General features: G+C 56.4%; 112 protein-coding genes and 3 tRNA genes (2 of these 115 only partly in view). 48 read left to right on the top strand and 67 right to left on the bottom strand.

Annotation, left to right across the window (positions count from 1 at the left end):
* On the bottom strand, positions 1-358 hold the 5' end (the start) of the coding sequence (locus tag AC2FI9_RS01685; RefSeq protein WP_282168336.1) for an enoyl-CoA hydratase. The gene continues 428 nt to the left of window position 1, outside the view; the window shows 358 of its 786 coding nt (coding positions 1-358); it begins with the start codon at positions 356-358; its stop codon lies beyond the left edge, outside the window.
* A 58-nt stretch (positions 359-416) separates the two neighbouring features.
* Here AC2FI9_RS01685 and AC2FI9_RS01680 point away from each other — a divergent pair, with 58 nt between their 5' ends.
* Entirely contained in the window at positions 417-860 is a 444-nt protein-coding gene (locus tag AC2FI9_RS01680; RefSeq protein ID WP_282118460.1) for a PaaI family thioesterase, read from the top strand.
* A gap of 58 nt (positions 861-918) precedes the next feature.
* Here the strand turns inward: AC2FI9_RS01680 and AC2FI9_RS01675 are convergent, their stop codons facing one another.
* Positions 919-1,146, bottom strand: a complete 228-nt coding sequence (locus tag AC2FI9_RS01675) for a DUF1127 domain-containing protein (RefSeq protein ID WP_108858650.1) — start codon at positions 1,144-1,146, stop codon at positions 919-921.
* Positions 1,147-1,245: 99 nt separating this feature from the next.
* Between AC2FI9_RS01675 and AC2FI9_RS01670 the strand changes: the two genes are divergently transcribed.
* A complete protein-coding gene (locus AC2FI9_RS01670) occupies positions 1,246-2,649 on the top strand; it encodes an aminotransferase-like domain-containing protein (protein ID WP_496764968.1) in 1,404 nt (467 codons plus the stop codon).
* Positions 2,650-2,653: 4 nt separating this feature from the next.
* On the opposite strand, the gene AC2FI9_RS01665 is transcribed toward AC2FI9_RS01670, so the two are convergent.
* Positions 2,654-3,040, bottom strand: a complete 387-nt coding sequence (locus AC2FI9_RS01665) for a nuclear transport factor 2 family protein (RefSeq protein ID WP_496765347.1) — start codon at positions 3,038-3,040, stop codon at positions 2,654-2,656.
* A gap of 213 nt (positions 3,041-3,253) precedes the next feature.
* Here AC2FI9_RS01665 and rplM point away from each other — a divergent pair, with 213 nt between their 5' ends.
* Positions 3,254-3,712, top strand: a complete 459-nt coding sequence (gene rplM / locus AC2FI9_RS01660) for a 50S ribosomal protein L13 (protein ID WP_496722805.1) — start codon at positions 3,254-3,256, stop codon at positions 3,710-3,712.
* A gap of 5 nt (positions 3,713-3,717) precedes the next feature.
* A complete protein-coding gene (gene rpsI / locus AC2FI9_RS01655) occupies positions 3,718-4,203 on the top strand; it encodes a 30S ribosomal protein S9 (RefSeq protein ID WP_058271904.1) in 486 nt (161 codons plus the stop codon).
* Positions 4,204-4,274: 71 nt separating this feature from the next.
* Here the strand turns inward: rpsI and AC2FI9_RS01650 are convergent, their stop codons facing one another.
* The 15 genes from AC2FI9_RS01650 to AC2FI9_RS01580 form a co-directional block, all read right to left on the bottom strand.
* On the bottom strand, positions 4,275-5,435 hold the full coding sequence (locus AC2FI9_RS01650) for an ABC transporter substrate-binding protein (RefSeq protein WP_496722807.1): 1,161 nt from the start codon (positions 5,433-5,435) through the stop codon (positions 4,275-4,277).
* Between the two features lie 30 nt (positions 5,436-5,465).
* A complete protein-coding gene (locus AC2FI9_RS01645) occupies positions 5,466-7,352 on the bottom strand; it encodes an AMP-dependent synthetase/ligase (protein WP_496764966.1) in 1,887 nt (628 codons plus the stop codon).
* Between the two features lie 5 nt (positions 7,353-7,357).
* A complete protein-coding gene (locus tag AC2FI9_RS01640; protein WP_496722812.1) occupies positions 7,358-8,131 on the bottom strand; it encodes an ABC transporter ATP-binding protein in 774 nt (257 codons plus the stop codon).
* Positions 8,128-8,892: an ABC transporter ATP-binding protein gene (locus AC2FI9_RS01635; protein WP_496722814.1), complete on the bottom strand. Its 765-nt coding sequence runs from the start codon at positions 8,890-8,892 to the stop codon at positions 8,128-8,130. The genes AC2FI9_RS01640 and AC2FI9_RS01635 overlap by 4 nt, the downstream gene beginning before the upstream one ends.
* Complete coding sequence (locus AC2FI9_RS01630; RefSeq protein WP_496764964.1) at positions 8,889-9,986, bottom strand: branched-chain amino acid ABC transporter permease; 1,098 nt, start codon at positions 9,984-9,986, stop codon at positions 8,889-8,891. The genes AC2FI9_RS01635 and AC2FI9_RS01630 overlap by 4 nt, the downstream gene beginning before the upstream one ends.
* 3 nt (positions 9,987-9,989) lie before the next feature.
* Entirely contained in the window at positions 9,990-10,865 is an 876-nt protein-coding gene (locus tag AC2FI9_RS01625) for a branched-chain amino acid ABC transporter permease (RefSeq protein WP_496764962.1), read from the bottom strand.
* 75 nt (positions 10,866-10,940) lie between these two features.
* Entirely contained in the window at positions 10,941-11,969 is a 1,029-nt protein-coding gene (locus AC2FI9_RS01620) for an alcohol dehydrogenase catalytic domain-containing protein (protein WP_496764959.1), read from the bottom strand.
* A gap of 183 nt (positions 11,970-12,152) precedes the next feature.
* Positions 12,153-12,647 (bottom strand): hypothetical protein, encoded by a 495-nt coding sequence (locus AC2FI9_RS01615; protein WP_496722821.1) that lies wholly within the window; start codon positions 12,645-12,647, stop codon positions 12,153-12,155.
* A 345-nt stretch (positions 12,648-12,992) separates the two neighbouring features.
* Entirely contained in the window at positions 12,993-14,414 is a 1,422-nt protein-coding gene (locus tag AC2FI9_RS01610; RefSeq protein WP_496764956.1) for an AMP-binding protein, read from the bottom strand.
* Positions 14,407-15,252: a hypothetical protein gene (locus AC2FI9_RS01605; RefSeq protein WP_496764952.1), complete on the bottom strand. Its 846-nt coding sequence runs from the start codon at positions 15,250-15,252 to the stop codon at positions 14,407-14,409. The genes AC2FI9_RS01610 and AC2FI9_RS01605 overlap by 8 nt, the downstream gene beginning before the upstream one ends.
* Positions 15,249-16,580, bottom strand: coding sequence for a hypothetical protein (locus AC2FI9_RS01600; protein WP_496764946.1), 1,332 nt, complete (start codon positions 16,578-16,580; stop codon positions 15,249-15,251). Before AC2FI9_RS01600 ends, AC2FI9_RS01605 begins: the two co-directional genes overlap by 4 nt.
* On the bottom strand, positions 16,577-17,677 hold the full coding sequence (locus AC2FI9_RS01595) for a BtaA family protein (protein ID WP_496764943.1): 1,101 nt from the start codon (positions 17,675-17,677) through the stop codon (positions 16,577-16,579). The genes AC2FI9_RS01600 and AC2FI9_RS01595 overlap by 4 nt, the downstream gene beginning before the upstream one ends.
* Positions 17,670-20,126, bottom strand: a complete 2,457-nt coding sequence (locus tag AC2FI9_RS01590; protein ID WP_496764940.1) for a PEP/pyruvate-binding domain-containing protein — start codon at positions 20,124-20,126, stop codon at positions 17,670-17,672. The genes AC2FI9_RS01595 and AC2FI9_RS01590 overlap by 8 nt, the downstream gene beginning before the upstream one ends.
* Complete coding sequence (locus AC2FI9_RS01585) at positions 20,123-21,034, bottom strand: UbiA family prenyltransferase (RefSeq protein WP_496764938.1); 912 nt, start codon at positions 21,032-21,034, stop codon at positions 20,123-20,125. The genes AC2FI9_RS01590 and AC2FI9_RS01585 overlap by 4 nt, the downstream gene beginning before the upstream one ends.
* Positions 21,031-22,218, bottom strand: a complete 1,188-nt coding sequence (locus AC2FI9_RS01580; protein ID WP_496764933.1) for a hydroxymethylglutaryl-CoA reductase — start codon at positions 22,216-22,218, stop codon at positions 21,031-21,033. The genes AC2FI9_RS01585 and AC2FI9_RS01580 overlap by 4 nt, the downstream gene beginning before the upstream one ends.
* Positions 22,219-22,505: 287 nt before the next feature.
* On the opposite strand from AC2FI9_RS01580, the gene AC2FI9_RS01575 reads away from it, so the two are divergent.
* On the top strand, positions 22,506-22,892 hold the full coding sequence (locus AC2FI9_RS01575; RefSeq protein WP_496764930.1) for a hypothetical protein: 387 nt from the start codon (positions 22,506-22,508) through the stop codon (positions 22,890-22,892).
* Positions 22,893-23,084: 192 nt separating this feature from the next.
* On the opposite strand, the gene AC2FI9_RS01570 is transcribed toward AC2FI9_RS01575, so the two are convergent.
* The 3 genes from AC2FI9_RS01570 to AC2FI9_RS01560 all read right to left on the bottom strand — a co-directional run bounded on the left by AC2FI9_RS01570 (position 23,085) and on the right by AC2FI9_RS01560 (position 26,991).
* A complete protein-coding gene (locus AC2FI9_RS01570; RefSeq protein ID WP_496764927.1) occupies positions 23,085-24,152 on the bottom strand; it encodes a 2,5-dihydroxypyridine 5,6-dioxygenase NicX family protein in 1,068 nt (355 codons plus the stop codon).
* Between the two features lie 12 nt (positions 24,153-24,164).
* Positions 24,165-25,625, bottom strand: a complete 1,461-nt coding sequence (pepD, locus tag AC2FI9_RS01565; protein ID WP_496764922.1) for a beta-Ala-His dipeptidase — start codon at positions 25,623-25,625, stop codon at positions 24,165-24,167.
* Between the two features lie 64 nt (positions 25,626-25,689).
* A complete protein-coding gene (locus AC2FI9_RS01560) occupies positions 25,690-26,991 on the bottom strand; it encodes a purine-cytosine permease family protein (RefSeq protein ID WP_496764919.1) in 1,302 nt (433 codons plus the stop codon).
* 174 nt (positions 26,992-27,165) lie between these two features.
* Here AC2FI9_RS01560 and AC2FI9_RS01555 point away from each other — a divergent pair, with 174 nt between their 5' ends.
* Positions 27,166-27,732 (top strand): TetR/AcrR family transcriptional regulator, encoded by a 567-nt coding sequence (locus tag AC2FI9_RS01555; RefSeq protein WP_496764914.1) that lies wholly within the window; start codon positions 27,166-27,168, stop codon positions 27,730-27,732.
* 727 nt (positions 27,733-28,459) lie between these two features.
* On the opposite strand, the gene AC2FI9_RS01550 is transcribed toward AC2FI9_RS01555, so the two are convergent.
* Positions 28,460-28,549 (bottom strand) — tRNA-Ser (locus AC2FI9_RS01550).
* A 123-nt stretch (positions 28,550-28,672) separates the two neighbouring features.
* Between AC2FI9_RS01550 and AC2FI9_RS01545 the strand changes: the two genes are divergently transcribed.
* From AC2FI9_RS01545 to AC2FI9_RS01500, 10 genes are all read left to right on the top strand, one after another.
* A complete protein-coding gene (locus tag AC2FI9_RS01545) occupies positions 28,673-29,515 on the top strand; it encodes a DUF2059 domain-containing protein (protein WP_496764909.1) in 843 nt (280 codons plus the stop codon).
* Positions 29,515-30,315: a DUF2059 domain-containing protein gene (locus tag AC2FI9_RS01540; RefSeq protein WP_496764907.1), complete on the top strand. Its 801-nt coding sequence runs from the start codon at positions 29,515-29,517 to the stop codon at positions 30,313-30,315. The genes AC2FI9_RS01545 and AC2FI9_RS01540 overlap by 1 nt, the downstream gene beginning before the upstream one ends.
* Before the next feature lie 208 nt (positions 30,316-30,523).
* Positions 30,524-31,141 carry a 50S ribosomal protein L21 gene (locus tag AC2FI9_RS01535; protein WP_496739987.1) on the top strand — a complete coding sequence of 206 codons (618 nt, stop codon included), beginning with the start codon at positions 30,524-30,526 and terminating at the stop codon, positions 31,139-31,141.
* 11 nt (positions 31,142-31,152) lie between these two features.
* Positions 31,153-31,422, top strand: a complete 270-nt coding sequence (gene rpmA / locus AC2FI9_RS01530; RefSeq protein ID WP_058271644.1) for a 50S ribosomal protein L27 — start codon at positions 31,153-31,155, stop codon at positions 31,420-31,422.
* A gap of 84 nt (positions 31,423-31,506) precedes the next feature.
* Positions 31,507-32,007 carry a GNAT family N-acetyltransferase gene (locus AC2FI9_RS01525; protein ID WP_496764904.1) on the top strand — a complete coding sequence of 167 codons (501 nt, stop codon included), beginning with the start codon at positions 31,507-31,509 and terminating at the stop codon, positions 32,005-32,007.
* Positions 32,004-32,612 carry a LysE family translocator gene (locus AC2FI9_RS01520; RefSeq protein ID WP_496722849.1) on the top strand — a complete coding sequence of 203 codons (609 nt, stop codon included), beginning with the start codon at positions 32,004-32,006 and terminating at the stop codon, positions 32,610-32,612. The genes AC2FI9_RS01525 and AC2FI9_RS01520 overlap by 4 nt, the downstream gene beginning before the upstream one ends.
* Complete coding sequence (locus tag AC2FI9_RS01515; protein ID WP_058277925.1) at positions 32,609-33,145, top strand: GNAT family N-acetyltransferase; 537 nt, start codon at positions 32,609-32,611, stop codon at positions 33,143-33,145. The genes AC2FI9_RS01520 and AC2FI9_RS01515 overlap by 4 nt, the downstream gene beginning before the upstream one ends.
* Before the next feature lie 37 nt (positions 33,146-33,182).
* Positions 33,183-34,217: a GTPase ObgE gene (gene obgE / locus AC2FI9_RS01510; RefSeq protein WP_108858609.1), complete on the top strand. Its 1,035-nt coding sequence runs from the start codon at positions 33,183-33,185 to the stop codon at positions 34,215-34,217.
* Complete coding sequence (gene proB / locus AC2FI9_RS01505) at positions 34,205-35,311, top strand: glutamate 5-kinase (protein ID WP_496764902.1); 1,107 nt, start codon at positions 34,205-34,207, stop codon at positions 35,309-35,311. Before obgE ends, proB begins: the two co-directional genes overlap by 13 nt.
* A gap of 44 nt (positions 35,312-35,355) precedes the next feature.
* The gene (locus tag AC2FI9_RS01500) at positions 35,356-36,618 is read left to right on the top strand and encodes a glutamate-5-semialdehyde dehydrogenase (protein ID WP_496764900.1); all 1,263 of its coding nucleotides are present in this window, start codon (positions 35,356-35,358) and stop codon (positions 36,616-36,618) included.
* On the opposite strand, the gene AC2FI9_RS01495 is transcribed toward AC2FI9_RS01500, so the two are convergent.
* Positions 36,615-37,211, bottom strand: coding sequence for a histidine phosphotransferase family protein (locus AC2FI9_RS01495; protein ID WP_496722860.1), 597 nt, complete (start codon positions 37,209-37,211; stop codon positions 36,615-36,617). The two genes, AC2FI9_RS01500 and AC2FI9_RS01495, sit on opposite strands and share 4 nt — an antisense overlap.
* Before the next feature lie 44 nt (positions 37,212-37,255).
* On the opposite strand from AC2FI9_RS01495, the gene AC2FI9_RS01490 reads away from it, so the two are divergent.
* The 5 genes from AC2FI9_RS01490 to tsf all read left to right on the top strand — a co-directional run bounded on the left by AC2FI9_RS01490 (position 37,256) and on the right by tsf (position 41,055).
* The gene (locus AC2FI9_RS01490; protein WP_058271637.1) at positions 37,256-37,438 is read left to right on the top strand and encodes a DUF3553 domain-containing protein; all 183 of its coding nucleotides are present in this window, start codon (positions 37,256-37,258) and stop codon (positions 37,436-37,438) included.
* Between the two features lie 98 nt (positions 37,439-37,536).
* Complete coding sequence (olsB, locus tag AC2FI9_RS01485) at positions 37,537-38,292, top strand: L-ornithine N(alpha)-acyltransferase (RefSeq protein WP_496764896.1); 756 nt, start codon at positions 37,537-37,539, stop codon at positions 38,290-38,292.
* A gap of 4 nt (positions 38,293-38,296) precedes the next feature.
* Positions 38,297-39,133, top strand: a complete 837-nt coding sequence (gene olsA, locus AC2FI9_RS01480; RefSeq protein ID WP_496764894.1) for a lyso-ornithine lipid O-acyltransferase — start codon at positions 38,297-38,299, stop codon at positions 39,131-39,133.
* 166 nt (positions 39,134-39,299) lie between these two features.
* Positions 39,300-40,103: a 30S ribosomal protein S2 gene (rpsB, locus tag AC2FI9_RS01475; RefSeq protein ID WP_058271914.1), complete on the top strand. Its 804-nt coding sequence runs from the start codon at positions 39,300-39,302 to the stop codon at positions 40,101-40,103.
* A 76-nt stretch (positions 40,104-40,179) separates the two neighbouring features.
* Positions 40,180-41,055, top strand: coding sequence for a translation elongation factor Ts (gene tsf / locus AC2FI9_RS01470; RefSeq protein WP_108858613.1), 876 nt, complete (start codon positions 40,180-40,182; stop codon positions 41,053-41,055).
* 372 nt (positions 41,056-41,427) lie between these two features.
* Here tsf and AC2FI9_RS01465 read toward each other — a convergent pair whose 3' ends face one another.
* From AC2FI9_RS01465 to AC2FI9_RS01455, 3 genes are all read right to left on the bottom strand, one after another.
* Positions 41,428-42,183 (bottom strand): helix-turn-helix transcriptional regulator, encoded by a 756-nt coding sequence (locus tag AC2FI9_RS01465; protein ID WP_058271634.1) that lies wholly within the window; start codon positions 42,181-42,183, stop codon positions 41,428-41,430.
* Positions 42,180-42,629 carry a type II 3-dehydroquinate dehydratase gene (gene aroQ, locus AC2FI9_RS01460; protein ID WP_282168319.1) on the bottom strand — a complete coding sequence of 150 codons (450 nt, stop codon included), beginning with the start codon at positions 42,627-42,629 and terminating at the stop codon, positions 42,180-42,182. The genes AC2FI9_RS01465 and aroQ overlap by 4 nt, the downstream gene beginning before the upstream one ends.
* 126 nt (positions 42,630-42,755) lie before the next feature.
* Entirely contained in the window at positions 42,756-43,757 is a 1,002-nt protein-coding gene (locus tag AC2FI9_RS01455; RefSeq protein WP_496764890.1) for an NADPH:quinone oxidoreductase family protein, read from the bottom strand.
* Between the two features lie 134 nt (positions 43,758-43,891).
* On the opposite strand from AC2FI9_RS01455, the gene AC2FI9_RS01450 reads away from it, so the two are divergent.
* Both AC2FI9_RS01450 and AC2FI9_RS01445 read left to right on the top strand, forming a co-directional pair.
* Complete coding sequence (locus AC2FI9_RS01450) at positions 43,892-44,710, top strand: SDR family oxidoreductase (protein WP_496764888.1); 819 nt, start codon at positions 43,892-43,894, stop codon at positions 44,708-44,710.
* 23 nt (positions 44,711-44,733) lie between these two features.
* The gene (locus AC2FI9_RS01445; protein ID WP_496764885.1) at positions 44,734-45,759 is read left to right on the top strand and encodes a phosphotransferase family protein; all 1,026 of its coding nucleotides are present in this window, start codon (positions 44,734-44,736) and stop codon (positions 45,757-45,759) included.
* Between the two features lie 8 nt (positions 45,760-45,767).
* On the opposite strand, the gene AC2FI9_RS01440 is transcribed toward AC2FI9_RS01445, so the two are convergent.
* Positions 45,768-46,376, bottom strand: coding sequence for a 2-hydroxychromene-2-carboxylate isomerase (locus tag AC2FI9_RS01440; protein ID WP_496764883.1), 609 nt, complete (start codon positions 46,374-46,376; stop codon positions 45,768-45,770).
* Positions 46,377-46,572: 196 nt separating this feature from the next.
* Here AC2FI9_RS01440 and AC2FI9_RS01435 point away from each other — a divergent pair, with 196 nt between their 5' ends.
* Both AC2FI9_RS01435 and AC2FI9_RS01430 read left to right on the top strand, forming a co-directional pair.
* A complete protein-coding gene (locus tag AC2FI9_RS01435; RefSeq protein WP_496764880.1) occupies positions 46,573-47,802 on the top strand; it encodes a serine hydrolase domain-containing protein in 1,230 nt (409 codons plus the stop codon).
* A 49-nt stretch (positions 47,803-47,851) separates the two neighbouring features.
* Complete coding sequence (locus tag AC2FI9_RS01430) at positions 47,852-48,721, top strand: acyl-CoA thioesterase (RefSeq protein ID WP_496764877.1); 870 nt, start codon at positions 47,852-47,854, stop codon at positions 48,719-48,721.
* Here AC2FI9_RS01430 and AC2FI9_RS01425 read toward each other — a convergent pair.
* The 12 genes from AC2FI9_RS01425 to AC2FI9_RS01370 all read right to left on the bottom strand — a co-directional run bounded on the left by AC2FI9_RS01425 (position 48,718) and on the right by AC2FI9_RS01370 (position 60,483).
* On the bottom strand, positions 48,718-49,485 hold the full coding sequence (locus AC2FI9_RS01425) for an SDR family oxidoreductase (RefSeq protein WP_496764873.1): 768 nt from the start codon (positions 49,483-49,485) through the stop codon (positions 48,718-48,720). The genes AC2FI9_RS01430 and AC2FI9_RS01425 overlap by 4 nt on opposite strands.
* Before the next feature lie 120 nt (positions 49,486-49,605).
* On the bottom strand, positions 49,606-50,835 hold the full coding sequence (locus AC2FI9_RS01420; protein ID WP_496764871.1) for an acyl-CoA dehydrogenase: 1,230 nt from the start codon (positions 50,833-50,835) through the stop codon (positions 49,606-49,608).
* 125 nt (positions 50,836-50,960) lie between these two features.
* A complete protein-coding gene (phoB, locus tag AC2FI9_RS01415) occupies positions 50,961-51,650 on the bottom strand; it encodes a phosphate regulon transcriptional regulator PhoB (protein WP_058277939.1) in 690 nt (229 codons plus the stop codon).
* 12 nt (positions 51,651-51,662) lie between these two features.
* Positions 51,663-52,364: a phosphate signaling complex protein PhoU gene (phoU, locus tag AC2FI9_RS01410; protein WP_496764868.1), complete on the bottom strand. Its 702-nt coding sequence runs from the start codon at positions 52,362-52,364 to the stop codon at positions 51,663-51,665.
* A gap of 16 nt (positions 52,365-52,380) precedes the next feature.
* Positions 52,381-53,178 (bottom strand): phosphate ABC transporter ATP-binding protein PstB, encoded by a 798-nt coding sequence (gene pstB / locus AC2FI9_RS01405; protein ID WP_058271912.1) that lies wholly within the window; start codon positions 53,176-53,178, stop codon positions 52,381-52,383.
* A gap of 11 nt (positions 53,179-53,189) precedes the next feature.
* Entirely contained in the window at positions 53,190-54,551 is a 1,362-nt protein-coding gene (gene pstA / locus AC2FI9_RS01400) for a phosphate ABC transporter permease PstA (RefSeq protein WP_496764865.1), read from the bottom strand.
* Entirely contained in the window at positions 54,548-56,020 is a 1,473-nt protein-coding gene (gene pstC, locus AC2FI9_RS01395) for a phosphate ABC transporter permease subunit PstC (RefSeq protein WP_496764863.1), read from the bottom strand. The genes pstA and pstC overlap by 4 nt, the downstream gene beginning before the upstream one ends.
* Positions 56,021-56,102: 82 nt before the next feature.
* Positions 56,103-57,143: a substrate-binding domain-containing protein gene (locus tag AC2FI9_RS01390; RefSeq protein WP_496722892.1), complete on the bottom strand. Its 1,041-nt coding sequence runs from the start codon at positions 57,141-57,143 to the stop codon at positions 56,103-56,105.
* Between the two features lie 192 nt (positions 57,144-57,335).
* A complete protein-coding gene (locus tag AC2FI9_RS01385) occupies positions 57,336-58,382 on the bottom strand; it encodes an ATP-binding protein (protein WP_496764860.1) in 1,047 nt (348 codons plus the stop codon).
* A gap of 31 nt (positions 58,383-58,413) precedes the next feature.
* Positions 58,414-58,938 carry a gamma carbonic anhydrase family protein gene (locus AC2FI9_RS01380; protein ID WP_496722896.1) on the bottom strand — a complete coding sequence of 175 codons (525 nt, stop codon included), beginning with the start codon at positions 58,936-58,938 and terminating at the stop codon, positions 58,414-58,416.
* The gene (gene gmk / locus AC2FI9_RS01375) at positions 58,935-59,576 is read right to left on the bottom strand and encodes a guanylate kinase (RefSeq protein ID WP_058271617.1); all 642 of its coding nucleotides are present in this window, start codon (positions 59,574-59,576) and stop codon (positions 58,935-58,937) included. The genes AC2FI9_RS01380 and gmk overlap by 4 nt, the downstream gene beginning before the upstream one ends.
* A gap of 16 nt (positions 59,577-59,592) precedes the next feature.
* The gene (locus AC2FI9_RS01370; protein WP_496765345.1) at positions 59,593-60,483 is read right to left on the bottom strand and encodes a YicC/YloC family endoribonuclease; all 891 of its coding nucleotides are present in this window, start codon (positions 60,481-60,483) and stop codon (positions 59,593-59,595) included.
* A 299-nt stretch (positions 60,484-60,782) separates the two neighbouring features.
* Here AC2FI9_RS01370 and AC2FI9_RS01365 point away from each other — a divergent pair, with 299 nt between their 5' ends.
* Positions 60,783-61,403: a PAS domain-containing protein gene (locus tag AC2FI9_RS01365; protein ID WP_496764856.1), complete on the top strand. Its 621-nt coding sequence runs from the start codon at positions 60,783-60,785 to the stop codon at positions 61,401-61,403.
* Positions 61,404-61,463: 60 nt separating this feature from the next.
* On the opposite strand, the gene AC2FI9_RS01360 is transcribed toward AC2FI9_RS01365, so the two are convergent.
* The gene (locus AC2FI9_RS01360; RefSeq protein ID WP_496738585.1) at positions 61,464-62,834 is read right to left on the bottom strand and encodes a class II 3-deoxy-7-phosphoheptulonate synthase; all 1,371 of its coding nucleotides are present in this window, start codon (positions 62,832-62,834) and stop codon (positions 61,464-61,466) included.
* Positions 62,835-63,003: 169 nt separating this feature from the next.
* Here AC2FI9_RS01360 and AC2FI9_RS01355 point away from each other — a divergent pair, with 169 nt between their 5' ends.
* The gene (locus AC2FI9_RS01355; RefSeq protein WP_496738584.1) at positions 63,004-64,008 is read left to right on the top strand and encodes a GlxA family transcriptional regulator; all 1,005 of its coding nucleotides are present in this window, start codon (positions 63,004-63,006) and stop codon (positions 64,006-64,008) included.
* A gap of 7 nt (positions 64,009-64,015) precedes the next feature.
* On the opposite strand, the gene AC2FI9_RS01350 is transcribed toward AC2FI9_RS01355, so the two are convergent.
* Positions 64,016-65,110, bottom strand: coding sequence for a PQQ-dependent sugar dehydrogenase (locus AC2FI9_RS01350; RefSeq protein ID WP_496738583.1), 1,095 nt, complete (start codon positions 65,108-65,110; stop codon positions 64,016-64,018).
* A 153-nt stretch (positions 65,111-65,263) separates the two neighbouring features.
* On the opposite strand from AC2FI9_RS01350, the gene AC2FI9_RS01345 reads away from it, so the two are divergent.
* From AC2FI9_RS01345 to AC2FI9_RS01330, 4 genes are all read left to right on the top strand, one after another.
* A complete protein-coding gene (locus AC2FI9_RS01345; protein WP_108858629.1) occupies positions 65,264-66,445 on the top strand; it encodes an ABC transporter substrate-binding protein in 1,182 nt (393 codons plus the stop codon).
* A 130-nt stretch (positions 66,446-66,575) separates the two neighbouring features.
* Entirely contained in the window at positions 66,576-67,364 is a 789-nt protein-coding gene (locus tag AC2FI9_RS01340; protein WP_496764853.1) for an ABC transporter ATP-binding protein, read from the top strand.
* 99 nt (positions 67,365-67,463) lie between these two features.
* Entirely contained in the window at positions 67,464-68,177 is a 714-nt protein-coding gene (locus AC2FI9_RS01335; protein WP_496722912.1) for an ABC transporter ATP-binding protein, read from the top strand.
* Positions 68,178-68,392: 215 nt separating this feature from the next.
* The gene (locus AC2FI9_RS01330) at positions 68,393-68,635 is read left to right on the top strand and encodes a hypothetical protein (protein ID WP_496764850.1); all 243 of its coding nucleotides are present in this window, start codon (positions 68,393-68,395) and stop codon (positions 68,633-68,635) included.
* A 185-nt stretch (positions 68,636-68,820) separates the two neighbouring features.
* Here the strand turns inward: AC2FI9_RS01330 and AC2FI9_RS01325 are convergent, their stop codons facing one another.
* The gene (locus tag AC2FI9_RS01325; RefSeq protein ID WP_496764848.1) at positions 68,821-69,153 is read right to left on the bottom strand and encodes a hypothetical protein; all 333 of its coding nucleotides are present in this window, start codon (positions 69,151-69,153) and stop codon (positions 68,821-68,823) included.
* A 555-nt stretch (positions 69,154-69,708) separates the two neighbouring features.
* Here AC2FI9_RS01325 and AC2FI9_RS01320 point away from each other — a divergent pair.
* The 4 genes from AC2FI9_RS01320 (at position 69,709) to AC2FI9_RS01305 (ending at position 73,076) form a co-directional block, all read left to right on the top strand.
* Positions 69,709-70,080, top strand: a complete 372-nt coding sequence (locus tag AC2FI9_RS01320; protein ID WP_496738579.1) for a hypothetical protein — start codon at positions 69,709-69,711, stop codon at positions 70,078-70,080.
* A 236-nt stretch (positions 70,081-70,316) separates the two neighbouring features.
* A complete protein-coding gene (locus tag AC2FI9_RS01315) occupies positions 70,317-71,327 on the top strand; it encodes a branched-chain amino acid ABC transporter permease (RefSeq protein WP_496722920.1) in 1,011 nt (336 codons plus the stop codon).
* Positions 71,324-72,637 carry a branched-chain amino acid ABC transporter permease gene (locus AC2FI9_RS01310; protein WP_496764846.1) on the top strand — a complete coding sequence of 438 codons (1,314 nt, stop codon included), beginning with the start codon at positions 71,324-71,326 and terminating at the stop codon, positions 72,635-72,637. The genes AC2FI9_RS01315 and AC2FI9_RS01310 overlap by 4 nt, the downstream gene beginning before the upstream one ends.
* A gap of 187 nt (positions 72,638-72,824) precedes the next feature.
* On the top strand, positions 72,825-73,076 hold the full coding sequence (locus AC2FI9_RS01305; protein ID WP_496722924.1) for a hypothetical protein: 252 nt from the start codon (positions 72,825-72,827) through the stop codon (positions 73,074-73,076).
* A 41-nt stretch (positions 73,077-73,117) separates the two neighbouring features.
* Here the strand turns inward: AC2FI9_RS01305 and AC2FI9_RS01300 are convergent, their stop codons facing one another.
* Positions 73,118-74,659 (bottom strand): helicase HerA-like domain-containing protein, encoded by a 1,542-nt coding sequence (locus tag AC2FI9_RS01300; RefSeq protein ID WP_496738577.1) that lies wholly within the window; start codon positions 74,657-74,659, stop codon positions 73,118-73,120.
* Positions 74,660-75,089: 430 nt separating this feature from the next.
* Between AC2FI9_RS01300 and AC2FI9_RS01295 the strand changes: the two genes are divergently transcribed.
* Positions 75,090-75,698, top strand: a complete 609-nt coding sequence (locus AC2FI9_RS01295) for an invasion associated locus B family protein (RefSeq protein ID WP_496738576.1) — start codon at positions 75,090-75,092, stop codon at positions 75,696-75,698.
* Positions 75,699-75,761: 63 nt separating this feature from the next.
* Here the strand turns inward: AC2FI9_RS01295 and AC2FI9_RS01290 are convergent, their stop codons facing one another.
* Genes AC2FI9_RS01290 through AC2FI9_RS01275 form a run of 4 tightly spaced genes read right to left on the bottom strand, consistent with a single transcriptional unit; the run spans position 75,762 to position 80,002 of the window.
* On the bottom strand, positions 75,762-76,970 hold the full coding sequence (locus AC2FI9_RS01290) for a beta-ketoacyl-[acyl-carrier-protein] synthase family protein (protein ID WP_496738575.1): 1,209 nt from the start codon (positions 76,968-76,970) through the stop codon (positions 75,762-75,764).
* Positions 76,971-76,979: 9 nt separating this feature from the next.
* Positions 76,980-77,237, bottom strand: coding sequence for an acyl carrier protein (locus tag AC2FI9_RS01285; protein ID WP_496738574.1), 258 nt, complete (start codon positions 77,235-77,237; stop codon positions 76,980-76,982).
* A gap of 32 nt (positions 77,238-77,269) precedes the next feature.
* Positions 77,270-78,361 carry a UDP-3-O-(3-hydroxymyristoyl)glucosamine N-acyltransferase gene (lpxD, locus tag AC2FI9_RS01280; RefSeq protein WP_496764844.1) on the bottom strand — a complete coding sequence of 364 codons (1,092 nt, stop codon included), beginning with the start codon at positions 78,359-78,361 and terminating at the stop codon, positions 77,270-77,272.
* Positions 78,362-78,397: 36 nt separating this feature from the next.
* Positions 78,398-80,002 carry a L,D-transpeptidase family protein gene (locus tag AC2FI9_RS01275; RefSeq protein WP_496764842.1) on the bottom strand — a complete coding sequence of 535 codons (1,605 nt, stop codon included), beginning with the start codon at positions 80,000-80,002 and terminating at the stop codon, positions 78,398-78,400.
* A 354-nt stretch (positions 80,003-80,356) separates the two neighbouring features.
* Between AC2FI9_RS01275 and mepK the strand changes: the two genes are divergently transcribed.
* A complete protein-coding gene (mepK, locus tag AC2FI9_RS01270) occupies positions 80,357-80,926 on the top strand; it encodes a peptidoglycan L,D-endopeptidase MepK (protein WP_058271601.1) in 570 nt (189 codons plus the stop codon).
* A 315-nt stretch (positions 80,927-81,241) separates the two neighbouring features.
* Complete coding sequence (locus AC2FI9_RS01265) at positions 81,242-81,388, top strand: hypothetical protein (protein WP_496764840.1); 147 nt, start codon at positions 81,242-81,244, stop codon at positions 81,386-81,388.
* 159 nt (positions 81,389-81,547) lie between these two features.
* Here the strand turns inward: AC2FI9_RS01265 and AC2FI9_RS01260 are convergent, their stop codons facing one another.
* Positions 81,548-81,883 carry a winged helix-turn-helix transcriptional regulator gene (locus AC2FI9_RS01260; protein ID WP_058271907.1) on the bottom strand — a complete coding sequence of 112 codons (336 nt, stop codon included), beginning with the start codon at positions 81,881-81,883 and terminating at the stop codon, positions 81,548-81,550.
* 74 nt (positions 81,884-81,957) lie between these two features.
* Between AC2FI9_RS01260 and AC2FI9_RS01255 the strand changes: the two genes are divergently transcribed.
* The gene (locus tag AC2FI9_RS01255) at positions 81,958-83,052 is read left to right on the top strand and encodes an NAD(P)/FAD-dependent oxidoreductase (RefSeq protein ID WP_496764838.1); all 1,095 of its coding nucleotides are present in this window, start codon (positions 81,958-81,960) and stop codon (positions 83,050-83,052) included.
* 111 nt (positions 83,053-83,163) lie between these two features.
* Here AC2FI9_RS01255 and AC2FI9_RS01250 read toward each other — a convergent pair.
* From AC2FI9_RS01250 to iscR, 9 genes are all read right to left on the bottom strand, one after another.
* A tRNA-Arg gene (locus AC2FI9_RS01250) sits at positions 83,164-83,240 on the bottom strand.
* A 66-nt stretch (positions 83,241-83,306) separates the two neighbouring features.
* Positions 83,307-84,527, bottom strand: a complete 1,221-nt coding sequence (locus AC2FI9_RS01245) for a cysteine desulfurase (RefSeq protein ID WP_496764836.1) — start codon at positions 84,525-84,527, stop codon at positions 83,307-83,309.
* Positions 84,528-84,540: 13 nt separating this feature from the next.
* Positions 84,541-85,107: a Yip1 family protein gene (locus AC2FI9_RS01240; protein ID WP_496764834.1), complete on the bottom strand. Its 567-nt coding sequence runs from the start codon at positions 85,105-85,107 to the stop codon at positions 84,541-84,543.
* Positions 85,104-85,589 carry a YIP1 family protein gene (locus AC2FI9_RS01235; protein ID WP_058271673.1) on the bottom strand — a complete coding sequence of 162 codons (486 nt, stop codon included), beginning with the start codon at positions 85,587-85,589 and terminating at the stop codon, positions 85,104-85,106. Before AC2FI9_RS01235 ends, AC2FI9_RS01240 begins: the two co-directional genes overlap by 4 nt.
* Positions 85,589-86,869, bottom strand: a complete 1,281-nt coding sequence (locus AC2FI9_RS01230) for a SufB/SufD family protein (protein ID WP_496764832.1) — start codon at positions 86,867-86,869, stop codon at positions 85,589-85,591. The genes AC2FI9_RS01235 and AC2FI9_RS01230 overlap by 1 nt, the downstream gene beginning before the upstream one ends.
* Entirely contained in the window at positions 86,869-87,624 is a 756-nt protein-coding gene (gene sufC / locus AC2FI9_RS01225) for a Fe-S cluster assembly ATPase SufC (RefSeq protein WP_113790584.1), read from the bottom strand. Before sufC ends, AC2FI9_RS01230 begins: the two co-directional genes overlap by 1 nt.
* A gap of 70 nt (positions 87,625-87,694) precedes the next feature.
* A complete protein-coding gene (sufB, locus tag AC2FI9_RS01220) occupies positions 87,695-89,215 on the bottom strand; it encodes a Fe-S cluster assembly protein SufB (RefSeq protein WP_058271676.1) in 1,521 nt (506 codons plus the stop codon).
* A gap of 17 nt (positions 89,216-89,232) precedes the next feature.
* Complete coding sequence (locus tag AC2FI9_RS01215; RefSeq protein ID WP_496764830.1) at positions 89,233-90,276, bottom strand: cysteine desulfurase family protein; 1,044 nt, start codon at positions 90,274-90,276, stop codon at positions 89,233-89,235.
* A 60-nt stretch (positions 90,277-90,336) separates the two neighbouring features.
* A complete protein-coding gene (iscR, locus tag AC2FI9_RS01210) occupies positions 90,337-90,795 on the bottom strand; it encodes a Fe-S cluster assembly transcriptional regulator IscR (RefSeq protein WP_496764828.1) in 459 nt (152 codons plus the stop codon).
* Positions 90,796-90,972: 177 nt separating this feature from the next.
* Between iscR and AC2FI9_RS01205 the strand changes: the two genes are divergently transcribed.
* The 3 genes from AC2FI9_RS01205 to AC2FI9_RS01195 are packed head-to-tail and all read left to right on the top strand — an operon-like array spanning position 90,973 to position 93,025.
* Positions 90,973-91,626: an alpha/beta hydrolase gene (locus AC2FI9_RS01205; RefSeq protein ID WP_058271679.1), complete on the top strand. Its 654-nt coding sequence runs from the start codon at positions 90,973-90,975 to the stop codon at positions 91,624-91,626.
* Positions 91,626-91,871 (top strand): hypothetical protein, encoded by a 246-nt coding sequence (locus AC2FI9_RS01200; protein WP_058271680.1) that lies wholly within the window; start codon positions 91,626-91,628, stop codon positions 91,869-91,871. Before AC2FI9_RS01205 ends, AC2FI9_RS01200 begins: the two co-directional genes overlap by 1 nt.
* Positions 91,868-93,025, top strand: a complete 1,158-nt coding sequence (locus AC2FI9_RS01195; protein WP_496764826.1) for an HD domain-containing protein — start codon at positions 91,868-91,870, stop codon at positions 93,023-93,025. Before AC2FI9_RS01200 ends, AC2FI9_RS01195 begins: the two co-directional genes overlap by 4 nt.
* A gap of 53 nt (positions 93,026-93,078) precedes the next feature.
* Here the strand turns inward: AC2FI9_RS01195 and AC2FI9_RS01190 are convergent, their stop codons facing one another.
* The gene (locus tag AC2FI9_RS01190) at positions 93,079-93,210 is read right to left on the bottom strand and encodes a hypothetical protein (RefSeq protein ID WP_472723796.1); all 132 of its coding nucleotides are present in this window, start codon (positions 93,208-93,210) and stop codon (positions 93,079-93,081) included.
* 206 nt (positions 93,211-93,416) lie between these two features.
* On the opposite strand from AC2FI9_RS01190, the gene AC2FI9_RS01185 reads away from it, so the two are divergent.
* The 3 genes from AC2FI9_RS01185 to AC2FI9_RS01175 all read left to right on the top strand — a co-directional run bounded on the left by AC2FI9_RS01185 (position 93,417) and on the right by AC2FI9_RS01175 (position 96,860).
* A complete protein-coding gene (locus AC2FI9_RS01185) occupies positions 93,417-93,752 on the top strand; it encodes a DMT family transporter (RefSeq protein ID WP_282151243.1) in 336 nt (111 codons plus the stop codon).
* A 76-nt stretch (positions 93,753-93,828) separates the two neighbouring features.
* Positions 93,829-95,646 (top strand): translational GTPase TypA, encoded by a 1,818-nt coding sequence (typA, locus tag AC2FI9_RS01180; RefSeq protein WP_496764824.1) that lies wholly within the window; start codon positions 93,829-93,831, stop codon positions 95,644-95,646.
* A 437-nt stretch (positions 95,647-96,083) separates the two neighbouring features.
* Positions 96,084-96,860 (top strand): hypothetical protein, encoded by a 777-nt coding sequence (locus AC2FI9_RS01175; protein ID WP_496764822.1) that lies wholly within the window; start codon positions 96,084-96,086, stop codon positions 96,858-96,860.
* A 145-nt stretch (positions 96,861-97,005) separates the two neighbouring features.
* Here AC2FI9_RS01175 and AC2FI9_RS01170 read toward each other — a convergent pair whose 3' ends face one another.
* From AC2FI9_RS01170 to recA, 4 genes are all read right to left on the bottom strand, one after another.
* Positions 97,006-97,629: a transglutaminase-like cysteine peptidase gene (locus AC2FI9_RS01170; protein ID WP_496727097.1), complete on the bottom strand. Its 624-nt coding sequence runs from the start codon at positions 97,627-97,629 to the stop codon at positions 97,006-97,008.
* 366 nt (positions 97,630-97,995) lie between these two features.
* Complete coding sequence (locus AC2FI9_RS01165; RefSeq protein WP_472723800.1) at positions 97,996-98,283, bottom strand: DUF1330 domain-containing protein; 288 nt, start codon at positions 98,281-98,283, stop codon at positions 97,996-97,998.
* Position 98,284: 1 nt separating this feature from the next.
* Positions 98,285-100,954: an alanine--tRNA ligase gene (gene alaS, locus AC2FI9_RS01160; protein WP_496764820.1), complete on the bottom strand. Its 2,670-nt coding sequence runs from the start codon at positions 100,952-100,954 to the stop codon at positions 98,285-98,287.
* A gap of 245 nt (positions 100,955-101,199) precedes the next feature.
* A complete protein-coding gene (gene recA, locus AC2FI9_RS01155) occupies positions 101,200-102,267 on the bottom strand; it encodes a recombinase RecA (RefSeq protein WP_108858591.1) in 1,068 nt (355 codons plus the stop codon).
* Positions 102,268-102,459: 192 nt separating this feature from the next.
* Here recA and AC2FI9_RS01150 point away from each other — a divergent pair, with 192 nt between their 5' ends.
* On the top strand, positions 102,460-103,053 hold the full coding sequence (locus AC2FI9_RS01150) for a sulfotransferase family 2 domain-containing protein (protein WP_496764815.1): 594 nt from the start codon (positions 102,460-102,462) through the stop codon (positions 103,051-103,053).
* Here AC2FI9_RS01150 and AC2FI9_RS01145 read toward each other — a convergent pair whose 3' ends face one another.
* The 3 genes from AC2FI9_RS01145 to guaB all read right to left on the bottom strand — a co-directional run bounded on the left by AC2FI9_RS01145 (position 103,054) and on the right by guaB (position 108,142).
* Positions 103,054-105,348, bottom strand: coding sequence for an ATP-binding protein (locus AC2FI9_RS01145; RefSeq protein WP_496764812.1), 2,295 nt, complete (start codon positions 105,346-105,348; stop codon positions 103,054-103,056). It lies immediately after the preceding gene.
* A gap of 89 nt (positions 105,349-105,437) precedes the next feature.
* Positions 105,438-106,610 (bottom strand): RsmB/NOP family class I SAM-dependent RNA methyltransferase, encoded by a 1,173-nt coding sequence (locus tag AC2FI9_RS01140; protein ID WP_496764810.1) that lies wholly within the window; start codon positions 106,608-106,610, stop codon positions 105,438-105,440.
* Between the two features lie 83 nt (positions 106,611-106,693).
* A complete protein-coding gene (gene guaB, locus AC2FI9_RS01135) occupies positions 106,694-108,142 on the bottom strand; it encodes an IMP dehydrogenase (RefSeq protein ID WP_496764808.1) in 1,449 nt (482 codons plus the stop codon).
* A 217-nt stretch (positions 108,143-108,359) separates the two neighbouring features.
* Between guaB and AC2FI9_RS01130 the strand changes: the two genes are divergently transcribed.
* The gene (locus tag AC2FI9_RS01130) at positions 108,360-110,402 is read left to right on the top strand and encodes an ASKHA domain-containing protein (protein ID WP_496764806.1); all 2,043 of its coding nucleotides are present in this window, start codon (positions 108,360-108,362) and stop codon (positions 110,400-110,402) included.
* A gap of 23 nt (positions 110,403-110,425) precedes the next feature.
* Positions 110,426-111,283: a class I SAM-dependent methyltransferase gene (locus AC2FI9_RS01125; protein WP_496764805.1), complete on the top strand. Its 858-nt coding sequence runs from the start codon at positions 110,426-110,428 to the stop codon at positions 111,281-111,283.
* A 66-nt stretch (positions 111,284-111,349) separates the two neighbouring features.
* On the opposite strand, the gene AC2FI9_RS01120 is transcribed toward AC2FI9_RS01125, so the two are convergent.
* Positions 111,350-111,423, bottom strand: a tRNA-Gly gene (locus AC2FI9_RS01120).
* A 387-nt stretch (positions 111,424-111,810) separates the two neighbouring features.
* Positions 111,811-112,326: the 3' end of a methyltetrahydrofolate cobalamin methyltransferase gene (locus AC2FI9_RS01115; RefSeq protein ID WP_058271694.1), read on the bottom strand. Its footprint extends 546 nt past the window's final position; only the last 516 of its 1,062 coding nucleotides appear in the window; its start codon lies off the right edge, out of view — the gene reads right to left on this strand; it ends in the stop codon at positions 111,811-111,813.

The following is a 112,326-nucleotide window of genomic DNA, read 5'->3' as shown; positions in this document are numbered from 1 at the left end:
CCACCAGTTGGCAGCCGGCGGCCGTGGCGATGCCGTGGACTTGCGCGATCACGGGTTGGGGCAGAGATTGAATCGACAGCATCATTTTGGCGCACTGCGCGAACAAGTCCTGGAAGTAGGCTTTTCCCCCATCCTCGCTCTGACGTCCCGCAGTCATCTGTTTCAGATCGTGACCTGCGCAAAACGCCTTGCCTTCGCCGGACAGGATCACAGCGCGAATACTCGAGTCGTTGCTTAAGGCGTCGAATTCAGCCTGAAGTGCTGCCAGCATCTCTTCGCTCAGGGCATTCAAGCGCTCTGGCGCGTTCATTTTCAACCGGGCAACGCCATTCATGTCGTTACGTTCCAGAATTCCCATCTTGCTCTCCGATCTGATGTCGGGCCAACTCTAGGGTGGCAATTCGAGGAGGGGAAGTATGTCGTTGGTTTTGAACCGCGAACAACTGTCAGATTATCTGGTCGAGGTTTTTCCACAGGTCGAGAAGGACTTTGTCATCGACAGCCTGGATGAAAACTCAATCACCATGCGGCTGAAGGTCGGGGACAGGCATCTGCGGCCAGGGGGGACAGTTTCAGGCCCGTCGATGTTCGGTCTGGCCGATGTCAGCGTCTATGCAATGATCCTTGCATTGAAAGGACGTCAGTCGCTGGCGGTGACGACGGGGTGTTCGATGGATTTCATGCGCAAACCCGATGGGGCCAACGATATGATCGCGCGCTGCAGCTTGCTAAAACTGGGCAAAACGCTTGCGGTAGGCGATGTTCTGATGTTCTCGGAAGGCTCAGACAAACCCGTTGCGCGGGCTACGATGACCTACTCATTGCCACCTGCGGGGTCTGCAGCATCGGCGTTTGGATAAAAAAGGGCCGGGTATGAAACCCGGCCTAGGAAGAGGTCCCTATAGGGACTGGGGATAATTAATACTGCCAGAAATAGCGTTTGATCTCGCGGTCGGCCGCGGGGCGGGTCAGGCCGACATCTTTAAGCATGCGATCATCCAGCTTTGACAGGTTGACCCTGCTGCGGCGCTGTCGTTCCCACTGTGTGACAGTCGCCGCAAACCGCACGGCCAGCGCGGCGATCATCGGCAGCCGAGGGCTATCGTTCAGCAGCATGAGGGCGGGGTTGTGCATATGGCGTGTCATCTTGGGTATCCTTTCAAATTGTATTGACACAAAGTACTAATGTTCGGTACATGTGTGTGATACATTCAGGATTGTGTCAAAAGCAAAGGAAGAATTGTAATGGATACAATTTGGCCAGAGGCGTTACCAAAATCCAAAGGTCCCAAGTACACACTGGTCGCCGACACAATACGAAAAGCGATTGAGAACAAAGCGCTGGAGGTAGGATCTAAACTGCCTCCAGTCCGGGAGCTTGCGTATCGGTTACAAATAACGCCCGGCACGGTTGCCCGGGCATATACGATTCTGACGGAAGAAGGCTTGCTACAAGCCGAGGTTGGACGTGGTACATTTGTCGCCCCTCCAAAATCACCTTTGCTGGACGATGTGTGGGCAATACAACTTCACCTGCGCGACGACAAGTACAACGCCGATGTCAGCCTGTTCAGCCCCAGATTACCGGACGTGGGGCAGGTGGCATTGATCAGGGAATGTCTTAAGAAAGTGTCCCAAGCCGATCCGCGTTTGCTGATGAATTACCCGACGCGCGATGCGTACCAACCCATGCGGCAGGCGGTCGTTGAATGGCTCTCAGATCTGCCGCTTGGCGCAGTGACCCATGATGATGTGGTTCTGACGCATGGTGGGCAAAATGGTCTTTGCCTTGTGTTTCAGACGATCCTGCGCGGCCCCAAGCCGGTCGTTCTGGTTGAAGATCTGTCATATGCCGGTTTCCGTCGGGCAGGTGAGTTGATGCGAGCCGAGGTTGTCGGCGTGAAGATGGACAAGTGGGGCGTTGACCCTCAGGCTATGGATCACATTTTGCGTCAGACCCAGGCGCAAGCGGTTTGCGTCTCGCCCGAGGTGCAAAACCCAACCGGTACACATACGCCGCTGGAGCGTCGAAAAGAGGTTGTGGAAGTCGCCCGCCGCCATGATTTGCAGATCATTGAAGACGATTGTTATCGGATGGGGGATGCCCGCGAGCCCAGCTATCGTGCATTGGCGCCTGAACGAGGTTGGCATGTCTCGTCGATCTCAAAGATCCTGACGCCAGCCCTGCGCGTTGGGTTCGCCATCGCTCCGCGCGAACGCAGCGTCGATCTTCGGCGTTCAGCCGAATACGGCTATTTCGGTTTGGCACAACCGCTTGCAGAGCTGACCCGGCTGTTGTTGTCTGATCCACGGACACGGCAGATCGCGAGGGACGTCCGCGCCCGGATGGGCGATTATGTCCGGGTGACGGTCAACGCGCTTGGCGGTTTTGATCTGAACTGGGCGCCCGACGTGCCGTTTGTTTGGCTGAACTTGCCGTCGGGCTGGCGTGCCGCCGCATTCAGCCGTGCCGCTGAACGCGAAGGCATTCAGTTACGTTCTGCCGATGAGTTCGCGCTGCGGGACGGACGTGCCCCCAACGCTGTACGCATTGCGATGAACGGGCACGTGTCATTGGAGCGGTTCGAGGCCGCGATGCAGCGCCTGCGGGCGCTTCTGGACAATCCGCCGGAACAGATCAGCGTTTAAAGACTCAGCTCGTTGGTTCGGGGTCGCCGAAAAACCCGGCCAGATGTGAGATCTTTCCCTCATCATCCAAATGCGCAAAGTCGTGGCCGGCGACAACTACACTGCCGTCCGGGCCAACCAGTCGCCATGTGAAGTGAATGACATCGTTGTGGCCATTGGCCTTGCTGGTCAACTCAAGCATTCCGCCCGTGCTTTGCGCCACCTCTCCGATATGATCGCATAGGTTTGTGCGGCCTTTGACCTCGGCCATGGGATCGACATAGATGCCATCTTCAGCAAAGCACCCAGCCAATATCTCAAGCCGTTTCGTCCGGTTAGGTTCTTTCCATGCTGCCCCATAGTCGTTTACGGTCTGCTGCCAGTTCGTTGCGCAATATCTCCCTTTCCGGATCTTGTCGGGTTAATTAACGTTCAATCATGTATTGCGGTTTATATGTTGAGTTGTGGGGTAAAATAATACCTATTTTATAACATACTGTAATTGCTTATTAAAATAAGTTTCAGCGTTCTTGACGCGCATTACGCCTGCATCTAAATACCCAACATCGAATTCGGGCCGCTCCGTTTGTGGGCGGTCTTTCACATCAAACAGGACTATCCTGCCATGAAAACCTTTTCTGCAACACCTGCAGACATCGACAAGAAATGGATCCTGATCGACGCCGAGGGCGTTGTTCTGGGCCGTCTTGCCTCGATCGTCGCCATGCGCCTGCGTGGCAAGCACAAAGCGTCGTTCACCCCGAACATGGACATGGGCGACAATGTCATCGTGATCAACGCCGACAAAATCCAGATGACCGGCAAGAAGCGCGAAGAAAACTTCTACTGGCACACTGGCCACCCAGGCGGCATCAAGTCGCGCACCAAGCAGCAGATCCTTGAAGGCAAGCACCCCGAGCGCGTCGTGACCCAAGCGGTCAAGCGCATGCTGCCGGGCAACCGTCTGGCACGTCAGCAGATGACCAATCTGCGCGTTTATGCCGGTGCCGAGCATCCCCATGAGGCGCAAGCGCCCGAAGTTCTGGATGTTGCATCCATGAACAAGAAAAACACCCGGAGCTAATGACCATGGCTGATCAGATCAATACTCTCGAAGAGCTGAGCGCCGTTGCAGGCGTTGAGGTTGTGGCCGAAGAAGTCATCGTGCGTGAACCCGTACGTGACGAGCTGGGTCGTTCTTATGCCACCGGCAAGCGTAAAGACGCTGTTGCCCGCGTTTGGATCAAGCCGGGTTCCGGCAAGGTCACCGTGAACGGCAAGGACCAGGACAAGTATTTTGCGCGTCCCGTTCTGCAGCTGATCCTGCGCCAGCCGTTTCAGGTTGCCGGTGTTGAAGGTGAATTCGACGTTGTCGCAACCGTCAAAGGCGGTGGCCTGACCGGTCAGGCCGGTGCGGTCAAGCACGGCATCTCGAAAGCGCTGCAACTGTACGATCCGTCGCTGCGTGGTGCTCTGAAAGCTGCTGGCTTCCTGACCCGCGACAGCCGCGTTGTGGAACGTAAGAAATACGGTAAGCGCAAAGCGCGTCGTTCGTTCCAGTTCTCGAAGCGTTAATTCGCTGCCGAGTGCACAAATTCAAAGGGCTCGCAGTTGCGAGCCCTTTTTCGTTTGGGATGCGTGTACGGTTATTCTTCGTACACCATCTTCCAGGCGCCATCCTCGACAACGCTCACGTACACTGAGTCGGCCCCCTGATGGTCATCAGGTCCAAAAGTCATGTGGTTTCCAACCAGTTCATCCTGATAGTCCAGCGTTTCCATGGCCGCGATAAAGCTTTCATGAGTCAGATCGGGGCCAGCAGCCTCAAGCGCTTTGACCATCGTTTCAGCAGCAGAATATCCCAGCATTGCGAACCCGACGGGATCTTCACCGGTTGCCGCTTTATATTCTTCGATAAAGGCGGCAGGGGCGGGATCTTCCGCGCGGGACCACAGATCCTGCCAGGATGCGGCGGCATAAAAACCGTCGGTCACACCGCCCGGCACTTGCGCGACGACGGTCAGGAAGCTGGCCGAGGTGCCAAGGAACTTCATATCTGCAAGGCCCATCTTTTTGGCCGTGCCGACAACTGTGATAGCCTGTCGTACGCCCAGAGCGATCGTTACGATATCGCAGCCTTCCTCCTTTAACTTGCTGAGTGAGCCCACGAAATCCGTTTCATCGGGTTTGTGCGTGGTCTCAGCGACGAAAGCGATCCCGGCTTCTTCGGCACCGGCCTTGGTGCCTTCGACGATCTCCTCACCAAAATCGGTTGGCAGATACATCGAACACACAGACTGACCACCAAACTGCTCAGCGAGATATTTCACACCGACACGGCTTTGGTCAAAATATGTGGAAAAGGCCGTGAACTTGTTGTCCATCGGCTCCTGCAACATCTGCCGTGCAGCAGACAAAGGGGCAACATTGGGAATACCTTTTGGATCCAACAGCTTGAACCCCGCGACATTCATCGGCGTTCCTAGCGACTGCAGCATTGCGAACACCTTGTCGCGGTTCAGCAGCTTGTTATAGCCCTGCATCGCACGCGGCATCTGATACCCATTGTCCTCAACAACATAGCGGATCGTCCGCCCGTGTATGCCACCATTAGCGTTCACGCGGTCAAACACCACATTTGCACCCTTGGTCGCCGGAACACCGACGGCTGCGAAGATACCGCTCAGGTCATTGACCGACCCGATGATAATCTCATCATCCGTGACACCCTGGGTCTGTGCATTGGCAAGGGTCGCCGAAGCCGTCAAGGCGGTGGCCGCCGCCAGCCGCATGATCACATTCTTCATCTTTCTCCTCCCTTTAGGTTATCTCTTTTATTAACTGTACATGCCTTCAATAAGATGGCCGTGTTTCTTTTCGACAAAACTGCGTTTCAGCTTCATTGTTGCGGTCAGTTCATCGTCATCTGCGGTCAGAAGTACATCAATCAGGCGAAAGTCCTTGATCTGCTCGACCCGTGCAAAATCCTTATTCACCGCGTCGATTTCCCCCTGAATCTGATCTTTGATTTCAGGGGCCGCACAGAGGGATGCAAAATTTGAAAAGGGGATTTTCCGATCCTGCGCAAATTTTTCGACGTTTTCCTGATCAATCATGATCAGCGCGGTCAGGAACTTTCGCTTGTCACCGATTATCACCGCGTCCGAGATGTAGTGGCTGAATTTCAACCGGCTTTCGATCTCGGCCGGGGTGATATTCTTGCCGCCAGCAGTGATGATGATGTCTTTCATTCGGCCTGAGATGGTGACGTAGCCATCCTCATCAATATGCCCGAGGTCGCCAGTTCGCAGCCATCCGTCGGCAGTGAAAGTTTCGGCCGTTTTTGCGTTATTGCGCCAATAACCCTGAAAAATGTTGAGGCCCTTTAGCTGAATCTCACCGTCGTCGGATATCCGGATGTCATTTCCAGGAACGGCGCGTCCGATGGTTCCGACCTTGTTGTTTTCGATTGTGTTAAGCGTCGCCAAGCCCGAGGTTTCGGTCATCCCGAACCCTTCGACCAACGGCACACCAATGGCCCAGTACCACTTTAACAGGTCCGTCGAAATCGGGGCCGCGCCCGAACCGCCACGCCGCATCTTGTCCATCCCCAACATACGGCGCAAATTACGCAGAACCAGCCTGTCCCACACCCAGAACTGTGCAGCAACGCCAGCAGGGACGGGTTTTCCAGCCAATATGTATTCCGCGCGCTTGAACCCTGCTCTCAGCGCCATGCCAAAGGCTGCGCGACCGGTGGGCGTTGCGTCCTGCGTCATGATCTGAACATACGAATAGATCTTTTCCCAAACCCGTGGAACGGCCGTGAAGGTCGACGGTGAGATTTCTTGCAAGTTCGCAAACACCGTCTCGGGGCTTTCGGCAAAGTTAATGACGCATTTTGCAGCCAGTGGGAAATAGATTGATACGTCCCGCTCAAGAATATGGCACAGCGGCAGAAAGCAAAGCTGTTCGTCAGACTCGAGCGCGGGCAGCGCATGGGCCCCGCATTCAATCGCGGCCAAGATGTTCTCGTGGCTCAGCATCGCGCCTTTCGGCATTCCTGTGGTGCCCGAGGTGTAAATCAGAAGTGCAGTGTCCTGCGGTGATGCCAGAGCTATCTCGGCCTCAAAGCGATCGGGTTCTTCAGCCTCGGCCTGCTGACCCAAAGTATATAACGCGTCGATCATCATGCAGCGCGCATGGTCCAGATCGTGCAGCCCCTCATCGTCCAGAATGATGACATTCAGAAGGCCGGGAACCTCGTCTTCGACCTGCAGAAATTTGTCCAGTTGCTCTTCATTCTCGACGATCAGAAAGCGGCTGTCGCTGTCATTAATCAGGTATTTTAGCTGGTTGGCCGAGTCGGTGGTGTAGACACCAGACGCGATGCCACCAACGGCCTGAATGCCCATGTCGAACCAGGCCCATTCCTTGCGGTCCTCTGACAGGATCGATACAACCTCGCCCCGTTGCAGTCCCAATTTGCGCAGTGCAAGCCCAATCCACTTGGCATGCTGCCAATAGTCCGCCCAGGAATACGACTTCCAGATGCCAAGGTCCTTTTCACGGTGCGCTGTGCGATCGCCAAGCTCGGCGCAGCGGTTCCGAAACAGTTCGCAAATCGTGGTGCTTCCGTCGACACAAACCGGGCGTTGGCCGGGGGTTGCGTTCAGGCGAACGCCGTTGACCGTGATCTGAGGGGGCAGGGTGCTGATGTTCATCTGTTTCACCTCCACGTCTTTTTTCGTTTCCAGCGGCGGTTTTCGCGTGCGCCTTCCTCCTGCACGCCCAGATAGAAGTTCTGGATGTCCTCTGACCGCATCAGAACATCTGCTGCGCCGTCCATGACGATGCGTCCGACCTCCATCACATAGCCATGGTGGGCCAGTTCCAGGGCGGCGTTGGCGTTCTGTTCGACCAGCATCATGGTCATGCTCTGTTCGTCATTCAGTCGCTTGAGGATGCCAAAAATCTCCTGAACCAGCAGCGGTGACAAGCCAAGCGAGGGTTCATCCAACAGCATGATCTTTGGGTTGGCCATCAAGCCACGGCCGATTGCCAGCATCTGTTGCTGCCCGCCAGATAATGTTCCCGCCTCTTGGTTGCGACGTTCCTTGAGGATCGGAAAGTATGAGAACACCAGATCCCGATCGTGATCGATCTGACCCTTGTCCTTCAGGGTATAGGCCCCGAGGCTGAGGTTTTCGTCGACCGTCAGCAGTGGAAACACCTCACGCCCTTCGGGCACATGAACGATGCCTTTCTGCACGACCTTGTGTGGCTCGGACCCCTGAATTTCGTCGCCTTCAAACGTGATCTTGCCCTTTTCCGGATCCATCACGCCAGAAACGGTTTTCATCAGCGTGGTCTTGCCCGCGCCATTGGCGCCAAGGATCGAGACAATTTGGCCCTGATGAACATCCAGAGAAACACCCCGGATCGCCATGATCGGACCATAAAAACTTTCGATGTTGCGGATTGTCAGGATCGGCTCGCTCATGAGGCTTTCCCCAAATAGGCCTCGACCACCGCCGGGTGCGACTGAACCTCAGCAGGTGTTCCCAGCGCCAGTTTTGCGCCGTCCGCCATTGCCAGAACGCGATCCGAGACGCCGGAAACCAGCCCCATATCATGCTCGACCATCAAAACCGTGATCCCCATCTGCCGCCGGATATCATCGATCCACCAGCGCATGTCGGTTGTTTCTTCGACCGAGAGACCCGAGGCTGGTTCGTCCAGCAAAAGCAGCTTTGGATCGGTGGCCAGAGCACGTGCCACCTCGACAACCTTTCGCACGCCATAGGGCAGGCCAGAGATCATCTTGTCGCGGAATGCCTGCAGGTCGAGGAAGTCGATGATCTCCTCTACTTTTTCGCGGTTCTCCAATTCCTGCCGCCGCGCGGAGGGCAGAAACAACACCTCGGACAGCATGTTGGTTTTGCGGTGACGGTGCCGTCCGACAAGGAGGTTCTGCAGGACCGTCGCATGCTCGAAGAGTTCGATGTTTTGAAATGTCCGCGCCACACCATATGCGGCCACGCCGGACGGTTTGGCCTTGAGCAAGTCGTGACCGTTATACCGGATCGACCCGGCAAAAGGGTCGTAGAAACGCGAGATCAGATTGAAGACGGTGGATTTTCCTGCACCATTTGGTCCGACGATAGCAAAAACCTCGCCTTCTTCGACCTCGAAAGACAGTTCGTTGACAGCCGTCAGTCCACCGAATTTCAGAGTGACGTTTTCGAACTCAAGCAAGCTCATCTCAGGCGCTCCGTCTTGAGATAGGATTTTTGACGTTTGAACATGTCTTTCCGATAAAACGGAAACAGTTCGAACCACGTCCGGATTTTCAGCCAGCGCCCGTACAGACCCATCGGTTCAAAAAGGATGAAGGCGATCAGGATCATTCCGAAGATGCCAAATTCCAGCCCCGGAATGGCGACGGTGTTGCCACCGAAAAGGGCACCCACGTATTCCTTGGAGATAGATAAGAACTGAGGCAGGAACCCTATCACAATGGCGCCAAGAAACGCGCCGTGGATGGACCCCAGACCGCCGATCACGATCATCATCAGCAACTGGATTGAAATCAGGACGCTGAATGTCTCATTGTTGAATGCGCCCGAGAACATGCCCATCAGCGCGCCTGCCCATCCGCTGACAGCGCAGGACAACGCGAATGAGATCATCTTGGTCCTGGCAATATCCACGCCCATTGCCTGCGCCGATACCTCTGAGTCGCGCACAGCGATAAAGCTGCGTCCTAAAGGTGCCCGCAACAGGTTGATGTAGCCAAGTGTGACCAACACCGCCACACTGAGGACCAGCCAGAAGAACTGAACCGGAGTGCCCCAGCGGTCGACCAGAAACCCGAATATTTCGACACCGCCCAGATATTTACCCGCGACCCCGCCTGTGATCGGCTCGGCCAGAACAATGACGTCATCCATCAGGATGGACAGGGCCATGGTGAAGATCGCAAGGTAAATGCCATGCAGCCGCAGGGCCGGGATTGCTACGGTCACGCCAACCAATCCGGTTAGGATGCCAGCCAACGGAAAGGCGATCAGAAATGGTACGCCCGCTTCCAAAAGGATGACATTGGCGTAGCACCCAAAGGCCAGAAAAGCTGCGTGACCCAGACTGACCTGACCGGTGTGACCTGTTAAGATCATCAGACCGAGTCCCGCTATGGCCCATATCAGCACGTTTGTCAGCTCGCCTAGATAGAAATCATCCAGCCACCACGGCGCGGCTGCGACGGCTGTCAGTAAGATCATATACAGGCACAGCTGATAGGTGTCCTTCCAAGGTCGGATATCCTGCATATAGTTGGTTTTGAACACAATCCGCATGACTTAAACCTTCTTGACCCGAACCTGACTGAACAGCCCGTTGGGGCGGAAAACCAACACTGCCAAGAGCAGCGCATAAGGCGCGATCTGACTGTATCCTGCTGCGATGTAACGGCTGGCAAAGGGTTCAATTACCCCAACGATCAGCCCGCCTGCGAGGGCACCGGGCAGGCTGCCGAAACCACCAATAACGGCTGCGGCAAAGGCCTTGATGCCAAGCAAACCTGTGGTTGGATCAACCGAGCCTTTGGCCGCGAACAAGATCCCTGCAATCCCCGCGACAACCCCAGCCAAAGCCCAGATGAAACCCTGAACGCGCTTTACCGGGATGCCCATGTAATATGCTGCCAACTGGTTTTGTGACGCGCCTTGCATCGCCAGGCCCAATTTGGTCCGGCTGAAGAAAACATACAGACCCCAGGTCAGAAGGATGGTAACGACAATAACGGCGACGTCCTCCATCCCCAGCACCAGCCCTCCAAACCGAACTTCTTTGCCTGCCAATGGGTTTTGAAGTGTCTGCGGCTCGTGCCCCCAGATCAGCCCGGCCACAAACCGGATTACGAACCCCAAAGCGATGGTCAGAATGACGACAGCTGTTTGGCTTTCCCCAAACAAACGGCGAATGATCAGGCGATCCACCAGGTAACCCAACGCCCCCATGATCCCCAGCGAAATCGGAAGAGCCAACCAGAAAGGCAGGCCCATATATTCGGTATTCGTAAGCCCGATTGTCACAAAGGCGCCCAGCATCATGAAGTCGCCTTGCGCGAAATTCACCGCCTCGGTGGCCTTGTAAATCAGCACAAAGCCAAGCGCGATCAGGCCGTAGACACAGCCATTCGCCAGCCCGCTGATCAGCAGCTGCGCGTTATCCAAGTCTGTCCTCCCATGCCGGTATGTCCGGCGTTCCTTACGCCCCGGACATCCTCCTTCGTCCGGGGCTTTGTTCTACTATGGCGTGATAATCACCTTCCCGTCACTCTTTTTCAGAGCATTGGCCAGATTTGCCACCACATCGCGCAAGCCAAGCCGTTCAGAAACATCCGTTTTCCAGCGTCCGTCAGCAAACCGGGCCTGTACTTCTCCAACAACTCTCATCTGGTCCGCCGGAGGCGTTGACGTCATCCACTTGGTCAACCAGAACCCCTCGATCCGCTTGCCCATAAAGATCAACTGACCGGTCTGTGTCAGTTTTGGCAATTCGGGGCTGAGCTTGCCGTAGATGACCCACCGTGCACCGTTGGGCATCGAACAAAAAATCTGCTCGGAAACCTGATCCGTCACGGCATCCAAAAAGACACGTGGTTTTAGTTCCATGCTGAGCGCTGCGAATTTCTGTATCATGTCCGGGTCGGACGTGACCAAGACCTCATGAGCGCCAAGTTCCTTCAAGGATTCAACTGCCTCGGCCCGACGCACGATTGCGATGGGTTTCAGTCCCAAATCGCGCCCCAATGAGCACATGAGTTTGCCCAACTGGCTGGTGGCCGCCGAAACGACAAAAGCATCGCCCGCACCCCGCGCGATGTCCACCATGGCCATCGCAGTCATGGGATTGATGACCTGGGCGGAACCATCTTCGTCCGAGATATCGGGTCGCAGTGGGATGCACATCAACGCCTGCGTCACGACATACTCCGCCCACGCCCCGGAACCAGCCGCCACAAAGGCAACCCGTTGATCCTGCAATGCTTCGGCACCGGCGCCGGTGGCCACCACGTCGCCACAGCCTTCGAACCCGGCGGGCGTGCCTTTTACACGCGGCTGCCCGTATTCGCCTTTGATAAAGTGGATGTCGGACGGGTTCACCGACGATGCCCGCAATTTAATCAGGACCTGACCGGGGCCGGGTTGGGGCACAGGAAGCTCGGCCTCGGCCAGCCAATCGGCGGCATCTTCGATAAACGGACCGGTGGCCGATCCGGAATAACCGTCATGGGTTTGAATGACAGCGAACATGTTTGGGGGCAGGGTGGTCATTTTGTTTCCTATCTCCTGTGCGGACACCGCACAGAACGGGTCTGTTGCCAATGGTGTTGCGTTGGATTTAGGGGCAGCCAATCAAACGGGTGTTGGGACGTCAATCAGAGTTGCGTCTGACGTTGCGGGAGCGTGCGCGCCGTATGGAATAAGGGCCGCTCAATTCCGAACGGCCCTTGGAAATTATTGTTGTCCGGTCAAAAGCACACGGAGCTCTTCGATCTTCTGGGCAATCAACTGAGGGGATGCTTTGATTTCATCCAGGATACCCAGAGCCTTTGTTTTGAGGTCCTGCGACAACTGGCTGTCCTGAACCGAAGTCACCATGGCGTCATAGTCAAAATTCTGGACGGAAAGCGTACCTTCTTCGATCCAGGAATTCAGCAGATCTTGCCCCTGATTGGCCAAAGCGGCGACCTGATCTCCGGCCTGGTTGGCCAGATCAGTAGCTGCTTGTCCGGCTTGCTCGGCCGCTTCGTTGGCTTGGTCTGCAATGGAAGATGCGGCTTCGCTCGCCTGCTCGGTCGCGGCTTCTACGGCATCGTTCACAGCCTCACCGGCTTCTTGGGCCGCCGATTGCAGTTGTTCGGCAGGTGTGGGTTCGGGTTGATTGAGATAATAGTAAGCTCCGGCGCCAAGTCCGGCGACGATAACAGCTAATATGAGAGTACGCGACATGGGGTTCTCCTTGAAATATGTGCCGCTTAGATGAGGGTAAATTATCGGTGATCAAAGGGGAATTCCCAGAAATTCATTTCAATTCGGGGGTTTGAGCCAGCCTGCGCCGATCTGATGGAACCAGGTGGCAATAACACGCCGTCATGCGGACAGCACAGCAGGTGAGCTTGATTATTCGCTAAAATCCGAGGCGGAATTGGGCCGGAAGCAGACACATTCTGCACAAAGGCCGCGAAGCTGCCGTTCACCGCGCTAGCGAAGCCCAATTTCTCGCTGTACAGGCGCGGACACTCAGGTCTGAAATTCAAGCCAACTGAAAACGGTGCGGTTTCGGCCCATTTTTCGTTAAGAACCCAAGAAGCGTTCAAGTTTCGCGCGATCGACCTTGGAGGCGTGACGCTTGTCCATGGGGATTTTGTCAATTGAAATCACCTTGGGAACACCAAAACTAAGCGCACAACTACTCCAAGCCTCAACTTGAGCAGGGAACCCTTGAATGCAAAGCGCCGGGCCTGCTTTCGTATTCACAAGTGCGCAGTGTTCTACACCTGGCCATTGCCTTGCCGCGACTTCGATTGCGAAGGGAAATAATGAACCCGAGTGCACTTCAATTTCGGACCCCATCCGTCCCCATAACCACAATCGACCGTGCTCGTCCAACGTGCCAGCGTCACCGGTTCGGTGCCAAACGACGCCGCCTTCTTTAATTTTGTTTTCCACTGATTGGGCCGGATCAAGATAACCGTTGTTCACATGTGCCCCTGCGACCTGAATTTCATTGTCGCAAATACGGAGCTTGATCTCAGGCACTGGATATCCGACGAGAAGCCCATCGCCACCGGACATCCGACGGTAATCCTCCTCCGAGATGTCCCTGGCGTCGAGATGGGCAATCGGTTCAGCCTCGGTCGATCCGTAGACGCAAATAACCGAAAGCTTGTGCCGGGTTCTCAACGTCTCCACCAGGTCCGGGAACACCGGGCCACCGCCCGTGAACACCGTGCGCAACGCACCGGTGTCGCCGGATTGAGCAAGTTTTTCACAAAGTGACGGCGGGATGAGGGTTCGGGTGATTTGCTGCACATGGATCCAGCTGTCCAACTGTTCCGGCGACAAGCGGTCCAGCTTGCTCAACTTCCAGTTCGGGAGAACACTTGTGCGCCCAGCCGCCAGATTGATCAGTGTGAACACCGGAAAGGCCACCAGATCGCGCTCGACTTGATCGCTGTTAAGGAGGGGTGCGATGGCATCGTGTTGCGCCATCAAAAACGCATGCGAGCGGGGAATGGCTTTCGGCTGGCCCGTCGTCCCGGAGGTAAAAGAAATAAGGGCGATATCCTCCGGTTGAACTTTGTGGACCACCGGATCGCAGCGACTTTCCCCCGGCTTCAGCAGAGGTAGGGACCAAAGGTTTGGAAACAGAAACTTCAGCAAAGAATACGCGCCCGCTGCACAGAACGCTTTTGGATTCGTGGTCCGGGCGGCGTGGCGCAGACCGGCCAACCCCATGGCCGGTTCCGGCAAGACTACGGTGGCGCCAAGGGACCATAGGGCGGCCAGACTTGCATACAGGTCCGCATCGACAGGCATGGCCAAAAGCACGCGATCACCTGGTTGGATACCCTTGTCCTGCCACCTACCTGCCAAGTGCTGAACCCGCATGTGCAGTGTTTGAAAACTTATCTGGCGGCCCTTGCCGTCCACTATTGCGGTCCTGTCCGGAAACCGTTCAACCGCAGCCGAGAAATGGGCGAGCAGGTCAGCCATTCAGCTTCCGCCCAAGCAGGGAATATCGCCGGAAAATCGTTGCACCTTCCGCGGCACTGCGGTCGGCCGAGTTATTGTCATCATGGATCAGCGCATGAATGGCTGTGTCGTACCCCATGCTGAATGCCGTCTTGTGGAACCTGTGTGCCAGATGCCGCCCGGCGCCGGGTTCGAGACTTGCATAGGTCTTAAGGATTGCGGATGTCGGATCGGGGCCTTCGGCATAGTTGGGAATGCCGAACAGAAACCCGGCCAATGACCCGTCGCGGCGGCGCGCAAACAGGATCAGCTCGCGCTTCATCATTGGCACAACCGGCATATACATGGCCAGGAAGTCCGCCTCAGATATCGGCTTATAGAATGCGTTGTTTGAGAATGCCCGGGTTGAAAGTTCGAATACCTGGCGGAACAGGGCCTCGGGATCTGTTCCATCCCACTCTTCCACCACGAACCCTTCGGTTTCCGGCGGTGCCGACCGGGCGGCGGCCTGCAGCGGCACTCGGGCCGAGAAGTACCGGCTGATCTCTTTAAATCCGGCCGACCGGAACACCTTGGGCTCATGAGGTTTGTTGGTGGGTTCCATCAGGAACGAAGCAGACCCGTCGCTGCCCGAGACAAACCGGTAGCTGTGCCAGGTATCGCCGGACATCGGCCCGATGATCCGGTCGAGGCCCGCGTCTCTGACTCGCCGTATCCCCTTGTGCAGGATCTCGGCTCCGGCCTCGGGGGTTTTGCAGGAAAAATCACCGAAGGTTGCGGTGGGAACGCCGTCCCAGTTTGGGCCGTTCAGATACACGGTCAGCTTTGCATCAGCGGTTTTGATCGTCTCTTTGGTCATGAAACAACTCCGGCAAAGAACCCCGCTCCAAGCGATCCAGCAACGACCCAAACATAGTAGAGCAAGGGCAGGGCGAGGGCCAACAGCGTCAACCTAAGAACCCGGTCTTTTTCGAACCAGTGTGGCCGGGCCAATGGAACCGCGACTGTGCACAGCAGTGAGAGCAGGGTCAGAGCCGTCAGCGGCTCAGCCCAGTTCGACTGTTCAGAATTCTGGGAAACAGCCCAAGTCCTAATTATGAACAGGAAAGCCGCAGCAAACGGTATCGCAATAGGATTGGCACACAGCGCCACAGCAGTGAGCCCCATAGCCAACCCCATCGCACTGAGCCCAAAAAAAGAAATCGCATCCCATCCCGTTGCATTTCCTGCCGCAAGCCACCCGAATCCCAAAAACCCTAATGCGGCTACGATATCCAGATCGGGGTACTTACTGTCACAAGGAGAAGCGGTGCGCGCCCAGCCATGTGCGGCAAGAACCATAATCGGCAGTACTGTGTTCTGCAGTTTAGCGGCCGCAAGCAGCAAAAAAACCGCGACAACATACACTCGGGTCGTATGCTTGGTCAGGCCCAGCTTGGTTCCCACCACGCCGAAACTGGCAAGGGCGGCAAAGAACATGGCGGCCAACAGGGCGAGCTCTGCCAAAGAGCTGTGATAGTGGCCGTTCAGAAAAATTAGCAAGCCAAGCGGCAGGAACAAGTTATCAAAACCCCGCCAACTTTGCGCCTCGACCAATGTGCCAAAGGCCGCAACCATAAGACACAACATCATGACGTTAGATGGCGGGAGTTTCGACAAGAATAAGAAGCAGATGATCGCAACCAATAGCGTTACGACAAAAAACACCACTGACCCTTCTAGGCTCTTGTCGCCATCTTCCACCACGTAGCGTTTGGTTCCATACGCGGTCCCGGCAAGCGCTGCGGCAGCATCCGCGAGTGTCAGAACTGCAATTGGCAGCAAGTAGAACAGTATGTTTTCGCCCGCCAGCAAAAAGCAAAGTCCAACGGACAAGGCGAGTAGAAAGTCACCGTAGGATGTGCGTTCAACCCCATGTAGGGTCGCGCCAAGACCCGATGAAAAACGCGGCAGGCGCAGCACAAGCATCACCAGCATTGTGGCTGCGATCAGCATGTAAACCGGCCAGCGATCAGGAAAGAGCCAGGGCAACAGCAACGCAAAGAGGCCCGTGCTGACATGCATCAGCTTGCGCTGCACTTCGGCGCTCAAACCCGCCGTGTTGGCCAGACTTCGGATGACCATCATTACTCCGACCAGAGCCAATACGGACCCCGCCGCCAGCAGAACCTGCCCAGGAACCGTCACGGCTGCACCTCTTCAACGACGAAATCCGAATAGAAGAATGCCATGTCACGGGCTTTCTGCTGGGTTTCGATGTCGGTCAGTGTGCCTATCTGGCTTCTGTATTCCGGCGGAACCCGCCGGGGTGCCATCATGTTCCAATAGACCAGTCGGGCGTGTGGCTCTGCGGCGGTCAGGATAGAGCCGTAGACTTGCGGGAAGCTTTCAGGCGACATGTATTCGAAGATATCCGACAGGTTGAACCCGCTGGCTTTTTCACCGGTCGATACAAATGCCTCGAGCGACCCGAGGCGGATGTCGAGACGATCCAATCGGGATCGGATTGTCTCGTAATGCTCGGGGCGCCACGCCATCGGCAGCGCGTCACCGTGGTCGCCCTTGAGAATCCAATGCAGATAGGGATTTTGCGAAGGATCGGTGGCGACCCCCGCATGACGGATGCGGCGGGCGACATGTTGCGCCGGGCTGCCTTCGACATGATCGAAAAATGCGCTGTCCCGGCCCATGCGCCCCATGACGAAGCGAGAAAAGAAGATGTTCAGCAAAAGACGCCAACGGAATGTGTTGAACCGCGCGTCGAAAAAAGTTTGTCGTGCTTCTGGACTGCGTGGAGTGAACACTTCGTCGATGGTTCGGCGTGAATGCACCAGCGGTAAAAGCCGGGTCCGAAAAATGCGAAAATAGCGTTCAAATTTGCCGACGCCCCCAATGCCGTGTTTTTTGACCTCCGGAGTCAGAGCCTCCCAGAAGGCGCGTGTGTCGGTATCTGTGGCGTCCAAAACCCGGCCCAGCAATGTACCCCGTCGGGTACTTGGGCGCGAGCCAGTAAGTTCGATGAATTCGGAATGAGTCAGCCGCTGATAGGCCGCGATTCTGAGTTTGAGGCAGGCGATCTGTGCCGGTGACAGGTCCAGAACCACGACGCGCACGGGATCGAGTGTCAGCATAGCCAGCGCATTGTCTCCGGCCGAGCAGATGGACACCAATGTTTTGCCCGCACAATCGCCTAGTGCAGAAGTCAGGACATCTGCGTCCTCCCACAGTTGGGCATAGCGGACATAGTCGAAATCCGCTTTATCCTCAATCTCACTGCTACCCATCGCACCGCTCCACCGCGCCGCTTGCCCCGTCGACCGAGATCATCTCGCCATCTTCGATCCAGTGCGTGGCGCCTTTCAGGCCAACCACGCAGGGGATACCAAGTTCACGCGCCACAATGGCCGAATGTGACAACAGAGATCCCCGCTCGACGACGATTGCCGATGCGTTTGAGAATACGGCGATCCAGCCCGGGTCGGTGTGGCGCGCCACCAGTATATCTCCGGGGTCCAGGGCCTCGGTGCGTGGATCACGGATCACACGCGCACGCGCTTTGATCTGTCCTGCGGAACAGCCCGTGCCGTGCTTCGCCCGTGCCGTGTCCACCTCGAGTTCCGCGTTGTCGGACCAGATAGGCGCGATGGCGGGACCACGGATTTCGATGCGTTCCGGCGGGTCGGGGCGTCGGGATGAGGCTTCATCCTCTTGTTTGCGCCGCGCAACGATGCCTTTCAGATCAGGTGACAGGCTATAGCCTTCGACTGCTCCGAGAACCTCATGTGTTGTCAGGAAAAAAACATCCTTTGGTGATGAAAGCAGATCGTGGGCGGCGAATTCCCGGCCGATGCCCAAAAACACACGTCGTGCATAACCAAAGATTCGCGTGCGTTCAAAACGCAGGTTTTCGCGGTCGCGCACACGCGCCTTGGTCCAGCCAAGAATCCATTTGGCCGACTGCCGTTTGAGGGGGGTTGCTGGAAACAGAGCTTGCCAGTCCGGTTCAGCGCCTTCCTGACGCCCAGACGGGGGACGCTCGGCGCTGGCTGCAATCGCCAGCAAAAGGCTGGTTGGGTCGTCGCGCAGCGGAACGCTTTCCAGCTTGAGCTCTTCGGTGCACCGGTCGCCGAATTTCTCAAGATACGCATCAACCTCGGCTTCGATTTGCCGGTGCCCGGACAAAACCGACAACTGCGCGTTGGCCTTCAAAGTTGCAGCAAGACCTGCCTCCCGAACCAGCTTTCCTATTTGGGCAATGCGCTGAGCGGGTTCTGCCGAAACGATATCGCCTTGCCCGATCATGAGGTCATTGTGCAGGGTTAACCCGTCCTCGCCCTGCCACTTTTGCAGCAGGTTGCGCGAGCCGCCAAAGGCAATCATGCATAGAAAATCGTTGATCAGTGGGGCGTCCCAACGATCCAGCAAGGTGCTTTCGATGCGCCGGTACTCGGCCGCCAGCTCGGTAGCGTTGGAGGCGTCCACATCCAGCCCCGCCTGCAATATGTCGTTCAGCCTGTGATTAAAATCGCGCCGGGTTTGCGGCAGCCGGATAGCCTGCCAGATCAGACCGCCCGCAACCTTGGCGAGTTTCGCGTATTCCACGACCCTGGTCCAGCCAGTGGTGGCTGGCGGAGCAAGAGCATCCGTGACCTCACGCGGCATCGGTTCAGAAACGCCCATCATCGTTTCCATATAGTCGCGGTTCAGCGAAAACCCGGGTAGCAGCGCCAGCGCGCGGTACCAGTTGATCAGATTGTAATAGGCACGCCCGTCCACCCGCCCCAGCAAATTGTCAAACACAGTTGGGTTCCGGGCAACCGTGTGCCGCGACACGCCCAACAGCCCGACGAAAGCGCGATACACCTGAGAATACACATGCAGAGCAAAAGAATAGGTCAGCGGGCTGACGATGCCCGGATAGCTTTCGACGATATTGGAGTTGTCGAAAATAGTAAGTGTCTGGTCTTCGAACGGCTCAGGACGTAAGGCCGTGGTGATCGGTCGGGCCTGCAAAATATGTAGCCCTTGCGCATCAATGGCCCATTCGATGTCCTGAGGTGATCCAAACAGAGCTTCGGCCTTTTGGGCAAGGGCCGCGATGGATTGCGCCTCGTTTACGGTCAAATGCGTTGGGGTGTCTGGTGCGCTTTCCGGTGTGCCATCCGCACCGATGATCCAGTCCTCTCCGTCCGCTTCACCTGACACAAGCTGTTCTGCGAGGCCTTCAATGGCCGAGATCACGACCACATTGCGCCGACCACTGACCGGATCGGCGGAAAAGGCGACACCGGCCGTCTGTGCATCGACCATGCATTGTACGATGATCGCAGGAGCCTCGGCTTGGCCGCCGGATTTGACCGCCCGGTAGGTTTCGACCGTTGCCGAGAAACCGGATTGCCAAACCTGCTTGGCAGCCGCGATAACACTTTTGCCCGGAACGTTCAGGACAGACTCGAACTGTCCCGCGTGACTGTGATCCGCGCCATCTTCGGACCGGCCAGAGCTGCGCACCGCGTAAGGCCCGGGCCCGAGTGTTTTAAGCGCGGCGGTCACTGCCGATCGCAGGCCCTTTTTCGCGATGGGCCCGGATTGCCCCATGCGAAATGCGTCTTTGGTGATGACAAAGAACTCGGGCGGGGAAAAACCGTGCTGCGTCAGATGTGACAGTGCCGCCGCTTTGCCTCCGACAACCGAGACATCGTTGGCATCCGTTTGGGCGACGATGGAAGTCATACAGCGGCTCCGAACAAGAAGGGCAGGAAACCAGCCGTGGCATAACAGAAAAACACCCACAGGCCGGAAACAGTGTCCATCCTGTTCTGTGCTTTCTCAGTTGGTGACTGACTATAGCGGAATGCGGCAGCCCCGCAGGGAACCAGCGCCAGCGCGCCGATAAGGGCGCTTGGCCAGCCAACGCCCGTGGCGCTGCCCGTGCCGACAAGAAGCGCGAAGGACAGCAGAACGCAGCCGATCCAGATACGCCCCGCCCGACGCGGACCCCATAGGGCGGAATAGGTGTCGACACCGGTAATCTCGTTTTCAGGAGCCCACAGTTTGCGCCCGATCTCAAGGACGCAGCCATTCACAAAAGACAACGCCAGGAACAGCCACAGAGAGGGCGCCGCCCCGCCTGCCGGCAGCCATTCGAGGCCGGTCAGCAACAGATCAATCAAGGGCATGATCGCCATATGGCTTAGCAGGTACAAAACCGGCCGCGCCTTCAGCCAGGCCGGGACACCGAATTCGACCGTCATCGCCGCGAGCCAGATCCAAACCGCGCCCAACAGCCACAAAACCGACGGGTACCAGAACCAGGCAGCCGCAAATGCCAGTGGAATGGTCAGTAAACCCAGGCTTAGAACTTCACCGGTTGAAACCAATCCGCGTGGGATCGGCCTTTCGGGCCGGTAGCGCCGGTCGTCTTCGGCGTCCTTAAACTCGTCACAGACCCGCATCTGGAAGAACAACGCCATAGCCAGCACAAAGCCGGCGGCAAAGGCGGGCCATTCGGGCAGGGGGCGGTCTGCGAGACGGGCGGACACGCAGATACTGGCCGAGGAAAACACCAGCAACAGAGGGACGGTTTTCTTCAGTGGAAAACGCTCGGATTGATAAATCCAGAATCGGTTCTGAATGCTCATCTGTGTCGGGCCAGACTTTCATGGGCGCGGGTGAAATGGCCCGCAGCAATCGCGGCGACGATGGAGATTTCACCGCACAGGCACGTGGCCGCGGCCACTTCAGCCAAAGCTGTGCCACACCCGCTGCCCCGTAGGCCGAGTATGTTCAGCGCTGCTGCCTGGCTGGGCAATCCAGTGCCCCCGCCGACCGAGCCAACCAAGATGTTCGGAAGTGTCACCGAGCAGAAAAGATCGTCGCCCCTTGGTTCCATTCGCGTGATTCCCATCGCGCTTTCGGCAACGCAGGCCGCGTCCTGTCCGGTTGCAATGTAGAATGCCGCCAGCCCGTTGGCATAGTGCGCCTGCGCCCCAAATTGGCCGGACAAAAGCGCCCCCAGATTGGCGACACGGCCATAGTCAAGCATCGCTTCGACCGTCGTTCCAAGCGTCTTTTTGACAACCTCAGCCGGAAGCGTGACCGAGGCGCTGACCTTACGCCCGCGCCCCGTCACCAGCCCCAGCGCCGAAGCCTTTTTATCGCCCGAGAAATTACCTTCGACATACCAGTTCTCAATCGCGACAGGGCAGCTATCCGCGATTGCGTGGCACAAGGCGTCGGTGGCGATGGTCACCATATTCTGACCCGCTGCGTCACCTGTGGTGTAGCGGCAAATCAAAAAAACGACGTTTGTATCAATGAACGGCTCCAGCGATACAAGCTTGCCATGACGGGTCGTCGCTTCGGCCGCAGATTTGAGTATGTCGACATTTGTCACAACCCAATCCACAAATTGCCCGGCCTTAAGAAGGCTCTCAAAAACAAACGCCGGTGTCCGCAGAACACCTTCGTACAAAACAGCTGTACTGACACCGCCCGATCGGGTGGCGGCATAAGCGCCCCGGGCATAAGACGCGACCAGCGCCGCCTCGGTTGTTGCAAGGGGGATATGAAAATCGCCGTTTGCGTTCATTCCGTTCAAACGTAAAGGTCCAATGACCCCGACAGGAAGCTTAACCGTCCCGATGAAGTTCTCAATATTGGTGCCATAGGTTTCGACAGCTTCTACCGTTTTCGGATCAGCGATTTGCGCTTGATCCTCGTCGCTGGCTGTGGGTTTCAGCTGCTCCCAAAAGCGCTCGACCATCTCTTTGGTAGGTTTGCGGGACGGGCGCAGTGTTGAAAACTCGGCATCATTTGGTGCCATCTGTTTCGGTATCTGATCAGCGTCAAATCGTGCCCTGATGCGTTGAAGCATTTCCCGAACATGAAACGGAATTATCAAGATTGCACTCCAATAGAATTTCCGCAAAAAGCGATTACAACCACAATCTGATCGGTATGCAAGTTACTAATAGATCGACTAAAAACCAGCCAAATTTTCCTTTATCAAGTATTTGATCCGAAAGGGTCTCGTATATGTTGCGGTTGATACTACTTTCTGCTCGATAAGCGTGTCTACGCAATAGATCAGCCAAAACGCCAACGGGTCAGATGAAACGCATCGCCTTCAAGCCTCTAATCAGAAGATCACAAAACATCATGCAAAAACTGATGAAAGCCATTGTTACATTTTTCGTTCTTCTAAGTGTTACAGCCTGTCAGCCGGGGACGCGAGCATCCGCCAACGACGAGGTGGAACTCAACGAGGTTGAAGTAGAAATCGTTTCGGTTAAGCCTGAAAAGGATGGGAGTACAGTTACCGTTCGCGACAATGCCGGGAACATGTATCAGGCGGTTATTTCAATCCCCAATCTTGGTCCAGATTCCAATTTCGATTTTGATCATCTTGAGCCTGGTAACCGTATGATCGTTTCCGGAGAATCTTGGTTTCTGGGAGCAGAACGGCAACTTACGGTCAGAGAAGCCAATGCAATCTGAGTGCGGAAGCGTTCGGGTTGTCCAAGCGGGCTGTCTGTTCGACGCTCCCGGCGATAATACCGCGCTCGGTGTCCAAACCCGCGTTTTGGGGTGGCACCGAAGGAAGATATTTTTGACCCTAAAGCAAATCCGCTAAAACAGTAAGTATGCCATCCTCGCCAGTCTTGCTGACGAGGATGGGGGCGACGACCGTTACGCGCTCGCGGTTTTTCGGTCGTAGTCATGCAGCAATTGTTCGGCATCTTCCTTGATGTCCGGGTGCACGATCACCCCATTTTCCATAATTTTCAGATCGTCCAGCCAAACGGTTGCCTTGGTTGAAATACCGTCAAAATGAGAACTGGCGGGTTGGCCATGCGGGGGCATGTCCATCGGAGAGGTGTGGCCGAAGCCGAAGTCGACACCACCCCAGATGCGTTCGTCCTCGACGATTTCCCAACTCAGCTCGCGCACGCCAGTGCAGAGCCCGATCATCATATGGCTGATCCTGCGCATGTTTTCTTCGTCGAAGCCTTCGACATAATCGCGCAACAGGTTCCCGTGTTGGCCGCCGTAATCGAGGATGTTGCCGTCTTGCATGGTGAACTCAACTTTGCCGCCTTTCGACAGGTCAGCATGCATAATCATGTCAAACACGATACGGCCTTCCATCGTGCCGGTTTTGGGAACGAGGTTCACATACCCAGGTGCAGTGCCGAATTTCTTCTGCGAGAAATCTCCGCTATCAGCATCGATCACGTTGTTGGGGTCCATTTCAAAGGACACGTCCGTGCCGCTTTCGCTGGTGACGCACACGGTCTTGGCCTTGGCCGCAAGCGCTACGATCTTGTCGATCACTTGGCCCATGCGGGTGATGTCATAGTGGCAGAACACCCGCTCAAGACTGTCGATGGAACTGCCCGCCAGCACATTGTAACGCAGGTTGTCGTTGGCCTCCATCACGCGTTCCCACATTGAAGAGTAGAGCGTGAACGCCTCGTTGTTTTCGATCCAGATGTCGGCGTGACTAAGGGCGGCTTCCATGGCTCCGGCGGGCCAGTCCGGCATTCCTGCCTCGCCGTTGTTGTTCGCCCGCCGGAACTTCATGATCAGCGGCTTGGCATCCACCTCGGCCGCCGCCTGATAAAAGGCTTGCGTGATCAGCGGGTCGGTGCCGTCGTCCTCGGTCAGGGCCACGGTCTCTCCGGGCTTTGCAGCAAACATCTCCTGAATGATACGGCGCGCAACGACCAGATATTGCTTGGGCAGGTTCGGAGTCATGGTTAGAGTTCCTTATGCTGAAGGGAGTGTGGCGAGCGTTTTTTGCAGAACTGCCCAGACTTTCTGGACCGAGTTGATCTGCACTCGTTCATCGGTGGAATGAGCGCCCTGAATGTTTGGCCCGTACGAGATCATTTCGGTGGCCGGGAAGGTCTGAGACAGAATGCCGGTTTCCAACCCGGCATGAATTGCGATCACTCCGGGCTTCTCGCCTTGCTGGGAGTGGTAGGCGTCCGACATGAAATGCAACAGCGCGCTATCGGCCTGGGGTTCCCATCCCGGCGCGTCATTGGCCGTCCAGATTTGCGCCCCGGTTCCACCGACGCTGTCTTTCACCTGTTCAATGACCTTTGGTTTGTGGGCTTCGACGCAGCTACGGGCGAGGCAGGTGACCTGAAACCGGCCTTTTTCCGCGACGGCGATAGACAGGTTGTTGGAGGTCTCGACCAGATCGGGCACGTCGTCGCTCATCGAATGGACGCCGCTGTTCACCCGGCCAATTGCAGCCAGAAACTCGGCCTGGAACGCAGGGGTAAAGCCGCGCTCGGCAGTCTCATGTACCCGGTTGCACCGAATGCGGGCATCGGGTTCGCGAGGCACGAACGGTGCCACAAGATCCGGCAAGCCGTGAATAGCCTCCTGCAACGCAGTCTCACTGCCTGGGGTAACCGCAAAATGGGCCTTGGCACGGCGCGGGATGACGTTGGCCACGCCTTCGCCGCCGAACCACGTGACCGTCAAGGGCACGGCTGCGTTAAGTCGAACCAGTGCCTCTGCCAGAACCTTGATGGCGTTCATGCGACCCAGATGGATGTCGAGGCCGGAATGTCCGCCGAGGCCACCCCGCACCTGAATCTCATAGAGATGCGCGTCACCATTCAGCGGCTGCTGATCATATCGGCCCTCGGCCAGGATATCGACGGCACCGGCGCACCCAATGGTCAACTCGTGATCGCTCTCCATATCCAGATTGATCAGATAGGGCGCAGTCAACTGGTCGGCCGTCACCGCCTCGGCTCCGCTCATGCCGACCTCTTCGTCGACGGTGAACAAAGCCTCAATCGCCGGATGCGCCATCTGGGACGAGGTCAGAACGGCCATTGTCAGGGCGACGCCGATACCGTTGTCCGCCCCTAATGTCGTACCCCGAGCGGTCAGCCAGTCGCCGTCCACCACCAGTTCAATGGGATCGCGGTCAAAGTCGAAACCACGCCCTTCTTCCTGCTCCTGCACCATGTCCAGATGGCATTGGAGGGCGACCGCTGGGCGATCTTCCATCCCACGCGTCGCGGGTTTGCGGATGATGACGTTGCCAGTGGCATCGACACGGGTATCCAGATCCAACGCCAGACCAAATCCGCGGACAAAAGCGACTGCCCGCTCTTCCTTGCCTGATCCGCGCGGGATCTGGCTGAGGCCTTCGAAGTGCCGCCAGACGGCGTAGGGCATCAGCCCTGAAAGGGACGTGGGCATTGTCATTGCTCCTTGAAAAGGCCCGCGCGAGGCGCAGCAGCCGCGCACGGGCAGTCGGGGAGGGTTAACCTGTTTTGCGCAGAGCCTTCGCCAATACGAAGTACAGCACTGCTGTGGCGACCAACGCATCGATGGCGGACAGGCCGGTCAGCGTCAGATAACCATTTTGCGTGACGTAGCCGAGTACCGAGCCTGCGGCCCACGCGATCAATGCTGGCCAACCGATAGCCGGAGTGCTTTCCAGTTTGTTCAGGTCATAGTCCCGGTCATTCGCCAGGAAGAAGTCGACGGCATAGACGCCGACCAGCGGTGTCACACAAACCCCGATAAACAGCAGGAAGTCCGAGAAATAACTGGCGAACCCGCCCACGGCGGCAAAGGTTGCGATGATCGCGCCGAAGACAGTGATCTTCCAGCTTGGGGTCTTGGTTGCGAATGTCGAAAGGGTGAGGGTCGAGGAATAGAGGTTGGTGATGTTTGTCGACCAAGTGGCGAAAACCAGAACGAACAGGGCAGCAAAGACCACACCCATTCCAGCCATAATCAGGATCAGGTCTGATTCACCAGTGCGAACTGCAGGGATAGCTGCCATCAGGGCAACCATCGGGAAAGTGAAACCAAGTCCCACAGCTGATGCAATCAGACTTTCCCTGTCGTTAGGGCAGTAGCGCGTGAAATCTGGCATCAGCACAGCTGCAATCACAAACAGGCCGATCACGGTCGAGATCAACGAAATCTCACTCTCGGTTGTTGCCGTGCGGGTCCAGTCCAGCGCGCTGTCGGCATCGCCGGTGGCTTGGAACGCGACGTAGATCATGAACGCCGCAAGCAACGGTACCGAGAAACGCGAGAATTTCTCGATCATCTGAAAGCCGAAGATCGTTGTGATCGTCATCAAAACCGAACCAATAAAGGTCGCGATTTTTACGTTGAAGTCGATGTTGAGCATTGTCTTGAGGGCTTGCGAAATCGCCACGCCGAACTCTTCGCAGGTCACCGCGTACCAGCCCAACAGGATCAGAGCCATCAACAGGTTCACCAGCTTTGCGCCGGTCTGACCAAACGAGAATTGCAGGATCATGTAGGTCGACAGGCGCGAACGTGCACCGACGATTCCCGAAAAGATCGAAATGATCGCGACAATCCAGCTGCCAACCCAGAAGGCAAAGTTGGCGCTGCCCAGTCCATTATCTTGAGCCAGCCAAGAGCTGTAGGCCAGCACCGGAAGCGTGATCCCGATTGCACATTGGATAACTGCGATCTGGATGCCGCGTGTATTCACGTCCGCCGGAACCGGTTCGCGGGTGTAATCTTCGGTGAGTTTTTCGAGGCGCGACACCTCAAGCTGAATATCCGAATTTGACATCTGTCCCTCCCTGTTGGCCCGGCTTCTTACGCGTGGCTCTATCCCCTAATTCTATTAGCCTAACATAATTAGGTTACGTATCCTAACGAAATTAGGTACCGTGGCGAAGCGCTCTGCCCACAGGCGCGACCCGTTTAAATCGGATATTCAAAAGAAGCAGACGAAAAGTTGATTATGATTCAGAAGAAAAACTCCAAAGATCATATACTTGATGTTGTTGAACGCCTGTGTGCCGAGGTGGGCCCCCAGCGACTGCAGCATGCCTTGATCGCCAAAGAGTTGGGGATCAAACCACCTTCTCTTTACGCCCATTTTTCGAGTATGCAGGCGATACTCGAAGCAGTGACGCGCCGAGGCTTAGGCCAAATTCTTCTGTGTTACGACAACGTGGACGAATCACTTGGCGCAATGCAAGCGCTGAACTTCATTCAAGGTCGTCAGGTCGATTTGTTGGTTCAACGCCCTGGCATAGCGCGGCTTGTATTACTGGACCTCAGTCAGCCTGGCGGCACTGAGGCGATTGGCTGGCAGACACCCGAAATTGTACGCATTACAGAAATCGAACTAGAGCTGTTTCAACGGGCTGTGGCAGACGGAGACCTCCCCGACGCAGATTTCTTTCTGTGGTTCAGCCAGCGCATGGGAGCGCTCTATGTGTCATTGTCATATGAATGGCTTCGTCTCGGTGCTTTGGACCCTGAACGAATTGAAATGCTGAAACACAGCCTCGCACAGCAGTAACGCGTTAAGTCGAGTTCGGCGGAACTTAAGCAGGTTGCAACGCCAAGGTGATTTGAATGCAGACGAGCCGGTCCGGATGGAGGGCCCCATCGCAGCATCCAGCAGTGTAAAATGATAACAACAAAATGCGCGGAGGGTACTTAGCCCTTGGTACGGGTTTACAAGAGTACAGTCGCTCACTACGGCTGGTGTTCCCAAAAGTCCTTACTTAACCTGACAGTATGATTAGATCGAGTATTGCAAGTGATCCAAACACCAGTGTCGCCTGGGACTTCGACGGAGTTCTCAACCGCAACATTGTAGACGGAAGGTTCGTATGGGTGGATACATTTGAGACGGACACAGGGCTTTCGCTCGAACAAATAACAACAAAGATCTTCCGTAGTGGGTTCGACGACATCATTACTGGCACGGTCGATTTGCGCGTTAGGGTTCAAGAGTGGGCGCGCGGAGTTGGCTATCCCATCAAATAATAAGGAAAGAACCCATTCGGCATGTGCGGATGTTTGGAATCTGCGCTGCCTTTGCGGCCATCGAGGTCTGCGGTGCCCCATGGCGACTACCGATGCTCTCGCGCCAAGATTTGAACCCAAGAAATGGCATAGTTGGTGCAAACGAAACCCAAAATGTTGTCATAGTATGACATGTTGCGGCAGCGCAAAGTGGTTTAACGGCGTCCCTCGTGGGAGCAGAAAGCCTGGGAATATCTTTTATTTTTGATAGGTAGTGGCGGAGAGACAGGGATTCGAACCCTGGGTGGGCTTGCACCCACAACGGTTTTCGAGACCGCCCCGTTCGACCACTCCGGCACCTCTCCGCGGGGGTCTGTGAGGGGGGGATTTAGTGAGGAACGCGCGGGGGTGCAAGCAGAAAATTCCTGAAAATGACAAAGGCGGGATTTTCCGTTGCCTGACGCGGTATTTCCCCTAGGCTCATAGGTATGACATATCCTTTACGCCAAACTATCCTACCGCTATTCGCCGCCGTTCTGTTCGTGATTTCCGGGTCGCAGCAAGCATTTGCTGTCGGACGGGATCGGATCGAAGCCTTTTTGACAACAACCGGGTTCGACGTTGCACTTGAAAGCATCGCTCTGGCCTCGGCCTCAGCCCCGCAAATGTTGGGGATCGATCCTGATGGGTTTGGGTCCGACTGGACACGCCTGACCGAAGAGGTCTTTGATACCGAGGACATGCGCGAAACAGCCGTGTCTATTCTGGAACAAACGCTGAGCGATGAGGCGCTAACCCATGCGGTCGAGTTCTATGCATCCGACCTTGGGCAACGGCTGGTCGAGTCCGAGAATGCATCGCACATGGTTGAAGATGACGATGCCAAGCAACTTGAAGGGCAGAAAATCGTCTCGGACCTGATCAAGGATGGATCGAAACGGGTCGAAAATCTGAAACGCATGAACAATGCAATTGATTCCAGCGGGACGGCATTGCGTGCGCTGCAGGAAATTCAGGTGCGCTTTTTGCTTGCTGCCAGCGCCTCGGGGGTGATCGACTTGCAACTGGGCGCGGATGAGCTGCGTCAGATGATGAAGCGCAATGAGACCGGCATGCGTCAGGCTTTGCAGCTGTCCGCACTTGCCGGGGCAGCCTATACCTATCAGGACTTCTCGGATTCTGAGGTTGTCGCCTATGCTGAGGCTTTGGAGCAGCCTTTGATGCAAGAAGTCTATGAGCTGCTGAATGCCATCCAATACGAAATCATGGCCATGAAGTTTGAAGATCTGGCCGCGCGGATGGCGGAACTTCACCCGGCACAGGATATCTGATGCGCCTGATCGCTGCTTGTTTCGCTGTGTTGCTGTCAGCCATGCCGCTGGCGGCGTCCGAGCGGGTTGAACGCCTCATGCAGGCGCTTCAAATGGAACAGGTCGTCGATATCCTGCGTGACGAAGGGTTGGCTCAGGCGAAAGGCCTGAACGACACTTTTCTGGGTGGTGAAGGCGGGCCGCTCTTCGATGATCAGGTGGACCAGATTTATGATCCGGAGTGGATGCAGGAGCAGATCTCTGGTACCTTCGAGACCAGCCTGACAGCCAGCCAGATAGATCGCGCGATCCTGTTCTTTGAAAGTGATGTCGGGCAAACCGTTATCACACTGGAAAACTCGGCCAGAAAGGCTTTCGCAGATGAAACCATCAAGGACATGGCGCGCGAAAACTATCTGAACGGGGCAGGCGGCACTCAGCTCTATGACCTGATCGGCGAGTACATTGAAGTCAACGACCTGATCGAAAAAAACGTACAAAGCTCGCTTAGTTCGGATTACAACTTTTTTCGCGGTCTCAGCGCGGATAACGGAACCAGCTCGGAAGATATTCTGGCGCAGCTCTTGTCGGACAAGGACAGTCTTGCCGAAGAAAACCGCATCTGGTTGTATTCCTTCCTTCTGGTGGCCTATCAACCGCTTGATGAGGCTCAGATGCGCGAGAATATTGCTTTTTCCAGAACTGAGACCGGACGCGCCGTAAACGAAGCCTTTTTCGGCGGTTTCGATAAGATGTATGACCAGATCTATTTTCAACTGGGTCAGGCCGTCTCACGGGCGCTTACCGCATCAGATCTCTGACCGCGCATTTGATGTTGACTTTGCCGACCAATCTATGGATAAGCGCGCATCCCGGCCGGTTTTCCGCGCCGGGTGTCGTTATTATTGACCCCAGGGCTTTGTCCCACGGGTCGTCACACAGCCCGAAAAGGGCGCGCTGTTCGAGGTGGCGAAAGCCAAAAACGCCCGGTCGGGGACCATAGAACGCGATTAGACAAAGGAAAGACGCATGTTTGCGGTCCTCAAGACTGGCGGCAAGCAGTACAAAGTTCAGGCGGGCGATATCCTCCGCGTTGAAAAATTGGCTGCCGACGCAGGTGAAACAGTTCAATTCAACGATGTTCTGATGCTGGGCGGCGACGCTCCGGTTGTTGGTGCACCGTTCGTCGATGGTGCCGGCGTTCAGGCCGAAGTGATCGAACAAATCAAAGGTGACAAGGTCATCAAGTTCGTTAAGCGCCGTCGTAAGCACAGCTCGAAGCGTACCGTTGGCCACCGTCAGAAGCTGACTCTGGTCAAAATCACCGACATCCTGTCGTCGGGCGCTGACAAGTCGGGCATCAAAGTTGCAACCGGTTCGGCTCCGGCAGGCGAAGCTGCTCCGGCGGCGAAAAAGCCTGCCAAGAAAGCTGAAGCCAAAGCAGAGGCACCTGCCGCTGCTGCTGCTGCTGACGATCTGACCAAGCTGAACGGTGTCGGCCCTGCCGCTGCCAAGAAGCTGAATGAGGCCGGTATCGAGAGCTTTGCCGCTCTGGCCGCCTTGTCGGACGAGCAGATTGCTGCTATCGAAACGGTCAAAGTGAAACCCGAATGGGTTGAGCAGGCCAAAGATCTGGCTAAAGGCTAAGGAGAGACAGAATGGCACATAAAAAAGCTGGCGGTTCCTCCCGTAACGGTCGCGACTCAGCTGGTCGCCGCCTTGGCGTAAAACTGTATGGTGGCCAGGCCGCCATTTCAGGCAACATCATCGTGCGTCAGCGCGGCACAAAGTTCTGGCCGGGCGAAGGCGTAGGCATGGGCAAAGATCACACCATCTTTGCAACTGTGGATGGCGCCGTGAAGTTCCACAAGGGACTGAAAAACCGCACCTTTATTTCGGTCCTGCCAGTGGCGGAGGCCGCAGAGTAAGCCGAAACCCAGAAGGTTTAAGAAAATTTCATGGGGGACCGGCAGAAAGTGCCGGTCCCCTTTCTCGTTTTCAGGAGCGGTCCCATGACCGAAGTGATAAAAACAGAGCGTCTTGTATTACGTCGGTTTCGGCGTGAGGATTCGTCGCGTCTTGTCACTCTTCTGAACGATCTGGACGTGGTGCTCTGGTTGACGGTTGTACCGCACCCCTATGAGAACGCGCATTCGACCGAATTTGTGGACGAGATGGCTGCCGAGCATGATGCCTTTGCCATTACTCGGGAAGAGAACCTTATCGGCTGCATCTCGACCGGATCACAACTGGGGTATTGGGTTGCCAAAGCGTTCTGGGGGCAAGGTTATGTGACCGAAGCCTCCCGCGCGATGATTTCGAGGTTCTTTGCGGCTGATCAGCAGAAACTGACCTCGGGTTATCATGTCGGCAACGAACGGTCCAAGGCGGTTCTCTCCAAACTTGGGTTCAAACCAAATGGCCAGCATCGTGCGACGGTGCAGTCGACCAACGAAGATGTGATAATTCAGGACGTTCTGCTGCGTCGTGCGGGCTGGGAGGCGATGCAATGACCGTTGCAACCACCAGTTTCCTAATCTTCGCAGCCTCTCAGGTCGGAACGCCCGGTCCCGCCAATATGGTCCTGCTGGGTACAGGTGCACGCTATGGGTTTCGGGCGGCTCTGCCGTTTGTGGCCGGTGTGATCCTGGGCAAACAGCTGATCATCTGGCCCGTTGGTTTTGGTCTGTTGCAACTCGCAGATCAGGCACCGATTGTCTTTACGGTCCTGAAATACGCCTCGGCGGCGTATATCTGCTGGTTGGCCTGGAAGATCGCCAATCTGCGTCTTTCGCGCAGTGAAACTGTGGGAGACGTGCCCGGTTTTTGGGCGGGGCTGATCGTTCATCCCCTTAACCCGAAGGCTTGGGCCATGATCATAGCCGGATTTACCGGGTTCGTTGCGGTTGGCACGCCCAGCTTTAACGCGACGTTCACGATCGCTCTCTGTTTATTGCTTTGCCAGATGGTTTTACACCCGATCTGGACATTTGCCGGAGATAGAATTGCCCACGTGGTTGAAGGTCGGCCCGTGGAAAAATATCTGATGTGGACGTTAGCGAGTCTCACTGTTGCGTCCGTATTTTTTGTGTTGTTCGGAGGAGGAACGCACTCATGAAACTCGAGACAATAATAAACCAGCCGGTCCTCGAAACCGAGCGGTTCGATCTGCGCCCATTGCGCCGGTCGGATATGGGTCTCATCGAGCATTATGCAGGCGATGAGCGCGTGGCACGTATGACTACGTCGATCCCGCATCCGCTGCCACCGGGGTCGGTCGAGGCGTTTGTGACGCGTTCGATGGCTGAAGACCGGGATGAGGACGTCTGGGCGATGGACGCCACCAAAGATGGTGGGCCGGAACTGATTGGTCTGATTTCGCTTACACGGCTGGATCGCAATCAGTCCGAAGTTGGCTATTGGGTGGCACCTGTTTACTGGAATACAGGCGTAGCCTCACTGGCCGTCGAGATGTTGGTGAAAGCTAACCCGCTTGAAAATTCGAATTTGTTTGCCAGCGTGTTTCAGGACAATCCTGCCTCGGCCCGGGTTCTGACCCATTGTGGGTTCCAGTATCTGGGTGACGCCGAAAGTTACTCGGTGGCGCGCGATGCGAATGTGCCCACCTGGACATATAGTAAAAAACTCTGACTTGTGGCCGATGGGGCCTTTGCAGTAGGGGACACACATGAAATTTCTCGATCTTGCAAAGGTCTACATCCGGTCAGGGGCCGGCGGTGGCGGGTGCGTCAGTTTTCGGCGTGAAAAGTACATTGAATACGGCGGTCCCGATGGCGGTGACGGCGGTAAAGGCGGTTCGGTCTGGGCCGAAGTTGTGGATGGGCTGAACACCCTGATCGACTTCCGCTATCAGCAGCATTTCTTTGCCAAGAACGGTCAACCCGGTCGTGGTCAGCAGCGCACGGGCAAGGATGGTGACGAAATCATCCTGCGCGTGCCGGTTGGAACCGAGATACTTGACGAGGACGAAGAGACCGTCATCTGCGACCTGACAGAGGTTGGGCAGCGTGTTCTGCTGGCCAAGGGCGGCAATGGCGGCTTTGGTAACCTGCATTTCAAATCGGCAACCAATCAGGCTCCGCGCCGGGCTAACCCGGGGCAGGCGGGGATCGACCGCACGATCTGGCTGCGGCTGAAACTTATCGCGGATGTCGGTTTGTTGGGCATGCCCAATGCCGGTAAATCGACCTTTCTGGCGGCCACATCGAACGCGCGGCCCAAGATTGCTGACTATCCGTTCACGACCCTGCATCCCAATCTTGGTGTTGTCGGTGTCGACAATGTGGAATTTGTCGTCGCGGATATTCCCGGCCTGATCGAAGGCGCCCATGAGGGGCGCGGGATCGGTGACCGGTTCCTTGGTCACGTGGAACGTTGTGCCGTTCTGCTGCATCTGGTCGATGGCACCTCGGAAACCGTCGCCGAGGATTACCGCACCATCATTCATGAACTCGAAGCTTACGGCGGTGAACTGGCTGAAAAGCCCAGGATCACAGTTCTGAACAAGGTCGATGCGCTGGACGAAGAGGAACAGGCGCTGCAAAGGGCTGAGCTGGAAGAGGCTGTTGGTGGCCCTGTGATGACCATGTCTGGTGTCGCGCATCTGGGCGTGACCGAAGTGTTGCGCGCCTTGCGTGCCCAGATCGACGAAAACCGCCTGCGGCAAAAACCCGTTGAGGAGACCAAGTCTTGGCAACCCTGACCGCAGCACGCCGATTGGTGGTCAAAATCGGCTCTGCCTTGCTGGTGGACCGTGATACCGGATTGCTGAGGTCGGGTTGGTTGCACTCGCTGGCCCAAGACGTGGCCTGGCTCAAAGGGCAGGGAACTGACGTCATTTTGGTCTCATCCGGATCGATTGCGTTGGGGCGCGGAGTTTTGGGCCTGCCCATGGCGGATTTGCCGTTGGAACAATCCCAAGCCGCCGCTGCTGTTGGCCAAATTCGACTGGCGCGGGCCTATGAAGAGGCTTTGACGCCGCACACAATCACAACTGCGCAGGTTTTGGTGACGCTGGAAGACAGCGAGGACCGGCGGCGGTATCTGAACTCTCGCGCGACGCTGGAAACGCTGCTGAGTTTAGGCGTGGTTCCGATCGTCAACGAAAACGATACGGTGGCTACGGATGAGATCCGCTACGGCGACAATGACCGGTTGGCGGCGCAGATCGCCGTGACGGTTGGGGCCGATCAATTGATCCTGTTGTCGGATGTTGACGGATTCTACACCGGGAACCCGAGTGAAGACGGAAACGCCAAGCGTTTCGATGTGATTGAGGCCATCACGCCCGAGATCGAGGAAATGGCAGGCGATGCTGGTTCCGGCCTGTCCAAAGGCGGAATGAAGACCAAGCTGCTGGCCGGCAAGATGGCAACTGCTGCCGGTTGTGATATGGCGATCACCGAAGGTTCGACTTTGAACCCGCTGAAATCGCTTGAAGATGGCGCCAATTGCACTTGGTTTACAGCGACGCTGGACCCGCATGCCGCGCGCAAGCGCTGGATCTCGGCCATGAAACCGCGTGGTGAAATCGTGGTCGATGCAGGCGCGGCAAGGGCGTTGGGCAATGGTAAAAGCCTGTTGCCCGCTGGAATTGTTGAAGTCACAGGCGACTTTGGGCGCGGTGACCCAGTTGCGATTATGGACCCGCAGGCACGACGGCTGGCACAGGGGCTCAGCCGATACACTGCGCAAGAGGCAGATGCGATCAAGGGACGAAAGTCCTCGGAAATCGAAGAGACGTTGGGCTATCCGGGCCGCGCCGTCCTGATCCACCGAGATGATTTGGCGCTGTAACGGCGCGATGTTAAAACGCAAAGACCGACCGAAAGGCACCTGAGATGAAGGATTTCGACAACATTCCCGCCCTGATGGCCGATCTTGGAAAACGCGCCAAAGCGGCCTCGGCCGATTTGGCCTTTGCTAGCGCCGAGCGTAAACATGCTGCCCTAATTGCTGCAGCTGACGCTGTTTGGGCCAACCGCGCAAATATCATTGAGGCCAACAAGAAAGACCTGGAGTTTGGGCGTGAAAAGGGCCTGAGCCCGGCGATGATGGACCGGCTGATGCTGGATGATGCGCGCATTCAGGGCATGGTTGATGGCCTGCGCACGGTCGCGGATCAGGCAGACCCCGTAGGCGAGGTTCTGACCGAATGGGACATGGCCTCGGGCCTGAACATCCAGCGTGTTCGCACGCCTCTGGGCGTTATCGGAGTGATTTACGAAAGCCGTCCGAATGTGACGGCGGATGCAGGCGCACTGTGCCTGAAGTCCGGCAATGCAGTGATCCTGCGCGGCGGCTCGGAAAGTTTCCATTCCTCAACCGCCATTCACGCCTGTCTGGTCCAAGGGCTAAAGGCTGCAAACCTGCCAGAAGACGCCATTCAACTTGTGCCCACGCGAGACCGCGCCGCAGTGCAAGAGCTGCTGACCATGACCGATTGTGTGGACGTCATCGTTCCGCGCGGCGGAAAAGGTCTGGTTGGGTTAGTTCAGCGCGAAGCACGCGTGCCCGTCTTTGCGCACTTGGAAGGTATCGTGCACATCTATGTCGACAAGGCTGCAGACCCCCAAAAAACGCTGGACGTCGTGCTGAACGCCAAAACCCGGCGCACTGGGATTTGTGGTGCTGCCGAGTGCTTGCTGATCCATCAGGATGTGGCTGAAACACTCGGCCGGGATATCATTTCCGCCTTGCTTGCGGCGGGCGTCGAAATCCATGCCGAAGGCGCGTTGGCCCTCGACGGCACCAAAGCGGCCACGGGCGACGACTGGGGCAAGGAATTCCTCGACAGCATCATCGCAGCCAAGCCGGTGGCTGATATTGATCAGGCAATCGCGCATATCCGCCAGTTCGGTTCGAACCACACCGATTGCATCATGACCGAGGATGCTGATGCCGCTGCCCGGTTCTTTGAGCGGCTCGACAGTGCGATCCTGATGCACAATGCCTCAACCCAGTTTGCCGATGGTGGCGAGTTTGGAATGGGGGCCGAGATCGGAATCGCAACTGGCAAAATGCATGCGCGCGGCCCGGTCGGGGCCGCTCAGCTGACGAGCTTCAAATACCTTGTCCGCGGAAACGGGACCGTCAGGTCTTAAAACCGGATAGCGACGCGGGTTGAGGTGGTTTCCGCCGCGACCCGCCGCCCCATGGACGCGGCCGTTTGCGGAAGTAGCGCGAATTGCACCTGCGCTGGCGTCACCTTGTTGGCAAATTGGCCTTTGGGCAGGTTCTTCCAAAGATCGGCGTCAATATTCAGCTTGTCCGCGACACCGACCACTGTCCAACTGCCGCCGTTGTTTGCCACAGTGACATCGCCCCCCATCGGCATCGCGCTTTCGCAACACATCAGGGCCAGAAAGGCGAGCTTGACCTGATTGCGTGGCATCGCATCGGTCACGTGCCAGTTGACACGCACACGACCAACGCTTTCAACGTCTTTCAACAACTCAGTGACTTCGGCCCGGCCCAACGGTTGATCGCTGGCCGACCCAAAAGCGACGCGAAAGAACCTGATCTTTGCTCCGGCGCTTCCGACGCTGCCCGAGATCAGCTCCATCTCGGGGCCCTGCATGGTTCCGACCATCTCAAGCAGTTCCAGCCCGTTGTTTATTGCGCCAATAGGGCTGATCAGATCGTGACAAATTCGCGACCCAATCAGTTCGGCCAGATTGACGTTGGTGTCGCCCATGCGTACCTCTCCTGTTGTATCTGCCGCCGGACCGGAGCCCGATCATGACAGACCTCAATGCCATACTTGCACCGGGCATGTATGTCCGCCACCCCGATTTCCCCGACTGGGGCGTCGGACAGGTGCAGTCCAACATAGGGGGCAAGATCACCGTGAATTTCCAAGAACAGGGAAAAGTGGTGATTGACGGAACCCGCATCGCCCTGACGCCCGTCTTTGATCCGTGAAACTGGTTTAAGAATGGTTAACGATGGGCCACCGCTGTGCTGGTTGCCATTTGACCGAAAACTGCGGTATCAGCGCGCAAACAAAAGCGGAATAACTGATGCCGGATGCAGGCCCTTCTTTCACCGTTAAACTTGCCGAATCCGAGGCCGAACTGCGCGCAGCCCAGAGGCTGCGATATGATGTGTTCGTCCGCGAATTAGGCGGCGGCGGCAAGATGGTGGACCACGAGGCAGGGTTAGAGCAGGATCAGTTCGATCCTTTTTTTGATCACATGCTGGCCTATGATGACGCCACTGGCGAAGTTGTGGGCGTTTACAGGCTGTTACCGGGTGAACGAGCCGTCGAATTGGGACAGTTCTATTCCGAGGATGAATACGATCTGACGGTACTGAAACAGAGCGGCCGCAAACTGTTAGAGCTTGGACGTTCCTGCCTTCACCCGGACTATCGGGGCGGAACGGCGATGTACCATCTTTGGAATGGTCTGGCGGGATATGTGGCTGAGCGCGAGATTGAGGTGCTGTTCGGCGTCGCCAGCTTCCACGGCATCAATGTACAGGAATTGGCCCAGCCTTTGTCGATGTTGCACCACAATCATCTGGCCCCACCGGACCTGCGGGTCAGGGCGCAGCCGGAGGTGTTTCAAAGTATGGACCTTGTCGCGCCGGATGCGCTGGATCGCCGTGGGGCGATGGTACAGGTTCCCGCGCTAATCAAGGCGTACCTGCGGTTGGGTGGCTTTGTGGGCGAGGGGGCGTTTATCGACCACGCTTTCAACACAACAGATGTATGCCTGATCCTCGACACGGCGCGCATGAACGAGCGCCAGCGGCGTATTTACAGCGGAGCCTGATCCAGTGAACGATCCGCTTTGGGACAGTGACGACGCGCCAGACCCGATTGAATTGGGCGTATTTGGCTGGGCATTGGTAATCTTGCGCGGCCTTCCGCTGGCACTGCTGGTCTTTGGCGGGCTGCTCGTTTTGTTGACCGTTCGCCTGATCGAGCGCCCGCTGTTCGGTTTACGACGTCCGATTACCCCGTTCATCGCGCAGTTTGTCTGCCGCAATGCGCTCCGGCTTCTTGGAATCAGCTTTCGCAGTTCTGGTGAATTGATGCGCGAACGCGGCGCGGTGGTCGCAAACCACACATCATGGCTCGACATCTTTGCGCTGAACGCCCGTAAGCGGGTGTACTTCGTGTCCAAGGCCGAAGTGGCCAAATGGCCGGGTATCGGCTGGCTAGCCCGCGCCACGGGCACGGTGTTTATCGAACGAGATCGCAAGAAAGCCCGCGAACAGACCCAGATCTTTGAAGAGCGCTTGAAAGTCGGGCATAAGTTGTTGTTTTTTCCCGAGGGCACCTCGACCGACGGCCTTCGTGTTTTGCCCTTTAAAACAACGCTTTTTGCCGCGTTCTTCTCGGATGAATTGCGGGACTTCATGTATGTTCAGCCTGTTTCCGTGGTCTTTCACGCGCCAAAAGGGCAGCCTGACAGGTTCTATGGCTGGTGGGGCGATATGGATTTTGCCCCGCATCTTCTCAAGACCTTGGGCGCGCGTCGGCAGGGGACGGTGGAATTGATTTACCACGTTCCAGCCAAAGTCAGCGATTTTGCCAACCGCAAGGCGTTGGCCGCACATTGCGAAGAGGCAGTGCGCCACGCGCATGCAATTGCGCGGCTTGAAAAATAAGGCCATTTGGCACTTGCACCGGGCGAATTCCTACCGTATACGCGCGCCATTAAAACCCGCAGGCGGGGTTTGGGCTATTTGAGGGAGACATCCTTATCTGGCCCGCCGGTTGGAGCATCCGCTTCTTTCACCCCCGCCCAGGCGTAAACCGGAAAAGGAAAATAACATGGCTCTTCCCGAGTTCACCATGCGTCAGCTGTTGGAAGCTGGCGTTCACTTTGGTCACCAGACACAGCGTTGGAATCCCCGCATGGGCCCGTTCATCTACGGCTCGCGCAATGGCATCCACATCATGGACCTGACCCAGACCGTTCCAATGCTGGACCAGGCTCTGCAGGCCGTTCGTGACACCGTTGCAAAAGGTGGCCGCGTTCTGTTCGTTGGTACCAAGCGTCAGGCAGCTCAGCCGATCGCAGAAGCCGCTGAAAAGTCGGCTCAGTACTACATGAACCACCGCTGGCTAGGCGGCACGCTGACCAACTGGAAAACCGTTTCCCAGTCGATCAATCGTCTGAACCAGATTGACGAAGCCATGGAATCGGGCGCCGAAGGCCTGACCAAGAAAGAGCGTCTGGGCATGGAACGTGACCAGGGCAAACTGCAGGCGTCGCTGGGCGGTATCCGCGAAATGGGCGGCGTTCCCGATCTGCTGTTCGTCATCGACGTCAAAAAAGAAGCACTGGCCATCGCCGAAGCCAACAAGCTGGGTATCCCGGTTGTGGCAATTGTCGACACCAACTGCTCGCCCGATGGCGTGGATTACATCATCCCCGGCAACGACGACGCAGCGCGCGCGATCTCTCTGTATTGCGATCTGGTTGCTCGTGCCGCTCTGGACGGTATGACCGCTCAGATGGGTGCTGCAGGCGTTGACCTGGGCGCATTCGAAGAAGCACCGGTTGAAGAAGTCGTTGCTGAAGAAGCACCCGTTGCAGAAGAAGCCACGCCGGAAGCCAAAGCTGAAGCGTAAGCTGCCCGTCACGTAAATGACATATGGGGCAGGGTAGACCTGCCCCAATTCCGTTTGAATTGAGGAGAGCCAAAAGATGGCAATCACAGCAGCAATGGTTAAAGAACTGCGCGACTCGACCGGCGCAGGCATGATGGACGCAAAAAAAGCGCTGACCGAAACCGGCGGCAACATGGACGAAGCCGTTGATTGGCTGCGCACCAAAGGTCTGGCCAAAGCGGCCAAGAAATCCGGCCGTACGGCAGCAGAAGGTCTGGTTGCAGTTCACGTCAACGGTGGCAACGGTGTTGCTGTCGAAGTGAACTCGGAAACCGACTTCGTCGCAAAGAACGCCGAATTCCAGGAAATGGTTGGCAAGATCGCTTACGCGGCAGAAGGCGTCGACAATGTCGAAGCTCTGTTGGCCGCTGATCTGGGCGGCAAGAACGTTGCTGACACCCTGACCGACAAGATCGCCACCATTGGTGAGAACATGTCAGTTCGCCGCATGGCGAAACTGTCAGGCGACACTGTTGTGTCCTACGTTCACAACGCAGCCACCAACGGCATGGGCAAAATCGGTGTACTGGTTGCTCTGTCCGGTGGTGACGAAGTGATCGGCAAACAGATTGCGATGCACATCGCAGCCGTGAACCCGGCGGCCCTGTCTGAAGCGGACATGGACCCGGCTGTTGTCGAAAAAGAAAAGCAGGTTCAGATGGACATCGCCCGCGAATCCGGCAAGCCGGAGCAGGTGATCGAAAAAATGATCGTTGGCCGCATGAAGAAATTCGTGGCGGAATCAACTTTGTTGAACCAGTCGTTCGTTGTGAACCCTGACCTGACCGTCGAAGCCGCTGCCAAAGAAGCAGGCGCAACCATCACTGGTTTCGTCCGTCTGGAAGTTGGCGAAGGCATCGTGGTGGAAAAAGAAGACTTCGCAGCTGAAGTTGCCAAAGCCGTACAGGGCTAATTCTGGCAGAGGCCCTGAAAGGGGCCTCAAACTGAACAGAATAAAACCGGCTACTTTCCTGTAGTCGGTTTTTTTGCGCCTTCCGGCGTTAGGAACAACAGATCATACACTACTATCGGAAGGATTGAGGGGCCCCGCAGATGGGGATGGTCGAGGCCCCCCAAAATTCCGACTAAGAGACGCGGACAAATAGACGCCTTTATGTCAGAGCGACCGGAGAGCTTTGGTATTGCAAAGATCCGATCAAAACGTTCCCAGGCTAAAGCCACCACTCACGGAACAATATCACTTTGCAACTGGGGCTCAGATTTGGGAAGTCATGTTTTCCTTACCCTACGTAAATTGACGCAATTTAGCGTCAAAAAGAACGCATCATGCTTCCATGATGAACATCTGATTTTGCAGGGATGCTTTGAGCACGGCTTGCGCCGTTGTTTCGACTGAAAGAGACTCACGGGCAAGTCTCAAATGCTTCTCAACAGTAGCCGACGTCAGCCCCATCAAAAGCGCTATGTCTTGCGTCGTCTTTCCATCGCCAACCCATTCCAGCGCCTCGCGCTGACGCTTCGTCAGAGCGCGATTGGGGGTGTTGTAGGGCAGGGTAAGTATCTTCAGATGCGCGACATTGTTCATCAACAAAATGTCATCGCCATGTTCCGCCCAGATTGCATCGACCTCATCCTGACTAGTGGCCCCACCAGCCGAAAGAGAGATCGCACCCTTCGACCGCATCGAAACCGAGGTGAAACTGATAGTGTATCCCGCCACAACGCCTTTTGACCGATTGAACTCGTATACTTGGCGTTCCTGGGCGGTCATCGTGCCGTCGGAATTCATATCCTGAATCATTCTCCAACTGGCCGCGCCTTCATTGTGCAGCGCCCATTTCAGCATGGGTGCATGAAAGTACAGCCCATCGCGAACGAAACCATCAATGTACTCTTTGCCGTGGTTTGTAAGGATGGTGAAGTCTTCGGGGTCTCCCAAAGACGTTTCGGTCCTGTAGCGCGTATAGCCGTATAGCAGACGGTCGAAACCGAAAATTGCCATCTGGCGGCAATGAGCGTCCCAAAGCTCTTCCAGCGTTTTGACGTAGCTGAGGAAATTCAGATATTCGCCCAGCTTCATACGGACCCCTCGTTTTGCAAATGCGCCGACAGCGCATCCAACGCCATCACATAGCTCTGCAGCCCAAAGCCGCAGATCTGTCCCAGCGCAACCGGCGCCACATAGGATTTGTGCCGGAAGGGTTCACGTGCGTGTATGTTCGACAGGTGAACCTCAACAACCGGCAGGTCTACCGAAGCGATCGCATCCATCAAAGCGACCGAGGTGTGTGTATACGCGCCGGCGTTCAGAACGATCCCGTCCTGATTGCCTTTGGCCGCGTGGATCGCGTCGATCAGCACACCTTCGTGATTGGATTGCAGGTGTGATACGTCCAACCCGATAGACGCGCCGTGGCTTACACAGGTTTCTTCGACCATTTTCAGCGTTGTACGGCCATAAACCTCGGGTTGTCGTGTGCCCAGCAAGTTCAGGTTCGGACCGTTCAAAATCAGAACTTTATGCATTCATTCTCCGTCCCATTACTGGTTGATAAACGTGATTAGGTATGGATGTCCACCAGCCTGCGCACTCATCAGGCGAGTGTCGCGCATCTAACACCATCTGATCTTGAACCAAGCGTCGAAAACCAGTCAGGATTCTGGCATCGTTACCACAACTTTTCCAAGAACGGTGCGGTCGTTCAATAATTTCAGTGCCTCGCTTGCATCCGCTAAAGGAAACCGCCGACTGATTTGCGGCTTTATCTGTGAATTGGCGTATAAGTCGAACAACTCGCTGACATTTTCGGCATGGCTCTTGGGATCACGATAGACCGAAGCCCCCCAGAACACGCCAACGACCTGGCAGCCCTTCAACAATGGTAGATTGAGTGGGACTTTGGGAATACCGGCCGGAAACCCGACAACAAGGAACCGGCCATTCCACGCCATGCTGCGCAGCGCTGGTTCGGCATAATCCCCACCAACGGCATCATAGACGACATCCACGCCATTTGCGCCCGCTATAGCCTTGATTTCACCGGAGAATGCCTTTTGCGCATTACGATCCATCTGGCGGGAATATACGATTGTGTCGTCCGCGCCGATTTGACGGCAAAAATCCGCCTTTTCCTGAGAAGATACGGCCGCTATGACACGCGCGCCCATCGCCTTGCCCAGTTCAACGGCCGCGCTACCGACACCACCTGCGGCACCCAGCACCAAAAGGGTTTCACCAGGCTGCAATGCGGCACGGTCTTTCAGCGCGTGGTAGGACGTGCCGTAGGTGAAAATGAAACAAGCCGCGTCATCGAATGGCATCGATGTGGGGAATTTCACGGCTGTAGCCGCCTTGACCGTCAATTGCGTTGCAAAACCGCCATATCCGGTCAGCGCCAGAACCCTGTCCCCAACTTCGAACCCGTTCACGCCTTCTCCAACGCCCAATACCTCACCTGCGATTTCCCCCCCGGGGGCAAATGGTCTTGGTGGCTTAATCTGATACAGGTCTTGGATCATCAACGTATCGGGGAAATTGACGCCAGCAGCCTTGACCCCGACCAGCAAATCTCCCTTTCCTGGCACCGGGTCGGGCAGGGTCGTAAGTTCCAAAGTATCCGGTCCGCCCGGCGCGACGCTGAGTAACGCTTGCATAATGACTATCTTGTCCTTGTTATTCGGTTGAGAGGACCTTTGGCGCAGCGGTGAATGTTGTCAAGAATTCCGCAGGGTGCAAATCTCGCCGAAAATCGCCACCTGTGCCCCAATTCAAAACCGAGGAGCAGACCATGACCCCTGAAACCCTATTTTCGCTGCAGGGAAAAACCGCACTGGTGACAGGTGGTGCCACCGGCATTGGCCGGATGGCTGCGGAATCGCTTGTAAGGGCAGGGGCACGCGTACTGATCGCGTCGCGCAAAGGGGAAGCCTGTGAAACCGTCGCGGCCGAGCTGAATGCTCTGGACGCGCCCGGAAGCGCCGAAGGTTTCAGCGGAGATGTTGGAACGGAAGACGGCGTTGTGGCCATGGTCGATGAGGTCAAGAATCGCACGGATACCCTTGATATCCTGATGAATAATGCGGGCATCTCTTGGGGTTCACCGCTGGGACAGTTTCCCCATCACGCGTGGGAAAAGGTCAATTCCGTCAACGTCGCTGGTCTGTTCGAACTGACGCAGCGCCTGTTGCCGATGCTGATGAAGTCCGGAACACCCGACGATCCGGCGCGCGTCGTCAACGTTGGATCAGTAATGGGTGAGGTACCGATGGGCGACGGTGCTTACAGCTATTCTGCATCCAAAGCCGCGGTGCTGCACCTGACCAAGATTTTAGCCAAGGAATTGTCGCCCTATCACGTCACTGTTAACGCGCTTGCACCGGGACCATTTGTATCACGGATGACAGCCTTTGCGACGGCAGACGAGGGCACGCGCGAAAAGGTTGGCAAGACAGTACCGCTGGGCCGTGTGGGTCGCGACGAAGATATCGCCGGGTGTATGTTGTTCCTATGCGGGCGCGGCGGCAGCTATGTGACCGGAGCCGTCATCCCAGTTTCTGGGGGCCTAAACGTGGTGACCGCCGGTAATCTCTTCGCCGAAGCACTATAGGGCCGGGGGAATAGTTATTGGAAATGCGGGATAAATCACAACTCGACCTGACGGCGCTAGACACCTATCTCAGCGCAAATTTGGACGGTTACATGGGGCCGCTGAAAGCGACGAAGTTCGCCATTGGACAATCCAACCCAACTTTCGAATTGCGCACACCGTCCAAGACTTACGTGCTGCGCCGTAAACCGCCAGGCGTCTTGCTGAAATCAGCCCATGCTGTGGAACGCGAGTTTCGCGTTCAAAGCGCACTGGCCGACAGCGCGGTTCCGGTCCCTCAGATGATGCTGCTTTGCGAGGATGACGACGTCATCGGTTCGGCGTTTTATGTAATGGAACGCTTGCAGGGACGTGTATTCCTTGAGCCGACGGTGGATGAGGACGACAACGCAACTCGCAGTGGTGTATTCGACGAAATGAACCGCGTGCTGGCCGATCTGCATGACGTCGATGTGGACGCGGTAGGCCTGTCCGATTATGGCCCGCCGGGCAACTACTTTGAGCGCCAAATTGCCCGTTGGACCAAGCAGTATCGCGCATCCGAGACAACGACCATCCCCGAAATGGACGCGCTTATCTCCGCGCTTGAGGGGGCCATTCCGGAGGATGACGGGCAGCGAACGTTGGTGCATGGTGATTACCGCATCGACAATCTGATGTTCGAACAAAACGGTTGCCGCTGCATTGGCGTTCTGGATTGGGAGCTGTCGACGATCGGGCACCCTTACGCAGATCTGGCAGCGGTTATCATGCAGTGGCAACTGCCCCCCGGAAACGAGGGTCGCGGGTTGGCAGGCGTCGACCGTCAAGCCCTGGGAATACTGTCAGATCAAGAGTTTATCGGGCGATATTGCCAACGTCGCGGCTTACCTGGGATTGAAAATTTCGGGTTCTACCTAGCGTTCAATTTCTTCCGAATGGCCGGAATTCTGCAGGGTGTGTACAAGCGCGCATTGGACGGCAACGCGTCTGATCCCAAACGCGCGCAGGTATTTGGGGCTTATGTTCCGGTGTTTGCAAAACACGGGCTTGAAGCCCTGAATTCGTAGTTCGGCCGTCAGTCCGGCGACTTGGAAAGCTCTAGCCTCAGATTGCCAAGGCTGTTCTTGCCAAAAAACATCTCGGTACCCACAAACATTGTGGGCACTCCAAATACGCCTCGTTTTACGGCGGCCTTGGATTGTTCTTTGAGCCGCTGTTTTATTTCGGCACCCGTCATGGCCTCGCGGATTTTGCGCGCGGGAAGTTTGTTTTCGTGCATGATATCCATCAGCACACCCAGTTCATCGACTTTCTGGCCATGTACCCAGATCGCATCATATATCGCGTCTATATATTTGGATTCCCAAGATTTACCGGAGGCAAATACAGCACCACGCATGGCAAACTTGGTGTTCACCGGGAAATGCGGGCTCATATGAAAACTTAATCCGCGTCTGCGGGCAAAGCGATGAAGATCATGGGTCAGATAGGCTGTTTTCTGGCGGTTTTCCGAAAATGCCTCGAACGGGTTCTGATTATGCGTCGCCTTGAATATCGTCGGCAGTAACACGGGCACATAGCTTACCTGCATGCCATTTCGTTTCGCCAGTTCGGGCAAAACCTTATGGGCCAGAAATGCGTTTGGGCTGCAAAAATCGAAAATGAAATCTATGGTCTGCGTCATTGTCTAAACTCCGATACGACGATCTGTGAAATGAACTCTGAACCACCAGACGAATCTATAACGCGTCTAGTGTACAGGCGGGAAGGCCGGCGCGCACTGGCCGTTGGTCACGATGTAGGAAATCAGGAATTCCTCTATTAATTCAGTGCGTCACCGGTCAAGATCAACGAAACCGCCGAGGAGGTTCGAGAAACCCATGCGCAGCCAGACCACCCTTGATCCCGCCCGCCTGAACCGCATACGGGACTGGATGCAGCGATATGTCGATGAGCGCAAATACGCGGGCAGTTCATTACTATTGACCCACCACGGGTCCGAGGGGTTTTTTCACGCCTGTGGCCTTAGAAATGTTGAAAAGGACCTACCGTTTCAGCGCGATACGCTTGTGCGGATCTATTCTATGACGAAACCCATCACCTCGGTCGCGGTGATGATGCTGGCCGAGCGTGGGTTGTTCCACCTCGACGCGCAACTTTCTGAATTTCTGCCTGAATTTGCTTCCGTTCAGGCTCTTGTTCCTGGGGCGGAGAGGCTGGATCAAACCGAAGATGCACCATCCCCGACACTGCATCAGCTACTGACCCACACAAGCGGATTCAGTTATCCGTTCAATCCCGGTGTTCTCCCGGCAGCGATGGATGCACAGAAGCTGATTTTTAGCCCCAATCAAGGGCTTTTGAAGGACAGGATCGGCGCACTGGCACAGCTGCCATTGGCGTTCCAGCCCGGAACCCGTTGGGAATATTCAGTTTCCACTGATGTGTTGGGCCGCTTGGTCGAGGTTGTGTCCGGCAAAACCTTGGATCAGTTCTTCGCGCAAGAGATCTTTGAGCCCCTTGAGATGGCCGAGACCGGATTTTCTGTGCCCAAAGGGGCAGGGGATCGGTTCGCGTCTCTCTATACGCCGCTGGCCGGGGACGCGATGGCGCTGAATTCAGCTGAGACCGGCGACGACACCCTGCGATTGACAGACGAGGCAGGCGCATCCCCATTTGAAAAGGCGACGACCTTTTCGGGCGGTGGCGGTCTGGTCAGCACGATCGACGACTACGTCAAATTCACCGAGATGATGCGAAACCGGGGGCAGGGCAACGGCCACCGCTTGCTGGGTCCAAAGACAGTCGACTTCATGCTGCAAAACCACTTGCCGGGCGATATCGCCTCGATGGGCCCGCAAAGCTTTGCCGAGCAACCGATGGAAGGCATGGGATTTGGTCTGGCCGGGTCTGTCATCATCAACCCTGGCAGAACCCGAACACCTGGGTCATTAGGTGATTTTAGTTGGGGCGGTATGGCTTCGACATTCTTCTGGATTGACCGCAGCAACGATCTGTCGGCCGTATTCTTCACCCAATTGTCGCCGTCCAGTTCTTACCCGTCCCGATCCGAGCTAAAGGCGCTGGTAATGGGCGCGTTGGTTGATTGACCCGGATGGCGCTGATACGCCTTTTTCATAGCCAACCGGAGAGTCGCCAATGACCGAAGCAGAACGTGTCCTTCTTGACCTTTTGAACCTCGAGAGGCTCGAAGTTGACCTGTTCCGAGGCACCGGGTCAGGCGGCGAGACTCCGACGCGTATCTTTGGCGGGCAGGTGGTGTCGCAGGCTCTGGCGGCGGCGTATCGTACTGTGGATGATCGGCTGTGCCATTCGCTGCATGCGTATTTTATTCGCCCGGGTGATCCATCTATTCCTGTTATTTATCAAGTTGATAGAGCCCGAGATGGAGGTTCATTTACCACACGGCGCGTGGTCGCGATACAACATGGCAAACAGATCTTGAACGTATCGGCCTCGTTCCACATTCAGGATGAAGGCTGGGATCATCACCATGAGATGCCCCAGATGGAGGACCCGGAAAGTTATCCGTCGCGCACTGAACTGCGCAAAAAATACGTGGATTTGGTACCCAAACACATGCGTGGAGAGCTGACACGCGAACGGCCGATCGAGGTCCGCGAGGCCAGCCATCTTGATCCGTTCCATCCTGAAAAATCGGACGATCGAAATCAGGTCTGGTTCCGCATGCCCGGCGCTGTAGGGGCGGATTCTGCCACCCAGCAATTGCTGCTGACTTACGCGTCTGACATGTATCTGATGGGATCAGGTATGCGACCGCATGGCCTCAGCTGGTTTACGGGTCAGGTCAATGGGGCCAGCCTGGATCACGCCATGTGGTTCCACGCGCCGATCCATTTCGAAAACTGGCATCTGTATTCGATGGATTCGCCATGGAGCGGGCGAGGGCGCAACTTCAACCGAGGGTCGATCTACGCACAAGACGGCACTTTGGTTGCGTCGGTCACGCAGGAAGGCCTGATGCGCAAAGCCCAGAAGAAACTTTAATCATCGTCCGTAAACTGTTGATTTAACTTGTTCATGCCCCTAAGCCAGCTGTCGTAATCACTGGATTTGTGCCGAATGTAGTCCAACACTTTCGAATGCGGTAGCACCAGAAACTGTTCCGACTCAATGGCTTCGACACAGGCCTGGGCCACGTCTTCAGGCTCTAGCATACCGTCGATAGACGCTACCGAATCCTCAAAGCCGCGTGTCATTTCGGACCGAACCGCTTGCGGACATAGAACGGAAACGCGCAGGCCTTTATGGCTGTATGTCAGCGACAGCCATTCGGCAAAGCCCACGGCGGCGTGTTTGGAAACGCCGTATGGTGCAGCGCCAGGCTGGTTCAAAAGTCCCGCAGCCGAGGCCGTTGTCATGATGTAGCCACCGCCGCGCGCGATCATACGCGGAGCCATATGCCGCGCGGTCCAGACATGTGACATGACGTTGATTTTCCAGATCCGGTCCCAGTCTTCATCCGGAACGTCCAGACCACCAAGAGTCAGGATGCCGGCATTTGCACAAAACAGATCAATCGGGCCAATCTCATCTTCGACGTGATCAATCAACGCTTTGATACTGGCTTCGTCTGAAACATCGCATGTAACCGCGTGTCCGTTGATTTCTGTGGCCAAGGATCGCGCAGCTTCGGTGTCTATGTCTGCGCATACGACCGTTGCACCTTCGCGCGCGAACCGGATTGCCAGACCTTTACCGATACCGTTAGCTGCACCGGTGATCACCACAGTCTTGCCATTCAAGTTCATCAGGGGCTCCGAATTGGACGTTTTGAAAGGCATCGTAAGGCATTGGCAATTTTGGGAAAACCGGAAATTGCCAATGCTACGTTTTTACCATAATACCGATTATGCGATATTTAGATTATCTTAGTAGAAGGCCTGAAGTCCGGTCTGTGCCCGCCCCAAAATCAACGCATGAACGTCGTGCGTGCCCTCATAGGTGTTCACAGTTTCCAGATTGACCATGTGGCGGATAACCTGGAATTCCAGTGAGATGCCATTGCCACCGTGCATGTCGCGGGCATTCCGTGCGATGTCCAACGCTTTGCCGCAGTTGTTTCGCTTAACGATCGAGATCATCTCGGGCGCAGCTTCTGCCTCATCCATCAAACGGCCAACGCGCAGGCTAGCTTGCAGGCCCAGGGCGATCTCGGTTTGCATATCCGCCAGTTTGCGTTGGAACAGTTGCGTCTGTGCCAGCGGCTTGTTGAACTGTTTGCGGTCCAGACCATACTGACGCGCACCGTGCCAGCAGCTTTCAGCGGCGCCCATGACGCCCCAGCTGATCCCGTAGCGCGCACGGTTCAGACAACCAAACGGACCTTTCAGGCCCTGAACATGCGGCAGCAAGGCGCCCTCGTCCACTTCGACGCCGTCTAGAACGATCTCACCCGTAATCGATGCCCGCAGGCTCATCTTGTTCTGAATTTTGGGCGCGCTCAAACCTTTGAGACCCTTGTCCAAAACAAAGCCACGGATCTTGCCGTCATGAGCATCGGACTTAGCCCATACCACAAAGACGTCTGCGATGGGTGAATTCGAGATCCACATCTTGCTGCCGGTCAGCCGATAACCACTGTCGATCTTTTCCGCGCGGGTTTTCATGCCCGCCGGGTCCGAGCCGGCATCAGGTTCTGTCAGACCAAAGCAACCGATCCATTCGCCGCTGGCCAGTTTTGGAAGGTACTTCCGGCGCTGTTCTTCGCTGCCATAGGCATAGATCGGGTACATCACCAATGAGCTTTGCACCGACATCATCGAGCGATAGCCAGAATCCACACGCTCAACCTCGCGCGCGACCAGACCGTAAGACACATAGCCGCCACCAAGACCGCCGTATTCTTCGGGGATCGTGGTGCCCAAAAGGCCCATTTCACCCATTTCGCGGAAGATTTCCGGGTCCGTTTCCTCGTTCTGGAAGGCTTCCAGAACCCGTGGTTGCAGCTTTTCCTGACAATATGCCTGCGCACTCGCGGCGATCATGCGCTCATCTTCTGTTAGCTGATCCGCCAGACGAAATGGATCGTCCCACGAGAACGCCCCCATGTCAGGTGCATCTTTGGCGCGCAAAGTCGGTTTGGCGTTCGGGGCGTTCATTTTGGTTCTCCGCTAGTCGGCTTTGTCGCAAAATACCCTGCCGTAACCGCAAATAACAGCTACAGATTCGCAACGAACCATGAGTAAACCGCATAGAACAGGGCAGTGCGCCCTGCCCCGTGTTTTTACCCCAGCGCATACCCTGCGCCGCGGACCGTACGCACAGGATCTTCACCGCCATGCTGCGTCAGCGCCTTGCGCAAGCGGCCGATGTGAACATCGACCGTTCTGGTATCGACGTAGATATCGCGCCCCCAGACCCGGTCCAGCAACTGTTCGCGGCTCCAGACACGACCCGGTTTTTCCATGAACGTGCTCAGCAGACGAAACTCGGTCGGGCCCAGTTTCAGCGGCTTGCTGTTTCGGCTGACCTTGTGTGTCTCGGAATCCAGAATGATATCCGCAAATTCAAGCTTGATACCGACCGTCGCCGGGCGAACACGGCGCAACTGTGTGCGCACGCGCGCCATAAGCTCGACAACCGAATACGGCTTGACCACATAGTCATCCGCCCCGGTTTCCAGACCACGCACCTTGTCGACCTCTTCCGACCGGGCGGAAAGCATGATGATGGGGATCGATCGTGTATCCGGGCGCGTTTTAAGGCGGCGGCACACTTCGATCCCGCTGAGGTTGGGCATCATCCAGTCCAAAACGATGATGTCCGGATTGTCTTCATCAACCAGTAGCAACGCCTCGTCACCATTGGCCGCCTTGGATACACGAAACCCTTCTGCTTCGAGGTTGTAAGCCAGCACTTCACGCTGGGCCAGTTCATCCTCAACAACCAGTACCGTAGGCTGATCAGCGGACATAATCGTTGCCTCCTAGGCGGTTTGCGAGGTGGTATCAGCTTTGGGACGTGCTTCCGATGGCCGTTCCCCAGTCACCAGATAGACCACCTGTTCTGCGATGGCTGTTACGTGATCACCCATCCGTTCGATGTTCTTGGCAATGAAATGCAGGTGCATGCACGATGAGATATTGCGTGCATCTTCGGCCATGAAGGTCAGGAACTCGCGGAACAGGCCATTGTACATCTGGTCTACTTCTTCATCCCGCTGGATCACGTCAGCGGCCAATTCGGCGTCACGTTGAATATAGGCGTCCAACGCGTCGCGCAGCATCCGCTCAACCTCGCGCGCCATACGGCGCAGGGCGGCGGCACTGCCGTTGATCTCACCGGCGTCGACCAGAACCGTGGTGCGTTTGGCGATGTTTTTGGAATAGTCGCCAATGCGTTCCAGGTTGGCCGAGACCTTCAGAACAGACAGAACCAGACGCAGGTCGCTCGCTGTGGGTGCCCGCAGCGCGATCACCCGCGCGGTTTCTTCGTTGATCAGATCCTCAAGCGCATCAATGGCTTTGTCGCCCTGACGCACCTGTTGGGCCAATTCGACATCCCGGGTTTCAAGCGAGCGCGCGGCGTTCATGATCGCGGCCTCGACCAGACCGCCCATCTTCATGATATGGGCCTGAACCGCTTCAAGGTCGCGGTCGAATGCGGATGCAATATGTTGTTCGGTCATGTTCAAATACCTGTCCTCAGCCGATACGGCCGGTGATGTAGCTTTCCGTGCGGGGGTCTTCGGGGTTGGTAAAGATCTGGCCGGTTTCGCCGAATTCCACGAGGTTGCCCAAATGGAAGAACGCCGTTTTCTGGCTCACCCGCGCAGCCTGTTGCATTGAGTGGGTCACGATCACCACCGAATAGCGCGACCGCAGTTCGTCAATCAGTTCCTCGACTTGCGCAGTGGCAATCGGGTCCAACGCCGAGCATGGCTCGTCCATCAGCAAAACCTCAGGTTCCGTTGCCACGGCACGGGCAATGCACAGGCGCTGTTGCTGACCACCGGACAGGCCTGTACCGGGGGCGTCCAAGCGGTCCTTGACCTCATCCCATATCGCAGCACGACGCAGAGATTTCTCAACGATATCATCCAGTTCCGATTTGTTCTTTGCAAGACCATGGATGCGCGGGCCATAGGCCACGTTGTCATAGATCGACTTGGGGAACGGGTTGGGTTTCTGAAACACCATTCCGACCTTGGCACGCAACTGCACCGGGTCGACACGCTTGTCATAGATATCTTCGCCGTCCAGCAGGATATCGCCCTCGACCCGGCAAATGTCGATGGTGTCGTTCATCCGGTTGAGGCAGCGCAGAAAAGTGGACTTGCCGCAGCCCGATGGGCCGATAAAGGCCGTTACGGTCTTGTCCTCGATCTGGACGTCCACGTCTTTGATGGCGTGCGTGTCGCCGTAGTAGACCTGAACGTTGTTGGCGGCGATCTTGATGGCTTTGGAGTCCACGGTTCTCTCCACTCGTGTCATATCATTCATAATAGCCCCATTTACCAGCGGCGTTCAAAGCGGCGGCGCAGAAGTACCGCAATGGTGTTCATTGTAACGAGGAAGATCAACAGGATGATGATGCCCCCCCATGCACGTTCATAAAAGGCCGGGTCGGCGCGCTTGGACCATTCATAGATCTGCGCCGGCATGGCCGAGTTTGGTGACAGGAAGCCCGCGACAATGCCATCGGGCGGATTTGAGGCGATAAAGCCTACCATCCCGATCAGCAACAACGGTGCGGTTTCCCCCAGTGCCTGCGCCAGACCAATGATGGTACCGGTCAGAATGCCGGGTGCAGCCAGCGGCAGGACATGGTGGAACACCGCCTGCATTTTCGAGGCCCCTACCCCAAGCGCCGCATCACGGATCGACGGCGGTACAGCTTTCAGCGACGCGCGGGTCGAGATGATGATCGTCGGCAGCGTCATCAGTGTCAGCACCAGACCACCCACCAACGGGGCTGACGTCGGCAGGTGCATGTAGTTGATGAACACAGCCAGACCCAGAATACCGAACACGATCGACGGAACAGCGGCCAGGTTCGAGATGTTGACCTCGATGATATCGGTCAACCGGTTCTGTGGCGCAAATTCCTCAAGATAAATCGAAGCCGCTACACCGATGGGCAAGGCCAGCGCCAGGACGACCAACATCATGAACAATGAACCCAGCATAGAGACACCGATCCCAGCCGCTTCGGGCCGCTGGTCTGACGCATCTGCACCCAAAATGAAATCCGGGTTGAAGGCTTTGTACAGCACACCTGCATCGCGCAGTTGATCCACGAAATCCAACTGTTCGACCGAGATACTCTTGTCGTTGGCAATCGAATCGCGGGTCACGCGACCTTTCATGTAGCCATCGACACGGCTGTTGACCAAAAAGCGGAAGCTGACCGTTTTGCCGATCTCATCGGGGTTGGCGATCACATAGTTCCGCAACTCGGCTTGCGCGGCCTTGGACAGGATCTTGCCCATCTCCTTGGGTTTCAGGTCTGTCTGGATGCTCAGCTTTTCGACTTCGCTTTCCAGCGCAGACGCGATCAGAGGGGCATAGCCAAAGGTCGAAACCTTCTTGATATCCTCGATGTTCCGGTTACCCTTCTTGTCCAGCTTGTCGGCCTTCAATTCGACATTCAGTTCAAGAAAGCTTTGCTGAAAGGCACCGGTGCCAGCGGTGACAATATTGGTCACCAGCACAATCAGCATCAGCAATCCGATCCCAATGGCGGCGATGCCATACATTTTGAACCGGCTTTCGGCTGCGTTGCGCCGCTTGGTGCGCGCGTCCTTTTCGAACAGCGAGCCGCCCTTGGGCTTCGTGGTCGGAGCAGCGTCAGGCATTTGGGAAATATCGGTCATTCGTACTGCTCCCGGTATTTGCGTACGATGTAGAGGGCAAAGATGTTCAGCCCCAGTGTGATGATGAACAGGGTCAGACCCAGCGCAAAGGCCACCAGCGTTTCGGGGCTGGCAAAATCGGTATCGCCTGTCAGCTGGCTGACAATCCGCGTGGTGATGGTTGTCATCGCTTCGAACGGGTTGCCCGAGAATTTGGCGATCGCTCCGGCGGCCATCACAACAATCATCGTTTCGCCAATGGCGCGGCTTGCGGCCAGAAGGATCGCGCCGACAATGCCCGGCAGCGCTGCCGGTAGAATCACATTGCGCACGGTTTCCGAATGCGTCGCTCCCAAACCCAGCGAGCCGTCACGCATGGATTGCGGCACCGCGTTGATGATGTCATCCGACAGAGATGAGACAAACGGGATCAGCATGATCCCCATAACCAGCCCAGCGGTCAGAACCGCGTTCGAACTGGCCATCCAGCCCACTCCCAACGCGCCACCGTCACCAAACATCGACACCAGCGCAGGACCCACAGTTAGCAAGGCAAACAGGCCGTAAACAATGGTCGGAATACCTGCGAGGATTTCCAGCAGCGGTTTCGCGATGGACCGCGTCACGCCCGAAGCATATTCAGACAGATAGATCGCGGCAAACAGGCCAATCGGAACCGCCACAAGCAGCGCGATCACAGAGATGTACAGCGTGCCCCACAACAGCGGTAGGATCGACAGCTCACTGCCTCCGCGGAAGTTCGGTGCCCACGTGCTGCCGAAGAAGAAGTCCTTCCACGAATGCAGCTGGAAGAAGTTCATCGTCTCAAACAGCATCGACAGAACAATGCCGATGGTTGTCAGGATCGCGATTGACGCGGCCAGCAATAGAAGGGCCAGAACCCCCTGCTCTACCACGTTGCGCGCCCGAAACTCCTTGTGCGTACGCACATAGGCAAAGGCGGCCCCAAGTAGTGCCATCGCCAGCACTACGACTTGCATGGCAACTGTCCCTGTGGACGTCATGCTGCGGAACTTTTGTGCTGCAACCAAAATCGGCTGTGTGATGTCCTGAGTAAGAACCTGGCCTGCGTCTTTCAGCGTTTTCGTCAGCGCTTCGATATCCGCATTGCCGTTCCGGGCTTGAGTTTCGGTCATCGCACCGCTGGCAACAGCGCCGTCCAAGCCGTAGGCGACACGGCGCACTTCGCTCATGATCAGGCCGCGATCCGACCCTTCGGGCACTGCATGATCGGGAATAAGCTCGGATACCGTGCTGTTCACGATCATCGGTTGGGCAAGGAGCCAGACGATCAGCACCCCAACTGCAGGAACCAGAGCCGTCAGCGCAACGTTGTAACCGTAGTAAGACGGTAAAGAATGCAAATCGCGGACGTTACCACCCGCACTTGCCAGAGCGCGGGACCGACCCGCAAAAAATCCGATCACTGCCAGCGCAAGCAGGATAAGCAACAGCCAGGATAACGCCATGAGAACTCCGTGGGGATGGCAGAGATGGAGTCAAAAAGAACCGGGGCGAGAAAAACCGCCCCGGTTCCGTTCGTAAGAGTGATTAGGAACCGCCGCCCAGGACGGTTTCGTTGGCAACAGCTTCCTGTACCTTGACCAGCTCAGGGTCGGATACCAGGCCGTATTCTGCCAGCGGACCGTCGGGACCTGCGATCTCGTCAGCGACAAAGAACTCAGCATATTCTTTCAGGCCGGGGATCACGCCGATATGCGCTTTCTTCACGTAGAAGAACAGCGGGCGCGAAACCGGGTATTCGCCGGTTGCGATCGACTCGGTCGAAGGAACAACGTCAGACATGGTTGCGACTTGCAGCTTGTCGGTGTTGTTCTCGTAGAACGCCAGACCAAAGACGCCGATGCCGTCTTTGTTGCTGTCGATACGGGCCAGAGTTTCGGTGTAGTCACCGTCGATGTCGACCGAAACGCCATCGGTACGCAGAGCGATACAGGCTTTCTCGGCGGCTTTCTTGTCGTCGCCATTGGCCGCTTTGTAGACGTCAAAGTCGCCCAGATGCTCACAACCAGCCAGGATCACTTTGTCTTCGAACACTTCACGAGTGCCGTGCTTGGTGCCCGGGATGAAGGCTGCGATCGGCTGTGCCGGGAATGCAGGGTTTACGTCGGCCCAGGTTTTGTTGGGGTTGTCGACCAGTTCACCGTCAACGACGATCTGAGCGGACAAAGCTTTGTACCAGTCTTCCGGCGTGAACTCGAAAGAGTTGCCGTTGATGTCGGATGCGAAAACGATGCCGTCATAACCGATCTGAACTTCGATGATGTCAGTAACGCCGTTTTCAGCACAGGCTTTGATTTCTTTTTCACGGATCTGGCGCGATGCGTTCGCAACGTCGATGGTGTTTTCGCCAACACCTTCACAGAAACGCTTCAGACCTGCCGAGGAACCACCCGATTCAACAACCGGTGTCGGGAAGTCAAAATTCTCACCGAAGGCTTCTGCTACGATCGAAGCGTATGGCAGCACGGTTGAAGAACCCGCAACCTGAACCTGATCACGAGCGGCGGCCGCGGTGGCCGATACAGCAGCAATGGTAAGCGCCGAAGCCGACAGTTTTACAAAGGACATTTCAGTCTCCCTGAAAAGATAAATTGTGATCACCCCATGATGATCTGCGCGAACTCCTAAAAGCCGTGCGTAAGCCTTTTGTGACAAGTACGTAACGGTTTTATGACACGTAACGATTTTCTTAAGTTTTCTTAACAGGACAGTACGGAACACAGCGCGCGTCTGAAATGAACCTGCGTCATTGGCCGAAAATCAGCGCGGCAAAATCACTGTAAATACAGAGCCTTTTCCCAGATCGCTTTCGACCCGTAGCCGCCCCCTGTGGCGGTTTACAATATGTTTTACAATCGCAAGGCCCAGCCCCGTACCGCCCAGCTCGCGGGATCTGTGACTGTCGGCGCGATAGAATCGCTCGGTCAGGCGCGGCAGATGCACGGCATCAATCCCTGGGCCTTTGTCTGCGATCTGTACCCGAACCGCAGGGCCGCGCATGGCGGTGTCGCGCTCAGATGACTGAATGCGCACATCAACACTACCGCCGCTACCGCCATATTTGATGGCATTCTCGATCAGGTTCGTGAACACCTGACGCAATTGGTCGCTGTCTCCGGTCACCGAGATTGGCCCTGATGACGCATCCAGTGTCAGGTCCACTTTTGCGGCCTCAGCAAGGGGACGCAGCGTTGTAAGCGTTGATTGCAACAGACCTGTCAGATCAAGCTGCTCCCTGGGGCGAACCCGCTCTTCGCTCTCAACCCGGTTCAGGGATAGCAGATCGCCGACCAGCCGGTTCATTCGATTGGCTTCGTCGGTCATGATCTGCAGAAACCGCTCACGGGCGGCTGCATCATCTCGCGCTGGACCACGCAATGTTTCTATGAAGCCCATCAGAGCAGTCAGAGGCGTGCGCAGTTCGTGGCTGACATTCGCCACAAAATCGCGCCTCATTTGTCCGGCCTGTTCCAGATGCGTGACGTCCTGGAAAACGACCATCACGGCACCACCCTCCACCGCGCCCACACCCTTCATGTAACGGCATTGCACTTCGAAAGTGGTGTCCTGGGCACCATCATTGGACAAATGGCGCGTTTTGGCTGGGCCTTTACTGCGCAGGCTCTGCTCCATCGCGTCGATGACTTGTGGCTGCCGAAGGATCGTTGCGAAATGGCGGCCTTCGATGTTCTGACCCAGCATAGTTCTGGCTTCGGTGTTTGCCGCTATGATGCGCTCGGTCTGATCAACCATAAGCGTGGGCATCGGAATGGCCGACACAATTTCAGCAAGCAGGTCGTTTGGCATTTCCGTCACTCTTGATGCGTTTGGAATCAACCTAAGACACAGGTTTCAAAGTTTTGCGAAACGCGCGCATATTCTGCTGATAGTGAAGCGCGCTGAAGGTGATTTTTTGCGCTGCCGCCGCATCCAGTTCCCGCACAACTTTGCCCGGTGACCCCATAACCAGAGAGTTATCGGGTATTTCCTTGCCTTCGGTAATCAGTGCGCCGGCACCGATAAGACAGTTTTTCCCGATCTTTGCGCCGTTCAAGACAATCGCGCCCATTCCGATCAGTGTGTTTTCCCCGATCGTGCAGCCATGCAGCATGACCTTGTGTCCGATGGTGCAGTTCTTACCAATGGTCAGCGGATACCCGGCGTCGATATGCATGACGCAGTTTTCCTGGACGTTGCTGCCCTCGCCCACGCGGATCTCTTCGTGGTCGGCGCGGATGGTGCAGCCGAACCAGACCGAGGCACCCTGCTCCAGAACGACTTTCCCAATCAGGTTGGCGTCCGGCGCAACCCAGGTGTCTTCGTGGATTTGCGGCGCGTGGTCACCCAAAGCGTAAATGGTCATGCCAAGCCCTCAAATTCGTTTTGCAACGTGCGGACATGGTTCTGCAGGCTGGGCTGCTGGATGCGGCGCATGCGTTCGGCGCTGACGATGGTTTTCAGCTTCTCTTCGGTGGCATCCAGATCGTCATTGATCAGAACATAGTCATAATAGCCCCAGTGGCTAATCTCATCCCAGCTTTTCAACATCCGCTTGGCGATCACGTCTTCACTGTCCTGACCGCGGCTTTCCAGCCTGCGGCGCAGCTCGGGGATAGACGGCGGCAGGATAAAGATCGACAAAGCGTGCTTGCCCAGATCCGAATTGCGGATTTGCACCTCGCCTTGCCAGTCCACGTCAAACAGAACGTCTTTGCCACTGTTAATGGACTCGCGAACCGGACCCGCAGGTGAACCGTAGAAATTGCCGAACACGTGCGCATGTTCCAGCATTTGTCCCTCGGACACCTGCTGCCGGAACGCATCTTCACTCAGGAAGTAATACTCGCGTCCGTCTTCCTCACCTGGACGTGGTGCGCGGGTGGTGGCCGAGACCGAAAACTCAAGCTCAGAATCCCACTGCATCAGCCGTTTCGCCAGGGTCGATTTACCGGCCCCCGAAGGCGAGGACAGAATGATTAATAGGCCGCGTCGATCCGCCATTTGGGCGCTCCTGTGGTTATTCTACGTTCTGCACTTGCTCACGCATCTGATCTATTACGGCCTTCAACTCAAGGCCTACCGCTGTCAATTCCGCGCTTTGCGCCTTTGAGCACAAAGTATTGGCCTCGCGGTTGAACTCCTGCATCAGGAAATCCAGCTTGCGCCCAACCGCCGCGTCCTGCGCCAGCAGATCGCGGGCTGCCACGACATGCGCTTTCAGGCGATCTATCTCTTCGGTGATGTCCGCCTTGACGGCAATCAGAGCCAATTCCTGAGCAACGCGGTCCGGATCAGCCCCCTGCGCGTTGTCCATTACCCGCGCCAGATTATCCCGCAGCGCCTCGGCCATCTTGTCCTTGCGTTGCTCTGCCAGCTCTGCCGCTTGGGCCGTTAATGAAGCCACCTGCCCCAGTTGATCTTCCAGAACAGTTGCCAGCGCCCGACCCTCGGACTGGCGCATTTCTATGAATTCGCCCAATAGGCCACTGAATTCTGCCGTCAGTTGGCCAACCAATGGGCCCGGGTCATCCCCATCACTGCCCGCATCCAACATACCCTTGAGCGAGATCAGATCAGCGGCCGTCGAGGGCCTAAGGGTCACGTCCCGCGCAATGGCCATTTCCTGCGTTCGCGCCACAGCCTCAAGAACGGCACTCATGGCAGTCTCGTTCAGGACCAGGTCCGCCTGCGTCTCATCTCGGCTGAGGCGCAAAGACAATGTCACATTGCCCCGGCTTAGTTTTTTCGACATCGCGGCGCGCAACGCAGCCTCAAGCCCGGTCAACCAGTCCGGCACGCGCAGACGCATGTCCAGCCCCTTGCCGTTCACGCTGCGTAACTCCCACGTCCAGCTATGCGGGCCAAACGCCCCTTTGCCCGAGGCGAAACCCGTCATGGATTCAATCATGCCTGCCCTTTCCATAGCTGCCTGTTTTCAGTTTGCTGGGCGCACCTAATGCGAACTGCGCGCACAGGGCAAGAGTTTGCTGACTCTGCCTTTGCCCGTCAGTCGTTAACCATTCGTTAAAGATTTGCTCCAAAATTGAATCAACCTGCGTCAGTCTTACAGCTGCGGACACTGGCCTCGGATAGAGGTCCCCGGTACTTCGCATTTTAGGAAAATGACGGTCGATAGGCGCCAGGGTGATAATGATGAAAACCTTTTTCGGGAACGGTTTCGGGTCAAGTTTTGGAAAGATCGTCTCTATGGATCGTTTTGACAGCGGGCGCAGCCTTTCGCCTATCCGCCAGGCCGAGGCGTATTGGACGGCGCTTCTGACAGGTGATGGGGTTCCCATGCGGTCGCAAATCGACCCGCGCGGGCTTGAGAACATTTTGGAATACACTTTCGTTCTGGAACGCATCGCCCCCGGACTTACCCGATTCCGTCTGGCCGGGAGGCATTTGAACCAGCTGGCCGGGATGGAAGTGCGTGGTATGCCGCTGACTTCCTTCTTTGAGCCCGGCGCGCGGGACCAGATCAAGACCGTGTCGGAACAGGTATTCGCACAACCAGCTATCGCCAATCTGACCCTGGAATCATCAGGTCGGTTGGGGCGTGTGCAGTTACAGGCCCGCATGCTTCTGTTACCGCTGAAAAGCGATTTAGGTGATGTCAGCCGCATTCTGGGCGTAATGGTCAGCGACGGCGCTATAGGTGCAACACCCCGACGATTCACAATCTCAGAAACCAATTTGCGCCCGGTGTCGGATGTGCAGGTTCCCAAACAACCGTCGCAAACGGTCCAGACCGGATTCGCAGAAGATCAGCAAAAATTTGACCGTCCCGGTTCACATCTGAGGCTGGTTGTGTCGCGCGATGACTAAGTCACAAACAAAAAAAGGCGGGCCCATCCAGCCCGCCTTTTCCGATTATTGTCTATAACCTTAACTGGCTGCGCGGTTCTTGCGGTCGCGGCGCAGGTTGGTCAGCTCTTCTGCGACCAGGAATGCCAGTTCCAAGGACTGCGATGCGTTCAGGCGTGGGTCGCACGCTGTGTGGTAACGATCTGACAGGTCCTCTTCGGTCACCGCGCGCACGCCGCCGGTGCATTCTGTGACGTCCAGACCGGTCATCTCAAAATGCACACCACCAGGAACCGTGCCTTCGGCCTGATGGACGCCAAAGAAGTCGCGTACCTCACGCAGGACCGAGTCGAACGGACGGGTTTTGTACCCGGTTGCCGACTTGATCGTGTTGCCATGCATCGGGTCGCAAACCCAGGTGACCTTGGCGCCCTCTTCCTTAACCGCCTTGACCAGGCGCGGCAGGTGCTCGCCTGCCTTGCCTGCGCCAAACCGTGCGATCAGGGTCAGGCGACCCTCTTCGTTTTCCGGGTTCAGCTTGGCCATAAGAACCTTGAGGTCCTCGGCTGTCGTGGTCGGGCCGCATTTTAGACCAATCGGGTTCAGTACCCCGCTGCAGAATTCCACATGCGCACCGTCTGGCTGACGCGTACGGTCGCCGATCCAGATCATGTGACCGGACCCTGCCAACCAGTTGCCGGAAGTAGAATCGAGACGGGTCAGAGCCTCTTCGTATTCCAGCAGCAAGCTTTCGTGGCTGGTGTAAAACTCCACGGTTGAGAACTCATGCGTAGTGTCCGCTGTGATCCCGGCGGCATCCATGAAGTCGATCGTGTCTTGGATACGGTCAGCAATTTCCGAGTATTTCTGTACATCCTGTTCATCCGTGAAGCCCAATGTCCACGAATGCACCATGCTCATATCGGCGAATCCGCCGGTCGAGAATGCACGCAACAGGTTCAAGGTAGCGGCAGCCTGCGTGTAGGCCTGCAGCATCTTGCTGGGATTCGGGATGCGGGCTTCGGGCGTGAAAGCCAGCTCGTTGATGATGTCACCGCGGTAGCTGGGCAACTCAACACCGTCCAGAACCTCGGTCGGCGCACTGCGCGGCTTGGCAAACTGGCCCGCCATACGGCCCACTTTGACCACGGGCACCTTGGCACCATAGGTCAGTACCATCGCCATCTGCAGCATCACCTTAAAGGTGTCACGAATTGCATCCGCGCTGAATTGTTCAAAGCTTTCAGCACAATCCCCGCCCTGTAACAGGAAAGCCTCGCCGCGACCGGCGGCACCCAGATGTTGTTTGAGACGCCGTGCTTCGCCAGCAAAGACCAGCGGGGGATACTGAGAAAGCTGAGCCTCGACTTTGGCCAGCGCGGCCGCATCGATATAGTCTGGCATCTGAACCCGGGGCTTGTTGCGCCAGTTCGTTTTTTGCCATTCGGTCATAGCTTTGATCTCCGCTGAAGTAGTCAGGTCGTCTCTATACAAAATGCATTGAAGACTGACCATATCCCTTTTGCGCCTCTTGACGTCGGAAACAAGCTTTGATCATGGTGGCTGGCAACAACGACGCCGGACGCGACGTAACAACGCGCCGAATCAAGGACACCAAGCCATGCAAGAGCAACGCCAAGTTGTCACAGTGGAAGGCGCTGAGGCCAATCCTCGGCATTTCGTGTTTGTCCTTTTGGACAAGTTTTCCCTGCTGTCTTTTGCCTCGGCGTTGGACAGCCTGCGGATTGCCAACCGTATGGCAGACAAAGAACTCTACACGTGGGCCCTGGCCGGTGAAGGTGGTGATACGGTCAGCTGTTCTGCCGGGACTACCTTTAACGTTGAAACCGACTTGGTCGAACTGCAACGCGATGACGTGGTCTTGATCTGCGGCGGCGTCGACGTGCAACTGGCGACAACAAAGAAAGTGCTGAACTGGGTCCGCCGCGAAGCGCGGCGCGGTTTGCGCATCGGCGGTCTGTGCACAGCAGCCTTTACGTTGGCCAAGGCCGGATTGCTGGACGGTAAACGCGCAACGATCCACTGGGAAAACTCGGACAGCTTTATCGAAGAGTTCGACGAAGTTGAACTGACCAAATCAGTGTTTCAGATCGACGGAAACCGGATGACGACTGCGGGCGGCACGTCCTCAATCGACCTGATGCTCAAGATCATTGCCGATGATTATGGTGAGGATCTGGCGAACGCCGTGGCGGACCAGATGATCTATTCCTCGATCCGTACCGATCAGGATACACAGCGCCTGTCGACCCCGACCCGGATTGGTGTACGACACCCCAAGCTAAGCCAGGTTATCCTGATGATGGAAAAGAATATCGAAGAGCCGATCTCGCCATCGATTCTGGCAAAAGACGTGGGCATGTCCACCCGACAACTGGAACGCCTTTTCCGCCGCTATCTCAGCCGCTCACCCAAACGCTACTACATGGAATTGCGCCTGCACAAAGCACGCAACCTGCTGATGCAGACGGACATGAGTGTGATCAACGTGGCTTTGGCTTGCGGCTTTGCCTCGCCCAGCCATTTCTCAAAATGCTACCGGGCCCATTACAACACCACGCCTTATCGTGAACGTGGTGCGCAAAGCGGGCGGTTGTCCGTCTGATCTACGCCTATCCGGGGGTCATGCGATAGATGGCTCCCTGTCCCACCGAAATAAACCAGATTGCCCCATCCGGGGCTTCGACGATATCGCGAACGCGCTCGGTTTCCGGCCCTTTGATCTGTTCGACCTCGCGCAGCGGTGTTCCTTCAAGGCGCGAGATGTAGTCAAACTTGAGCGACCCGACAAAGATATCGCCCCGCCACTCTGGCCAAAGCTTGCCGGAATAGACCAGCAAACCGGACGGTGCGATGGACGGATCCCAATAGTGTTCCGGCTGTTCCATCCCGGGTTTCGAGGTCCCCTCTCCGATTTTTTGGCCCGAATAGTGAACGCCGTAGGAGATCACCGGCCAGCCGAAATTCCGCCCCGGTTGGATCAGGTTCACTTCATCCCCGCCCTTCGCACCATGCTCTGAAATCCACAAGCGACCTTGCCTGTCCAACCCAGCGCCCTGCGGGTTGCGATGACCAAATGACCAAATCTCAGGGCGAATTCCAGCCTGTCCGACAAAAGGGTTGTCGGCAGGTACCGTGCCATCGCGATTGATGCGAATAACGGTGCCCATGTGGTTTGACCTGTCTTGCGCTGACGGACGGTCGCCGCGATCCCCAATCGTAACAAACAGCGTTCCGTCCTGCGCCTCGACCACGCGCGAACCGAAATGTCGGCCAGTCGAACCGCCCGGAACTGCTTCGAAAATGATCCGTACGTTGTTCAAGCGGCTCCCGTTTTCCGACAGGCGCGCCACGGCCACCGCGGTTCCCGCCCCGCCACTTTGGGGTTTGGAGAAGGTGAGAAACACCTCGCGGGTCTGCGGAAAATCCCGTGCCACGGTGATATCGAGCAGCCCGCCCTGCCCGTTCGCAGCCACCTTGGGCACCCCGGCAATGCGTTTGACCTCGCCTTCCGAGACAAACAAAAGATCGCCGTCCCGTTCGGTCACCAATGTTCCGCCTCCGGGCAATAAGCCGATCGCCCAAGGTGCATCCAGCCCGGTGACCATCGCCGTGACCTGAACCGTCCCGGCTGAGGTTTGAAGGGTATCGGCGCTGATGGGGCCGGCAAAAACCGACAGGACCAGAATCGCGGCAGCCCTAAGCATGAGAATCTCCAACTTTGGTAAAACGTGACAAACTCATCAAAACAAATAGGTTTATTCTTGGCAAAAACACATTTGCGTTAGGACTTTTCTTTTCCAGACAGCTTGCCTAGGGTCTTGCCCAGAACGAATACGTTCCAATAAGGGAGTAACCATATGAAAAAGCTGCTTACTGCAACCGCAGCATCCGCTCTGCTGGCTGGTCCGGCACTGGCCGAAGACGTCACTTTGGGCGTCCTCTTCGGCTTTACCGGCCCGATTGAATCGCTTGCACCTGCAATGGGTTCCGGCGCTGAAATGGCGATGGCCGAAGTCACCGAATCCGGCAAACTGCTGGACGGCTCAAAGGTCACCGCGTCGCGCGCTGACACCGGTTGTATCGACAACGGTCTGGCGACCTCGAACGGCGAACGTATGATCGCGGACGGCGTTGCTGGTATTGTCGGCGGCGACTGCTCGGGGGTGACCGGTGCGATCCTGCAAAACGTTGCGATCCCGAACGGCATGGTCATGATCTCGCCGTCGGCGACATCACCGGGTCTGTCGACCATGGAAGACAATGGTCTGTTCTTCCGCACCGCCCCGTCGGATGCACGTGAAGGCGAAGTGATGGCTGACATCCTGAAGGATCGCGGCATCAACTCGATCGCCCTGACCTATACCAACAACGACTACGGCAAGGGTCTGGCAGACGCGATCCAATCCTCGTTCGAAGCAGCCGGCGGTGAAGTGACCATCGTTGCCGCGCACGAAGACGGCAAGGCTGACTACTCGGCTGAAGTTGGTGCGCTGGCGTCGGCTGGTGGCGACATTCTGGTTGTCGCAGGCTATCTGGACCAGGGCGGTCTGGGCATCATCCAGTCCTCGCTGGACAGCGGTGCCTTTGACACATTCGGTCTGCCGGGCGGCATGATCGGTGACTCGCTGCCTTCCAACGTCGGTCCCGACCTGAACGGCTCGTTCGGTCAGATCGCCGGTTCGGGCGGTGAAGGTGCTGAAAAGTACTTTGCCATGGCCGAAGCCGCAGGCTTTGACGGTTCGTCGCCCTATTCGCCTGAATCCTATGACGCTGCCGCGCTGTTCATGCTGGCCATGCAGGCGGCAGGTTCCACTAACCCGGCTGAATACGGTGCCAAGATCTTGGATGTCGCCAACGCCCCGGGTGAGAAGATCTATCCGGGTGAACTGGCCAAAGGTCTGGAGCTTCTCGCCGCTGGTCAGGACATCGACTATGTCGGCGCGTCGGGTGTTGAGCTGATCGGCCCCGGTGAAAGCGCGGGTTCTTATCGCGAGATCGAAGTAACCGACGGCGAAAACAAGACCGTCAACTTCCGTTGAACCGGTCTTAAACGTCATAAAATCAAGCAGCCCGGGCCTTGTGTCCGGGCTGTTTCAATGAAAAAAGGCCGAACCTCACCTTTTGAGGTCGAGGAAGCAGAAACACCGACAAGGGTGGCTAGGGGAATAGATGATCGTCGTCGAGGACGTGCACAAGCATTTCGGCGGGTTTCACGCGGTGGATGGGGCGTCGCTGGAAATCCAAAAAGGTTCGATCACAGGCCTGATCGGGCCAAACGGGGCGGGAAAGACCACCCTTTTCAACGTGATCGCGGGCGTTCTGCCACCGACCAGCGGCAGGGTGTACATGGACGGCGAAGAAATTACCGGCCTTCCCCCGCATGACCTGTTTCACAAGGGTTTGCTGCGCACCTTTCAGATCGCGCATGAATTCTCTTCGATGTCCTGCCGCGAGAATCTGATGATGGTGCCCGGCGCCCAATCGGGTGAATCGCTGTGGAACACCTGGTTCAGTCGCAAGCGCATCGCCGACGAAGAACGTGCCCTAATGGCTAAAGCGGATGAGGTTCTGGAGTTTCTGACCATTGAGCACCTGGCCGACCACAAGGCAGGTCAGGTCTCTGGCGGGCAAAAGAAGCTGCTGGAACTCGGCCGCACCATGATGGTCGACGCCAAGATCGTGTTTCTGGACGAGGTCGGCGCGGGCGTGAACCGCACCCTGCTGATGACCATCGCCGACACCATCCTGCGTTTGAACAAAGAACGCGGTTATACTTTTGTCGTTATCGAACACGACATGGATTTTATCGGCAAGATTTGCGACCCGGTCATCTGTATGGCCGAGGGGAAAGTCCTGGCCGAGGGTACACTGGACGAGATCAAAGCCAATGAGCACGTGATCGAGGCCTATCTGGGCACTGGCCTGAAGAACAAAGACAAACTAGAGGCCGGGGCATGAGCGATGTGATGAGAGTGAGTGCACACAGTTTGCGCAAATGGGGTCGCTGCCCCGAAACCCCCGGGATATTTGAAGGCCAGATGAAGAAGGATCCTGTGAATGTCTGAGCCGTTTCTGATCGGTGACACCATGACCGGTGGTTATGGCAAGGGGCCGGACATCTTGCATGAGTGCACCATCGCTGTGGACAAAGGTCAGATCGCGGTGATCGTTGGCCCCAATGGCGCAGGTAAGTCTACTGCGATGAAGGCCGTTTTTGGAATGCTGGATGTCCGGTCGGGATCTGTCCGGCTGGACGGTGAAGACATCACCAACCTCACTCCGCAGGACCGCGTTATCCGCGGGATGGGGTTTGTGCCGCAAACCTCAAACATCTTCACCTCGATGACGGTTGAAGAAAACCTTGAGATGGGCGCTTTCATCCGTCGCGACGACATCAGCCAAACCATGGAACAGGTCTACGACCTCTTCCCCATCCTGCGCGACAAGCGAAATCAAGCGGCCGGAGAGCTGTCGGGCGGTCAACGTCAGCAGGTCGCTGTAGGCCGAGCGCTTATGACTCAGCCCAAAGTTCTGATGTTGGACGAGCCGACCGCTGGTGTTTCGCCGATCGTGATGGATGAACTGTTCGACCGGATCATCGAAGTTTCGCGGACCGGTCTGCCGATCCTGATGGTGGAGCAGAATGCTCGTCAGGCTCTGGAGATCGCGGACAAGGGGTATGTGCTTGTTCAGGGGCGGAATGCCTATACTGGAACGGGCAAGGAACTGTTGGCTGATCCGGAGGTGCGGAAGAGTTTCTTGGGGGGGTAACGACGGTGTTTATTGAACAAAGACTGTGTTACTTGCTTGCCTCGGTCATTGTTGGGTTCGCTTTACCGCAAGCGACTTACGCCGAAAGTGTTCCTCTGTCGCATTGTAGAATGAAGATGTGTGAAGTTCGGGCACACTGTATTTCCAACGATTGTGAGGCCGTCGAATGTCTTGGAGACGGATTAAACTTGGAAATCTCGTCCATCGGGAGCCTGGTGAATACCTTTGCCGTTTCTCCAGAAAAAGACAGCAAGTTCCCTATGGGAGAATTTAGTATCGATCCAGAGCTTTCTACAGAAAACACTGTTTTCGCAAGCAGTGTTGAGGATAGCGAAATCGCGCACATGCAAGTCAAATTGCACAAAGGCCAACCCACCGACATTACAATCACCACGCAAACCAGAGGTTGGATGGTCGACGTTTTGGTAACCCATGGCCATTGCGGAGAAGAATACTAGTGGCCTACCTCAACGCCCATGTGGCGCTCTTCAGCTTCGTCTTTGTTCCCGCAACCGCCTAGGCCGACTATCCAAGTTTCGACGTGTTGGATTAGCATCGCCAACTTTCATTGAAATTGCTGTGCCGGGAAAACAGGGTTTTCTATTCCCGACCCCGTTTTCACTGGCCAGATATCAAACCTCATTTACCCTATCGGATCACCACAGGACCCAAAGTCCTGCGCGGCATGCGGGCCCCTGATCGACATGTCGTAGTCAAGATTCTCGAAGTCGACGACAAAGGTAATCACATCTTTATCCTTAATGTGCAAAAACGTCAGCGAGTTCAGCCCGCCGATGATGACGGCTTCACCTTTGACGTCATCGGTTACAATGAACCCTTTGTCCGTGGCCCCTGACCGCGCCAGCGTCACCGCGTTGCCCGTGCTGTCCGAGACGCAGTTCACCACAAAATCCTCACCGTTCAGAGGATCGTTCTGAGCCGCCGCAACACCGGGCGCTACCAAACTTAAAAACAAAATCGCCGCGTTTTTCATGTCTTGCCTTTCTGTTCCCGGAGCCGCTGGGTCTGCGCCATGACGTGATCCGTATTCCGTAAGTTGGGCTTCGCATTTCCTGGCGAGCCGTTCTGGAAAGCTAGGGATATCCCACCGAGATCAAAGCGTTGTCCCAAGCGGATCACTTCATCTTGAGGTTGCGTGATACTGTTCGTAACGTCGGACGCCATAATTTGCTGGTTACTGAGAGCATCCCCGAATCTGGTTGTTTCAATGTCGGTACGCAAGGATTTGCACAACGTTACAGCGACGGTCGGTAAATCTGTCCAAAATAAGGCGGATTTTACGCTGGAACGGTCAGGAAACCAATCTTCATCGAATTATATCCTGAGTTTTCAATGTATAATTTCTGTGGCCTCAGACTTCTTGAAATTTCAGCATTCAGAAATCTGTCCCCAGAAGGATTAATTCTCGCCATTTTTCCCACCTAGTGAGGCCCAGAAATCGCGCCCTTCGATGGCCGGTTTACCAACACATGGACCGATTTGTCGGCCAACACCTTTTAGGAGAGCTTATATGAAATATCTGGCCGCTCTTGCTGCCTTGTTGCTGCCCGCTGTCGCGCAGGCCACAACGCAGAATACACCGGGAGCTGAGTTTGTTTACGAGTGTCAGATTGAAGAGATTTGCAAGTCCGGCAAATGTTCCCCTGCCACAGCGCCCAAGAAAATCATGCTGAAACGTGTTGAGGGCGCATCCAAAGGAACCTTGAGCGTCGATGGCGATATTGCCGAGCTGCATGTTTTCAAAGGGCTTGGTTCTTATGAATTTCTGCAAATCACCAATGGCGGCAGCGTCGGTTACACTATCGACGAAAGCGGTACGCTCGCGATCCGGGCAACGGGAGCCAACAGCCGAAACGAGCGTGGAACCTGCACGGTCAGCTGACGACACCAGGTCCAATACGCCCCGTTGGGGTCCCAAACCACAACCGTTCTGGCGGGTCAGCCCCGCCTGAACACGCACAAAGAGAACGCCGCTGTCATCAGCAATCGGAGCAATGCCGATTTTGTCGCTTTCGGGTTGAAAATTTCCCAAGTTAACGCCGGAAAAGACGTGGGAATGATTGTGCAAATGGCAAAACGCATGCCATAAAGCCGCACCCGAAAGAACGAGACGATCAAATGGACTTATTGAATGCGTTAGTCGCGCTGGCAAACTTTGTCATCGTGCCTGCGGTTGCTTACGGCAGCCAATTGGCGCTTGGCGCGCTAGGGGTCACGCTCATCTACGGAATCCTGCGGTTTTCGAATTTTGCCCATGGCGACACGATGGCCTTCGGCGCGATGATTGCCGTGCTGGTCACCTGGGGCCTGCAAGCCGCCGGAGTGAGTTTCGGACCGCTACCCACCGCACTGTTGGCCCTGCCCTTCGCGATCCTGGGCTGTATCGTTCTTGTTCTGATAACCGACCGGTTGGTCTATCGGTTCTATCGGGAGCAAAAGGCCAAACCGGTGATCCTTGTGATCGTCTCGATGGGTGTCATGTTCATCATGAACGGGCTTGTTCGCTTTATCATCGGGCCGGATGACCAAAGGTTTTCGGACGGTGCGCGCTTCATTATATCCGCCCGTGATTTTAAGGCGATGACCGGATTGCGTGAAGGGCTTGCGATCAAGACCTCTCAGGGCATCACTCTGGTAGTTGCCGTTATTGCGGTGGCGCTGCTGTTCTGGTTCCTCAACAAGACCCGCACGGGCAAATCGATGCGGGCCTATTCGGATAACGAGGATCTGGCGCTGCTTTCAGGCATCAACCCCGAGCGTGTTGTGATGATCACCTGGATTATCGTGGCAGCATTGGCGACCACGGCTGGTGTTCTTTATGGTTTGGACAAAAGCTTTAAGCCTTTTGTCTATTTCCAACTTCTGCTTCCGATCTTCGCTTCGGCCATTGTCGGCGGTCTCGGCAACCCGCTGGGCGCCATCGCGGGCGGGTTCATTATCGCGTTTTCCGAGGTCACCGTAACTTATGCGTGGAAAAAGGTGCTGACTTACGTCGCGCCAGAAAGTCTGGCGCCTTCGGGATTGGTGCAATTCCTGTCCACTGATTACAAATTCGCCGTCAGCTTTGCCATCTTGCTGATCGTGCTTCTGTTCAAGCCTACCGGCCTGTTTAAGGGGAAAGCGGTATGACCGAGTCCGTCAAAAACACGCTGCTTTTCATTGTCGTTGGCGGTCTGATCCTGCTGACCGGTTTCACACAAAGCTGGAACGCCGCAATCCTGATCCTGAACATGGGGTTGATCTCGGCCATCATGGCGATTGGGGTAAACCTGCAATGGGGGTTTGCCGGCCTCTTTAACGTCGGCGTCATGGGTTTTGTCGCACTGGGTGGACTGGCTGTTGTTTTGATATCGACCCCGCCGACCCCCGGCGCATGGTCCTCGGGTGGTTATGGCATTCTTTTGGCGTTGCTTTTAGGCGCAGCAACCGTTGTGGCGGCTGTGCTGGTGGCGACCCGGATGCCCAAGGGGCGTGCCCAAACCTTGACGATTATTGCCATTCTCCTTGTTGGGTTCTTTGTCTACCGCGCAATATTTGATCCAAGCGTTGTGGGGGTCGAGGCAATCGAACCCGCAGTTGCCGGCAACCTTGGCGGTTTGAACCTGCCGGTCCTTGTGGCCTGGCCTGCGGGCGGTTTGCTGGCCGCTGGTGCGGCGTGGCTGATCGGAAAGACGGCGCTGGGCCTTCGCTCTGACTATCTGGCGATCGCGACACTGGGCATTGCCGAGATCATCATTGCCATCATGAAGAACGAGGATTGGCTGGCCCGAGGTGTAAAGAACGTCTACGGCATCCCGCGCCCTGCCCCTGTGGTTGGTTACGAGGTCGAATTGCAGAACGATCCCAGCTTTGTCGCCCGCGCTGACTGGCTCGGGTTGGATCCGGTCATCGCGTCGACCCTGTCGGTCAAACTGGGCTATTCGCTGCTGTTCATGATCGTTCTGCTTGTCCTGCTGTGGATGGCGCAAATGGCGTTGAAAAGCCCGTGGGGCCGCATGATGCGCGCCATCCGCGACAATGAGGTCGCGGCAGAGGCAATGGGCAAGGATGTTACCCGCCGCCACCTACAGATCTTCGTGCTCGGCTCGGCCATCTGTGGCATCGCCGGTGCGATGATGACAACTCTGGACGGGCAACTTACGCCGGGCACATACAATCCCCTACGGTTTACGTTCCTTGTCTGGGTGATGGTCATTGTGGGCGGTTCGGGCAACAATTTCGGTGCTGTATTAGGCGCATTCCTGATCTGGTTCCTTTGGGTTCAGGTCGAGCCGATGGGATTGTGGTTCATGAACCTGATCACTTCGAGCATGCCGGATGGCAGCGCGCTTAAGTCTCATTTGATCGACAGTGCCGCGCATATGCGTCTGTTCACCATGGGCCTTATCCTGCTGATTGTTCTCAGGTTCAGTCCAAGGGGATTGATTCCGGAAAAGTAAGATCACATTCCATCAATTCTTGAGACCGCGCCAACTGACTGGTGCGGTTTCTTGATTTTATACGGTATACGGATTAGACGAATCCCAGTACCGCCTTGATCCAGCCCTCTTTTTGGCCAGTATTTACGCTAAATTGATGCTTGGCCCGCGATCATTCGGGAAACCTACGAGTTTAAAAAGAGTGCACATGAATACTTCCTTCACTAAAATAGCCCTTACCGTCCCGCTGCTCGCCATGCTGGCTGGATGTATCCCGTCGCCGGAAGAGTTGGAAACGGCCCCGGTAAAAGTGCAGACGCCTAAGGGTGAAGTTACGTGCCAACTATATCGTCCAGACCGTGTGATCTGGGATCGAGCGACCAACTTCCCGGCCACCAAAATGTCGGTCTCCGAAGCGGACGCCTATTGCAAGCAAGAAGGCCAGCGCCGTCTGAAGTAAAATACGTGCGCCGGGTAGAAGGTTCCTGCCCGGCACTACCCTTATCTGGCCTTGAACAAACCGCCAAGAATGCCGCGTACAATGCGACGTCCGGTTGTTCCTTTCAGTTCCTTGATCACAGCCTCACTCATAGCGGTTGCGAATGTGTCTTTCTTACGCATCACGCGAGAGGATGACCGCCCAACCCGGCTGCCGGAATAGCGTCTTGCTGTCGCAAATTCACGCTCGGCCGTGGATTGCGTTTCCAACTGTTCCTCGGCCTCGGCCGCTGCTTGCGCTGCTGCATCTGCGCGGGACTGAAGGATTTCAAAGGCAGATTTCCGGTCCTTCAACTGCCCGTATTTCACTTTCATCGCTGACGCATCCATCAGCGCCTTCCGCTCGGCCTTGGTGATTGGCCCCAGTTGCGTTCCCGGCGGGCGGATCAGAGTGCGTTCTACGATCCCTGGCACGCCTTTTTTCTGCAACATCGAGGTCACGGCCTCACCGACACCAACCTCACGGATCGCCTCTTCGGTGTCGAAGGCTGGGTTTTCACGATAGGTTTCTGCTGCAAGTCGCAGGTTCTTGCGATCCCGCGCCGTGAATGCGCGCAAGGCATGCTGCACCCGGTTGCCCAGCTGGCCAAGAATGTCTTCTGGAACGTCCGCCGGATTCTGCGAGATGAAATAGACACCCACCCCCTTGGAGCGAATGAGGCGGGCGACCTGTTCGACCTTGTCCACCAGAACCTTGGGCGCATCATCGAACAGCAGATGCGCTTCGTCGAAGAAGAACACCAGTTTGGGTTTGTCCGGGTCGCCAACTTCCGGCAGTTCTTCGAACAGCTCGCTTAGCAACCACAGCAGGAATGTTGCGTACAGACGCGGTGACCCCATCAGCTTGTCGGCAGCAAGGATGTTCACGACGCCCTGCCCGTTCTCATCCACGCGCATCAGATCGGCCAGTTCCAATGCGGGTTCACCAAACAGTTTGGTGCCGCCTTGGTTTTCCAGCACCAGCAGGCGGCGTTGAATAGCCCCGATCGAAGCGGTTGAGACATTGCCATAGCGCAAAGACAACTGAGCCCTATTTTCCCCAATCCAGACCAGCAAGGACTGAAGGTCTTTGAGGTCTAATAGCGGTAAGCCCTCTTCGTCTGCCACCCGGAACGCGATGTTCAGAATGCCCTCTTGTGCTTCGCTCAGATCCATCAGGCGCGACAGCAGAAGAGGTCCCATCTCGGTTACTGTTGTACGAACGGGATGTCCCTGTTGCCCGAACAGATCCCAGAACGTGACCGGACACGCGCCATACGCGTAATCGGTAAAGCCTATCCGCTGGGCGCGATCCTGAAACGCTTTGTGAAGCTTGTGACCTTCGCTGCCCGCCTTGGCCAGACCGGACAGGTCCCCTTTGACGTCAGACAGGAAAACCGGAACACCGGCCTGGGAAAACCCCTCGGCCAGAATTTGCAGTGTCACCGTTTTACCTGTTCCCGTCGCCCCCGCGATCATGCCGTGGCGGTTGGCATATTTCAGCGTCAGCGACTGCGGTTGGCCGTAGTCGTTGCCACCGCCGCCCAAGAATATGTTTTGGTCCATGAATGTAAGGCCTTATTTCCACCGATCTGCGGCCAGCATACAAAGTTAACCTTTAACTGCGAAAGTCTAATTGCTGCCTTGTGGCTAAGGTTACGGGGCGGCATATTTCCTCCCTGTCGACTGACCGCGCCCTCGGGCGCGGTTTTTTTCACAAATCATGGCCGTTACATTAAAATTTCAGGTTTTCAGTTGACCGATGCCCCCGCCTTTCGTAACGTCTGCGCATAAATAAGTCGGCCAGTCCGACGGGGAGAAAATTATATAAAGGGAGCCGCTCCACCGGCTCCCTTTGTTCTTTTTAACGTCGCGCTACATTTCCGATAACCCGGCGAAAAACCGTTCACATGTTGAATTGACCCACCTTAGCCCCTGACAGGGTCTGGTAAGGGTGATAGACGAATAAAAAATCCAACATAAGACCGAGGCAATCATGATCAAGAACACCCTATCCATCAGCCTGGTGACCACTGCTTTGTGGTGCGGAGCCGCGTTCGCACAGGAAACGACGCAGGAAACCGAACAACAGCCCCAGACCTCGCAAACTGAGGTCGGCAGTAATCTGGACCTGGGTGAAACCGGTCCGCGCGTCGGCGAACAATACGTTAAGGAAGAAAAGGGCGACTGGGCGATCCTGTGCATCAATACCGATACCGATGAAGACCCCTGCGTGATGCGTCAGATCCTGACCGGCGAGCAAGGCCAGCCGATCGCGGAAATCACTCTGGAAAAACTGCCCGAAGGCGTGGCTGCGGTTGCCGGAGCAACTGTGGTTGTCCCGCTGGAAACGATGCTACAGGCGCAGCTGGCGCTTTCAATCGATGGTGCTCCGGGCAAGCGCTACGACTACCACCACTGTAACCCAGTTGGTTGCGTCGCGCAGATGGGCTTTACCGAGGGTGACGTGAACGCAATGAAGGTCGGATCCAAAGCGACCTTGTCGCTTGTGTCGGTTCTCGCACCAAACCAACTACTGCAACTGGAATTATCGCTGTCAGGATTCACCGCAGGTTTTGAAGGATTGAAAGTTCTACAGAACTGAGGTTTCACTAAACTAAAGAAGCCGCCGGGATTTACCGGCGGCGTCTTTGTTTGAAATCAGAAGTTAAATGCGTTTCAGGGCAATAACGGCATTCAGCCCGCCAAAAGCAAAGGCGTTGCTAAGTGCCACGTCTACTTTCGCCTCGCGGGCTTCGTTTGGCACAACATCCAGCGCGCATTCGGGGTCCGGCTCTTCATAGCCGATGGTCGGAGCGATCACGCCATCCCGCAGTGCCATGATACAGGCCAGCAGTTCGACCGCGCCGGTGCCACCGATAAGGTGGCCGTGCATCGACTTGGTCGAAGAAATCATCAGTTCGTCCGCATGAGGACCAAAGACACCGGCCACGGCCGCGCATTCTGTCTTGTCATTGGCCGCGGTTCCGGTCCCATGTGCGTTGATATATCCGACGCTGTCCGCGCTTAACCCTGCATCCGCAAGCGCGCCCGACATGGCGCGTGCGGCGCCCTGCTTGCTGGGCATGACAATGTCCGACGCATCTGACGACATCGCAAAACCCACGACCTCACACAGGATATTAGCCCCACGGGCGCGGGCGTGCTCGAATTCTTCGAACACGAAGACACCTGCGCCTTCGCCCTGCACCATGCCATTGCGATTCGCGCTGAACGGACGGCAGGCGTCTTTGGACATGACGCGCAGCCCTTCCCAGGCTTTGACACCACCAAAACACAACATCGACTCTGACCCACCGGTCAGCATCGCTGGAGCGGCACCGCTGCGTACCATCTGGAATGCCAGCGCCATTGCGTGGTTGGACGAGGCACAGGCCGTCGACACCGTAAAACTTGGCCCTTTGAGATTATGCTCCATCGAGACGTGGCTGGCCGCCGCATTGTTCATCAGCTTGGGAACGACAAACGGGTGCACCCGGTTTTTGCCATCTTCGTAAACGGAACGGTAGTTGTCATCCCAGGTCGAAACGCCGCCGCCAGCGGTTCCCAGCACAACGCCGGAACGGGCCGCGAGGTCGCCGTGGAATTCGATCCCGGATTGATCAATCGCTTCTTTGGCCGCCGTCAGCGTGAATTGGGTGAACCTATCATACAGCGTCATTTGCTGGCGATTAAACCGCCCCTCAGCCTCGAACCCGCGGACCTGGCCGCCGATCTGAATGGCCAGTCTTTCAACATCGCGAAATTCAAGCGCAGAGATACCACAGCGCCCTTCGCGCATAGCCTCTAACGTATCAGGCACCGAATGGCCCAGTGAATTGATAGTACCGGCCCCGGTGATAACGACGCGTTTCATAGGATTATGTCAGACCTTTTCCGACACCAGCTTTTCGATACCGGTGATGATGGCCGCGACATTCGAGATGTCAAAATCGCTGGCGCTCGGCTCGTTGGCGTTGAACGGAATCGAGATATCGAACTCTTCCTCGATGGCGAAAATGCTTTCGACCAGACCAAGGCTATCGATGCCAAGATCTTCGAGCGTGCTTTCGGGTGTCACATCCGACGGCTCCAGCACGGCCTGCTCTGCAATGATTGCGATGACGCGGTCGCTGATGCTCATGTCGATCCTCTAATTATCATGTTGTGGTTGATTTAATCGCTCGGAGGCTGTTTGGAAACAGCCTTTTTCAGCGCCTCAACGTCACGTGCCAATCTCGGCAGCCGGCGCTGCGCTTTGTAAATGTCTGTATGCGTTTCCATTTTGATGGCGGGATAGCCCATAACCACGCGCCCTTTGGGAACGTTGGATAGGATTTTTGTGCCCCCGCCCGCAATCACACCATCGCCGATAAAGATATTGTCCGACACTCCGGTCTGTCCGCCCAAAACAACGTTGTTTCCAATTTCAACTGATCCGGACACACCGGATTGCCCGCATAACAGGCAATCCTGCCCGACACGGGTGTTGTGCCCGATATGAACCTGGTTATCGAGCTTTGAACCATCGCCAATGCATGTGTTCCTGATGGTCCCATTGTCCACGGTGCAATTCGCACCGACTTCGACATCATCGCCAATCTCAACGGCACCCAAAGAATGAATGCGGAGCCAGCTTTGCGCCCGGGCTTCACCCTGATCGCCCATAGATTTGCGGGCGTTTTCCACGCCTGATACCTCGGGCGTCACAAAGCTGAAACCGTCGCTGCCGATCCGCGCACCGGGTTGGGCAATGAAACGGTCACCGATCTGAGCACGTGCTCCGATACTCACCATCTCGCGCAGAAAGGCGTGGTCACCCAGAACGGCATCCAGACCGATCACGCAATGTGGCCCGATGACCGCATTCTTACCGATACGCGCACCGGCACCAACAACTACCAATGGACCGATCGAGGCACCCTCGCCTATCTCCGCCGTTGGGTCGATTACGGCAGAGGGGTGAATGCCCGGCTGAACTCCCTGCCCGCGATCCAGCATTGCCGTGATACCTGCCATCGCCATGCGTGGACGCGGCACAAAAACCGCGGCCTCCAACCCCAGAGCCTGCCAATCCGCACCTTCCCACAAAACGGCGGCGCGGGCGGCACCCGTGCTAAGCGCGTCCGCGTATTTCGGCGACATCGCCATTGCCAGGTCAGACGGCCCGGCATCGACCGGTTCTGCGGCGCGCTCTATAACAAGGCCAACTTCACCCTGACAGTCCGCGCCCAAGGCTTCGGCGATTTGCTGAATAGTGTACTGCATGACGGGCTTCCCGAATTAAGGACCTGCCCCCGGTGATTACCCCTGAACGTCCGGCAGGGCTACCCCTGCTTTCTGCAGAGCGTCCCAGATTTTTCGGTCCCGGTCATAGACATCGCGGCGGTACTGAACCTCACCTTTCGGACCGACATAGGCGGTGCGATAGATCAGGTGAACCGGAACATGCTGTTCCAGCGGGACAGTCGTTTCCTTGCCGGACGCCAATATACGGTGGAAAAACGACTTTGGGTCCTCTTCCTGCTTGGCCAAAAGCGCATAGGCAAACTCAAAAGGTTGCGCCAAACGGATACACCCGTGCGAGAACGCCCGCGTCTCACGTGCAAACAGAGATTTCTGAGGCGTATCATGCAGATAGATGTTGTACTTATTGGGGAACATGAACTTCACCAACCCAAGCGCGTTGCTTTTGCTCGGGGGTTGACGCATAGCAAACGGGAAGTTTCTGGTGTTGAACTGGGAGAAATCAACCGCGCCCCGATTAACCAGACGACCGCTGCGATCTGTGATCTGGATGTGACCTACGGCGTTTGGATTTGACTGCAATTTTGGCAGATATTCCTTGGTGATGATCGAGCGCGGTACATACCAACTGGGGTTGATGACCATATGCTCCATCTCGTCCGAAAACTCCGGGCTACGACGGTCATGCACGTTCTTGCCGATCACGGCGCGGGTTTCAAAGGTAACCCGGCCATCGTCCACGATCTTGGCCGAAAAGTCGGCTTGGTTGACCAGAATGTGCCGCTCACCCCGTTCCCGCGGCAACCAGCGTTCTCGTTCCAGTGCAACATACACGGCCTTCAAACGCTCGGACGCCGTGCGGTTAAGTTCGGTGATCGTGCCCTCTCCGGCGACACCATCGGTGGCCAGACCGTGCGCCTGCTGGAAGTCTTTGACAGCACCCAGCATTGCCTCATCGAATTCGGGGCTTGCGGTCGGACTTAGATACCCCATTGTGATCAGACGGTTACGCAGCTTAACTACATTAGGTCCGGTATCGCCATACTCCAACTTACCCACGGGCACACCGGCACCCCAACCGCCTTGGTTGACCAAAGCTTCCAGCGCGATTTTCTGTTTCATCAATGCGCGGTACTGGGTGGACTGCGGCGCGAGTTGATCGAAATACCCGTCACCTTCCGCAGTCAGCAGGCCCTGCAAATGGTCATTGACTGACCGACGCGACACCTTGCGGACCAGCCCATCGTCGATCTGCGCAGGACGCAATGTGCCCGAAAACAGATCACTTGCGTAGCTGACAAACGCCTTGCTCAGTTCAATTTCAACCGCACCCAAGTCCCGCAGCGATCTGGCGTCCTGCATCTTTGAAACAATCGACTGAACGTCATAAGCCCCTTCTGGCAAACCATGCAAGTTCGTAGTCGACAAAGCCTTGATCAACCGCGCCCTACGCGCCTCGTGCTCGGGCGTGTCTCCGACCCAGATTGGCGCAAACGCGTTGGTACGATAGAACTCTGCCAGGCCCGAACCTGCAGGCGCAAACTCGGCAACAGCCATTTGAAATGCCGTTCCGGGTGCCGACTGGGCACTTGCCACAGAGGCTGACGCCGTAATGCAAGCGGCGAAGATAAGATTTTTAGGCAACTGAAAAAGTGCTCGCATGGGATGACCTTGATTATTCAATACTTTGCGCGTTCTGAGGCGCGTTCCGAACGAATATGGTTTTCAGCTGGACGTTTTGTCCATTCACAAATACATCAATCCAAAGCATCCATCCGAGCCTGATGCGCGTTTGCATCGGCTATGTTGCGCGAACGCCTAATTGCCTCAATAGTATACCGATTTGCATCACCTGCGCAAAAATTCGCCGAAAATTCCCCCTTGAAAAGATGAATGTGAAAGATTTCTTGGCTGGCTTTTCGGACTGTGTCATAAATCCCGCATCTGGGATGGGAAAAAATTAAGATCGCGCGCGTAACATCGTGTGCAGGCAGGAACAGTACGGGACGAAACGAAATGACCACGAGCAGTACATCGGGTTTGACCCGGCGTGCCCTATTGGGCGCATTCGCTGCAACAGCAGTTGTAGCAGCACCGACTTATTCCAATGCAGCAGGTTTTTTGCGCGGTGGCGGCGATATCCGTCGTATCCGAATGTATTCGGGCCGCACGGGCGAACGGATCGATATGATCTATTGGGTCGACGGCAAATACATCAAGGACGCCGTCAAAGAAGTGAACCACTTCATGCGCGACTGGCGCACTGACCAGGCCAAGTCGATGGATCTGCGCACCATCGATATCATGGCAGCCTCTCACAATCTTCTGGACGTGAATGAGCCCTACACTCTTTTGTCCGGCTACCGCTCCCCCCAAACCAATGCAATGCTGCGGTCTCGTTCGCGCCGTGTGGCCAAGAACTCGCTGCACATGAAAGGTCAGGCTGCTGACTTGCGCCTTTCGTCTCGTTCTGTGTCCCAGATGGCCAAAGCAGCCATGTCTTGCCGCGCTGGTGGTGTTGGCAAGTACCACCGCTCGAACTTCGTCCATATGGATTGCGGCGAGGTTCGCAGCTGGGGCGGCTAAAAGACACCCAAACTGTTTCTCAACGACGAGCGCCCTTGGGCGCTCTTTGTTTTTTGGACGACCTGCGCACATGTTTTGCCCGGATACGGGATTGCCAATTGCCGCGCTTACAAGTCCGGAATTGGCGGCCAAAAAAGTATTTTCACGAACTTGGAAACATCATTCTTTGGTGAGCCACCATTCGTGTCTCACCGACAAGTTCATAACATGATGAAAAATATCGCGACTTTATGAAGAGATTTTTTTCGAGAAAGGAGTCATATTGCGGCGTTAGAGGAAAGATTAAAGATTTCGATTGTCACCAAAGTCATAGCTTTGTTCCTGCTGGTTGCCGCGCTTTATCTTGCGTACTACGCTGGTTCGTTTCAGCAAGAACTCAAGGATACTGATAAACCGCCGCCGGTGGTTTTGTTTTCCATTGTAGTGGCCCTTGCCGCCTATCTGCTTTTGGTTCTGGTATAACTGCCCCGTCTGGTATTGGGGTGCACGCGCGGCTTCGTTCCGCGGAAGGGCGCCAGCGCTTGTGGGTTTCTGGATGCCGCTGCCTCAGCGCACTTTCTCGACCTATTTGTGACGAATGGCAGTACGCCCGCTATTGCGGCTCAGCTTACTGCAGTGCCATCATTTCGGATCGCGCAGCAGGTCCGCGTTGCTCGCCGCCCAGTCATGCATCGCCTGCAGCAGCGGTATCAAACTTTGCCCTAAAGGCGTCAGGCTGTATTCCACATGGGGCGGGATGGTTTTGAAGTCTTTGCGTGAAACAAAGCCCGCTTCTTGCAACTCACTTAGCTGGCGGGTCAGTGTCCGGTGCGTTATGCTGCCAAGGTTTCGCTGAAGCTGATTGAACCGCGAGGTTTCCTGCGCCAGCCAATAGACAATCAAAAGTTTCCACTTACCCGAAATCGCTTCGATCAACGGCTCGATAAGGCAATTCTCTTTCGATTCGAGAGTTGTCATGACAGTATCCTAAATGACCGTACTTGTCGTTTTGATAACGTATTTCTAACTACTGCCCGGAACACCCAAATGCAATGAGGATTGGGATGAGCAAGAAGAAGGTAGTGATTGTTGGTGGCGGATATGTCGGCTTTGAAGTTGCCAAAGAATTGGATGCGCATGCCGATGTCACACTGATTGAGCAACGCGAAGCTTTTGTGCAGCCGCCGGCAACAATCCGGGCGCTCTTGGATCCTGCTTTGCTGGATCAGATCGTTCTGCCGTATGATCGCCTGCTAAAGACCGGGCGGGTCGTGCGTGGCCGCGCTGTATCGGTGTCTCAAACCGAAGTGACCCTGGAAGATGGCAATGTCCATCCCGCTGATTTCATCGTCGTGGCCACAGGTTCGTCCTATGCGGCACCGTTCAAACCATCGGGCGACAGCATCGATGATTTTCGTCGGGCCAGCGCGGATGTCAGCGCGCAATTGGCAGCCGCGAAATCGGTGGCAATCGTCGGGGCTGGTGCTGTTGGCACAGAACTGGCGGGGGAAATTGCTGCGGCACGACCGGACAAGGACATCACTTTGATTTCGTCGGACGACACCCTTTTCCCGATGTATCCCGCTAAGTTTGGCAACCAGATCAAACGCAAACTTGAACGCGCCGGTGTATCTGTCGTGCTTGGTCAAAGGGCCGAGGATCTACAGCGTATGGATATGCCTTACGCGGGATCAGTGAAACTGACCGATGGCCGGGTTGTCTCGGCTGATCTGGTGTTTCCGGTCGTCGGATCAAAACCAAATTCGACCTTGATTCAGACTTTGCCTGGCGTGAATGCTCTACCATCCGGTCGGGTCAAGACCGACAAATGGATGCGCCCGTCGGGTTTTCCGAATGTCTTCATCGCGGGCGACATCGCCGACATTGGTGACGGTATGACGATTGTCGCGATCACCAGACAAAACCCATGGTTGATCAAGACATTGAAACAGGTGTTGAAGGGACAGGCGGTCGAAGATCAAAAGCCCTATGCGCCTTGGAAGAAGGCACCAATCCTCGTTCCGCTGGGACCTCATGTCGGCAATAGTTGGCTCTTTGCGACGGTTGGCGATTGGATCACCCGCAAGATGAAGGGAAAAGAGCTTTTTATCCCAAAGTATCGCAAGGCATTCGGTCTTTCACGATAGCGGCAGTTCTGAGCTGGTGCATTTCACGGCCCGATCAATTGAATGCCGAAGCGAAAGCGGGCTTAAGAGGGCAAAATCATCACCCAGCTAGCCGTAAGCCATTAATAGTAATGGCGCACCTGAGAGGATTCGAACCTCTGGCCTCTGCCTTCGGAGGGCAGCGCTCTATCCAGCTGAGCTACAGGTGCCTTGGCCGTTAGCTAACCTTGTTCCGATCCGGGTGCAACTGCAAATCTTTCCGGATCGGCCAGGTTTCACGCAAACAAATCATGTGCCAATTCCAGCGCGTCGATCAGTATGTCGACCTCGTCCGTGGTGTTGTACAGACCAAAGCTTGCGCGGCAAGTCGCCGTGACACCGTAGAAATCCATGAGCGGACCAGCGCAGTGGTGCCCGGCACGAACAGCCACGCCTTTCTTGTCCAGAATGGTCGAGACATCATGTGCGTGCCCGGCCCCGTCCATCGTAAAGCTGAAGATCGCGGCCTTGTCCGGGCGTGTGCCCTGAACCTGCAACCAATTCAGACCGGTCAGTTTCTGCATAGCATAGTCGCGCAACCTGGCCTCATGAGCGGCGATATTTTCCATCCCCAGATCCATCATGTAATCCAGCGCAACACCCAGACCGATGGTTTGGACAATACCGGGCGTTCCGGCCTCAAACTTCATTGGCGGGTCGTTGTAGATCACCTGGTCCTTGCTGACCTCTTTGATCATGTCGCCGCCACCGATAAAGGGGCGCATCTCGGCCATGCGTTCGGATTTTATGTAAATCGCACCCGACCCCGAAGGGCCATAAAGCTTGTGGCCAGTAATTGCATAGAAATCGCATCCGATATCAGCGACATTGACAGGCATGTGCACGGCACCCTGGCTGCCATCGACCAACACCGGTACGCCTTTTGCGTGCGCGCCTTCTGTGATCGCTTTGACATCGACCACCGTGCCCAACACGTTCGAACATTGGGTCACTGCAACCAGCTTGGTCTTGGGACCGATCGCGTCGATCACGGCCTGCGGGTCAAGGCCACCGTCAGCGTCCACGTCGACCCATTTCAGGACGACGCCCTGACGTTCGCGCAGGAAATGCCAGGGAACGATATTGGCGTGGTGTTCCATCACGCTCAGCACGATCTCATCCCCGGCCTGCATGCGCGGCATGGCCCAGCCATAGGCGACCAGATTGATGCCTTCGGTCGTGCCTGAGTTCAAGACAATTTCATCCTCGTCCGCCGCGCCCAGAAAACGGGCGATGGTTCCGCGAACGGATTCGTATTTTTCGGTCGCCAGATTGGACAGGTAATGCAGGCCGCGGTGAACATTCGCGTATTCTTCGGAATATGCCCGTGTCACCGCATCAATCACGACCTGCGGTTTCTGCGCCGATGCGCCATTGTCCAGATAGGTCAACGGCTTGCCGTTCACTTCCCGAGACAGGATTGGAAAGTCTGAGCGGATTTTCTGCACGTCATACATGGTCTTTTATTCCCTATACGGGGCCGCCGGGCGTTAATGCGAGGACAAAGGGCACTGCAATCAAGGCAGATAACACGATGACCCCGAAGGATTTAGCAAGCGAACCGAACTGATGCGCTTCATTCAGAAAATGGAGCGTGACGTAAAGGCTGATAATCGCCGTGGCCAGCAAAAACATAAGCATCAAAAACGGCAGCACGATGGTGATGACCAGCGTGATCACCATCGCAGCGATCTGAAGGTATTGCAGCCAGATCGTCAGCGTCAGAATGTCATCGAATGTTGCACGGCCACCCAGTAACCGCCCCACGAACAGGAATGCCCCGACGCTGAGCAACATGGCGCCCGCAGATCGGACCAGACCCAGGAACACAGGCGTAGGTGGGGGTACGGATTCACCACTGGGGACGGGAATCAAGTGATCAATACCCAGTTGCACAAGGCCATTCAGCACCACAGCCAAAAAGAAAGCCAGCCATAGGAATTCACGCCCAGGCCGCATGTCCAAAAGGCGTCGGGCCGCTTGGGCGGGGTGTGTCAGGGTCAAGATCGCAAGATCGACAAAGCCAGTGGGATTCATTCTTGCCGCCTTTGCGCTTGACTGAGACCTGCCAGCCAGAACCACAGGAAAACTGCGAACCAGACGATCCCGACGAGTGTCAGGGCCGGGCCAGATCCTATGAAACCACCGACCAAACCATTCAACAAAACCAGAGGTGTTGAGGACAATAGCGCCCAGAACAGAGCCAATCTAGCGCCATAGGACGTCCCCTGACCGCCGACCAATCGGGCCGCGCCGTATGAGACAAATGCCAGCAGGTAGAAAAACAGAGGCAGAATAATGACGGTGCCCATCAAGGCACCGCCCATCAACATATCCAGTTCTAGCCCTTCGATATGCGCGCGTCGCGCAAGGCTGGGCAATTGCGCGATGAATGCCACGACGCAGAACGCCATGACAAACATCAACGCCCTGTCCTCGCGCGGGCCAAGGTCAAGAAGCCGCCGCACGACACGACCCGGCCCCCGATAAGTGGCCACGATATCCGAGGTCAAAGGCATCAGATGTGTCGCGACAGCCAGCCTTCAAGGCGGTTCACGATGGCCTCTGCCAATGCCTCATCTTCGATCTCATCGACGGCTTCGGCCAAAAATGCCAGTGTCAGCATATTGGTGGCGTCCTTAACCGAAACCCCACGCGAACGCAGGTAGAACAGCGCCGTCTCATCAATCGCACCCGAGGTCGAGCCATGTGAACACGCAACATCATCGGCATAGATCTCAAGTTCGGGCTTGGCGAGGAACTGGCTGTCATCATCCAGCAGCAAGGACTGGCTGATCTGATATCCATCAGTCTTCTGTGCGCCTTCTTTGACCAGGATCTTACCCTGGAACACGCCGGTCGCGCCGTTGCGCAGAACTTTCTTAAAGACCTGGCGGCTTTCGCAGTTCACTGCGTCATGGGTAACGAAAACCGTGTCGTCATGGTGAAAATCACCATCACCTACGCAGGCGCCTGCCACATGAGCAATAGCGTCGTCGCCGGTCAGTTCGATCACCTGTTCGTTACGTGTCAAAACTCCATTCACTGTCAGCGTGAAGGATTTAAAGACAGATTTCTGTCCCAGCCGCGTGAACATGTGTGTCGCGGCGCGACGTTCATGGTCCCTGCCCTGCGCGCGCACGTGATGCAATGTACCGCCATCGGCGATGTCGATCTCGATGCATTTGTTGAACCGCGACGCCGCAGGACCGTTTTCCAGAACCGTCACTTCAGCGCCGCTTTCGACACGGATGATGTGATGCAGCATGGCGTCCGAGGTCTCGGATGCATGGCGATAGATCAGGCTGATCGGCTTGGTCGGTTTGCCGGTGACGTGGATCGCAACGCCATCTGCGGCAAAGGCGGTATTCAAAGCAGCCAACGGCCGCTGAACCGGGGATTGCCCGCGCGATTCCAGAACGCCGTACAACTCTTTGGCCCAGTGAATATCCTTACAGCAGATATCTTCGATCCGGTCGATATTGACACCTTCCAGTTCCAGATCATCCGAGTCTTCAGCGCTGAACACACCGTCGATGAACACGATCTTCAACCGGTCGAGATTGCCAAACAGCAGCGGTTCGTCCGAGTGGAACAAAGCGGCATGCGGCTGTTCGGCCGAAATCAGCGTGTCGGGGCGCGTGTACTTCCAATATTCGTCGCGCCGACCCGGCAGACCCATTTCCAACACACGAGCCAGCGCGTCCTCGCGTGCGGCACGGGTGCACCCGGCATCGGGCATGGTCAGCGTGGCCAGCCGTGCCTCGGTCGCGGTTTGCTTTACTTCGGGCAAAGCCATCAGTTCACCTCGGCCAGGATGTCGGCATAACCGTTGTTTTCAACTTCCAATGCCAGTTCGGGACCGCCGGTTTTAACGATTCGACCGTCTGCCATTATGTGCACGACATCGGGTTTGATGTGGTCCAACAGGCGCTGATAGTGGGTGATGACCAGGAAACCACGGCCTTCATCACGCAACGCGTTCACGCCTTCGGCCACCAGTTTCATCGCATCGACGTCCAGACCCGAATCCGTTTCGTCAAGAATGCACATCTTGGGTTCCAGCATCGCCATCTGCAGGATTTCGTTACGCTTCTTCTCACCACCCGAGAAGCCGACGTTCACAGGGCGCTTCAGCATATCCGCGTCGATTTTCAGCGATTTCGCCTTGGCCCGAACTTCCTTCAGGAAATCAGCAGCTGACAATTCGTCTTCGCCGCGCGCCTTGCGCTGAGCGTTCACGGCCGTGCGCAGGAAGGTCATGTTACCAACGCCCGGGATTTCCACAGGGTACTGGAATGCCAAAAAGATACCCGCCGCAGCGCGCTCTTCCGGCTCCATCTCCAAAAGGTCCTCACCTTCCAGCGTGGCAGAGCCTTCGGTCACTTCGTACCCATCGCGGCCCGACAGCACATAGCTGAGTGTCGACTTGCCCGAGCCGTTCGGCCCCATGATCGCATGCACCTTTCCGGCCTCGACGGTCAGGTCGACACCTTTAAGGATTTGCTTTTCTTCTTCCTCAAGTTTCACGTGCAGGTTTTTGATTTCCAGCATTTTTTGTCCTTTTGCGTACCGCAAGGGGCCATCCGGCCCCGATATGTTCTGAATTCAGAGAAATGCGGGGTTAACCCACTGATCCTTCAAGGCTGATGGCCACCAGCTGCTGCGCTTCCATGGCAAACTCCATCGGCAACGCCTGCAGGACGTCCTTGCAGAACCCGTTGACGACCAGGGCCACGGCCTCTTCCTCGTCCATGCCGCGCTGACGGCAGTAGAACAGTTGATCGTCATCCACTTTGGATGTCGTCGCCTCATGCTCCACGCGCGATGAATTGTTGCGAACCTCGATATACGGCACCGTGTGAGCCCCGCATTTATCACCGATCAGCAAGCTGTCGCACTGGGTATAGTTGCGGCTGTCCTTCGCCTTCGGGTGCATCGAAACCAGACCACGATAGGTGTTCTGCGCTTTACCCGCGCTGATCCCTTTGGACACGATGCGCGACTTGGTGTTCTTGCCCAGATGCACCATTTTGGTGCCGGTATCAGCTTGCTGCATGTTGTTGGTAATGGCGATCGAGTAAAACTCACCCTGGCTTTCATCACCGCGCAGGATGCAGGACGGGTACTTCCAGGTCACGGCGGATCCGGTTTCCACTTGGGTCCACATCACCTTGGACCGGTCACCCCGGCAATCGGCGCGCTTGGTCACGAAGTTATAGATACCGCCTTTGCCGTTTTCATCCCCGGGGAACCAGTTTTGAACGGTCGAGTATTTCACCTCGGCATCTTCTTCGATGATGATCTCAACAACGGCGGCGTGCAGCTGAGCTGTATCGCGCTGCGGTGCGGTGCAGCCTTCCAGATACGAAACGTAAGAACCTTTGTCCGCGATAATCAGCGTGCGTTCAAACTGACCCGTATTTTCCGCGTTGATGCGGAAATAGGTGCTCAGCTCCATCGGGCAGCGTACACCTGGCGGGATGTAGACAAACGAGCCATCCGAGAACACGGCCGAGTTCAGCGTGGCGTAAAAGTTGTCCGAGACGGGGACCACTGTGCCAAGGTATTTTTTGACCAGTTCAGGGTGTTCCCTGATCGCCTCTGAGATCGAACAGAAGATCACACCGTGTTTGGCCAGTTCGTCCTGAAAGGTCGTGCCAACCGAAACCGAGTCGAACACCGCATCCACGGCCACCTTGCGACCCTCGGCGGGCATATCCTCGGCACCTTCAACGCCGGCCAGAATCATCTGTTCTTTCAGCGGGATACCCAGCTTTTCGTAAGTAGCCAGCAGCTTTGGATCGACCTCGTCCAGCGACTTCGGCTTCTCCTCCATCGACTTGGGACGGGCATAGTAATACTGGTCCTGGAAATCGATCTTGGGATAGTGGACCATAGCCCAGTTCGGCTCATCCATCTTGGTCCAGCGTTCGAAGGCCGCCAGACGCCATTCGGTCATCCATTCGGGCTCTTCATTCTTTTCCGAGATCAGCCGGACGATATCCGGGTTCACGCCCTTGGGCGCGTACTCCATCTCGATATCGGTATCCCAACCGTATTTGTAGGTACTGACCTCGCGTACCGCGTCCACGGTTTCTTGATCGACACCCTCTTTTACCTGGGTCTGGTCCAAAGCGGCCATATGACACCTCCGTCAGATCACGCGGCGCGCGCGCGATGCTTCTTTTCTTTTTCAAGCCACGTTTCGGCGAAACGCAGCACATCTTCTTCAGTGGTCAAAGGTCCCAGAGACACGCGGATGGCGCTTGCTGCTGTGACCTCATCAAAACCCATCGCGGTCAGCACCGCGCTTGCCCGGACCTTGCCGCTGGAACAGGCAGAACCTGCACTGATAGCAAAACCTGCCAGATCCATCTGCATGACCTGCGTTTCGCCCTTCCAGCCGGGGATTGCGAAACACGAGGTATTCGGAAGGCGGTCCTGACCTTTCCCGACAAAAATAGTAGATTTAGAACCAGCCTCAAGGGCATTTTCTAGAATATTTCTAAATTCACGAACCTGTTCCCAGATACCATTTGAAAGATCCCGCGCCGCAGCTTCAGCTGCAGCCCCGAACCCCGCGATTCCAATGACATTTTCGGTGCCTGACCGTCGGCCCATCTCTTGCCCACCGCCTTTGATCATTGCAGGCAGTTCGGTGCCACGTTTCATCACCACCGCGCCAATCCCTTTCGGGCCGCCCATCTTGTGGGCCGAAATCAACGCCATCTGGACGCCCAGCCAGTTAAAGGCCACCGGCAACTTGCCAAAGGCCTGTGTCGCATCCGTCACGGCCAATCCGTTTGGCAAAGATTGAACAATCCCCGTCTCGGAGTTCGCCAATTGCAGGGTCGACTGCTCGGGGTTTGACACATCCACCTGACCGGATTGCGACGTGGGCAAGTCTTCGGTAATCCATGATCTGATCGCGTCATGCTCAATCGCGGACCCGTGCAAATCACGATTGCCCAATGTCAGCGCGGCCCCTTCGGTCGAACCTGATGTAAATACAACGTCTGCCCCATCCGCACCAAATGCGGCTGCAACCTGCGCCCTTGCCCGTTCGATCAGAGCCTTGGCCGCGCGGCCTTCGGCGTGAACGGATGAGGGGTTCCCGCACAAATCCATCGCTGCCACCATGGCCTCACGCGCCTCGGGGCGCAGCGGTGTTGTTGCGTTATGATCCAGATAAATACGATTCATGGATACATCTTTTCGTCGTCGCAAAGCGGGGAAGAAACCCAAGAGGCAAACAGCATTAGATCACACATCAACGATGGAAAACAGACTGGGAACTGCCGGGCACGGTGCCAGATCGTTCTTGATTACATCTGACAAGCGCGTCTGGTGCAAAAAGACGTAGACGTGCGCACTAAGACCTTCCCAAAGACGGTTGGTCAATGACTGCGCCCGGCTGCCCGAGGATGCCCCAGATGCACCAGCACCTTTTTGCAGCGCGTCCACGGTTTCATCCACCGCCGCCAGAACTTCGACCACCCGAATCTCGGAAGCAGGCCGCGCCAAACGATACCCGCCGCCCGGTCCACGTACGGACGAAACCAGTTCGGCCCGGCGCAATTTGACGAAAAGCTGCTCGAGATAAGGAAGCGAGATATCCTGACGTTCGGAAATTTCGCTAAGCGTCACCAAGCGGTCCGAGGGCTGTAGAGCAATATCAGCCAGTGCAACCATCGCGTAACGACCCTTTGTCGAAAGCTTCATTGTCTTTCCCTCATGGCAGGTTATAAGCGAAAACATTGACGCCGCCGCCGCCAGTGCGTATCTCCGACAGGCAGCGCCTTGCGCAAAGCATCATAATTAGAACCGTTCTAAAGTGCCTTACGATTACCGTCAAGTATATCGTGGCATCAGGAAGAAAAAGACAGGACCAAAGCACACATGCCCGAGGTGATTTTTCCCGGACCCGAAGGCCGCCTGGAAGGCCGCTACCACCCGCAAAAGGAAAAAGACGCACCGATTGCCATCGTGCTGCACCCGCATCCACAATTCGGCGGGACCATGAACAACAAGGTGGTCTATAATCTGCACTATGCGTTTTACAACATGGGCTTTACCGTGTTGCGCTTTAACTTCCGCGGCGTGGGCCGCAGCCAAGGTGAATACGATCAGGGCATCGGTGAGCTGAGCGATGCAGCGTCAGCGCTGGACTATCTGCAGTCGATGAACAACAACTCCAAGCACTGCTGGGTTGCCGGTTTCTCGTTTGGTGCCTGGATCGGAATGCAGCTGCTGATGCGCCGCCCCGAAATTACGGGCTTTATCAGCGTGTCGCCCCCAGCCAACATGTATGACTTCTCATTCCTGGCGCCCTGCCCTTCGTCCGGCCTGATCATCAACGGCTCGTCCGACCGTGTGGCCCCGCCCGCCGACACCACGTCGCTGGTCAACAAACTGCACGAACAAAAGGGCATCACCATCACCCATAACGAGGTTGAGGGTGCTGATCACTTCTTCCAGGACCGTCACATGGACACGCTGATCACCGATGTCAGTGACTATGTGAAGCGTCGCCTGACCGAGAACACGCGCTAATGTCGAATACCATCACAACACTTGCGGCCAAACTGGCCGAGGACACAATGAAGGTGATGGACGAAACCGGCAATGATCGTTTCTTTGTCGAGGTGGGAGAGCTTTTGGGCGCCTCCTCCCAGACCTTGGAAGAGGCCTTTCTGACCGAAATGCGTGTGCGCATTGCTGAGCGCAAGGCGCGCAAGTTTGTCATCGACGCACTGACGAAACATCGATCCCAAGTGAAAGCGATTGAAAAGAAATGACTGAACGACTGTCCGCGCAACTTGAATTCCTGAAACGCGCGGACAGGCTAAAGTCGGTCGATCGCGCCAATGCGCTGCTGGATCAGTCCCGCCCCGAAAACTCTGCAGAACACAGCTGGCACCTGGCCTTATGGGCACTGACGATGGAGCCGTTGGCGGGTGACGACGTGCACATCAACCGCGTCATACGCATGCTGCTGTTGCACGATCTGGTCGAGATCATCGTCGGCGATCACCCCATTCACCTGGAAACCGATTGGAACGCCGTGGAACGCGCCGAGCGCGCGGCGGCGGACGAGTTGTTTGGCCTTTTGCCGGACGATCAGACGTCTGCGTTTCACGCGCTGTGGGAAGAGTTCGAGGCCGACACGACGCCGGACGCGAAATTCGCCAAGTATCTGGACCGATGCCAACCGCTGTTTCAAGTCTTGTGTGCGCCAACTCCCAACCCGGATCATGTTGAAGTAGCCCGGGAAAATCTCAGCAGTGGTCGCGCCGCGTATTTGGCACGGGAATTCCCCCAAGCACACGCTCTGGCCAGTGCCCTGCTGCACGCGCAGCCAACCCCCGAAACGGCGTTTTCCGAACGGCTGGCATTCCTGACTGAGGCAGACCGCCTGAAATCCGTATACCGCGCCTCACGCCTGTTGTCCGGCGAGCGGTTTGAAAACTCGGCCGAGCATTCCTGGCACATTATGCTGTTTGCTTGGGTGTTGGCGGAATACGCGCAGCCCGGTGTATCAATGGACCGAGTCCTGAAAATGCTTCTGTTGCATGACATCGTCGAGATCGACGCCGGAGATCACCCCATCCACGGTCAAGTGGATCACGCTGCACAAGAAGCCGAAGAACAGGCAGCAGCCAGCAGACTGTTCGGGTTGTTGCCCGAGGCACCGCAGCACGCCTTCCGGACACTATGGGAGGAGTTCGAAGCCGCCGAGTCGCCAGACGCGCAATTTGCCAAGGCAATTGATCGGTTTCAAACCCCGATCGGAAACCTTGAAACAAGCGGAGGATCCTGGGTCGATTACAACGTGACCTTTGCCCAAATCGAACGCCGTGTGGGAACGCCGATCAACCGCGGCGCACCGGCGCTGTGGTCATGGTTGCGACCGCAACTGAGTACGTATTTTTCAGAAAACACTGTCGGTTGAGCCAATAGAAAAAGGGGCGCAAAGGCCCCTTTTCCAATCGTTCCGGCAGGCACTTAAACCTGAAAACTTTCAAACCGCTCAACACCACTGGCTGCGTTTATGTCGACGGACCCCCCGCCCGCAAGCCACCCAAGCGCCACTATGAATGCCGAAGCAACGATCACGGATATCGCAAATTTCGTCATTAAAAAACTCATAAAAGAAAACTAAAAACCACCCGTTTCGTATCAGAATTTTTCTCTTTGAAATAGTATGGTTATCCTGACCTCTTCGGTGGGCAGTCCCGGTGCTTCCGGCACCGAACTTTTCCCGATATCCATTCAAATTCCCCTTGTTGTGAATTGGGATTTTGTGGTCAACCTCCCCAACTGCAACTGAACCGAGACCTGCCGTGCCCAAAGCCTATCTCATCCTTTTGCTGGCGGTTTTCGCCGAAACAATTGGCACAACGGCGCTGCAGGCCAGCCAGCAGTTCAGCCGGTTTTGGCCCTCTGTCTTGGTTGTCGTGGGTTACGGAGTTGCTTTTTACCTGCTGGGCCTCACCCTGAAATTTATGCCGGTCGGCATCGTCTATGCCATTTGGTCAGGCTTGGGGATCGTGCTGATCGCCATCATAGGCTTCATTGTTTTTGGTCAGCGCCTGGACTGGCCTGCGGTGCTCGGTTTGGCGATGATATTGGCCGGAATCCTGATCATTCACCTGTTTTCCAGCACAGCGGGCCACTGACGACCGGTTAGGGCTGGCCTATTCAGTCAATCCGCGTTATGCGCGCGGCAACTTCCCGTTCAAAGGCTGACCTCTCATGGACCTGCGCAATATCGCAATCATCGCTCACGTGGACCACGGTAAAACGACCCTGGTGGATGAGCTGCTCAAACAATCCGGTGCGTTCCGGGAAAACCAGGCGGTGGCCGAACGCGCCATGGATAGCAATGATCTGGAGCGCGAACGCGGCATCACCATCCTTGCCAAAGCGACCTCGGTCGAATGGAAAGGCACCCGGGTCAACATCGTTGACACCCCCGGCCACGCCGATTTCGGTGGCGAGGTTGAGCGGATCCTCAGCATGGTCGACGGTGTTGTCCTGTTGGTGGACGCCGCCGAAGGCCCGATGCCGCAGACCAAATTCGTGACGTCCAAGGCGTTGGCTCTGGGCCTGCGTCCCATCGTAGTGCTGAACAAGGTCGACAAACCCGACGCTGAACCCGACCGCGCACTTGATGAATGCTTTGACTTGTTCGCCAACCTCGGCGCTGACGACGATCAGCTGGATTTTCCTGCCATGTATGCCTCTGGCCGTTCCGGCTGGGCAGATATGGAGCTGGACGGGCCACGCAAGGACCTGACCGCCCTGTTCGATCTGATCGTCGATCACGTCCCTGCCCCAAAGCAGGTCCAAAACAAAGACGAACCCTTCCGCATGCTGGCCACGACGCTGGGCAGCGATCCGTTCATCGGTCGCATTCTGACCGGTCGCGTGGAAAGCGGCACTTTGAAAGCGGGCGACAACCTCAAGGCGCTGAGCCGTGATGGCACGCTGATCGAAAACTTCCGCGCGTCGAAAATCCTGGCGTTCCGCGGACTGGCCCAACAGCCCATCGACGTGGCCGAAGCAGGCGATATCGTCACCATCGCAGGCATGAGCAAGGCAACCGTGGCCGACTCGCTGGTTTCGCCGCAGGTTGACGAAGCCCTGCCCGCGCAACCCATCGATCCGCCAACCATCACCGTGACCTTCGGCATCAACGACTCGCCGCTGGCCGGTCGGGACGGCAAGAAAGTTCAGTCGCGTGTTATCCGCGACCGCCTGATGAAAGAGGCCGAGTCGAACGTCGCGATCCGCATCAGCGACACACCTGGCGGCGACGCCTTTGAGGTTGCTGGCCGTGGCGAGCTGCAGATGGGTGTTCTGATCGAGAACATGCGCCGTGAAGGGTTCGAGCTCAGCATCTCGCGTCCACAGGTTCTGTTCCGCGAAGAAGATGGTCAGCGCATGGAGCCCATCGAAGAAGTCACCATTGACGTCGACGATGAATATTCAGGCTCGGTGATCGAAAAGATCACTGGCGCGCGCAAAGGTGAACTGGCCGAAATGCGCCCGGCCGGCGCGGGCAAGACCCGTATTATCGCGCATGTACCGTCGCGCGGATTGATCGGATATCACGGCGAGTTCCTGACCGACACACGCGGCACCGGTGTTCTGAACCGTGTGTTCCACGGCTGGGCGGCCCACAAAGGCCCGATCCCGGGTCGTCGTGCGGGGGTTCTGATCTCGATGGAAAACGGACAGGCCGTGGCTTATGCGCTGTGGAACCTGGAAGAGCGCGGCCGGATGTTCGTTGCCCCGCAAACCGACGTGTATCAGGGCATGGTCATCGGCGAACACTCACGCGATAACGACCTTGAGGTGAACCCGCTCAAAGGCAAGAAACTGACCAACGTGCGCGCCAGCGGTTCCGATGACGCCGTGCGCCTGACACCTCATATCCAGTATTCTCTGGAAGAGGCGATTGCCTATATCGATGATGACGAACTGGTTGAGGTCACTCCAAACGCCATTCGACTGCGCAAGCGTTATCTTGACCCGCACGAGCGGAAACGGATGGCAAGATCGGCCTGAACCGGTCTGTGACATTGTTTACATAATCTAAACAATGTGCCGTTCGTGGCAGAATTACTTCTAGAATTACCATCTAAATCAAAAGAAAGCCCGTCTTACTGACGGGCTTTTTCTTAAGTTTTTCATACAGTTTCACCAATAGGTTGCAAATCTACTGGGGTTTATCGCTGTTTCTCGACCAACAATTGAGGCATAGTACGGATGTATTTTTGTCCAAACTGTGGCACAATTACTTTGTTAATAGGTGTTGGTAATGAGTTTAAAGGAGTAGCGCTATGCGCGTAAGATCCCGATTATATTCGTTTGTATTTTTATCCGCGACATTCCCACTGATGGCAACAAGCGCGGCTCATGCAGCTGAAGTTTGCAAAGTCAAAACAGCCCGGCAATCTGTATCCACCGAAACGCTTTGTAGTTGCAAAGTCGTCGACAAGCGGATGCTGCGCTACATTCAGCGCCGGGCCGACTTTGAGGATATCTTGGCCCGCACATCGCAAGCCTGTCCTCTGTTCGCAGCGATTTTGACTGATATCCCGACGGCAACCGTTGCAAGGAACCGCACCAGCGACGGCGATGACAGAAGCTCTTCAAGTGGTAACAACGGTTCGTCCGAAAGCAGCGGCGGTGCCGGAGTATCCGGCACAAGTGGTGAATCCGGCGATGGTGGTGATGGCGGCAGCGGCAATGGCGGCGGAAACGGCGGCGGAAGCAATGGCGGCGGCAACGGTGGTAGCAACGACGGTGGCAACGGTGGCGGTAATTCCGGCAGCGGTGACGGCAACGGCGACAGCAATGGCGGCGAAAACTCCGGCAGCGGTGATGGCAATGGCGGTAGCAACGGCGGCGGTAACTCCGGCAGCGGCGACGGCAACGGCGGCAGTAATGGCGGCGGAAACTCCAGCAGCGGCGATGGTAACGGTGGCAGCAATGGCGGCGGTAACTCCGACAGCGGCAGCGGTAATGGCGGCAGCAATGACGGTGGAAACTCCAATAGCGGCGACGGCAATGGCGGCGGCAATGGCGACGGCAACGATGGCGGTGGCAGCGACGGAAGCGGTGGCGGTGCCGGTGGTGGCGGTGCCGATGGCAGCGGTGGCGGCGACGGCGGCGGTGGCAGCGACGGCAGCGGCGGTGGAGCCGGTGGCGGTGGCAGCGACGGAAGCGGCGGCGGTGCCGGTGGCGGCGGCGCCGATGGCAGCGGCGGCACACTCTGACGCGATCAACCGCAAAGCAGCCTGAAATTTTTGGCGACGCCTTGAAAAACGCCGAAAACGTCTCGACGTTCGGCCTGACAAACAAAGGGGCGACTATCGTGTCGCCCCTTTTGCCATGCATAGCCTGATAGATCAGTCGATATTTTTAACTTCTTCCGTACACACCAACCCAATGGCTGGGTTTCGCCGGATCCTGCATCCGAAGGAACAAATACCGCGTGGCCGACCAGGGTTTGATCCGGTTGGTCAAATTGTCCAGCACCAAATCGCCCTGAGCGGAGCGATAGACAAGAACTGCATGTGCATTTCGGCGCGTATCCAACACTGTCGCAATCAGCAATTTGTTTGGATCAACGCCTGCCCTGATCAGATCTCTTTTCTTCAAAAGAGCAAAATCCTCGCAATCCCCGCCGCGCGTTGTCGGCAAAGCCCACCGCTCGGTGGTGCGGTATTGCGTCTGATCCGTAACCGCGCGCGTCGTTGCGTTGACCTGACGGTTGATCCGCTCAATGATCTGCATTTCCTGTTGGGACGTCATGCGTACTGACGTCTTGCTTGAGCACGCCCAAGCGTACTGTCGGCACAACTGCTGCGCACCGGAAGGCGGAGGGGACGCCGCAAGAGTACGGATGAAGTTGCCCTCGCTCGCATCCGCCTGAGACGCGAAAACCGCGGCCCCGTAAACCAAAGCAGCAATCCCCACTGCCCGACCTGAAAATGTCTTCAACCGCCCGAGAGCGGCCTTGAGTCCGATATCTTCCGATTTCATGCCCGTACCTCGATCCTTGTCTACGCAACGATTGACGACAAGCAGGACCGTATTCGATTAGAAAAACCTAATGGTAAACGGTAGCGCTTGTACAATCTTTGGCGAAAGTGAAGGGGAAAAAAGGCGGAAATTCGTCACTCAATATGACCATTTCGCGCAGGAATTGAGAAAAAAGCGCCACAATCTAGGCGGGAAGATACCTAATAACTCTCATTCCAATAAAATAAGATACTGGAATCACGAAGATTCCGATTGGGTGGAAAACTGCCACAATACGGTTCACTTCACTTGTGAACAGTTCGGCTGAATTTCGCCCATGAATGGATCTGATTGGCAGAAAACCCGCGGATCAGACTTGGCTTATTCTTATTCGGTAATTTCTACAACCACCAGTTCACGCTCACTTGCGCCGCGCGCGTGGTCCAGGGCCTGCTGGTACTCCGGTGAATTATAGCACTCGACCGCGGCCTCGACGGACGGAAACTTGGCGACCACATTGCGCGGACGCTCTTTGCCTTCCAGTTGGACATAACGTGCAGCGCGGGCAATAAACGCCCCGCCGTGCTTGGCAATCGCAGGCCCTGCGAGTTCTGCGTATTTCGCATATGCGTCCGCATCCGTCACGGTGACGTGAGCAATCCAGAGTGCTGCCATCTTATCCTCCCAAAACCTGTTCTGCGGCCTTGATCGCCGCATCTGCGTTCGACGCGTCCTTGCCACCGCCCTGCGCCATGTCGGGGCGTCCACCGCCGCCCTTGCCGCCCAGTTCTGAGACGGCCGCACGAACCAGATCGACTGCCGAAACCTTGTCGGTCAGATCGGCCGTCACACCGGCCGCAACAGCAGCCTTACCGCCCGCATCCGCGATCAGCAGAACGGCGCCGGACCCCAGACGGCTTTTGTGCTCATCAATCAACGCCGGCAAGTCCTTGCCCGATACGCCGTTCAGCGCCTGCGCAAGGAAAGCGACCCCGTTCACCTCACGCGCTTCGCCGCCACTCTGCCCGGCCCCGCCGGCCATGGCCAGATCGCGGCGCAGCTGCGCCACTTCGTTTTGCAGCGATTTGCGTTCGTCCAACAGTGCTTTGACGCGGCCAACAACGTCATCTGGCTGCGCCTTGAGTTCTGATGCGATCTGACCCAGACGCTGATCCTGCTGGGACAGATGCCGCAGCGCCTCGTCACCGGTCAGAGCCTCGATCCGGCGTACGCCCGCGCTGCTGGCGCTGTCGCCCAGAACCACAAAAGTACCGATCTCACCAGTCTGACGTACATGGGTGCCGCCGCACAGTTCAATCGACCAGGTCTCGCCATCCTGACCTTTACCGGTCGGAGCTTTGCCCATGGACACGACACGGACTTCGTCGCCGTATTTCTCGCCAAACAGCGCCTGTGCACCCAGTTCGCGCGCATCATCAGGGGTCATGATCCGCGTTTCGACAGTCGAGTTCTGACGGATGAAGTCATTTACATCGCGTTCGACCTTTTGGATCTCATCCGCACTCAGCGCCTTGGAATGGCTGAAGTCAAACCTCAACCGGTCAGCCGCGTTCAGCGAGCCGCGCTGTGCAACATGATCGCCCAACGTTTCACGCAACGCCTCGTGGAGCAGGTGCGTGGCCGAGTGGTTTGCGCGAATTGCCGTGCGCCGCGCATGGTCGACCTCAAGCTCGACCGCGTCACCTTTGGACAAAGCGCCCTGATCAACGGTCACTTTGTGGGCATAGATTTTGCCATCAGCGAATTTTCTGGTGTCTTCGACCCGCGCCATGTCATCGCGTTCTTCCAAACGCCGGATTTCACCAGTATCACCGATCTGACCGCCAGCTTCGCCATAGAACGGTGTCTGGTTGACAATCACCCAGCCAGATCCGCCTTTTTCAATTGTGTCGACCAACGCACCGTCAACCACCAACGCAGCAACCTGCCCTTCGGCCTTTTCCGTGTCATAGCCCAGAAAATCCGTAGCCCCGGCAGTATCCAGCACATCAAACCACACTGCCTGATCTGCAGCTTCACCCGAACCAGCCCATGCCGCACGGGCCTTGGCTTTTTGTTCGGCCATGGCCGCGTCGAACCCGTCCGTGTCCACGGAACGACCCTTTTCACGCAGGGCGTCCTGCGTCAGGTCCAGCGGAAACCCATACGTGTCGTACAATTTGAATGCCGCATCACCCGGAAGTGCCGCGCCCTCGGGCAAGCCTGCAACTTCATCATCCAGGAGTTTCAGACCACGATCGAGGGTTTGCTTGAACCGCGTTTCCTCCAACAGGAGCGTCTCTTCGATCAATGGCTGCGCCTGTCCCAACTCAGTGTATTGCGCGCCCATCAGCTGCACCAGACTTGGCACCAGCTGATACATAACCGGATCTTTCGCCCCCAGAAGATGCGCATGACGCATTGCGCGACGCATGATCCGGCGCAGCACATAGCCACGCCCGTCATTGGAAGGCATCACGCCATCCGCGATCAGGAAGGATGTCGCGCGCAGGTGGTCCGCAATTACCCGGTGGTGCACATTCTGGTCGCCATAGGGATCAACCCCGGTGGCATGAGCAGACGCTTCGATCAATGTCTTGAACAGGTCGGTGTCATAATTGTCATGGCTGCCCTGCAGCAGCGCGCCAATCCGTTCCAGCCCCATGCCGGTGTCGATCGACTGCATGTCGAGTTCGACCATCGAGCCGTCTTCGAACTGCTCGTTCTGCATGAAAACGATGTTCCAGATTTCGATGAACCGATCGCCGTCTTCGTCGGGCGATCCCGGAGGCCCACCCCAGATGTGATCGCCATGGTCGTAGAAAATTTCCGTACACGGTCCACACGGACCAGTCGGACCCATCTGCCAGAAATTGTCGCTGGTGGCGATGCGGATAATCCGGTCTTCGGGCACGCCAACCTTTTTCCAGATTTCAAACGCCTCGTCATCCGTGTGATACACCGTTGCCAGCAGGCGGTTCTTGTCGATACCGAATTCCTTGGTGATCAACTCCCACGCAAAAGGGATCGCCTCGTGTTTGAAGTAGTTGCCGAACGAAAAATTGCCCAGCATTTCAAAGAAAGTGTGGTGACGTGCAGTATAGCCAACGTTATCGAGGTCATTGTGCTTACCGCCGGCGCGCACGCATTTCTGCGCCGTCGTGGCGCGCTGATAATCACGGGTTTCAACGCCGGTGAACAGGTTCTTGAACTGCACCATGCCCGAGTTCACGAACATCAAAGTCGGGTCATTGCGCGGAACCAGCGGGCTGGACGCGACAATTTCATGCCCCTGTTTGGCAAAATAATTCAGAAAGGTTGAGCGGATTTCGTTCAGCGTGGGCATATGGCTCTCTCGGCGCGCAATCTCAGTGTTCTGAAATGGTTTATCCCCGTACCCAAGGATAGTCCACAAAGATAAATCGGCCTTGTTTTTGAAGGGCTAGAAAACCCCTCAACAAGATCCGTACACACCAATAATGCAAGATCACCGTTTACAGAACGGGTTAAGGCGGCCACGCGGACCGCCTTGTTTCGAGTATTCTCAATTCATGCAAAACCGGGGGATTTTTGCGGCCCCCAATTGGGCTGTTACGCCTCGAGGATGTCATCTTCCTCGGCAGAACCGGGTGGCATGTCGAACTCCAGGCCGTGCGCGGCCCGAATCTTGTCTTCGATATCCAGCGCAATGCGGCTGTTGTCGCGCAGGTATTGTTTGGCATTCTCACGCCCCTGCCCGATCCGTTCGTCGCCATAGCTGAACCACGAGCCCGATTTCTCGACCACTCCAGCCTTGACGCCGAGATCCAGCAACTCACCCATCTTGCTGATGCCTTCGCCATACATGATGTCGAATTCCACTTGCTTGAAGGGCGGCGCCACCTTGTTCTTGACCACCTTGACGCGCGTCTGGTTGCCGACAACCTCATCACGATCTTTGATCGCGCCAATCCGGCGAATATCCAAACGAACCGAGCTGTAGAATTTCAGCGCGTTACCACCGGTCGTGGTTTCGGGGCTACCGAACATTACGCCGATCTTCATCCGGATTTGGTTGATAAAGATCACCATGCAATTCGAGCGGCTGATCGAGCCCGTCAGTTTACGCATCGCCTGGCTCATCAATCGGGCCTGCACGCCAACGCTGCTGTCGCCCATGTCGCCTTCGAGCTCCGATTTCGGCGTCAAAGCCGCAACTGAGTCGACGACAACCATGTTCACCGCGCCCGAACGAACAAGCGTGTCGGTGATCTCAAGCGCCTGTTCACCTGTGTCAGGCTGCGAGATCAGAAGCTCATCCAGATCAACACCCAGTTTGCGGGCATATTGAGGATCCAACGCGTGTTCGGCATCCACGAATGCGCACACACCACCGCGTTTTTGCTGTTCTGCAATGCAATGCAGCGTCAGCGTGGTCTTACCCGAGCTTTCCGGGCCATAAATCTCAACAATCCGACCCATCGGCAGACCACCAATACCCAGCGCGATATCCAGGCCCAAAGACCCGGTCGAGCTTGCATCAATGTCCTGCTTGGCATCCTCGCCCAGCTTCATGATCGAGCCCTTGCCGAACTGCCGTTCGATTTGCGCCAGCGCGCTATCAAGCGCCTTTTGCTTGTCTGCGTTTTTCTTGTCGCTCATTGTCAGAAGATCCGCCATTGTCCTGTCGCCTTCTCTTTTGTCACACCCATGATCGGGCGGCAATCACTGCTTTGTTCGCCTCTTGTTCCTTATGGGACCAAAAAGAGAACATTTCAACTAAAACTTACAATACTTACTGTTCGGCAATTGTGTTAAAGAGTCGTTTACGCCAATCTGCGACTACAAAATCAAGCTGCGAAGGGCGAATAAATGCTTGTTTTCTATAAAGAACGCCTTGCGTTTCTGGCAGTTCCAAAAACAGGCAGCACGGCCTATCACACCGCCCTAAGCGCGCGGGCCGACTTTGTCGTCACCGGACCGCCCGAATTGAAACATGCGCCTGTTCGCCGTTATGATAGGTTTTTTCAGAACATTTTTCGCAAAATGTATGACACCGAAATGGAAATCATGGCCGTCGTGCGCGAACCTATCGACTGGCTCGGCAGTTGGTACAAATACCGCAGCCGGGACGACCGCATCGGGCATCCGCATTCAACCCGCGACCTGAACTTTGATGATTTTGTGCAAAGTTACATGCAAAACCCCCGCCCGGAATTCGCAGATGTCGGCAGTCAAAGCCAGTTTTTCCGCACCCGTAACAACGGTTTCGGTGCGACGCATGTTTTTAAATACGAAAATCAAGACAAGATCCTGAACTTTCTGCAGGACCGGTTGAACATGGAAATCACCCTGCAGCGCGAGAATGTCTCACCAAAGCGCGACCTATTCTTGTCGCCGGAAACGGAAAAGAAGTTCCGCAAACACCACGCCGCCGAATTTTCCTGCCACGAAACGGCGCTTTAGTCAGTTTAGTTGGTTAAACACAGCCTGGGTCAACTGCGTCAGAGAGAACGGCTTGGGCAAAAAGGTGGAATTCGCAACCTCGGGGCCTGAATCACCAAAGGCGCCTTCGGTATAGCCAGACATAAAGATCACCCGCACGTTCGGTCGGGTCTCCATCGCTTTGCGCACCCAGGTTGGCCCGTCCATGCCGGGCATGACCACGTCTGTCACGAAAGCATCCACATGCACCGACCCATCCTCCAGCAGGTGCAGCGCCTCTTCGGCGGATCCGGCTTCGAGCACGGTGTAGCCCTTCAATCGCAATGCACGTGTGGCAAAGGCCCGAACCGGGGCCTCATCCTCGACCAGCAGAACTACGCCTTCACCCTGCCGGGACGTTGGGTTTTCCGGAAAGCTGGCGATGTCCTGGTCAATTTTCTGCGGTGCGGTTGAAACCGGCAGATACACGGTAAATTCGGTTCCCTTGCCCTGAATGCTATCGACAAAGATGAACCCTCCGGTCTGCTTGACGATGCCGTAGACCGTCGACAATCCAAGACCGGTCCCCTCACCGGTGCGCTTGGTCGTATAGAATGGCTCAAACACTTTTTGCAGCTTGTCTGCGGGAATGCCTGTGCCGCTGTCGATCACTTTCACGGTGACGTATTCGCCGGGTTGAACCGTTGCACGATCCCGCCGGAACGGTTCAGTCAGAGAAATAACCTCAGTCTCGATGCGCACCTCGCCACCTTCGGGCATCGCGTCCCGTGCGTTCACAACCAGGTTCATAAACACCTGTTCGAGCTGCCTTTTGTCTGCGCGCACAGGCTTCAGCACGGGATCATGGCTTAACGTCAGGCGAACCTTTTCGCCCACCAAGCGGTTCAAAAGATGGATCAGGTCGGAAATTGTGTCGCGCAGGTCCAGAACCTCGGGCTGCAAAGTCTGCTTTCGCGAGAATGCAAGAAGTTGACTGACCAACGCCGCGGCCCGGTTGGCGTTCTGGTTGATCTGAACCAGGTCACCATAGTTCGGATCATTCTGATCATGCCGCAGCAGCAATAGATCGCAATGCCCCGAAATCGCAGTCAGAAGGTTGTTAAAATCATGAGCCACGCCGCCCGCCAATTGCCCGACAGCCTGCATCTTTTGCCCCTGCACGAACTGAGCTTCCAGTGTCTTCAACTCGGTCGCATCATTCAGGACGGCGATCAGACAAGTCTGTCCCTTGCACGTCACTCGGTTCAGTGTGACCTGCACGAAAACTTCTTTGTCCTGACGTGACAGGCGAAGAAATTCCGACCGGGGAACGGCATTCTCTTCGGTCGCGGTGCGGGTCAACCAATCCAGGATGGGATAGCCGAGCCCGTGCATGATTTCGGCCACATTCGACTTGCCCGGCTGGATCTCTCCGATCAGCTTGATCGCCATCCGGTTCGCATCCAGAATTTCGCCTTCGGGTGACAGACACATCACCGGCACTGGCAACTCAGCGAACGGGGCATCGCCCCCGGATGGACCCGCAGATTTCATCGGCAACAAAAGCAGATCGCGCACAGTGCCCGAGCGGGACAGCTCAGACACGGTCACAGGCACCCGCCCGTCCGAAGTTTCAGCCAGCGAGATTTCACCCGGTTGCGGGATGTCATTGGGAAATATCTTACCCATAACGTCGGGCCTGTGACCGATCATGGCCTCTGCCATTCCATTCACGCGCAGAATTGCCCCATTGCGACCCTCTGTCAGCACTGGAACAGGGGCGTCATCCCATTGCCCGCCTTCAATTAGATGAAACCGCCAGCAGAACACATCCTGCCCCACGCTGAAAACCGAGATCGGGATTGTCGAGCCAACGGTCACGATATCTTCGCGGGCGCGTTCGTGGATTTCTGCGATGGATTGCAGGCGCAGCAGGATCGCTGCGGGGTTAGCGAATTTGGATTTCAGGCAATGCTGCAATCGCGCACCCGGAAAAGCATTTATCTGCGCCCTTGCCCGCGTGTTCGCGCTCAGAATATCGCCATTTGCGTTGGCGATCACCGTCGGACACAAGTCATGTTCGGTGAAGACGGCCATCACTTCTGCCGAATTGCGTGCCGTCCGTTCGGCCGTGAACCCCCGAAAAACAACAAGAAGACCGGCGGATAACAGCGAGACGCCAGCAACAACAAGCCCCGTATTCCAGGCGGTCGGTAACACGTCTGTCAACGGTGTTACGCTCAGCAATGTGCCCAGAACAACGAGCGGTACAAGGCGCGAGAAGGCCGGCGTTTTTCGCGAGGTCGGTTCAGAAAAGATCTCTGCAGTGTCGGACATTAACAACTCAGGTCAAAAGGCTTTGTCACACTCAGCCCGAATTTGGTTAACGCCTCCTTAAGGACAGCGGAAACTTCTACCCAAGGTTGTTATTCAATGACGTGATATCGCGTCAAGTGCGACGTAAAGAACCCGTCTACACCGTGTGTCACAAGCCACGACTTTCGCAGCGTTTCGGTCCAGTCGGGATTCAGTTTCAGAAATCCGTCGACAATATCGCCGTTTTCGTCATCCAACATGGAACAGGTTGCATAGGTCAAAATTCCACCCGGTCCAACCAGTTGAGCGGCGGAATTCAGGATGTCGGACTGAAGTACATTTAGCGCGTGCAACCCCTTTTCCGACAGTGACCATTTACCTGCCGGGGCACGCCGCCACGAGCCGCTGCCCGAGCATGGCGCATCCGTCAGGACAATATCGAACGGCGCCTGACGGGCCACATCTTCCGGCTGCAGGCAGGTAACACGCACACCGGCCCGTTTCGTCCGCGTCGGCAGATCGCGCATGCGCCCTACGTTCACATCATGCGCAAAGACCTCGACACCCGAATGGGCCGCCAGAGCCAAGGACTTGCCGCCACCGCCTGCGCAATAATCCAGAACACGCAGACCTGGCTGGAGATCGAGCGCTGCGACCACGGCTTGGCTGGCTGCGTCCTGCAATTCAACCAGACCTTCGGAATAAGCGCGGCTTTGGGCAATTTTCCGGGCCCCATCAGTGACCTCTAGGGCGGTTTCACACGCCGGATGGTCCTGCGCGCTGATCCCATCAACGGTCAAAGCAGCAATCACATCAGCACGATCGGTTTTGGCAAGATTAGCACGCAAATGAACAGGTGCACGGGTTTGCAATACCTGTGCCGCCGCCTCTGCCTGATCCCCGAGCGACGTTTGAAAGCGCGGCCAGAGCCATTCGGGGATGTCGCACCGCTCGGCATCCGAGCTGAACGCGCGCGGTGCATCGGCGGCGGTTAACGGCTCTGGCGTATATCGTTCGCCTGTAAACAGCGCCTCTGGATCACCGCCGGTTGACCGGATCGAACCGATCATCAACCCGCGCCCGGTTTCTGCCCCGCCCAAGGCCGAGAAGGACCGTTTGCAACGCAGCGCTTCGAAAACGTGATCGCGCACGGCGGCCCGGTCTTTCGAGCCCGCAAACCGGCTGCGGCGCGCCCATCCTGTCAAAGCCTTTTCAACCGGTGCCCCTGCGAGGATATCATCAAGGATTTCAATCGAAGCCTGAACACGCGCTGCTGGGGTCATAAGATATTTCCGATTTCTCTGCCAAACCCAAAAAACGCAAAACGGCGCCCGCGTTGGAGCGCCGTGCTGCAAACTCTGTTGCGTCACATTACCCGGTAGTTCGGGCTTTCACGCGTGATCTGAACGTCATGCACATGGCTTTCTTTCAGGCCAGCGCCGGTGATTTTGACGAAGTTACAGTTCTTGCGCATTTCTTCGACCGTTGCACAGCCGGTATAACCCATCGCCGCGCGCAGGCCGCCGACCAGCTGGTGAACTACTGCACTGGCCGATCCCTTGTAGGGCACCTGCCCTTCGATCCCTTCGGGAACCAGCTTGTCGCTGGCCGCGTCTTTCTGGAAATAGCGATCCGCCGACCCGCGTGCCATGGCGCCAAGGCTGCCCATACCACGATAGGATTTGAACGAACGGCCCTGGTACAGGATCACCTCACCCGGGCTTTCATCCGTTCCCGCGATCATCGAGCCAACCATTGCACAGGACGCGCCTGCGGCAATGGCCTTGGCGAAATCGCCTGAGAATTTGATGCCACCATCGGCGATGACCGGAACATCTCCGGCAGCCGTCGCGCAGTCCATGATCGCTGTCAATTGGGGTACGCCGACGCCTGCAACCATCCGGGTTGTGCAGATGGAGCCCGGCCCTATGCCAACCTTGATTGCATCCGCACCGGCATCGATAAGCGCCTTGGTGGCCTCGCTCGTCGCTACATTGCCCGCAATGATCTGGACCTCGTTTGAGAGTGTCTTGACCCGCCGCACCGCGTCCAGAACGCCCTGCGAATGCCCATGAGCAGTGTCGACCACGATGATATCAACGCCCGAATCCACCAACTGTTCGGACCGTTCGAAACCAGAATCACCAACAGAAGTCGCCGCAGCGACCCGCAGGCGTCCCAGCCGGTCCTTACAGGCGGTCGGGTTCAGCACGGCTTGCTCGGTATCTTTCAGGGTCAGCAGGCCTGTAAGCTTGCCCTCACCATCGACCACCAGCAGTTTTTCGATCCGGCGGGCTTTCATAAGGCTCTTGGCCTCTTCCAGATCTGCAGGTTCCTGCAGCATCGCCAAATTGTCCGATGTCATCATCACGTGAACCGGCGTCTCGTCCGAGGTCGCAAAGCGCATGTCGCGATTGGTCAGGATACCCACGACGCGCCCGCTTTCATCGACGACCGGGAAGCCGGTAAAGTTATAGCGCTGCACCAGCGCCTTCGCGTCCGCCAGCGTTTGGTTCACGCTCAGCGTGACCGGGTTGTACACGATGCCCGACTCAAATCGCTTCACGCGACGAATCTCTCGGGCTTGCTCTTCGACCGTTAGGTTCTTGTGAACAACGCCGATACCGCCTGCCTGCGCCATTGCGATGGCCATGCGCGCCTCGGTCACCGTGTCCATGGCCGAGCTGAGCAGCGGGATGTTCATCGTGATTTCACGCGTCACACGCGTGGTCGTATCCGCCGTCGCCGGCAGCACCGACGAGGACGCCGGAACCAAAAGAACATCGTCAAAGGTAAGTGCCTCACGAATCTGCATCTGTTAACCCCATGCAAAAGCCCGTTTGGCGGTGACCCTATTACATGGATTTAACCTAAGGAAAAGCCCCTGACCTAAACTAGTTTGTCGTTGCGGGCAGATGCCGCAGCAAAAAACGACGCTAGACGTACAAAACGTGCCGCTGATTGGCCTTTCACTTTGCGCACAAACCCATATCTTGCGCGACATACGCGCGAATACAAAAGGCAGGCCAAACATGACCACCGACCCCCTTGTCGTCTTTACCCCGTCGGGCAAACGCGGGCATTTCCCCGTGGGTACTCCGGTTCTGACCGCTGCACGGCAGTTGGGTGTTGATCTGGATTCGGTCTGTGGCGGTCGCGGGATTTGCTCGAAGTGTCAAATCACGCCCAGCTATGGCGAGTTTCCCAAGCACGGCGTGTCCGTCTCCGAAGGCGCATTGAGTGAATGGAACGCGGTCGAACAGCGCTATGACGACAAGCGCGGTCTGAAGCCGGGTCGTCGCCTGGGATGTCAGGCGACAGTCCAAGGCGACGTTGTGATCGACGTCCCACCCGAAAGCCAGGTCCACCGTCAGGTTGTCCGCAAAGCCGCCGCGGCGCGTGCCATCACAATGGATCCGGCGACACGGCTGTATTTCGTTGTGGTAGAAGAGCCGGACATGCATTCGCCCACTGGTGATCTGGAACGGCTTGAACGCGCCCTGCGCGAGCAGTGGAACATTGAGGCCGTCACCGCTGACCTGTCCCTGATGTCCAAACTGCAACCCGTTCTGCGCAAAGGCAAATGGGAAGTCACGGTCGCCGTTCACAAAGGCCACAAGGACGAGGTCGCCCGCGTGGTCGAAATCTGGCCCGGTCTGCACGAACATGGGCTGTACGGACTGGCCATCGACCTCGGCTCAACCACAATCGCGGCCCACCTTACCGATCTGGAAACAGGTGAGGTCAAGGCGTCTTCCGGCCTGATGAACCCGCAGATCCGCTTTGGCGAAGACCTTATGAGCCGAGTTTCCTATTCGATGATGAACCCCGGCGGTGATAAGGAGATGACCAAAGCCGTGCGTGAGGCGATCAACGATTTGACCACCTCAATTTCTGAGGAAGCCGGGATTAGTTCCGAACTGATCGTGGAAACGGTGTTCGTCTGCAACCCGGTGATGCACCACCTTCTGCTGGGACTGGACCCGGTTGAGTTGGGTCAGGCCCCCTTTGCGCTGGCGACATCGGAAAGCATGTCCCTGCCCGCGCGGGAGATGGACCTCACAAATATGAACCCGCGCGCTCAGGTTTATATCCTGCCCTGCATTGCGGGCCATGTCGGCGCCGACTGCGCCGCGGTGGCACTGTCAGAAGAACCGGGAAAGTCCGAAGACCTTGTGCTGATCGTGGACGTGGGCACAAACGCAGAAATCTTGCTCGGCAACACCAGCCGCGTTCTGGCCTGCTCTTCGCCCACAGGTCCGGCGTTCGAAGGCGCCCAGATCAGCTCCGGCCAACGCGCAGCACCCGGCGCCATTGAGCGTATCGAAATTGATCCGGTCACCAAAGAACCCCGTTTCCGCGTGATCGGGTCCGAGAAATGGTCCGATGAAGAAGGCTTTGATCAAGAGATTGCCACAAGCGGCATCACAGGCATCTGTGGCTCGGGCATCATCGAAGCGGTCGCCGAGATGCGTATTGCCGGGCTATTGGACGAAAGCGGGCTGATCGGGTCTGCAGAACAGACCGGCACCACCCGTTGCGTCCCCGAAGGCCGCACCCACGCCTATCTGATCCACGACGCCAGCGCCAAGGGCGGTCCGCGCATCACGGTCACGCAGGGCGATATCCGCGCCATCCAACTGGCCAAATCCGCGCTCTATGCCGGTGCACGCCTGTTGATGGATGAAATGAACGTCGACACGGTGGACCGCGTTGTGCTGGCCGGGGCGTTCGGCGCACATATTTCGACCAAGCACGCGATGGTTCTGGGTATGATCCCCGATGCGCCCTTGAACAAAGTCTCAAGTGCAGGCAACGCGGCTGGCACCGGCGCGCGGATTGCCTTGTGCAACATTGGTGCCCGGTCCGAGATTGAGCGTGTCGTGCGTGAGATCACCAAGGTCGAAACGGCCATTGAGCCGAAATTTCAGGACCATTTCGTTGCCGCCAATGCCATCCCGCACAAGACGGATCCGTTCCCGGAATTGTCGCAAGTGGTCACTCTGCCCTCGCCCTCCTTCAATGCCGGTGGTGGAGAAGAAGGCTCTGGTCGCAGACGCCGCAGACGGTCATAGTCACTCCTGACAAAGGGGGCGGCATGCAAATCGCAAACGAGGAACAGGCTGAATATTGGGGGAAATCCCCGTCCGGAGCCAAATGGCTGACCTATGAGGACCAGCTGGATCAACTGATGGCCCCGGTCCTTGATCTGGTGCTAGAACGTGCCGGATTAAAACCCGGCATGCGTGTTCTGGATATCGGCTGCGGTACGGGCGCAAGCGCGATCGCCGCCGCACATGCCGTGGGGCCAGATGGCCATGTTCTGGCTGCCGATGTCTCGCAGCCATTTCTGAACCGCGCATCGGCACGGGCATCCGATGCCGGATCGCAAAACATCACGTTCCAGTTCGCCGACGCCCAGACCTACGCCTTTGAAGCAGCAGACCGAGACGCCATGATCTCGCGATTTGGGGTCATGTTTTTTGAGGATACGGTTGCCGCCTTTACCAACATTACCCGCGCGCTTAAACCCGGCGGCACGATGACCTTTGCCGCCTGGGGGCCATTGCCCGAAAACCCATGGTTCAGAATGCCCCATATCGCGGCCACGGAACGGCTGGGCACGCCGCCCAAGGTCGACCGGAATGCACCGGGCCCCTTGGCGTTTCATGATCGTGAGCGTGTTACCGGGTTGCTGGAAAAGGCAGGTCTAAGCAATATTCGCGCCGATTCTGTTAACCTGATGTTGGACTTTCAAGGCTCTTTGCTGGATTGCGCCGCCCTATGCACCCGCGTTGGCCCCGCCGCCCGTGTTATTACCCATTTCGACGGTAACCCCGACGACGTGACTGCGATCCAACACGCCGTCGCCGAAGCGTTTCACCCCTTTGCCAAAAATGGTGCGGTGCACATCCCGGCTGATATCAACCTATTTCAGGCGCGTCGCCCGGAGTAAATGACCACAGACACAACCACACCCAAAGCGCTGATTTCTAAGCTTTTCCGATGACAAATTGAGTTCTGGAGCGGGTAGCGGGAATCGAACCCGCGCGTTCAGCTTGGGAAGCTGACAGGCTACCATTACATCATACCCGCCGCGTTTTTCACCGATATCACCAGAGGCTTATCGACTTCAAGAACCCATCATCGGAAAAGCGGCACCGCCTTGTTCCGTCCTGACACACCCCATCCTTCGAACAGGACATCGCACCTGGTTCCGTGAAATAGAAATATCTTCTGCCTCAACGCCAGTTGCGCTTGCAGATCGACCAGCTCCACGAAGTATTCTTTTTTTCCAAACGCTTGCTTAAGTCAGAGTCTGCCTGTGTTGGGCGACGATGTTGGCTCATCTTCGTACGTGACGGGTATCGCGATATCGCCACTAATCTAGCGATCTTGTCAGGTTCCGGCGGCGATCAGCACCAATACGAAAAAAGGCCGGACACATGGTCCGGCCTTTGTTCACTGGAACAAATGATTGGATCAGGCGCGACGACGACGCCCGCCACCACGACGGCCACCTACAGCGCCCGCTGCGCCGGCCTCTTCCGGGGATTTGTTGAACCGAATCCACTCGCCACCATGCGGGTCATTATTGGTCAGCAGGTTGGCGGCACGGATGGCTTCCATTTCCTTACCGGCGCGCGGTTTGGTCGAACCCAGACCGAACAGCTGACAGAAGGTTTCGTCATCCATGTCCGCAGGCAGAATGATCCCCTTGGCTTCGACCTCGGCCTTTTTCTCGGCCAGCTTTTTGGGACCCACAGGCAGCGCCACCGGGTTCATGATTGCCGACGTCATGCCTGCGCCCATTGCCATCGGCAGGAACGCATTGTTGATGCCGTGGCGGTTTGGCAGACCAAAGGACACGTTCGAAGCACCACAAGTGGTGTTAACGCCCAGTTCTTCGCGCAGGCGACGGACTAGCGCAAAGACCTGCTGACCAGCGGTTGCCATCGCGCCGATGGGCATCACCAGCGGGTCAACTACGATGTCATG

The sequence above is a fragment of the Ruegeria sp. CDSA246 genome (genome assembly GCF_059611225.1).
Note: the sequence above shows the minus strand (reverse complement) of the source record. Positions and strands in the feature narration are given on the sequence as shown.

What these genes read in the sequence shown, in the direction of transcription:
- AC2FI9_RS01680 (WP_282118460.1), top strand. Translation starts at nt 417, where the DNA reads ATGTCGTTGGTTTTGAACCGCGAACAACTGTCAGATTATCTGGTCGAG.
- AC2FI9_RS01675 (WP_108858650.1), bottom strand. Translation starts at nt 1,146, where the DNA reads ATGACACGCCATATGCACAACCCCGCCCTCATGCTGCTGAACGATAGC.
- AC2FI9_RS01670 (WP_496764968.1), top strand. Translation starts at nt 1,246, where the DNA reads ATGGATACAATTTGGCCAGAGGCGTTACCAAAATCCAAAGGTCCCAAG.
- rplM (WP_496722805.1), top strand. Translation starts at nt 3,254, where the DNA reads ATGAAAACCTTTTCTGCAACACCTGCAGACATCGACAAGAAATGGATC.
- rpsI (WP_058271904.1), top strand. Translation starts at nt 3,718, where the DNA reads ATGGCTGATCAGATCAATACTCTCGAAGAGCTGAGCGCCGTTGCAGGC.
- AC2FI9_RS01650 (WP_496722807.1), bottom strand. Translation starts at nt 5,435, where the DNA reads ATGAAGAATGTGATCATGCGGCTGGCGGCGGCCACCGCCTTGACGGCT.
- AC2FI9_RS01645 (WP_496764966.1), bottom strand. Translation starts at nt 7,352, where the DNA reads ATGAACATCAGCACCCTGCCCCCTCAGATCACGGTCAACGGCGTTCGC.
- AC2FI9_RS01640 (WP_496722812.1), bottom strand. Translation starts at nt 8,131, where the DNA reads ATGAGCGAGCCGATCCTGACAATCCGCAACATCGAAAGTTTTTATGGT.
- AC2FI9_RS01635 (WP_496722814.1), bottom strand. Translation starts at nt 8,892, where the DNA reads ATGAGCTTGCTTGAGTTCGAAAACGTCACTCTGAAATTCGGTGGACTG.
- AC2FI9_RS01630 (WP_496764964.1), bottom strand. Translation starts at nt 9,986, where the DNA reads ATGCGGATTGTGTTCAAAACCAACTATATGCAGGATATCCGACCTTGG.
- AC2FI9_RS01620 (WP_496764959.1), bottom strand. Translation starts at nt 11,969, where the DNA reads ATGACCACCCTGCCCCCAAACATGTTCGCTGTCATTCAAACCCATGAC.
- AC2FI9_RS01615 (WP_496722821.1), bottom strand. Translation starts at nt 12,647, where the DNA reads ATGTCGCGTACTCTCATATTAGCTGTTATCGTCGCCGGACTTGGCGCC.
- AC2FI9_RS01610 (WP_496764956.1), bottom strand. Translation starts at nt 14,414, where the DNA reads ATGGCTGACCTGCTCGCCCATTTCTCGGCTGCGGTTGAACGGTTTCCG.
- AC2FI9_RS01605 (WP_496764952.1), bottom strand. Translation starts at nt 15,252, where the DNA reads ATGACCAAAGAGACGATCAAAACCGCTGATGCAAAGCTGACCGTGTAT.
- AC2FI9_RS01595 (WP_496764943.1), bottom strand. Translation starts at nt 17,677, where the DNA reads ATGGGTAGCAGTGAGATTGAGGATAAAGCGGATTTCGACTATGTCCGC.
- AC2FI9_RS01590 (WP_496764940.1), bottom strand. Translation starts at nt 20,126, where the DNA reads ATGACTTCCATCGTCGCCCAAACGGATGCCAACGATGTCTCGGTTGTC.
- AC2FI9_RS01585 (WP_496764938.1), bottom strand. Translation starts at nt 21,034, where the DNA reads ATGAGCATTCAGAACCGATTCTGGATTTATCAATCCGAGCGTTTTCCA.
- AC2FI9_RS01580 (WP_496764933.1), bottom strand. Translation starts at nt 22,218, where the DNA reads ATGGCACCAAATGATGCCGAGTTTTCAACACTGCGCCCGTCCCGCAAA.
- AC2FI9_RS01575 (WP_496764930.1), top strand. Translation starts at nt 22,506, where the DNA reads ATGAAACGCATCGCCTTCAAGCCTCTAATCAGAAGATCACAAAACATC.
- AC2FI9_RS01570 (WP_496764927.1), bottom strand. Translation starts at nt 24,152, where the DNA reads ATGACTCCGAACCTGCCCAAGCAATATCTGGTCGTTGCGCGCCGTATC.
- pepD (WP_496764922.1), bottom strand. Translation starts at nt 25,625, where the DNA reads ATGCCCACGTCCCTTTCAGGGCTGATGCCCTACGCCGTCTGGCGGCAC.
- AC2FI9_RS01560 (WP_496764919.1), bottom strand. Translation starts at nt 26,991, where the DNA reads ATGTCAAATTCGGATATTCAGCTTGAGGTGTCGCGCCTCGAAAAACTC.
- AC2FI9_RS01555 (WP_496764914.1), top strand. Translation starts at nt 27,166, where the DNA reads ATGATTCAGAAGAAAAACTCCAAAGATCATATACTTGATGTTGTTGAA.
- AC2FI9_RS01545 (WP_496764909.1), top strand. Translation starts at nt 28,673, where the DNA reads ATGACATATCCTTTACGCCAAACTATCCTACCGCTATTCGCCGCCGTT.
- AC2FI9_RS01540 (WP_496764907.1), top strand. Translation starts at nt 29,515, where the DNA reads ATGCGCCTGATCGCTGCTTGTTTCGCTGTGTTGCTGTCAGCCATGCCG.
- AC2FI9_RS01535 (WP_496739987.1), top strand. Translation starts at nt 30,524, where the DNA reads ATGTTTGCGGTCCTCAAGACTGGCGGCAAGCAGTACAAAGTTCAGGCG.
- rpmA (WP_058271644.1), top strand. Translation starts at nt 31,153, where the DNA reads ATGGCACATAAAAAAGCTGGCGGTTCCTCCCGTAACGGTCGCGACTCA.
- AC2FI9_RS01525 (WP_496764904.1), top strand. Translation starts at nt 31,507, where the DNA reads ATGACCGAAGTGATAAAAACAGAGCGTCTTGTATTACGTCGGTTTCGG.
- AC2FI9_RS01520 (WP_496722849.1), top strand. Translation starts at nt 32,004, where the DNA reads ATGACCGTTGCAACCACCAGTTTCCTAATCTTCGCAGCCTCTCAGGTC.
- AC2FI9_RS01515 (WP_058277925.1), top strand. Translation starts at nt 32,609, where the DNA reads ATGAAACTCGAGACAATAATAAACCAGCCGGTCCTCGAAACCGAGCGG.
- obgE (WP_108858609.1), top strand. Translation starts at nt 33,183, where the DNA reads ATGAAATTTCTCGATCTTGCAAAGGTCTACATCCGGTCAGGGGCCGGC.
- AC2FI9_RS01500 (WP_496764900.1), top strand. Translation starts at nt 35,356, where the DNA reads ATGAAGGATTTCGACAACATTCCCGCCCTGATGGCCGATCTTGGAAAA.
- AC2FI9_RS01495 (WP_496722860.1), bottom strand. Translation starts at nt 37,211, where the DNA reads ATGGGCGACACCAACGTCAATCTGGCCGAACTGATTGGGTCGCGAATT.
- AC2FI9_RS01490 (WP_058271637.1), top strand. Translation starts at nt 37,256, where the DNA reads ATGACAGACCTCAATGCCATACTTGCACCGGGCATGTATGTCCGCCAC.
- olsB (WP_496764896.1), top strand. Translation starts at nt 37,537, where the DNA reads ATGCCGGATGCAGGCCCTTCTTTCACCGTTAAACTTGCCGAATCCGAG.
- rpsB (WP_058271914.1), top strand. Translation starts at nt 39,300, where the DNA reads ATGGCTCTTCCCGAGTTCACCATGCGTCAGCTGTTGGAAGCTGGCGTT.
- tsf (WP_108858613.1), top strand. Translation starts at nt 40,180, where the DNA reads ATGGCAATCACAGCAGCAATGGTTAAAGAACTGCGCGACTCGACCGGC.
- AC2FI9_RS01465 (WP_058271634.1), bottom strand. Translation starts at nt 42,183, where the DNA reads ATGAAGCTGGGCGAATATCTGAATTTCCTCAGCTACGTCAAAACGCTG.
- aroQ (WP_282168319.1), bottom strand. Translation starts at nt 42,629, where the DNA reads ATGCATAAAGTTCTGATTTTGAACGGTCCGAACCTGAACTTGCTGGGC.
- AC2FI9_RS01455 (WP_496764890.1), bottom strand. Translation starts at nt 43,757, where the DNA reads ATGCAAGCGTTACTCAGCGTCGCGCCGGGCGGACCGGATACTTTGGAA.
- AC2FI9_RS01450 (WP_496764888.1), top strand. Translation starts at nt 43,892, where the DNA reads ATGACCCCTGAAACCCTATTTTCGCTGCAGGGAAAAACCGCACTGGTG.
- AC2FI9_RS01445 (WP_496764885.1), top strand. Translation starts at nt 44,734, where the DNA reads ATGCGGGATAAATCACAACTCGACCTGACGGCGCTAGACACCTATCTC.
- AC2FI9_RS01440 (WP_496764883.1), bottom strand. Translation starts at nt 46,376, where the DNA reads ATGACGCAGACCATAGATTTCATTTTCGATTTTTGCAGCCCAAACGCA.
- AC2FI9_RS01435 (WP_496764880.1), top strand. Translation starts at nt 46,573, where the DNA reads ATGCGCAGCCAGACCACCCTTGATCCCGCCCGCCTGAACCGCATACGG.
- AC2FI9_RS01430 (WP_496764877.1), top strand. Translation starts at nt 47,852, where the DNA reads ATGACCGAAGCAGAACGTGTCCTTCTTGACCTTTTGAACCTCGAGAGG.
- AC2FI9_RS01425 (WP_496764873.1), bottom strand. Translation starts at nt 49,485, where the DNA reads ATGAACTTGAATGGCAAGACTGTGGTGATCACCGGTGCAGCTAACGGT.
- AC2FI9_RS01420 (WP_496764871.1), bottom strand. Translation starts at nt 50,835, where the DNA reads ATGAACGCCCCGAACGCCAAACCGACTTTGCGCGCCAAAGATGCACCT.
- phoB (WP_058277939.1), bottom strand. Translation starts at nt 51,650, where the DNA reads ATGTCCGCTGATCAGCCTACGGTACTGGTTGTTGAGGATGAACTGGCC.
- phoU (WP_496764868.1), bottom strand. Translation starts at nt 52,364, where the DNA reads ATGACCGAACAACATATTGCATCCGCATTCGACCGCGACCTTGAAGCG.
- pstB (WP_058271912.1), bottom strand. Translation starts at nt 53,178, where the DNA reads ATGAATGATATGACACGAGTGGAGAGAACCGTGGACTCCAAAGCCATC.
- pstA (WP_496764865.1), bottom strand. Translation starts at nt 54,551, where the DNA reads ATGACCGATATTTCCCAAATGCCTGACGCTGCTCCGACCACGAAGCCC.
- pstC (WP_496764863.1), bottom strand. Translation starts at nt 56,020, where the DNA reads ATGGCGTTATCCTGGCTGTTGCTTATCCTGCTTGCGCTGGCAGTGATC.
- AC2FI9_RS01390 (WP_496722892.1), bottom strand. Translation starts at nt 57,143, where the DNA reads ATGTCCTTTGTAAAACTGTCGGCTTCGGCGCTTACCATTGCTGCTGTA.
- AC2FI9_RS01385 (WP_496764860.1), bottom strand. Translation starts at nt 58,382, where the DNA reads ATGCCAAACGACCTGCTTGCTGAAATTGTGTCGGCCATTCCGATGCCC.
- AC2FI9_RS01380 (WP_496722896.1), bottom strand. Translation starts at nt 58,938, where the DNA reads ATGACCATTTACGCTTTGGGTGACCACGCGCCGCAAATCCACGAAGAC.
- gmk (WP_058271617.1), bottom strand. Translation starts at nt 59,576, where the DNA reads ATGGCGGATCGACGCGGCCTATTAATCATTCTGTCCTCGCCTTCGGGG.
- AC2FI9_RS01370 (WP_496765345.1), bottom strand. Translation starts at nt 60,483, where the DNA reads ATGATTGAATCCATGACGGGTTTCGCCTCGGGCAAAGGGGCGTTTGGC.
- AC2FI9_RS01365 (WP_496764856.1), top strand. Translation starts at nt 60,783, where the DNA reads ATGGATCGTTTTGACAGCGGGCGCAGCCTTTCGCCTATCCGCCAGGCC.
- AC2FI9_RS01360 (WP_496738585.1), bottom strand. Translation starts at nt 62,834, where the DNA reads ATGACCGAATGGCAAAAAACGAACTGGCGCAACAAGCCCCGGGTTCAG.
- AC2FI9_RS01355 (WP_496738584.1), top strand. Translation starts at nt 63,004, where the DNA reads ATGCAAGAGCAACGCCAAGTTGTCACAGTGGAAGGCGCTGAGGCCAAT.
- AC2FI9_RS01350 (WP_496738583.1), bottom strand. Translation starts at nt 65,110, where the DNA reads ATGCTTAGGGCTGCCGCGATTCTGGTCCTGTCGGTTTTTGCCGGCCCC.
- AC2FI9_RS01345 (WP_108858629.1), top strand. Translation starts at nt 65,264, where the DNA reads ATGAAAAAGCTGCTTACTGCAACCGCAGCATCCGCTCTGCTGGCTGGT.
- AC2FI9_RS01340 (WP_496764853.1), top strand. Translation starts at nt 66,576, where the DNA reads ATGATCGTCGTCGAGGACGTGCACAAGCATTTCGGCGGGTTTCACGCG.
- AC2FI9_RS01335 (WP_496722912.1), top strand. Translation starts at nt 67,464, where the DNA reads ATGTCTGAGCCGTTTCTGATCGGTGACACCATGACCGGTGGTTATGGC.
- AC2FI9_RS01320 (WP_496738579.1), top strand. Translation starts at nt 69,709, where the DNA reads ATGAAATATCTGGCCGCTCTTGCTGCCTTGTTGCTGCCCGCTGTCGCG.
- AC2FI9_RS01315 (WP_496722920.1), top strand. Translation starts at nt 70,317, where the DNA reads ATGGACTTATTGAATGCGTTAGTCGCGCTGGCAAACTTTGTCATCGTG.
- AC2FI9_RS01310 (WP_496764846.1), top strand. Translation starts at nt 71,324, where the DNA reads ATGACCGAGTCCGTCAAAAACACGCTGCTTTTCATTGTCGTTGGCGGT.
- AC2FI9_RS01305 (WP_496722924.1), top strand. Translation starts at nt 72,825, where the DNA reads ATGAATACTTCCTTCACTAAAATAGCCCTTACCGTCCCGCTGCTCGCC.
- AC2FI9_RS01300 (WP_496738577.1), bottom strand. Translation starts at nt 74,659, where the DNA reads ATGGACCAAAACATATTCTTGGGCGGCGGTGGCAACGACTACGGCCAA.
- AC2FI9_RS01295 (WP_496738576.1), top strand. Translation starts at nt 75,090, where the DNA reads ATGATCAAGAACACCCTATCCATCAGCCTGGTGACCACTGCTTTGTGG.
- AC2FI9_RS01290 (WP_496738575.1), bottom strand. Translation starts at nt 76,970, where the DNA reads ATGAAACGCGTCGTTATCACCGGGGCCGGTACTATCAATTCACTGGGC.
- AC2FI9_RS01285 (WP_496738574.1), bottom strand. Translation starts at nt 77,237, where the DNA reads ATGAGCATCAGCGACCGCGTCATCGCAATCATTGCAGAGCAGGCCGTG.
- lpxD (WP_496764844.1), bottom strand. Translation starts at nt 78,361, where the DNA reads ATGCAGTACACTATTCAGCAAATCGCCGAAGCCTTGGGCGCGGACTGT.
- AC2FI9_RS01275 (WP_496764842.1), bottom strand. Translation starts at nt 80,002, where the DNA reads ATGCGAGCACTTTTTCAGTTGCCTAAAAATCTTATCTTCGCCGCTTGC.
- mepK (WP_058271601.1), top strand. Translation starts at nt 80,357, where the DNA reads ATGACCACGAGCAGTACATCGGGTTTGACCCGGCGTGCCCTATTGGGC.
- AC2FI9_RS01260 (WP_058271907.1), bottom strand. Translation starts at nt 81,883, where the DNA reads ATGACAACTCTCGAATCGAAAGAGAATTGCCTTATCGAGCCGTTGATC.
- AC2FI9_RS01255 (WP_496764838.1), top strand. Translation starts at nt 81,958, where the DNA reads ATGAGGATTGGGATGAGCAAGAAGAAGGTAGTGATTGTTGGTGGCGGA.
- AC2FI9_RS01245 (WP_496764836.1), bottom strand. Translation starts at nt 84,527, where the DNA reads ATGTATGACGTGCAGAAAATCCGCTCAGACTTTCCAATCCTGTCTCGG.
- AC2FI9_RS01240 (WP_496764834.1), bottom strand. Translation starts at nt 85,107, where the DNA reads ATGAATCCCACTGGCTTTGTCGATCTTGCGATCTTGACCCTGACACAC.
- AC2FI9_RS01235 (WP_058271673.1), bottom strand. Translation starts at nt 85,589, where the DNA reads ATGCCTTTGACCTCGGATATCGTGGCCACTTATCGGGGGCCGGGTCGT.
- AC2FI9_RS01230 (WP_496764832.1), bottom strand. Translation starts at nt 86,869, where the DNA reads ATGGCTTTGCCCGAAGTAAAGCAAACCGCGACCGAGGCACGGCTGGCC.
- sufC (WP_113790584.1), bottom strand. Translation starts at nt 87,624, where the DNA reads ATGCTGGAAATCAAAAACCTGCACGTGAAACTTGAGGAAGAAGAAAAG.
- sufB (WP_058271676.1), bottom strand. Translation starts at nt 89,215, where the DNA reads ATGGCCGCTTTGGACCAGACCCAGGTAAAAGAGGGTGTCGATCAAGAA.
- AC2FI9_RS01215 (WP_496764830.1), bottom strand. Translation starts at nt 90,276, where the DNA reads ATGAATCGTATTTATCTGGATCATAACGCAACAACACCGCTGCGCCCC.
- iscR (WP_496764828.1), bottom strand. Translation starts at nt 90,795, where the DNA reads ATGAAGCTTTCGACAAAGGGTCGTTACGCGATGGTTGCACTGGCTGAT.
- AC2FI9_RS01205 (WP_058271679.1), top strand. Translation starts at nt 90,973, where the DNA reads ATGCCCGAGGTGATTTTTCCCGGACCCGAAGGCCGCCTGGAAGGCCGC.
- AC2FI9_RS01200 (WP_058271680.1), top strand. Translation starts at nt 91,626, where the DNA reads ATGTCGAATACCATCACAACACTTGCGGCCAAACTGGCCGAGGACACA.
- AC2FI9_RS01195 (WP_496764826.1), top strand. Translation starts at nt 91,868, where the DNA reads ATGACTGAACGACTGTCCGCGCAACTTGAATTCCTGAAACGCGCGGAC.
- AC2FI9_RS01190 (WP_472723796.1), bottom strand. Translation starts at nt 93,210, where the DNA reads ATGACGAAATTTGCGATATCCGTGATCGTTGCTTCGGCATTCATAGTG.
- typA (WP_496764824.1), top strand. Translation starts at nt 93,829, where the DNA reads ATGGACCTGCGCAATATCGCAATCATCGCTCACGTGGACCACGGTAAA.
- AC2FI9_RS01175 (WP_496764822.1), top strand. Translation starts at nt 96,084, where the DNA reads ATGCTGCGCTACATTCAGCGCCGGGCCGACTTTGAGGATATCTTGGCC.
- AC2FI9_RS01170 (WP_496727097.1), bottom strand. Translation starts at nt 97,629, where the DNA reads ATGAAATCGGAAGATATCGGACTCAAGGCCGCTCTCGGGCGGTTGAAG.
- AC2FI9_RS01165 (WP_472723800.1), bottom strand. Translation starts at nt 98,283, where the DNA reads ATGGCAGCACTCTGGATTGCTCACGTCACCGTGACGGATGCGGACGCA.
- alaS (WP_496764820.1), bottom strand. Translation starts at nt 100,954, where the DNA reads ATGCCCACGCTGAACGAAATCCGCTCAACCTTTCTGAATTATTTTGCC.
- recA (WP_108858591.1), bottom strand. Translation starts at nt 102,267, where the DNA reads ATGGCGGATCTTCTGACAATGAGCGACAAGAAAAACGCAGACAAGCAA.
- AC2FI9_RS01150 (WP_496764815.1), top strand. Translation starts at nt 102,460, where the DNA reads ATGCTTGTTTTCTATAAAGAACGCCTTGCGTTTCTGGCAGTTCCAAAA.
- AC2FI9_RS01145 (WP_496764812.1), bottom strand. Translation starts at nt 105,348, where the DNA reads ATGTCCGACACTGCAGAGATCTTTTCTGAACCGACCTCGCGAAAAACG.
- AC2FI9_RS01140 (WP_496764810.1), bottom strand. Translation starts at nt 106,610, where the DNA reads ATGACCCCAGCAGCGCGTGTTCAGGCTTCGATTGAAATCCTTGATGAT.
- guaB (WP_496764808.1), bottom strand. Translation starts at nt 108,142, where the DNA reads ATGCAGATTCGTGAGGCACTTACCTTTGACGATGTTCTTTTGGTTCCG.
- AC2FI9_RS01130 (WP_496764806.1), top strand. Translation starts at nt 108,360, where the DNA reads ATGACCACCGACCCCCTTGTCGTCTTTACCCCGTCGGGCAAACGCGGG.
- AC2FI9_RS01125 (WP_496764805.1), top strand. Translation starts at nt 110,426, where the DNA reads ATGCAAATCGCAAACGAGGAACAGGCTGAATATTGGGGGAAATCCCCG.